Source organism: Dactylosporangium sp. NPDC048998, assembly GCF_043197855.1.
Taxonomy (GTDB): domain Bacteria; phylum Actinomycetota; class Actinomycetes; order Mycobacteriales; family Micromonosporaceae; genus Dactylosporangium.
In genome coordinates this window covers 1-110,860 of the sequence record NZ_JBICTV010000003.1, presented here as the reverse complement: position 1 = coordinate 110,860, position 110,860 = coordinate 1, and the positions used below count along the sequence as shown (strand labels likewise).

General features: G+C 71.2%; 112 protein-coding genes, 2 tRNA genes, 1 other RNA gene and 3 pseudogenes (1 of these 118 cut by a window edge). 57 read left to right on the top strand and 61 right to left on the bottom strand.

Translation table 11 applies throughout. The features are described 5' to 3' along the window. Nucleotides 1-992, bottom strand: the 5' portion of a protein-coding gene (locus ACGFI8_RS07825) for an aspartate kinase (RefSeq protein ID WP_392802853.1). The gene continues 274 nt to the left of window position 1, outside the view; the window shows 992 of its 1,266 coding nt (coding positions 1-992); its start codon is at nt 990-992; its stop codon lies off the left edge, out of view. Nucleotides 993-1,077: 85 nt separating this feature from the next. Between ACGFI8_RS07825 and ACGFI8_RS07820 the strand changes: the two genes are divergently transcribed. The 4 genes from ACGFI8_RS07820 to ACGFI8_RS07805 all read left to right on the top strand — a co-directional run bounded on the left by ACGFI8_RS07820 (nt 1,078) and on the right by ACGFI8_RS07805 (nt 4,946). Then, nucleotides 1,078-1,941 (top strand): hypothetical protein, encoded by an 864-nt coding sequence (locus ACGFI8_RS07820; RefSeq protein WP_392801526.1) that lies wholly within the window; start codon nt 1,078-1,080, stop codon nt 1,939-1,941. A 197-nt stretch (nt 1,942-2,138) separates the two neighbouring features. After that, entirely contained in the window at nt 2,139-3,845 is a 1,707-nt protein-coding gene (gene leuA / locus ACGFI8_RS07815; RefSeq protein ID WP_392801523.1) for a 2-isopropylmalate synthase, read from the top strand. 82 nt (nt 3,846-3,927) lie between these two features. Further along, the gene (locus tag ACGFI8_RS07810; protein WP_392801521.1) at nt 3,928-4,626 is read left to right on the top strand and encodes an HNH endonuclease family protein; all 699 of its coding nucleotides are present in this window, start codon (nt 3,928-3,930) and stop codon (nt 4,624-4,626) included. 29 nt (nt 4,627-4,655) lie between these two features. Further along, the gene (locus tag ACGFI8_RS07805; protein WP_392801518.1) at nt 4,656-4,946 is read left to right on the top strand and encodes a hypothetical protein; all 291 of its coding nucleotides are present in this window, start codon (nt 4,656-4,658) and stop codon (nt 4,944-4,946) included. Here the strand turns inward: ACGFI8_RS07805 and recR are convergent. The 4 genes from recR to ffs form a co-directional block, all read right to left on the bottom strand. Beyond that, nucleotides 4,943-5,536, bottom strand: coding sequence for a recombination mediator RecR (recR, locus tag ACGFI8_RS07800; protein ID WP_392801515.1), 594 nt, complete (start codon nt 5,534-5,536; stop codon nt 4,943-4,945). The two genes, ACGFI8_RS07805 and recR, sit on opposite strands and share 4 nt — an antisense overlap. A 12-nt stretch (nt 5,537-5,548) precedes the next feature. Further along, nucleotides 5,549-5,869: a YbaB/EbfC family nucleoid-associated protein gene (locus ACGFI8_RS07795; RefSeq protein WP_392802850.1), complete on the bottom strand. Its 321-nt coding sequence runs from the start codon at nt 5,867-5,869 to the stop codon at nt 5,549-5,551. Nucleotides 5,870-6,242: 373 nt separating this feature from the next. Then, nucleotides 6,243-9,440: a DNA polymerase III subunit gamma and tau gene (locus ACGFI8_RS07790; RefSeq protein WP_392801512.1), complete on the bottom strand. Its 3,198-nt coding sequence runs from the start codon at nt 9,438-9,440 to the stop codon at nt 6,243-6,245. A 90-nt stretch (nt 9,441-9,530) separates the two neighbouring features. Next, nucleotides 9,531-9,624: signal recognition particle sRNA small type (gene ffs, locus ACGFI8_RS07785), an RNA gene on the bottom strand. Between the two features lie 54 nt (nt 9,625-9,678). On the opposite strand from ffs, the gene ACGFI8_RS07780 reads away from it, so the two are divergent. The 5 genes from ACGFI8_RS07780 to ACGFI8_RS07760 all read left to right on the top strand — a co-directional run bounded on the left by ACGFI8_RS07780 (nt 9,679) and on the right by ACGFI8_RS07760 (nt 12,544). Next, nucleotides 9,679-9,763 (top strand) — tRNA-Ser (locus ACGFI8_RS07780). Nucleotides 9,764-10,105: 342 nt separating this feature from the next. Continuing rightward, complete coding sequence (locus ACGFI8_RS07775) at nt 10,106-10,390, top strand: hypothetical protein (protein WP_392801510.1); 285 nt, start codon at nt 10,106-10,108, stop codon at nt 10,388-10,390. A 261-nt stretch (nt 10,391-10,651) separates the two neighbouring features. Beyond that, nucleotides 10,652-10,936, top strand: a complete 285-nt coding sequence (locus tag ACGFI8_RS07770; protein WP_392801507.1) for a hypothetical protein — start codon at nt 10,652-10,654, stop codon at nt 10,934-10,936. 424 nt (nt 10,937-11,360) lie between these two features. Continuing rightward, nucleotides 11,361-12,278, top strand: a complete 918-nt coding sequence (locus ACGFI8_RS07765; RefSeq protein ID WP_392801504.1) for a Scr1 family TA system antitoxin-like transcriptional regulator — start codon at nt 11,361-11,363, stop codon at nt 12,276-12,278. Between the two features lie 62 nt (nt 12,279-12,340). Further along, the gene (locus tag ACGFI8_RS07760; RefSeq protein WP_392801501.1) at nt 12,341-12,544 is read left to right on the top strand and encodes a DUF397 domain-containing protein; all 204 of its coding nucleotides are present in this window, start codon (nt 12,341-12,343) and stop codon (nt 12,542-12,544) included. A 6-nt stretch (nt 12,545-12,550) separates the two neighbouring features. Here ACGFI8_RS07760 and ACGFI8_RS07755 read toward each other — a convergent pair whose 3' ends face one another. The 3 genes from ACGFI8_RS07755 to ACGFI8_RS07745 form a co-directional block, all read right to left on the bottom strand. Beyond that, complete coding sequence (locus tag ACGFI8_RS07755; protein WP_392801499.1) at nt 12,551-12,754, bottom strand: DUF397 domain-containing protein; 204 nt, start codon at nt 12,752-12,754, stop codon at nt 12,551-12,553. 173 nt (nt 12,755-12,927) lie between these two features. Next, nucleotides 12,928-13,401: a DUF6232 family protein gene (locus tag ACGFI8_RS07750; RefSeq protein ID WP_392801497.1), complete on the bottom strand. Its 474-nt coding sequence runs from the start codon at nt 13,399-13,401 to the stop codon at nt 12,928-12,930. A gap of 423 nt (nt 13,402-13,824) precedes the next feature. Then, nucleotides 13,825-13,911, bottom strand: a tRNA-Ser gene (locus ACGFI8_RS07745). Nucleotides 13,912-13,979: 68 nt separating this feature from the next. Here ACGFI8_RS07745 and deoD point away from each other — a divergent pair. The 4 genes and pseudogenes from deoD (at nt 13,980) to ACGFI8_RS07725 (ending at nt 16,192) form a co-directional block, all read left to right on the top strand. Beyond that, on the top strand, nt 13,980-14,687 hold the full coding sequence (gene deoD / locus ACGFI8_RS07740; protein WP_392801494.1) for a purine-nucleoside phosphorylase: 708 nt from the start codon (nt 13,980-13,982) through the stop codon (nt 14,685-14,687). Nucleotides 14,688-14,891: 204 nt separating this feature from the next. Next, a pseudogene (locus ACGFI8_RS07735) lies at nt 14,892-15,056 on the top strand (ATP-binding protein); the annotation flags it as partial. A gap of 37 nt (nt 15,057-15,093) precedes the next feature. Next, entirely contained in the window at nt 15,094-15,729 is a 636-nt protein-coding gene (locus tag ACGFI8_RS07730; RefSeq protein WP_392801492.1) for a TetR/AcrR family transcriptional regulator, read from the top strand. A gap of 1 nt (nt 15,730) precedes the next feature. After that, entirely contained in the window at nt 15,731-16,192 is a 462-nt protein-coding gene (locus ACGFI8_RS07725; RefSeq protein ID WP_392801489.1) for an acyl-CoA thioesterase, read from the top strand. On the opposite strand, the gene ACGFI8_RS07720 is transcribed toward ACGFI8_RS07725, so the two are convergent. From ACGFI8_RS07720 to ACGFI8_RS07700, 5 genes are all read right to left on the bottom strand, one after another. Next, the gene (locus tag ACGFI8_RS07720) at nt 16,151-16,585 is read right to left on the bottom strand and encodes a nucleoside deaminase (RefSeq protein WP_392802847.1); all 435 of its coding nucleotides are present in this window, start codon (nt 16,583-16,585) and stop codon (nt 16,151-16,153) included. The genes ACGFI8_RS07725 and ACGFI8_RS07720 overlap by 42 nt on opposite strands. A gap of 29 nt (nt 16,586-16,614) precedes the next feature. Next, complete coding sequence (locus tag ACGFI8_RS07715; RefSeq protein WP_392801487.1) at nt 16,615-17,136, bottom strand: tRNA adenosine deaminase-associated protein; 522 nt, start codon at nt 17,134-17,136, stop codon at nt 16,615-16,617. Between the two features lie 80 nt (nt 17,137-17,216). Then, complete coding sequence (locus ACGFI8_RS07710) at nt 17,217-17,384, bottom strand: hypothetical protein (RefSeq protein ID WP_392801484.1); 168 nt, start codon at nt 17,382-17,384, stop codon at nt 17,217-17,219. A 108-nt stretch (nt 17,385-17,492) separates the two neighbouring features. Beyond that, on the bottom strand, nt 17,493-17,990 hold the full coding sequence (locus tag ACGFI8_RS07705; protein WP_392801481.1) for a hypothetical protein: 498 nt from the start codon (nt 17,988-17,990) through the stop codon (nt 17,493-17,495). Nucleotides 17,991-18,119: 129 nt separating this feature from the next. Beyond that, the gene (locus ACGFI8_RS07700; protein WP_392801478.1) at nt 18,120-18,308 is read right to left on the bottom strand and encodes a hypothetical protein; all 189 of its coding nucleotides are present in this window, start codon (nt 18,306-18,308) and stop codon (nt 18,120-18,122) included. A gap of 73 nt (nt 18,309-18,381) precedes the next feature. Between ACGFI8_RS07700 and ACGFI8_RS07695 the strand changes: the two genes are divergently transcribed. Continuing rightward, nucleotides 18,382-19,386: a prephenate dehydrogenase gene (locus ACGFI8_RS07695; protein WP_392801476.1), complete on the top strand. Its 1,005-nt coding sequence runs from the start codon at nt 18,382-18,384 to the stop codon at nt 19,384-19,386. Here the strand turns inward: ACGFI8_RS07695 and mtnA are convergent. Beyond that, on the bottom strand, nt 19,312-20,331 hold the full coding sequence (gene mtnA / locus ACGFI8_RS07690; protein WP_392801474.1) for an S-methyl-5-thioribose-1-phosphate isomerase: 1,020 nt from the start codon (nt 20,329-20,331) through the stop codon (nt 19,312-19,314). The two genes, ACGFI8_RS07695 and mtnA, sit on opposite strands and share 75 nt — an antisense overlap. An 81-nt stretch (nt 20,332-20,412) precedes the next feature. Here mtnA and ACGFI8_RS07685 point away from each other — a divergent pair, with 81 nt between their 5' ends. Together ACGFI8_RS07685 and ACGFI8_RS07680 are read left to right on the top strand one after the other, a co-directional pair. After that, nucleotides 20,413-20,850, top strand: coding sequence for a hypothetical protein (locus ACGFI8_RS07685; RefSeq protein WP_392801471.1), 438 nt, complete (start codon nt 20,413-20,415; stop codon nt 20,848-20,850). Between the two features lie 33 nt (nt 20,851-20,883). Beyond that, nucleotides 20,884-21,927: a PHP domain-containing protein gene (locus ACGFI8_RS07680; RefSeq protein WP_392801468.1), complete on the top strand. Its 1,044-nt coding sequence runs from the start codon at nt 20,884-20,886 to the stop codon at nt 21,925-21,927. Nucleotides 21,928-21,999: 72 nt separating this feature from the next. On the opposite strand, the pseudogene ACGFI8_RS07675 reads toward ACGFI8_RS07680, so the two are convergent. Next, nucleotides 22,000-22,737, bottom strand: a pseudogene (locus ACGFI8_RS07675) (DMT family transporter); the annotation flags it as partial. Between the two features lie 211 nt (nt 22,738-22,948). On the opposite strand from ACGFI8_RS07675, the gene ACGFI8_RS07670 reads away from it, so the two are divergent. Both ACGFI8_RS07670 and ACGFI8_RS07665 read left to right on the top strand, forming a co-directional pair. Beyond that, a complete protein-coding gene (locus ACGFI8_RS07670; RefSeq protein WP_392801465.1) occupies nt 22,949-24,619 on the top strand; it encodes a DUF885 domain-containing protein in 1,671 nt (556 codons plus the stop codon). 5 nt (nt 24,620-24,624) lie between these two features. Continuing rightward, entirely contained in the window at nt 24,625-25,704 is a 1,080-nt protein-coding gene (locus tag ACGFI8_RS07665) for a CaiB/BaiF CoA transferase family protein (protein ID WP_392801463.1), read from the top strand. A 41-nt stretch (nt 25,705-25,745) separates the two neighbouring features. On the opposite strand, the gene ACGFI8_RS07660 is transcribed toward ACGFI8_RS07665, so the two are convergent. Beyond that, nucleotides 25,746-27,242, bottom strand: coding sequence for a DUF6114 domain-containing protein (locus ACGFI8_RS07660; RefSeq protein ID WP_392801460.1), 1,497 nt, complete (start codon nt 27,240-27,242; stop codon nt 25,746-25,748). 70 nt (nt 27,243-27,312) lie between these two features. Continuing rightward, nucleotides 27,313-27,954, bottom strand: a complete 642-nt coding sequence (locus ACGFI8_RS07655) for a DUF6230 family protein (protein WP_392801457.1) — start codon at nt 27,952-27,954, stop codon at nt 27,313-27,315. A gap of 621 nt (nt 27,955-28,575) precedes the next feature. Here ACGFI8_RS07655 and ACGFI8_RS07650 point away from each other — a divergent pair. The 4 genes from ACGFI8_RS07650 (at nt 28,576) to ACGFI8_RS07635 (ending at nt 33,555) form a co-directional block, all read left to right on the top strand. Then, nucleotides 28,576-31,416 (top strand): carbohydrate-binding protein, encoded by a 2,841-nt coding sequence (locus ACGFI8_RS07650; protein WP_392801454.1) that lies wholly within the window; start codon nt 28,576-28,578, stop codon nt 31,414-31,416. A 63-nt stretch (nt 31,417-31,479) separates the two neighbouring features. Then, entirely contained in the window at nt 31,480-31,770 is a 291-nt protein-coding gene (locus tag ACGFI8_RS07645) for an AbfB domain-containing protein (RefSeq protein ID WP_392801452.1), read from the top strand. Between the two features lie 151 nt (nt 31,771-31,921). Next, nucleotides 31,922-32,452, top strand: a complete 531-nt coding sequence (locus tag ACGFI8_RS07640; protein ID WP_392801450.1) for a SigE family RNA polymerase sigma factor — start codon at nt 31,922-31,924, stop codon at nt 32,450-32,452. After that, nucleotides 32,449-33,555, top strand: coding sequence for a hypothetical protein (locus tag ACGFI8_RS07635; RefSeq protein ID WP_392801449.1), 1,107 nt, complete (start codon nt 32,449-32,451; stop codon nt 33,553-33,555). The genes ACGFI8_RS07640 and ACGFI8_RS07635 overlap by 4 nt, the downstream gene beginning before the upstream one ends. Before the next feature lie 69 nt (nt 33,556-33,624). Here ACGFI8_RS07635 and ACGFI8_RS07630 read toward each other — a convergent pair whose 3' ends face one another. The 3 genes from ACGFI8_RS07630 to ACGFI8_RS07620 are packed head-to-tail and all read right to left on the bottom strand — an operon-like array spanning nt 33,625 to nt 36,670. Continuing rightward, a complete protein-coding gene (locus ACGFI8_RS07630; protein ID WP_392801448.1) occupies nt 33,625-35,013 on the bottom strand; it encodes an FtsX-like permease family protein in 1,389 nt (462 codons plus the stop codon). Then, complete coding sequence (locus ACGFI8_RS07625; RefSeq protein ID WP_392801445.1) at nt 35,010-35,705, bottom strand: ABC transporter ATP-binding protein; 696 nt, start codon at nt 35,703-35,705, stop codon at nt 35,010-35,012. Before ACGFI8_RS07625 ends, ACGFI8_RS07630 begins: the two co-directional genes overlap by 4 nt. Next, nucleotides 35,702-36,670 carry an efflux RND transporter periplasmic adaptor subunit gene (locus ACGFI8_RS07620; protein ID WP_392801443.1) on the bottom strand — a complete coding sequence of 323 codons (969 nt, stop codon included), beginning with the start codon at nt 36,668-36,670 and terminating at the stop codon, nt 35,702-35,704. Before ACGFI8_RS07620 ends, ACGFI8_RS07625 begins: the two co-directional genes overlap by 4 nt. A gap of 238 nt (nt 36,671-36,908) precedes the next feature. Between ACGFI8_RS07620 and ACGFI8_RS07615 the strand changes: the two genes are divergently transcribed. Then, a complete protein-coding gene (locus ACGFI8_RS07615) occupies nt 36,909-38,324 on the top strand; it encodes a selenium-binding protein SBP56-related protein (RefSeq protein ID WP_392801440.1) in 1,416 nt (471 codons plus the stop codon). Continuing rightward, nucleotides 38,324-38,962 carry a hypothetical protein gene (locus ACGFI8_RS07610; protein WP_392801438.1) on the top strand — a complete coding sequence of 213 codons (639 nt, stop codon included), beginning with the start codon at nt 38,324-38,326 and terminating at the stop codon, nt 38,960-38,962. The genes ACGFI8_RS07615 and ACGFI8_RS07610 overlap by 1 nt, the downstream gene beginning before the upstream one ends. Nucleotides 38,963-39,008: 46 nt before the next feature. On the opposite strand, the gene ACGFI8_RS07605 is transcribed toward ACGFI8_RS07610, so the two are convergent. Beyond that, entirely contained in the window at nt 39,009-39,413 is a 405-nt protein-coding gene (locus ACGFI8_RS07605) for a winged helix-turn-helix transcriptional regulator (RefSeq protein ID WP_392801436.1), read from the bottom strand. A gap of 58 nt (nt 39,414-39,471) precedes the next feature. Here ACGFI8_RS07605 and ACGFI8_RS07600 point away from each other — a divergent pair, with 58 nt between their 5' ends. Then, entirely contained in the window at nt 39,472-40,299 is an 828-nt protein-coding gene (locus tag ACGFI8_RS07600) for an SDR family oxidoreductase (RefSeq protein WP_392801434.1), read from the top strand. A 194-nt stretch (nt 40,300-40,493) separates the two neighbouring features. On the opposite strand, the gene ACGFI8_RS07595 is transcribed toward ACGFI8_RS07600, so the two are convergent. From ACGFI8_RS07595 to htpG, 7 genes are all read right to left on the bottom strand, one after another. Next, the gene (locus tag ACGFI8_RS07595; RefSeq protein WP_392801431.1) at nt 40,494-43,361 is read right to left on the bottom strand and encodes a DUF5682 family protein; all 2,868 of its coding nucleotides are present in this window, start codon (nt 43,359-43,361) and stop codon (nt 40,494-40,496) included. Beyond that, nucleotides 43,358-44,470, bottom strand: coding sequence for an AAA family ATPase (locus ACGFI8_RS07590; RefSeq protein WP_392801428.1), 1,113 nt, complete (start codon nt 44,468-44,470; stop codon nt 43,358-43,360). Before ACGFI8_RS07590 ends, ACGFI8_RS07595 begins: the two co-directional genes overlap by 4 nt. A gap of 13 nt (nt 44,471-44,483) precedes the next feature. Beyond that, nucleotides 44,484-45,791 carry a VWA domain-containing protein gene (locus tag ACGFI8_RS07585; protein WP_392801425.1) on the bottom strand — a complete coding sequence of 436 codons (1,308 nt, stop codon included), beginning with the start codon at nt 45,789-45,791 and terminating at the stop codon, nt 44,484-44,486. Further along, the gene (locus tag ACGFI8_RS07580; RefSeq protein ID WP_392801424.1) at nt 45,788-47,179 is read right to left on the bottom strand and encodes a hypothetical protein; all 1,392 of its coding nucleotides are present in this window, start codon (nt 47,177-47,179) and stop codon (nt 45,788-45,790) included. The genes ACGFI8_RS07585 and ACGFI8_RS07580 overlap by 4 nt, the downstream gene beginning before the upstream one ends. Then, nucleotides 47,179-47,673, bottom strand: a complete 495-nt coding sequence (locus ACGFI8_RS07575; RefSeq protein WP_392801421.1) for a hypothetical protein — start codon at nt 47,671-47,673, stop codon at nt 47,179-47,181. Before ACGFI8_RS07575 ends, ACGFI8_RS07580 begins: the two co-directional genes overlap by 1 nt. Nucleotides 47,674-47,740: 67 nt before the next feature. Continuing rightward, the gene (locus tag ACGFI8_RS07570) at nt 47,741-48,916 is read right to left on the bottom strand and encodes a phosphotransferase family protein (protein ID WP_392801419.1); all 1,176 of its coding nucleotides are present in this window, start codon (nt 48,914-48,916) and stop codon (nt 47,741-47,743) included. A gap of 22 nt (nt 48,917-48,938) precedes the next feature. After that, a complete protein-coding gene (gene htpG, locus ACGFI8_RS07565; protein WP_392801416.1) occupies nt 48,939-50,789 on the bottom strand; it encodes a molecular chaperone HtpG in 1,851 nt (616 codons plus the stop codon). A gap of 110 nt (nt 50,790-50,899) precedes the next feature. Between htpG and ACGFI8_RS07560 the strand changes: the two genes are divergently transcribed. From ACGFI8_RS07560 to ACGFI8_RS07550, 3 genes are read left to right on the top strand one after another with little or no spacing between them, the layout of a single operon-like run. Continuing rightward, nucleotides 50,900-51,241: a YciI family protein gene (locus ACGFI8_RS07560; RefSeq protein ID WP_392801414.1), complete on the top strand. Its 342-nt coding sequence runs from the start codon at nt 50,900-50,902 to the stop codon at nt 51,239-51,241. Continuing rightward, complete coding sequence (locus tag ACGFI8_RS07555; RefSeq protein ID WP_392801412.1) at nt 51,238-52,464, top strand: RNA polymerase sigma factor; 1,227 nt, start codon at nt 51,238-51,240, stop codon at nt 52,462-52,464. Before ACGFI8_RS07560 ends, ACGFI8_RS07555 begins: the two co-directional genes overlap by 4 nt. Further along, nucleotides 52,461-52,778, top strand: a complete 318-nt coding sequence (locus ACGFI8_RS07550) for a DUF5808 domain-containing protein (RefSeq protein ID WP_392801410.1) — start codon at nt 52,461-52,463, stop codon at nt 52,776-52,778. The genes ACGFI8_RS07555 and ACGFI8_RS07550 overlap by 4 nt, the downstream gene beginning before the upstream one ends. Nucleotides 52,779-52,781: 3 nt before the next feature. Here ACGFI8_RS07550 and ACGFI8_RS07545 read toward each other — a convergent pair whose 3' ends face one another. After that, nucleotides 52,782-53,204 (bottom strand): ester cyclase, encoded by a 423-nt coding sequence (locus tag ACGFI8_RS07545; RefSeq protein WP_392801407.1) that lies wholly within the window; start codon nt 53,202-53,204, stop codon nt 52,782-52,784. 84 nt (nt 53,205-53,288) lie between these two features. On the opposite strand from ACGFI8_RS07545, the gene ACGFI8_RS07540 reads away from it, so the two are divergent. After that, a complete protein-coding gene (locus tag ACGFI8_RS07540) occupies nt 53,289-53,933 on the top strand; it encodes a TetR/AcrR family transcriptional regulator C-terminal domain-containing protein (protein ID WP_392801405.1) in 645 nt (214 codons plus the stop codon). Nucleotides 53,934-53,976: 43 nt separating this feature from the next. Here ACGFI8_RS07540 and mgrA read toward each other — a convergent pair whose 3' ends face one another. The 8 genes from mgrA to ACGFI8_RS07500 form a co-directional block, all read right to left on the bottom strand. Continuing rightward, nucleotides 53,977-54,966 carry an L-glyceraldehyde 3-phosphate reductase gene (gene mgrA / locus ACGFI8_RS07535; protein ID WP_392802844.1) on the bottom strand — a complete coding sequence of 330 codons (990 nt, stop codon included), beginning with the start codon at nt 54,964-54,966 and terminating at the stop codon, nt 53,977-53,979. Between the two features lie 421 nt (nt 54,967-55,387). After that, nucleotides 55,388-57,529, bottom strand: a complete 2,142-nt coding sequence (locus tag ACGFI8_RS07530; protein WP_392801403.1) for a tetratricopeptide repeat protein — start codon at nt 57,527-57,529, stop codon at nt 55,388-55,390. Between the two features lie 45 nt (nt 57,530-57,574). Next, nucleotides 57,575-58,087, bottom strand: coding sequence for a hypothetical protein (locus tag ACGFI8_RS07525; RefSeq protein WP_392801400.1), 513 nt, complete (start codon nt 58,085-58,087; stop codon nt 57,575-57,577). Between the two features lie 56 nt (nt 58,088-58,143). Beyond that, complete coding sequence (gene argS, locus ACGFI8_RS07520; RefSeq protein WP_392801398.1) at nt 58,144-59,775, bottom strand: arginine--tRNA ligase; 1,632 nt, start codon at nt 59,773-59,775, stop codon at nt 58,144-58,146. A 264-nt stretch (nt 59,776-60,039) separates the two neighbouring features. Next, entirely contained in the window at nt 60,040-61,239 is a 1,200-nt protein-coding gene (locus ACGFI8_RS07515; protein ID WP_392801397.1) for an ABC transporter permease, read from the bottom strand. Next, on the bottom strand, nt 61,236-61,901 hold the full coding sequence (locus tag ACGFI8_RS07510) for an ABC transporter ATP-binding protein (RefSeq protein WP_392801396.1): 666 nt from the start codon (nt 61,899-61,901) through the stop codon (nt 61,236-61,238). Before ACGFI8_RS07510 ends, ACGFI8_RS07515 begins: the two co-directional genes overlap by 4 nt. A 5-nt stretch (nt 61,902-61,906) precedes the next feature. Further along, on the bottom strand, nt 61,907-62,992 hold the full coding sequence (locus ACGFI8_RS07505) for a peptidoglycan-binding protein (protein ID WP_392801394.1): 1,086 nt from the start codon (nt 62,990-62,992) through the stop codon (nt 61,907-61,909). Further along, on the bottom strand, nt 62,989-63,465 hold the full coding sequence (locus ACGFI8_RS07500) for a hypothetical protein (RefSeq protein WP_392801393.1): 477 nt from the start codon (nt 63,463-63,465) through the stop codon (nt 62,989-62,991). The genes ACGFI8_RS07505 and ACGFI8_RS07500 overlap by 4 nt, the downstream gene beginning before the upstream one ends. A 140-nt stretch (nt 63,466-63,605) precedes the next feature. On the opposite strand from ACGFI8_RS07500, the gene ACGFI8_RS07495 reads away from it, so the two are divergent. Genes ACGFI8_RS07495 through ACGFI8_RS07485 form a run of 3 tightly spaced genes read left to right on the top strand, consistent with a single transcriptional unit; the run spans nt 63,606 to nt 66,384 of the window. After that, nucleotides 63,606-64,262, top strand: coding sequence for a response regulator transcription factor (locus ACGFI8_RS07495; RefSeq protein ID WP_392801390.1), 657 nt, complete (start codon nt 63,606-63,608; stop codon nt 64,260-64,262). Next, nucleotides 64,259-65,449 (top strand): sensor histidine kinase, encoded by a 1,191-nt coding sequence (locus ACGFI8_RS07490; RefSeq protein WP_392801387.1) that lies wholly within the window; start codon nt 64,259-64,261, stop codon nt 65,447-65,449. The genes ACGFI8_RS07495 and ACGFI8_RS07490 overlap by 4 nt, the downstream gene beginning before the upstream one ends. Continuing rightward, entirely contained in the window at nt 65,446-66,384 is a 939-nt protein-coding gene (locus ACGFI8_RS07485) for an STM4015 family protein (protein ID WP_392801384.1), read from the top strand. Before ACGFI8_RS07490 ends, ACGFI8_RS07485 begins: the two co-directional genes overlap by 4 nt. 4 nt (nt 66,385-66,388) lie before the next feature. On the opposite strand, the gene ACGFI8_RS07480 is transcribed toward ACGFI8_RS07485, so the two are convergent. Continuing rightward, a complete protein-coding gene (locus ACGFI8_RS07480) occupies nt 66,389-66,847 on the bottom strand; it encodes a carboxymuconolactone decarboxylase family protein (RefSeq protein ID WP_392801382.1) in 459 nt (152 codons plus the stop codon). 201 nt (nt 66,848-67,048) lie between these two features. Here ACGFI8_RS07480 and ACGFI8_RS07475 point away from each other — a divergent pair, with 201 nt between their 5' ends. Continuing rightward, nucleotides 67,049-67,894 (top strand): sigma-70 family RNA polymerase sigma factor, encoded by an 846-nt coding sequence (locus ACGFI8_RS07475; RefSeq protein WP_392802841.1) that lies wholly within the window; start codon nt 67,049-67,051, stop codon nt 67,892-67,894. Nucleotides 67,895-67,915: 21 nt separating this feature from the next. Here the strand turns inward: ACGFI8_RS07475 and ACGFI8_RS07470 are convergent, their stop codons facing one another. The 4 genes from ACGFI8_RS07470 to ACGFI8_RS07455 all read right to left on the bottom strand — a co-directional run bounded on the left by ACGFI8_RS07470 (nt 67,916) and on the right by ACGFI8_RS07455 (nt 71,205). Continuing rightward, nucleotides 67,916-69,136: a GNAT family N-acetyltransferase gene (locus tag ACGFI8_RS07470; protein WP_392801380.1), complete on the bottom strand. Its 1,221-nt coding sequence runs from the start codon at nt 69,134-69,136 to the stop codon at nt 67,916-67,918. A 58-nt stretch (nt 69,137-69,194) separates the two neighbouring features. Beyond that, a complete protein-coding gene (locus ACGFI8_RS07465) occupies nt 69,195-69,551 on the bottom strand; it encodes a hypothetical protein (RefSeq protein ID WP_392801377.1) in 357 nt (118 codons plus the stop codon). An 88-nt stretch (nt 69,552-69,639) separates the two neighbouring features. Next, the gene (locus ACGFI8_RS07460) at nt 69,640-70,503 is read right to left on the bottom strand and encodes a PhzF family phenazine biosynthesis protein (protein WP_392801374.1); all 864 of its coding nucleotides are present in this window, start codon (nt 70,501-70,503) and stop codon (nt 69,640-69,642) included. A 183-nt stretch (nt 70,504-70,686) separates the two neighbouring features. Continuing rightward, a complete protein-coding gene (locus tag ACGFI8_RS07455) occupies nt 70,687-71,205 on the bottom strand; it encodes a hypothetical protein (protein WP_392801371.1) in 519 nt (172 codons plus the stop codon). A gap of 361 nt (nt 71,206-71,566) precedes the next feature. On the opposite strand from ACGFI8_RS07455, the gene ACGFI8_RS07450 reads away from it, so the two are divergent. The 3 genes from ACGFI8_RS07450 to ACGFI8_RS07440 are packed head-to-tail and all read left to right on the top strand — an operon-like array spanning nt 71,567 to nt 74,762. Continuing rightward, the gene (locus tag ACGFI8_RS07450; protein ID WP_392801368.1) at nt 71,567-72,979 is read left to right on the top strand and encodes an ABC transporter substrate-binding protein; all 1,413 of its coding nucleotides are present in this window, start codon (nt 71,567-71,569) and stop codon (nt 72,977-72,979) included. Next, entirely contained in the window at nt 72,979-73,896 is a 918-nt protein-coding gene (locus tag ACGFI8_RS07445; protein WP_392801365.1) for a carbohydrate ABC transporter permease, read from the top strand. Before ACGFI8_RS07450 ends, ACGFI8_RS07445 begins: the two co-directional genes overlap by 1 nt. Beyond that, a complete protein-coding gene (locus ACGFI8_RS07440; protein ID WP_392801362.1) occupies nt 73,896-74,762 on the top strand; it encodes a carbohydrate ABC transporter permease in 867 nt (288 codons plus the stop codon). Before ACGFI8_RS07445 ends, ACGFI8_RS07440 begins: the two co-directional genes overlap by 1 nt. A gap of 15 nt (nt 74,763-74,777) precedes the next feature. On the opposite strand, the gene ACGFI8_RS07435 is transcribed toward ACGFI8_RS07440, so the two are convergent. The 3 genes from ACGFI8_RS07435 to ACGFI8_RS07425 all read right to left on the bottom strand — a co-directional run bounded on the left by ACGFI8_RS07435 (nt 74,778) and on the right by ACGFI8_RS07425 (nt 77,333). Beyond that, nucleotides 74,778-75,134, bottom strand: a complete 357-nt coding sequence (locus ACGFI8_RS07435; RefSeq protein WP_392801359.1) for a hypothetical protein — start codon at nt 75,132-75,134, stop codon at nt 74,778-74,780. Nucleotides 75,135-75,237: 103 nt separating this feature from the next. Continuing rightward, nucleotides 75,238-75,816: an RNA polymerase sigma factor gene (locus tag ACGFI8_RS07430; protein ID WP_392801356.1), complete on the bottom strand. Its 579-nt coding sequence runs from the start codon at nt 75,814-75,816 to the stop codon at nt 75,238-75,240. Beyond that, on the bottom strand, nt 75,813-77,333 hold the full coding sequence (locus ACGFI8_RS07425; protein ID WP_392801353.1) for a sodium:solute symporter: 1,521 nt from the start codon (nt 77,331-77,333) through the stop codon (nt 75,813-75,815). Before ACGFI8_RS07425 ends, ACGFI8_RS07430 begins: the two co-directional genes overlap by 4 nt. Nucleotides 77,334-77,470: 137 nt before the next feature. Between ACGFI8_RS07425 and ACGFI8_RS07420 the strand changes: the two genes are divergently transcribed. From ACGFI8_RS07420 to ACGFI8_RS07410, 3 genes are read left to right on the top strand one after another with little or no spacing between them, the layout of a single operon-like run. Next, on the top strand, nt 77,471-77,734 hold the full coding sequence (locus ACGFI8_RS07420; protein ID WP_392801350.1) for a DUF3311 domain-containing protein: 264 nt from the start codon (nt 77,471-77,473) through the stop codon (nt 77,732-77,734). Then, on the top strand, nt 77,735-79,894 hold the full coding sequence (locus ACGFI8_RS07415; protein WP_392801348.1) for a carbon starvation CstA family protein: 2,160 nt from the start codon (nt 77,735-77,737) through the stop codon (nt 79,892-79,894). After that, complete coding sequence (locus ACGFI8_RS07410; protein WP_392801345.1) at nt 79,891-80,064, top strand: YbdD/YjiX family protein; 174 nt, start codon at nt 79,891-79,893, stop codon at nt 80,062-80,064. The genes ACGFI8_RS07415 and ACGFI8_RS07410 overlap by 4 nt, the downstream gene beginning before the upstream one ends. A gap of 98 nt (nt 80,065-80,162) precedes the next feature. Here the strand turns inward: ACGFI8_RS07410 and ACGFI8_RS07405 are convergent, their stop codons facing one another. Next, complete coding sequence (locus ACGFI8_RS07405; RefSeq protein WP_392801343.1) at nt 80,163-80,426, bottom strand: alkylmercury lyase; 264 nt, start codon at nt 80,424-80,426, stop codon at nt 80,163-80,165. Between the two features lie 103 nt (nt 80,427-80,529). After that, entirely contained in the window at nt 80,530-80,658 is a 129-nt protein-coding gene (locus ACGFI8_RS07400; RefSeq protein WP_392801341.1) for an AzlD domain-containing protein, read from the bottom strand. A 43-nt stretch (nt 80,659-80,701) separates the two neighbouring features. Between ACGFI8_RS07400 and ACGFI8_RS07395 the strand changes: the two genes are divergently transcribed. After that, nucleotides 80,702-80,908, top strand: a complete 207-nt coding sequence (locus ACGFI8_RS07395) for an Lrp/AsnC ligand binding domain-containing protein (RefSeq protein WP_392801339.1) — start codon at nt 80,702-80,704, stop codon at nt 80,906-80,908. A gap of 30 nt (nt 80,909-80,938) precedes the next feature. On the opposite strand, the gene ACGFI8_RS07390 is transcribed toward ACGFI8_RS07395, so the two are convergent. Next, a complete protein-coding gene (locus ACGFI8_RS07390) occupies nt 80,939-81,697 on the bottom strand; it encodes a hypothetical protein (RefSeq protein WP_392802838.1) in 759 nt (252 codons plus the stop codon). Nucleotides 81,698-81,813: 116 nt separating this feature from the next. On the opposite strand from ACGFI8_RS07390, the gene ACGFI8_RS07385 reads away from it, so the two are divergent. Continuing rightward, a complete protein-coding gene (locus ACGFI8_RS07385) occupies nt 81,814-81,942 on the top strand; it encodes a hypothetical protein (protein ID WP_392801336.1) in 129 nt (42 codons plus the stop codon). Here ACGFI8_RS07385 and ACGFI8_RS07380 read toward each other — a convergent pair. Beyond that, nucleotides 81,935-83,206 (bottom strand): MFS transporter, encoded by a 1,272-nt coding sequence (locus ACGFI8_RS07380; protein ID WP_392801333.1) that lies wholly within the window; start codon nt 83,204-83,206, stop codon nt 81,935-81,937. The two genes, ACGFI8_RS07385 and ACGFI8_RS07380, sit on opposite strands and share 8 nt — an antisense overlap. 218 nt (nt 83,207-83,424) lie before the next feature. Here ACGFI8_RS07380 and ACGFI8_RS07375 point away from each other — a divergent pair, with 218 nt between their 5' ends. Then, nucleotides 83,425-84,420, top strand: a complete 996-nt coding sequence (locus ACGFI8_RS07375; RefSeq protein WP_392801330.1) for a hypothetical protein — start codon at nt 83,425-83,427, stop codon at nt 84,418-84,420. 20 nt (nt 84,421-84,440) lie between these two features. Here ACGFI8_RS07375 and ACGFI8_RS07370 read toward each other — a convergent pair whose 3' ends face one another. Continuing rightward, nucleotides 84,441-84,905 (bottom strand): hypothetical protein, encoded by a 465-nt coding sequence (locus tag ACGFI8_RS07370; RefSeq protein WP_392801327.1) that lies wholly within the window; start codon nt 84,903-84,905, stop codon nt 84,441-84,443. A gap of 146 nt (nt 84,906-85,051) precedes the next feature. On the opposite strand from ACGFI8_RS07370, the gene ACGFI8_RS07365 reads away from it, so the two are divergent. Both ACGFI8_RS07365 and ACGFI8_RS07360 read left to right on the top strand, forming a co-directional pair. Further along, nucleotides 85,052-85,579, top strand: coding sequence for a HAMP domain-containing protein (locus ACGFI8_RS07365; RefSeq protein ID WP_392801325.1), 528 nt, complete (start codon nt 85,052-85,054; stop codon nt 85,577-85,579). After that, nucleotides 85,576-85,761: a hypothetical protein gene (locus tag ACGFI8_RS07360; protein WP_392801324.1), complete on the top strand. Its 186-nt coding sequence runs from the start codon at nt 85,576-85,578 to the stop codon at nt 85,759-85,761. Before ACGFI8_RS07365 ends, ACGFI8_RS07360 begins: the two co-directional genes overlap by 4 nt. Before the next feature lie 62 nt (nt 85,762-85,823). On the opposite strand, the gene ACGFI8_RS07355 is transcribed toward ACGFI8_RS07360, so the two are convergent. After that, entirely contained in the window at nt 85,824-86,636 is an 813-nt protein-coding gene (locus ACGFI8_RS07355) for a hypothetical protein (protein WP_392801322.1), read from the bottom strand. Between the two features lie 188 nt (nt 86,637-86,824). Beyond that, nucleotides 86,825-87,391, bottom strand: a complete 567-nt coding sequence (locus ACGFI8_RS07350; protein WP_392801321.1) for a hypothetical protein — start codon at nt 87,389-87,391, stop codon at nt 86,825-86,827. Between the two features lie 163 nt (nt 87,392-87,554). On the opposite strand from ACGFI8_RS07350, the gene ACGFI8_RS07345 reads away from it, so the two are divergent. Next, nucleotides 87,555-88,256: an SHOCT domain-containing protein gene (locus ACGFI8_RS07345; protein WP_392801318.1), complete on the top strand. Its 702-nt coding sequence runs from the start codon at nt 87,555-87,557 to the stop codon at nt 88,254-88,256. A gap of 132 nt (nt 88,257-88,388) precedes the next feature. On the opposite strand, the gene ACGFI8_RS07340 is transcribed toward ACGFI8_RS07345, so the two are convergent. Then, nucleotides 88,389-88,937, bottom strand: a complete 549-nt coding sequence (locus tag ACGFI8_RS07340) for a DUF6398 domain-containing protein (protein WP_392801316.1) — start codon at nt 88,935-88,937, stop codon at nt 88,389-88,391. 97 nt (nt 88,938-89,034) lie between these two features. Between ACGFI8_RS07340 and ACGFI8_RS07335 the strand changes: the two genes are divergently transcribed. From ACGFI8_RS07335 to ACGFI8_RS07325, 3 genes are all read left to right on the top strand, one after another. Next, nucleotides 89,035-89,778 (top strand): SAM-dependent methyltransferase, encoded by a 744-nt coding sequence (locus ACGFI8_RS07335; RefSeq protein WP_392801313.1) that lies wholly within the window; start codon nt 89,035-89,037, stop codon nt 89,776-89,778. 103 nt (nt 89,779-89,881) lie between these two features. Next, a complete protein-coding gene (locus ACGFI8_RS07330) occupies nt 89,882-90,340 on the top strand; it encodes a helix-turn-helix transcriptional regulator (RefSeq protein ID WP_392801310.1) in 459 nt (152 codons plus the stop codon). 37 nt (nt 90,341-90,377) lie between these two features. Beyond that, on the top strand, nt 90,378-90,809 hold the full coding sequence (locus ACGFI8_RS07325) for a VOC family protein (RefSeq protein WP_392801307.1): 432 nt from the start codon (nt 90,378-90,380) through the stop codon (nt 90,807-90,809). A gap of 216 nt (nt 90,810-91,025) precedes the next feature. Here ACGFI8_RS07325 and ACGFI8_RS07320 read toward each other — a convergent pair whose 3' ends face one another. The 4 genes from ACGFI8_RS07320 to ACGFI8_RS07305 form a co-directional block, all read right to left on the bottom strand. Continuing rightward, on the bottom strand, nt 91,026-91,229 hold the full coding sequence (locus tag ACGFI8_RS07320) for a cold-shock protein (RefSeq protein ID WP_173037938.1): 204 nt from the start codon (nt 91,227-91,229) through the stop codon (nt 91,026-91,028). Between the two features lie 353 nt (nt 91,230-91,582). Next, a complete protein-coding gene (locus ACGFI8_RS07315; RefSeq protein WP_392801304.1) occupies nt 91,583-94,225 on the bottom strand; it encodes an ATP-dependent Clp protease ATP-binding subunit in 2,643 nt (880 codons plus the stop codon). A gap of 512 nt (nt 94,226-94,737) precedes the next feature. Further along, nucleotides 94,738-95,373, bottom strand: coding sequence for a LuxR C-terminal-related transcriptional regulator (locus ACGFI8_RS07310; RefSeq protein WP_392801301.1), 636 nt, complete (start codon nt 95,371-95,373; stop codon nt 94,738-94,740). Continuing rightward, nucleotides 95,325-96,626, bottom strand: a complete 1,302-nt coding sequence (locus ACGFI8_RS07305; RefSeq protein ID WP_392802834.1) for a sensor histidine kinase — start codon at nt 96,624-96,626, stop codon at nt 95,325-95,327. The genes ACGFI8_RS07310 and ACGFI8_RS07305 overlap by 49 nt, the downstream gene beginning before the upstream one ends. Nucleotides 96,627-96,740: 114 nt before the next feature. Between ACGFI8_RS07305 and ACGFI8_RS07300 the strand changes: the two genes are divergently transcribed. The 4 genes from ACGFI8_RS07300 (at nt 96,741) to ACGFI8_RS07285 (ending at nt 100,560) form a co-directional block, all read left to right on the top strand. Then, the gene (locus tag ACGFI8_RS07300) at nt 96,741-97,772 is read left to right on the top strand and encodes a fatty acid desaturase family protein (RefSeq protein WP_392801299.1); all 1,032 of its coding nucleotides are present in this window, start codon (nt 96,741-96,743) and stop codon (nt 97,770-97,772) included. A 167-nt stretch (nt 97,773-97,939) separates the two neighbouring features. Further along, complete coding sequence (locus ACGFI8_RS07295; RefSeq protein ID WP_392801297.1) at nt 97,940-98,191, top strand: hypothetical protein; 252 nt, start codon at nt 97,940-97,942, stop codon at nt 98,189-98,191. 231 nt (nt 98,192-98,422) lie between these two features. Next, complete coding sequence (locus ACGFI8_RS07290) at nt 98,423-99,553, top strand: glycosyltransferase (protein ID WP_392801294.1); 1,131 nt, start codon at nt 98,423-98,425, stop codon at nt 99,551-99,553. Continuing rightward, the gene (locus tag ACGFI8_RS07285) at nt 99,550-100,560 is read left to right on the top strand and encodes a glycosyltransferase (protein ID WP_392801293.1); all 1,011 of its coding nucleotides are present in this window, start codon (nt 99,550-99,552) and stop codon (nt 100,558-100,560) included. The genes ACGFI8_RS07290 and ACGFI8_RS07285 overlap by 4 nt, the downstream gene beginning before the upstream one ends. Before the next feature lie 228 nt (nt 100,561-100,788). On the opposite strand, the gene ACGFI8_RS07280 is transcribed toward ACGFI8_RS07285, so the two are convergent. The 4 genes from ACGFI8_RS07280 to ACGFI8_RS07265 form a co-directional block, all read right to left on the bottom strand. Further along, nucleotides 100,789-101,595, bottom strand: coding sequence for a GAF and ANTAR domain-containing protein (locus ACGFI8_RS07280; RefSeq protein WP_392801291.1), 807 nt, complete (start codon nt 101,593-101,595; stop codon nt 100,789-100,791). Continuing rightward, a complete protein-coding gene (locus tag ACGFI8_RS07275; RefSeq protein WP_392801289.1) occupies nt 101,558-102,199 on the bottom strand; it encodes a GAF and ANTAR domain-containing protein in 642 nt (213 codons plus the stop codon). Before ACGFI8_RS07275 ends, ACGFI8_RS07280 begins: the two co-directional genes overlap by 38 nt. Before the next feature lie 558 nt (nt 102,200-102,757). Then, entirely contained in the window at nt 102,758-103,921 is a 1,164-nt protein-coding gene (locus ACGFI8_RS07270) for an Acg family FMN-binding oxidoreductase (RefSeq protein ID WP_392801287.1), read from the bottom strand. Between the two features lie 166 nt (nt 103,922-104,087). Continuing rightward, entirely contained in the window at nt 104,088-104,606 is a 519-nt protein-coding gene (locus tag ACGFI8_RS07265) for an inorganic diphosphatase (protein ID WP_392801284.1), read from the bottom strand. Nucleotides 104,607-105,218: 612 nt separating this feature from the next. Here ACGFI8_RS07265 and ACGFI8_RS07260 point away from each other — a divergent pair. The 5 genes and pseudogenes from ACGFI8_RS07260 to ACGFI8_RS07240 form a co-directional block, all read left to right on the top strand. Continuing rightward, entirely contained in the window at nt 105,219-105,860 is a 642-nt protein-coding gene (locus ACGFI8_RS07260) for a GAF and ANTAR domain-containing protein (protein ID WP_392801282.1), read from the top strand. 40 nt (nt 105,861-105,900) lie between these two features. After that, on the top strand, nt 105,901-106,629 hold the full coding sequence (locus ACGFI8_RS07255) for a GAF and ANTAR domain-containing protein (protein WP_392801279.1): 729 nt from the start codon (nt 105,901-105,903) through the stop codon (nt 106,627-106,629). Nucleotides 106,630-107,060: 431 nt separating this feature from the next. After that, nucleotides 107,061-109,316: a LuxR C-terminal-related transcriptional regulator gene (locus ACGFI8_RS07250; protein WP_392801277.1), complete on the top strand. Its 2,256-nt coding sequence runs from the start codon at nt 107,061-107,063 to the stop codon at nt 109,314-109,316. 166 nt (nt 109,317-109,482) lie between these two features. Further along, on the top strand, nt 109,483-110,541 hold the full coding sequence (locus tag ACGFI8_RS07245) for a ferredoxin reductase (RefSeq protein WP_392801274.1): 1,059 nt from the start codon (nt 109,483-109,485) through the stop codon (nt 110,539-110,541). A gap of 11 nt (nt 110,542-110,552) precedes the next feature. Next, nucleotides 110,553-110,860: pseudogene (locus ACGFI8_RS07240) on the top strand (acyl-CoA desaturase); the annotation flags it as partial.

The window sequence follows — 110,860 nt, the reverse complement described above, 5'->3', positions numbered from 1 at the left end:
GACTTGATCCGCTCCAGCGCCGCCTTGGCGGTCGCGCCGTCGGTCTTCGGCAGCGTGAAGGAGATGTCCGTCCGCCCCGTGCTCTCCGTCGACACGTTCTGCACAATCATGTCGATGTTGGTCTCCGCGGCCGCGACTGTCTGGAAGATCCGCGCGGCGACGCCGGGCTGGTCGGGCACGCCGACGATAGTGATCTTCGCCTCGCTGCGGTCGTGCGCGACGCCGGTGATGAGCGCTTGCTCCACGGAAAGATCCTCCATCGACCCGGTGACCATGGTGCCGTTTTCGGTTGAGTACGAGGAACGGACGTGGATCGGCAGCGAGAAGCGCCGCGCGTATTCGACGCTGCGCAGGTGCAGCACCTTCGCGCCGCAGGCGGCCAGCTCGAGCATCTCCTCGTACGTGATCTGCTTGATGTGCCGGGCGTTCTTGGCCACCCGGGGGTCGGCGGTGAAGATGCCGTCGACGTCGGTGTAGATCTCGCAGACGTCGGAGTTCAGCGCCGCGGCGAGCGCGACGGCGGTGGTGTCCGAGCCGCCGCGGCCGAGGGTGGTGATGTCCTTGGTGTCCTGGGAGACGCCCTGGAAGCCGGCGACGATCGCGATCGCGCCCTCGTCGAGCGCGCTGCGCAGACGGCCCGGGGTCACGTCGATGATCCGGGCGCGGCCGTGCGTCGACGTGGTGATCACGCCGGCCTGGCTGCCGGTGTAGGACCGGGCCTCGTACCCCAGGTTGTTGATCGCCATCGCGAGCAGCGCCATGGAGATCCGCTCGCCGGCGGTGAGCAGCATGTCCAGCTCGCGGCCGGCCGGGACGGGGCTCACCTGCGAGGCGAGGTCGAGCAGCTCGTCGGTCGTGTCGCCCATGGCGGACACCACCACGACGACCTCATGGCCGGCCTTGCGCGTGTCGACGATCCGCTCGGCGACGCGCTTGATGCGCTCGGCGTTGGCGACGGACGAACCGCCATACTTCTGCACGATCAGCGCCACGCCGTCGAGCTCCTTCCAGCCCTCATCCGCCCGTTCGGGCGAGGTCAACGCAGCCGAGCGTACCGGTGTGAGGTGCCCCTCGGGAGTGGCGTTCCACGATCCGGCCACCCCGCTGGGCGAGAATACGCGGGTGCAGGAGCGTCGGGTCGGGATTCATGCGATCACTGTGACCACCGGCACGGCGCTGGCCGTGCTCACCGGTGTCCTGGTCGCCGCCTGCGGTTCGTCCAGCGCACCGGACCCGGAGAGCAGCCCGGCCAGCACGCCGGCGCCGGCCCAGCCCGACCCGCGCGCGATGCTCGCCGCGCGGGTGGCGGTCGCGAAGGACCAGCGCTACGTCGCCGCATACACGCTGACCGTTGCGGGCAAGGCGCCCCGCTCGATCCTCGTCTCCATCGCCACCGACCGCACGTGGCGGGTCGACGTCCAGGGCGGCGCGCTGGGCGGCACCGCCGACGTGGCGATCGCGAACCGGCCCGAGGGGCAGTACCAGTGCCAGATCAACCCGCCCGGCACCTGCGTCAAGGTGGCCGCGAGCGGCAAGAAGCTGCCGCCCGCGATCGACCCCCGGGTCCAATACGTCTTCGTGAGCTGGCTCGACGTGCTGCTGGACCGGCAGATCCCGCTGTCGGTCGCGCCCGCCGACCCGCTGGCCGGCACGGCCGCACCCTGCTTCTCGGTGGAGCCGGGCGTGACCGCGATCTCGCCGCCGATCGATCCGGGCACGTTCTGCTACAACGACAACGGCATTCTCACCGCGGCCAAGCTGCCGTTCGGACAGCTCACGCTCACCGGCGAGGTGGTCGCGGCGCCGCCGACGATCTCGCTGCCCGGCCCGCTCGTGGACGGCACGCCGATGACCACGGCGGCCCCGCCGGCGCCGGCGCAGCCGGGCAGCTCGGGGTCGCGGCCGCCCTCGATCGCGCCTTCGGTGAAGACCTCCCACTGAACGGGACCGGTTTCGCGGCACCGGATGGGGGGCGTATGGTCGTTCTCGACATGTGGCAGACGTTTCTTCTTCGTCGCCGCGACGAGGCCCCTCAGGCCGGCACCTCGTCGCGGGGATGATGCGCGTCTGCGCTCCTGCCGGTCTGTCCTAGCCCAGACCTCCGCGCACAGCGCGACAACCCAGGAGCATGAAAGAGCATGTCCGAAATCGCCCGCCAGTCCGCCAGCCGCATGCCCATTCACCGGTATCGGCCGTTCTCCGAACAGTTCGCGATCCCGCTGACCGACCGGCAATGGCCCGGTAAAGAGATCACGGTCGCACCCCGCTGGTGCGCGGTCGACCTGCGCGACGGCAACCAGGCGCTCATCGACCCGATGTCGGTCGAGCGCAAGCGGCGGATGTTCAACCTGCTGGTACGCATGGGCTACAAGGAGATCGAGGTCGGCTTCCCGGCCGCCTCGCAGACCGACTTCGACTTCGTGCGCACCCTGATCGAGCAGGACCTGATCCCCGAGGACGTCACGATCCAGGTGCTGACGCAGTGCCGGGACAACCTGATCGAGCGCACGTTCCAGTCGCTGGTCGGCGCCCGCCGGGCCATCGTGCACTTCTACAACTCGACCTCGACGCTGCAGCGCCGCGTGGTGTTCGGACTGGACCGGGCCGGGATCACCGACATCGCCACGACCGGTGCGCGGCTGTGCCAGAAGTACGCCGAGGCGATCACGCCCGACACCGAGATCTTCTACGAGTACTCCCCCGAGTCCTACACCGGCACCGAGCTGGACTACGCGCTGGAGGTGTGCAGCGCGGTCATCGAGGTGCTGCAGCCCACGCCGGACCGCCCGCTGATCGTCAACCTGCCGGCGACCGTGGAGATGGCCACCCCCAATGTCTACGCGGACTCGATCGAGTGGATGTCGCGCAACCTGCCGCGCCGTGAGTCGGTCGTACTGTCGCTGCACCCGCACAACGACCGCGGCACCGCGGTCGCCGCGGCCGAGCTGGGCGTGATGGCCGGCGCCGACCGCGTCGAGGGCTGCCTGTTCGGCAACGGCGAGCGCACCGGCAACGTCGACCTGGTCACCCTGGGCCTGAACCTGTTCTCGCAGGGCGTCGACCCGCAGATCGACTTCTCCGACATCGACGAGATCAAGCGCACCGTCGAGTACTGCAACCAGCTGCCCGTCCACGAGCGCCACCCCTACGCGGGCGATCTGGTGTACACCGCCTTCTCCGGCTCGCACCAGGACGCGATCAAGAAGGGCTTCGAGGCCCTCAACCGCGACGCGGCGGCGGCCGGCGTGGACGTCGACCAGTTCACGTGGGGCGTGCCGTACCTGCCGGTCGACCCGAAGGACCTGGGCCGCTCCTACGAGGCCGTCATCCGGGTCAACTCGCAATCGGGCAAGGGCGGCGTCGCGTACATCATGAAGTCCGAGCACCACCTCGACCTGCCCCGCCGGCTGCAGATCGAGTTCTCCGGCGTCGTGCAGCGGCACACCGACGACGAGGGCGGCGAGGTCGGCCCGCAGCAGATGTGGGACATCTTCTCCGGCGAGTTCTTCAGCGACCGGCGGTTCACGCTCGTCGGCTACGAGGCCACGACCGCCGACGGCAAGGTCACGCTGACCGCCGACATCACCGCCGACGGCGCCGCCCGGACCGTGACCGCCACCGGCAACGGCCCGATCGACGCGTTCGTGCACGCCCTGGGCGACGTCGGCGTCGACGTGCGGGTGCTGGACTACGCCGAGCACGCGCTCACCTCCGGCGAGGGTGCGCAGGCCGCGGCGTACGTCGAGTGCTCCGTCGCCGGCACCACGTACTGGGGTGTCGGCATCGATGCGAACATCGTGACCGCGTCCCTGCGCGCCGTGCTGAGCGCCGCGAACCGCGGATAGTCGGACATCGGACCCGCCCGTGAGAATCGACACGGGCGGGTCTTCCCTGCGCCGCGGGCATTGATGCCGCAGAGTAAGGGGCGTGCGCCCCCTCTCCAACGGCAAAGCCGTCCTCATCGCCCTCGCGCTCGCCACGGTGCTCACCGGCGCCGGCAGTTGCGACGTCTCCTCCACCTCCGGCGGGGCCCAGGCCACGTCGGGCCCGACCACCGGCAGCGGCGGCGGTGGCGGCACCGGATCCGGCAGCGGATCCAAGAGCGGCGCCTCGGCGCTGGACGCGCTGACCGTCGCCACGGCCGGACCGATGACCGGCTACAGCCGCGACAAGTTCACGCACTGGATCGGCCAGGGCAGCGGCTGCGACACGCGCGACGTCGTGCTCAAGCGCGACGGCAAGAACGTCAAGGCCTCCGCCGACTGCAAGATCACCGCGGGCTCGTGGCACAGCCCGTACGACGACAAGGACCTCACCGACCCGCACGCCCTCGACATCGACCACATGGTGCCGCTCGCGGCGGCCTGGCGCTCGGGCGCGGCGAAGTGGACCGACGGGCAGCGCAAGGAATTCGCGAACGATCTGACCCGGCCGCAACTGTTCGCGGTTAGCTTGCAGTCCAACCGGGCAAAGGGCGACCAGGACCCGTCGACGTGGAAGCCGCCGAGCCACGACTACTGGTGCACGTACGCGCAGAGCTGGGTCACCGTGAAGGCCTACTACAAGCTGACCGTCACGCAGGCCGAGAAGACCGCGCTGGCCGACATGCTCGCGACCTGCAAGTAAGCCCACTTCTACACATCGGAGGGACCGGAATGGCGGAGACGACGACACCCGAGGAGACTCCCGCCGTTCCGGACCCCTTGGTGACGGACATCATGGCCGGCCCGGGCGGTGTGATGACCGACGACGTCGGGGTGATCACCGGCGAGCTGACGCTGCGCTCGGAGATCGCCCCCGACGGGTCCTTCGTCGTCCGGGTGCAATACAAGGAAGCCGAGGAGTGGTACACCGTGACCGGCGCCCAGGGCACCCTGACGGACCCCGCGGACCTGGCCGCCGTCCACTCCGTCGTCGTCGGAATCCTCAACCGTCCCGAGGGCTAGACGGCTCGCCTTCCCTCGAACGCCCGGCCCAGGGTGATCTCGTCGGCGTACTCAAGATCGCCGCCGACCGGGAGCCCGCTGGCCAGCCGGGTGACGTTGAACCCCATCGGCTTGACCAGCAGCGCCAGGTAGGTCGCGGTGGCCTCCCCCTCGGTGTTGGGGTCGGTCGCCAGGATCAGCTCCTTGCAGGTGCCCTCCGCGAGCCGGCTCATGAGCTCCCGGATGCGCAGGTTGTCCGGGCCTATCCCCTCGAGCGGGTTGATCGCCCCGCCGAGCACGTGGTATCGCCCCCGGAACTCGCCCGTGCGCTCGATCGCCACGACGTCCTTGGGCTCCTCGACCACGCAGAAGACCTCGTCGTTGCGCCGCGGGTCGCGGCAGATCCGGCACAGCTCGGCCTCGGCCACGTTGAAGCAGCGCGTGCAGAACCGCACGAGCTCCTTGACCCGCTGCAGCGCCTGGGCGAGCCGCTTGACGTCCATGGGGTCGGCCGACAGCACGTGGAACGCGATGCGCTGCGCGCTCTTCGGCCCGACCCCAGGCAGCCGCCCGAGCTCGTCGATCAGATCCTGGATGGCGCCTTCGTACACGCCGGACGCCCGCTAGAAGCCGGGCAGCCCGAGCCCGCCGCCCAGGCCCCCGAGCCCGGCGGTCAGCGGGCCCATCTTCTCCTCGGTGAGATCGCGCGCCGCCTGGGCCGCGTTGTGCACCGCCGCGACGACCAGATCCTCGAGCGTCTCCACGTCCTCCGGGTCGACCGCCTTGGGATCGATCTTGATAGAAACGACCTCACCGGTCCCCTTCACGGTCGCGGTGACCAGCCCGCCACCGGCCGTGCCGGTGAGCTCGGCCTCGGCGAGCTCCGCCTGCGCGGCGACCATCTGCTGCTGCATCTTCTGCGCCTGCTTCATCATCTGCTGCAGGTTGGGCTGTCCACCGGGCCGCACAGGGCGCTCCTTAACATGTCGTCAACGTGGCTTCACGTTGCGCGCGTTGCACCATACGTTTCGGACCAGCTTAGGCCCTGCCCCGCCGGGCGGCCTCGCTCAGCCTCCGCGCCACCCCCGCCACCCCTCGCGAGCCTGACCGCTCCGGCCCTCACCCACGGGCGGTCATGCGCCCTCGTACCGCGGCCTTACGGCGCGACGCCGCGGCAGTGGCCTTCCCGGCTCAGCGGAATTGGCGCTGGAAACGACCGGCCTGGCGCTGGATACGACGGGCCTGGCTAGACACGCCGCGGAGTGCACGGTCGGGTCTGGGCACGGCCAGGTCTAGAGGCGGCGATTCGCGGGGGCCTCAGCCGCCCGTGGTTTCGCCGATCTTTTCGGCGCCGAAGGCCTCGATCAGCAGCCGCAGCGCTGCCTCCTCGCTCGTCTCCCGGACCTCGGTCGCGTCGTCGAGCAACTCGTCGCCCGGGTCGAGCCCGGGGAAGCGCGGATCGGCCACCGGCGAGTCGTACTCGGGGTCGAACGGTGGCTCGTCCGCCCCCGTGCCCTCCCAGGCCGACTCGATGGCGACAGCTCCGGCCGCTCCCGGCGCCGCCGTCGCACGGGCCGCGGGGGTCGCGGCCGAGCCGCCGCCTCGGCGCCCGCCGTTCGCGGCCGCTGCGGCCGCCCGGCTGGCCGCCTCGCGAGCCTTCTCCAGCGCGCTGGAACCACCCTGCCGCGGCCGCGCCGGCGCCCCGCCACGAGCCGTGGTCGTCATGCTGGCCGTCGTCGAGCCGTGGGCAGCTACAGGGTTGGCCACCGGCGCCGCCGACTCGAATCCGCCCTGGTTGCCGGTGGCCGCCGCCCGGGCGCTCGACGGCGCCGTGGCGCCACCGCTCGCAGCACCGCCGATTCCAGCACCGGTGGCTGCGGCACCGCCGATCGCGTGGCCGTTGGCCGCGGCACCGCCGAGCCCGACACCGCCGGCTGCGGCACCGCCGATCCCGACACCGCTGGCCGCGGCACCGCTGATCGCGGGGCCGTTGGGCGCGGAACCGTTGAAGGCGGGGCCGTTGGGCTGGGCAGCGTTCGGCATGCCACCACCGGACCAGGCGGGGACGGCCGCGGTCGGAGCGCCCTCGGCCATCGGGCCGGCAGCGGTCACTCCCGCGCCCGTCCGCCCCGCGGCCCCGGGACCTGCGGCCATCGATCCCGCGGCCATCGCGCCGGCGGCCGTGGCCCCCGCACTCTGGGCCGGAGATGCCGAACCGCCGCCTGCCATTGCGGCTCCGCCGCCGGGCGTGACCGGTGTCGGCCAGTCCTCGGCCGCGCTCGCCGCGCCGGTCGGCATCGGGCCGGTCCCGGACGCCGCCGCGTCGACCTGGGCCGCGGCCCCGCCGGGAATCGCGGGCGCCGGCCAGTCTTCCTCCTGCACGACCGCCGTCGCCGAGACGGATCCCGACGTGGTGGTTGACGACGGGGCCGCGAACGACGAGCCGGCCGCCGCGGGTCCGCCGCCAGACCGCCCGAAGCCGCCGCCAACGGCCGCGCCCTGCTGGAACGAACCGTCGCGCTGCTGGTGCGATCCCTCGCGGTGCTGCATAGGTGCGTCGGCCCGCTGGTGCGCGCCGTGCTGGGAGCCGACCTGCTGCGGGGCGCCGTGCTGGGGGGTGCCGTGCTGCGGTGCGCTGCCCTGGTGCGGCCCGGAAGCGGCCTGGACCGGGCCCGACGGTGATGGGCTGGGAGCGGGCGGGCCGGACGGCTGCGGGGTGGGCTTCGGCGGCGTGGGCCGGTTGCCGCCGCCACCGCCGCCGGGCTGGCCGCCGACCTCGCAGCGCACCTGCCAGCGGCCGCCGACGAGCTCCTGCAGTGCGCTGAGCAGTACGTCAGGCGAGGCGTTGAGCATCTCGGCGTGCGTCGAGTATTTGAACCCGAGCACCAGCGTGGCGCCCTCGACGTCCTGGACCATGGCCTCGCGGATGATCGCGCCGGTCTTCTTGCTCTTGTCGTTGACCAGCGCCAGCAGGTCCGGCCAGATGCGACGGATCGCGTCGGCGTCGAGTCCGCCGCCGGTCGCGCCCGGCGCGGGCGCCGCCGACGGTGCAGGGGCCGGTGCCACAGGGGCTGGCGCCGCGGCGGCCGGCTGCGCAGGAGGCGGTGCCGCGACGGGGGCCGGGGCGGGCGCCACGTCGGACCAGGCGCTCGGTGCCTCGGGCGGGCTCGCCACCGGCGCCGCCGAGCCGCCTCCGCGGGGATCGCGAATGTAGTCCAGTCCCCGGTTGCCGCCGTCGACCGCGCCGCGCACCGGCGGGGCATCGGTCGCGGCGGGAGCGGCCTCCACCGGGGCGACGGCAGGTGCCATAGCCGAGGGTGGGGCCGCGGCTGGGGCAGCCGCGGCTACGCCGCCGGCGAGCAGGCGGCGCTCCATGCGCTCCAGGCGCTGCAGCAGCGCCGTGCTCGAGTCGTCGGCGCCCGGCAGCAGCATGCGGGCGGTGATCAGCTCCAGCAGCAGCCGCGGGGCGGTTGTGCCGCGCATCTCGGTGAGGCCGTTGTGCACGATGTCCGCGTATCGCGACAGCGTCGCCTGGCCCAGCTGCGTGGCCTGGGCGCCCATCCGCTCGAGCTGGTCGTGCGGGGCGTCCAGCAGTCCCTTGGTGACGGCGTCGGGCACCTGCTGCAGCACGATCAGGTCGCGCAGGCGCTCGAGCAGGTCGGAGGCGAACCGGCGGGGGTCGTGACCGGCCTCGACGACCCGGTCGATGACGCCGTAGGCGCCGCGGCCGTCGTCGGCGGCCAGCGCGTCGCACATCTCGTCGATGAGGGCCGCGTCGGTGACGCCGAGCAGGGCCACCGCCCGGGCGTAGGAGACGCCCTCCTCACCGGCGCCGGCGATCAGCTGGTCGAGGACCGAGAGGGTGTCCCGGGCGGAACCTGCCCCGGCTCGTACGACCAATGGAAAGACGGCAGGCTCGACCTTGACGCCCTCGGCGGCCGTCAGGTGCTCCAGGTATGGCCGCAGCACGCCCGGCGGGATCAGCCGGAACGGGTAATGGTGGGTCCGGGACTTGATCGTCCCCAGCACCTTCTCCGGCTCGGTCGTGGCGAAGACGAACTTGACGTATTCCGGCGGCTCCTCGACGAGCTTGAGCAGCGCGTTGAACCCGGCCGACGAGACCATGTGGGCCTCGTCGATCACGTAGACCTTGAACCGGCTCGACACCGGGGCGAAGAACGCCCGCTCGCGCAGGTCGCGTGCGTCGTCCACGCCGCCGTGGCTGGCCGCGTCGATCTCGATAACGTCGATCGAGCCGGCGCCGCCGGGCGCCAGGTCGCGGCAGGACTGGCACTCGCCGCACGGCTCAGGGGTGGGCCCCCGCTCGCAGTTGAGCGACCGGGCGAGGATGCGGGCGCTGCTGGTCTTGCCGCAGCCGCGCGGGCCGGAGAAGAGGTATGCATGGTTGAGCCGCCCCGAGCGCAGCGCCTGCGACAGGGGCTCGGTGACGTGTTCCTGTCCGATCACCTCGGCGAACGTGCGAGGCCGGTACTTGCGGTAGAGCGCGAGCGCCACCAGCGGTCCTCCGTTCGACTAGAGCCGGGACCACCGTACTCCGGACCACCGACAATTTTGGCGGGCGTCAGGCGGGTCGGGCATGGATGCAAGAAGGCCACCCGTGCACCCGACAGAGCTCACTTATCCTTGCTGCCTTCCGGCCCTGGGGAGGTTCATGAGGTGCCGCCGCACGAGTGGCTTGCGGACCACAATACCCGGTGCGCGAACCTCGCGAGCGATGGGTATCCTGGCGCACGGAGGATTCGCCTAGAGGCCTAGGGCGCACGCTTGGAAAGCGTGTTGGGATAAAACCCTCACGAGTTCGAATCTCGTATCCTCCGCTGGCCTGACCAGGCAAGACGGCGGGACGGACCCCTTGGGATCCGGCCCGCCGGCCGTCGGGCCCGCGCTGCCATGACGGATGTCACAAGGGGCGCAGTGTGCGCCGAGGGTCACCGAGCGCATCGTCCGCGTCGCGCGGCGCAACGGTCACCGATCGGGCCCGCAGCCGAGCGCGACCGCGCCGCGCACGTTCGGGTGCGCGGCCACCTTCGGACCCGGAAGGCCATCCACCGGACAGCCAATCGTCATATCGCCATCTGCGGTATAGCAAGTTGCATCTGTTCCAGGGTGACGACGCATGGGACCATGTGGATACCGACACGCTGTTTGAGGGGGCGGCGATGTTCTATCGGAGCGCGGACATCCTGATCACCAGCACCCACGTGCTCGTCCTGCAACCCGACCTGCAACCCGACCCGATTCGGTTCCGTCTTGAGGGTATCCAGGCGCCGTACATCGTCCGGCACGGCTGGGGGGCCGGCTTCCGGGCGGGGCACGAGATCCGCGCGCGGTACGAGACCGCGGACGTTCGCATCTTCTACACCACCAACAGGGCCACGTTCGGCGCCGTACGCAGGGCACTCATCCGCGCCCTCGAACAGCGCGCCAACCCGCTGCCGATCTGACGAAGATCGCCTTCAGCAACAAGCAATCTGCTATATGGCAGATTGTTATCTAGCGCCTAGGCATGCAGCCATGCAACCATCGAAGGTACGAAGCCACGAGGGGGCGAGTGGCGGATACGCAACAGCGCCCGGCGGCAACCGGGCGCTGTTCTCGTTGCGGGCCGCCGCTCCGGCTACGCGGAGGGGCAGCGTCGATACCTGAAGTAATGCCTACCGCATTGTCAGCCCCTCTCGCAAGACCGAGGGGAAAGGGAGATGCGAATGTTCTACCGAAGTTCCGACCTGGTCGTGACCGCCGACCACTTCGTGATCCTCCGGCCCGATCGCGTGGAGTTCCGGATCGACTTTCTGCAGGGTGTGTACGTCCTGGAGCACCCACGGACCGGCCGCACCCGAGCCGCGCAGGAGATCCGCGCGCAGTACGGGATCCACGACGTGCGCCTCTTCCACAGCACGGACCCGAGAACGTTCGGTCAGGTCCGCCGCGCCCTGATCCGCGCGCTGGAGTGGCGCGACCAGGACCGCCGCTACGCGACCTCGGGCTGAGATCTCCAGGCGCGCCGGCACCGAGGCGAAATATGCACGTCAGCGCATTGTGCTACTTCGCAAGCAGGTATCTGGCGTGAGGTATTCGGCCATGCGAACATCGACGCGCCCGGGCGCTCCACCCGGGCGACACGGGGAGCGCCCGCTTCCGACCGAGAGCCCCCGGATCGTTACTTACTGTCCAGTAGGTAACGATTGGGGGAACCTGCCATATCACCGACAGCCGTATGGCCGATTGGCATCTACACTGAGCGCGGCCCGACAGGACCACCCGAGCAGGCCGGCATACCCCGAGACGGACAGGGCAAGCCAGTCCTGTGGCGTTTTGACCATGTCTGCAGTCTGCGCGTCTACCGACGAGTAGGGTGAACACAACCAGCGATACGGCAAGTAGACATACGTCCAACGAGGGACAACGACGTCAATGAGCTCGGGTGACACGCCCGCCGTCGCACGCCGGAGAGTCCGGCTAGCGATCAAAGACGCCCGCACCGCCAAGGGTTTCACCCAGGGTCAGGTCGCGGACGCGATGGAGTGGTCGCTGTCGAAGGTCATGCGGATCGAGTCGGGCGAGGTCACGATCTCGCAGAACGATCTCCGCCCGCTGCTCGCTCACCTCGGTATCAAGGACCGCAAGGTCGTCGAGGATCTCGTCCAGGCCGCCAAGGCGTCGAAACAGCGCCGGCAATGGTGGGACGACAAGCGATACCAGGGCCTGCTCACACCGGCAATGCGCCAGCTGATCAGCTTCGAAGCCGAGGCCTCGGCGATCCGGAGCTTCGCGCTGGCGGTGGTGCCTGGGTGGATGCAGACCGAGGCCTACGCCCGAGCGATCATGCAACCCTTCACGTACGAGCTCACCGAGGACGTGATCTCCGCGCGCGCCGCGATTCGGACCGCGCGCCGGGAGATGATCAGGGCGCGCGAGCCGCGCCCGCAGATATTCGCCGTTCTCGACGAGTCCGTTCTGTTGCGTGGATTCGGTGGACCCGAGACGAGTCACGAACAGTTCACCGCAATTGGCGCGCTGATAGACGAGGGCTGGGTTCACATACGAATCCACCCCATGGCAAACCCCTTCTCACCATTCGGTCACTACGATCTGCTGTATCTGTCGCCCGAGCAGAACAGCCACGCGGTGTTATATCGAGAAAGCGGCACCTCCGACGACATCGTCGACGACGAGGTACGCATCCATCGACACCGTGAGGGCTGGGACCAGATGTGGGAATCCTCGATGGGTGAAGAGGAATCGGCAAGACGGATAGCCGCTGCCGCGGAACTCCCCGCCACCGCTGATGATGCGGATACACGGTCTGCCGACCAAGGATCTTCGGGCTGACTCCGAAGGCCGTCCGGGGGCGACCTTCGGGGTCGCCTCCCTGTCAGAAGAACAGGTGAACAATGCAAGAACCCGTCACGCTGCCCGGCTGGCGCAGAAGCACCTACTGCGGCACCCAGAGCTGCGTGGAGGTCGCGGACCTCACGGCAGAGAACATTCTTGTCCGCGACGCAAAGAACCCAGACGGTTCAGTGCTGTCGTTCGACCGTGAGACTTGGGGCTCGTTCGTGGCCGGTATCAAGGATGGCGCGTTCGACCTTCAATAGAGTCGGTCACCGCGGTGGAATGAGCGTGCCGAGGCGTAACCCCGCAATGAATGCACGCCAGTCCGCCGTGCCGAATGCCAGCCGCGCGCCCTCTGGATCTTCCGAATCACGAACCAGGATGCCATCGGCGACGGCTGCGATCTCGACACATGTTGTGTTACCGCAGACGTTGGCCCTGCGCCAGACGAGCACGTCGCTGTTCTCGGCCATCGGGTCGTCCTCCTTCGAACCCTAGGACGTGGACCTTCAGCATACGTAGCGGCCGGTAACACGACACGTGATTATAACGAAGTTGGCCCATGAATGCCCATTTGTGGCAAACCGGGCAACGAGCTCTGCCCGCGGGGCTTCCGGCCCCGCGGGCTCCGCTTCGTCACGGCACGTCAGAGCAGGGAGTTCAGCCTCCCGTAGGCCTCGGCGTAACCGGCGCGGTCGAGGCGCTCCACGCTCGCGGCGTTGGCCGCGAACGCGCGCATCAGGCCGCGGCGCACGCGCATAGCGGATATGGCGTTGGTCGATGTGAACAGCGTGACCCCGGCGCCCGCGTAACGCGCGCGCAGGAACCAGACAACCGGGGTGAGGACGCGCATCGCGCGCCCGGTGAGCGGCGGAACGAACAGTACCGCGGCAATGATGACGTATTGACCGGTGCCCTCGGCGAACTTCAGCGCGGCCGCCGCCCCCACGGTGGCCAGCGCGCCGGCGGCGAGCAGGACGATCCGCGCGGGGCGGCTGTCGTGCTCGAGGCGCAGATCCTCCAGCCCCTCCAGGTCGTACACCTGGGGGTCGGGTTTCCAGACGGCGTAGACGTCGTCGGTGATGATGACGTCGTGATCCTGATAGAAGACGGTCGGCATAAGTTTCCCCCCTTAGCCTCGCCATCAGTATGAGTCGGCCGCGTCACAGATCGCCAGACCACAAGATGCCATATAGCAACTTGCGCAACCCCCACCGGCCGTGCGACTGCCCGCGACGCGCGCGTTCCCCCTGGTGACGCACCCTAGCGTCACGGACGGCAGGCGATAGACACAAATGGAAATTTCGGCCCGGATGATCTCCCGCGAACGACGAACGGCCAGGCGCGGTCGCCTGACAGTCGCGCGGCCTCCGGTGCGACCGATGAGGTTCGGGACGTTCGCGATCCCGCCGCAAGCCGTGTCGCAGATACCTAATCCCAGGTGGTCGTCCGTCCGATCATCCACGCGACGGCTAGCGTCTTGAAACGCCGAACGCCCGGCTCCGTCGGTGTCGACGGGCCGGGCGTTCGGGCTGGCCTGGAGCGGTGGCGCGGGGATTCGAACCCCGGGAGGAGTTACCCCCTCACACGCTTTCGAGGCGTGCTCCTTAGGCCACTCGGACACGCCACCGCCGAAGAGGTTACCTGACCCGCCTACCCCATCCGCGCGGGGGCTCACCATTTGGCAGGATCACGGGTATGAGCACGCACATCGGCGCCGAGCCGGGTCAGATTGCCGAGCGGGTCCTGCTGCCTGGAGACCCCCTGCGGGCGAAGTGGATTGCCGAGACGTACCTCAAGGATGCCCGCTGCTACTCCACCGTGCGCAACATGCTCGGGTTCACGGGCACCTTCGACGGCGTCGAGGTCTCCGTGCAGGGGTCCGGCATGGGGATGCCCTCCGCCAGTATCTACGCGCACGAGCTGATCAACGACTACGGCGTCAAGGCGCTGATCCGGGTCGGCAGCTGCGGGGCGATCCAGGACTCGCTCAAGCTGCGGGACGTGGTGGCGGCCATCGGGTCCAGCACCGACTCGAACATGAACCGGGCGCGGTTCGACGGGCTCATCGACTACGCGCCGGTCGCCGACTTCGGGTTGCTGCGCACCGCCGTCGACGTGGCCGCGGAGAAGGGGATCTCGATGCGGGTCGGGCCGATCCTGGCCGCCGACGCGTTCTACACCGACCGGCCCGACCTGTACGACCGGCTCGCCGACTACGGGGTGCTCGCGGTGGAGATGGAGTCCGCCGCGCTGTACACGATCGCGGCTCGGTTCGGGGCGCGAGCGCTGACCCTGCTGACGGTCAGCGACCACATCAAGACCGGCGAGCGCACGACCGCGCAGGAGCGGGAGCAGACGTTCGGCCAGATGGTCGAGGTCGCACTCCAGACGATCATCGCTTAGAGCAAAAGCGATTAAACGCGGCAAACCCGATATAAGGTATAAATCCGAAATGTCGCTCGCTTGCGGGCGACATTTCGCTATGCCACAACGACTCACGGAACAGCGCCGAGACAGCGCCCCAGACGGTGCTCACGAGGCCAAGGCTGTCGTGGGAGACAGGCGCGCGGCTCGCATCGCCGGGTAGAGGCCCGCTATCGCGCCGATCAGCCCTTCCGGCGGCTCCGGTCGCGGACCGGATCGGCCCGTGGGACGGGCCTGGGGCTTTCCATCGTCCGGTCGGTCGCGCTCGCACACGGCGGGACGGCCGAGGCGGAGCCGCGCGAAGGCGGCGGCCTCAGGGTCACGGTGACCCTGCCCACACAAAACTAACCGACCAGTCGCATTTATTGTTTGGTACCGTCGGGTCATGACTGCGATCGACGGCCGCCTCGCGCGCGGCGAGCGGGCCCGGACCGCCGCGCTCGACGCCGCGATCGTGCTCGCCACCGAGTCGGGCCTGGACGGGCTCTCGTTCAACCAGCTCGCCGAGCGCCTCGGGGTGAGCAAGTCGGGCCTCTTCGCGCACTGGCGCACGAAGGAGGAGCTGCAGCTCGCGGCGATCGAGCACGCGCAGGAGCGGTACACCCGGGTCGTGGTCCGGCCGGCGCTGCACGAGCCGCGCGGGCTGCGCCGGCTGTGGGCGATGCACGAGCGCCGGCTCGCCGACGTGGCCTCGGGCGACCTGCCGGGCGGGTGCTTCTTCTGCAACGCCCAGTTCGAGTTCGCGGCGCGGCCCGGCGTCGTGCACGACCGGCTCGCGGCCGCGCTGGAGCTGTGGCACGTGCTGCTGGAGCGGCTGATCACCGAGGCGATACAGCTCGGCGAGCTGCACCCGGACACCGACCCGGCGCAGCTGTCCTTCGAGCTCAACGCGCACGAGACCGCGGCGATCTACGAGTCCCGGCTGCTGCCGGCGAGCCAGATCTACAACTACGCGCGCACCGCCGCCCTGGTGCGGCTGCGCGGCCTGAGTCCGACACCCGAGCTCCTTCCGGAGGCATGAGATGAGCACAGCGGTACTTCCCGGGTACGTCGCCCCGTTCGTGGTGCACTTCGACGACCTCGACGCGATGGGGATCGTGCACAACGCCCGGTATGCGGTCTTCCTCGAGCGCGCCCTGTCGAACTGGTGGGCCGAGCGCGGCCACTCCTACGCCGGGGGCCGCCCGACCACGTCGGACGTCATGCACGCCGTCGCGGAGTACTCGATCTCCTACCGCACCCCGGTGCGCGGCACGGGCGAGATCGGCGTGCACTTCTGGCTCGAGTCGCTCGGCGAGAGCAGCGCGGTGTACCGCTTCCGGATCCTGTCGGCAGACGGCCGGACGGTGCACGCGGAGGGCCGGCGGGTCAACGTGAAGCTCGACCCGCGGACGCTGCGCCCGGCCCCGTGGAGCGACCACGCCCGCGAGACCAGCCGGCCCCTACTCGCGGTGCCCGGCGAAGAAGGCGCGCAGCAGGGCTGAGGACTCGTCCTCCAGGACGCCGCCGATCACCTCGGGCCGGTGGGTGAGCCGCCGGTCGCGCAGCACGTCCCACAGCGACCCGGCGGCGCCCGTCTTGGGCTCCCAGGCCCCGAAGACGACCGTGCCGATCCGGGCCAGCACGAGCGCCCCGGCGCACATGGTGCACGGCTCCACGGTGACGACGAGGGCGCACTCCTCGAGCCGCCAGCCGTCCCGCTCGCGGCGCCCGGCGGCGCGGCGCAGGGCCACCATCTCGGCGTGGGCGGTCGGGTCGCCGGTCAGCTCGCGCTCGTTGTGGGCGGCCGCGAACTCCGACCCGTCGGGACCGAGGATGACCGCCCCGATGGGCACGTCCGGCCCGGCGCAGGCGGCGACCTCGAGCGCGCGGCGCATCGCCGGCTCCCACCGGCGCCCCACCGCGCTCACCCCTCGCGCAGTTCCTCGATTTCGTCCCCGGCGCCGATGGCCTGGCAGATCTCGGCGGTGAGGTCGGCCGGCAGCATCCCCTCCTGGGCGCACAGCTCGAGCAGCTGCCCGCCGGGCATGCCCAGGTCGGCCAGCAGCTCCGGGTCGCCGACCGGCTCGATATCGGGCTCGGCCGCCGGCCGCTCCTCCTCGTCCTCCTCGTCGGACGGCTCCTCGGCGATCTCGGAGACGTCGGGCAGCCGCTCCTCGACGTCGCCCAGGAGGATCGCGCCCAGGCGCGACTCCTCGGCGAACACCGAGTCGGAGCCGAAGACCCGCAGGTCCTCGCCCTCGTCGAGGCGCAGGATCACCAGATAGGCGTCGTCGGACTCGACGAACAGCAGCGAGATGGACGCCTCCGGATCGGCGTCGCGCAGGCGATCGGTGATCTCTTCGATGTCTGCGACGCCACTGAGGTCGAGCTCGGCAGCGGCCCAGCTCCCAGCGCCGCGCGTGACAGCGGCAGCGAAGTGCGACACGGTCCCCCCGGTCGGTGCTCGTCGGTACGCGTGAACACTATTCGAGCGGGTTGCTGCTTGGCACCAAAGGGCCCCGGAGTTCAGTCGGCGAGTCGTCGCCGGTTGGCGATCAGCTCGCGCAGGCGGTCGGCGCGCAGCCGGCGCGGGTGGAGCCGCTCGCGGATCGCCTTGGCGTCCGCCAACTCGACCAGCAGCGCGAGCCGCCGGCGACGCCGCTCGGGGTCGAGCCGCTGCAGCCTCAAAGCCATGTTGCTGAGAGTGATCCTCGCCGGAGTCCACGTCAAGATGACGGGCCGAAGTCCGATGAACCACTACTCGGCGTGTCCGGCCGACGCCCGAAGGCTTCACCCGGACGGTCACCACAGCAGCCAGTCACCCCCGGCGAGCCGATACGCCACCAGGATCCCGGCGACCGCCAACGCCACCCCGCTGGAGGCCGCCACGCCGACGGCCACACCGCGGTCGCCGAAGCGGGCAAGGATCGCGGCCGCGGCCCAGGCGAGGAGCCCGGCGACGATGGTGATCCAGACGTACCCCCGGGCGGATCCCGTCATCAGCAGGCCGAACAGCAGCATCCAGCCGGCCCCGGCGGCGGCGCCGGCGGCGACCATCTGTGCGCGGACCGGCAGCGGCTCGCGATACATCGGCCGAGGCTGGCTGACCTTGAACACCGGCGGGCGCAGGGCGCCCTGCCAGGCCCCATATGCGGCGGCGGGCGTCGGCGGCCGGGCGGTGCTCAGCCGCGGCGGCGGCCCGACGACCGGCGGCCCCATGACCTGCGGCCCCATGGCGCCCGGCCAAGGGGTCCACCCCGCGGTCGCCTGCGGTGCGGTTGCCTGGGGTGCGGCGGTCATCGGCGGGAAGGCCGTCGCCCGGGGGAACGCCGTCGCCTGCGGGCGACCGGGGGGCGAAGCGGGAGCCGGACCGCCCGGTTCCTTCCACTGCGACTCGCTCACTGCCACACCAGCAGCTTAGCCCGGCCCTCAACCGAAGACCGCGAGCCGCTTCTGGCTCGCCCCGCCGATCGTCGTGAACTCCCCGCCGGCCGTCACCTGGTGCAGCGCCTCGCTGGCGGCCAGGGAGCGCACGCCGACGATCCCGTTGGCCTGCGGCGCCCAGTCCAGCAGGGCGCCGGTGCGGTAACTAGATGTAATCGCGCGAATAGTCAGCAATAGGACGGCATGGGTCGTTCGGCGGGGCGTCCCGAGCCGAACGGGTGATCAGGGGATGTGCGAGAGTTCCGCAGTGCGTGATGCGACGTTGAACGTGGCGGTGATCGGGCTCGGGCTGATCGGCGGATCGGTCCTGCGGGCGCTCGCGCTGCACGGCCACCGCGTGAGCGGCTACGACGCCGACCCGGCGACCAGGGCGACCGCGCGCACCGCGGCCGCGCAGGCGCCGGCCAACGCGCGCTGGCACGTGACCGCGTCGATCGGCGACGCGGTGCGCGACGCCGGGCTCGCGGTCGTCGCGGTGCCGCTGCCGGCCGTCGGCGCGGTCTTCGACGAGCTGGCGTCGCTCGGGTACGTCGGCGTCGTCACCGACGTCACCTCGGTCAAGGGTCCCGTCCGCGACCTCGCCGCCGACCGGCTGCGCACCGGCGGGCAGGCGCTGGCCACGTTCATCGGCGGCCACCCGATGGCGGGCCGCGAGACGTCCGGGTTCACCGCCGCCGACCCGCGGCTGTTCACCGGCTGCGCCTGGGTGCTGTGCCTGAGCGAGGACGGCGCAGGCATCCGCGACTGGGTCGAGCTGGCCGCGCTCATCACCGGACTCGGCGCCCGGGTCGTGCCGGCCACCGCCGACGAGCACGACGCCGCCGTCGCCGCCATCTCACACGTGCCGCACCTCGTCGCGGCGGCGGTCGCCGCGCTGATCTCCAACGACCCGCTCGCCGGCACGCTCGGCGCCGGCTCGTTCCGCGACGGCACCCGGGTCGCCGCCGCCCGCCCGGAGCTCACCGCCGCGATGTGTGGCGGCAACGCGCCGGCGGTCGGCCGGGCCTTGGACGCGGTGCTCGCCGACCTCAGCGCGGCGCGCGCGGCGCTCGACGGCGCCGACCCGATCGGCGCGCTCACCCCGTGGCTCACGCCCGGGCACAACGCGCGGCTGGCCTGGCCGCCGGAGCCGGGCGAGTCCGCCGACCTGCCGGCGCGCGCCGACGTGCTGCTCCGCCTAGGCCGGGTCGGGGGCTGGATCGAGTCGGTCTCCGCGGACCGCCGGACCGTCCGCGCCGTCCGCCCGGCCTGAGAACACGCGCTCGTCCGTCACCACCGCGGTGACCAACCCGGCCGGGGTCACGTCGAAGGCCGGGTTCACCGCGGCCGTGCCCGCGGGTGCCGCCGCCCCGGCCACCTCGGCCGCGCCGCGGTCCTCGATCTCGACGTCGGCCCCGGACGCCGTCGCGAGGTCCACCGTGGACTCCGGCGCCACGCAGATGAACGGGATGCCCGCCGCCCGCGCGCCGAGCGCGTGCGCATACGTGCCGATCTTGTTGACCACGTCGCCGTTGGCGCAGATCCGGTCCGCGCCGAGGATCACCGCGTCCACCTCGCCGCGGGCCATCAGGAACGGGCCGGCCGAGTCGACGGCCAGTCGGTGCGGTACACCGGCCCGGGCGAGCTCCCACGTGGTCAGGCGGGCGCCCTGTAGCAGCGGGCGGGTCTCGCTGGCGATGACGCCGCCGAGGTCGCCCCGGCGGTACAACTCGAAGACCACCGCCAGCGCGGTGCCCTCCACGACGGTGGCCAGCCCGCCGGTGTTGCAGTGGGTCAGCAGCCTCGCGCCCGGTCCGCACAGGCGCCGCACCAGGTCGGCGCCGCGCCGCGCCATCTCCGCGGAGCTCGCGATCTCCTCGTCCCTGATGCGCAACGCTTCCCGCAGCACGGCGTCGAAGGACGGCAGCAGCGCCGCCGCGCGTTGCGCACCGCGGGCCAGGTTGACCGCCGTCGGCCTCGCCGTTCGCAGCAGGTGTACCGCACGATTCCGCGCCTCTTCGCCGGAATGCTGCCTGGCGGCGAGCGCCACCCCGAGCGCGCCCGCCACCCCGAGTGCCGGCGCACCGCGCACGGCGAGCCGCCGGATCGCGTCGACGAGCTCCTCCACGGTCTCCAGCCGCAGCAGCACGGTCTCGCCGGGCAGCCGCGTCTGATCCACGATGACCACGGCCCCGTCGATCCAGTCAATGGTGCGCATCCATGCTCCGTTCACCCCGGCCGGGTCTGGCTTTCACAAAAGCGCCAACGCGGAACGTTGACGCGCGTACATTCGGTTTTCATGAGCTCCGTGCTGGTGCTCGCGGCGGTCCCGATCGTGCTGGCCGTGGGGCTGCTCGCGTTGATGAAGGTGCCGACCAATCTCCAGCTGACCGTCACCGAGGCCGCGCTCGTCATCGAACCGCAGGGCCTGGACGGCTGGTGGACGCGGCGGGACCGGATCGACGTGCCGGTGGCCGCGATCGCCTCGATCCGCATCGGGCCGCGCACGGAGGCCCCGCCGCTGCCGCGCCGCCGGGGCGGGCTGCACATCGACGGCGTCATCACCGCGGGCCCGCACGGCGATACCTTCTGGGACGTACGCCGCGGCGACCAGCTCCTCATCATCAAATGCCTGCCGGGGGCGGAGTTCGGGACGCTGGTGCTGCAGTTCACCAACCCGTTCGCCACGCTGACCCGCACGCGAACGGTACTCGCCCACCAGCCCCAGCGCGCCTGACCTGCCCCCGTAAGGCCGGATAGCCTGGAGCGCATGCCGTCCGCGCGTGACCCGCTCGCCGATCTGCGTCGCATCGCGTACCTGCTGGAGCGGGCCCACGAGAAGACCTACCGCGTGCGGGCCTTCCGCGGCGCCGCGGCCAAGCTGGCCAAGCTCCCCGAGGGCGAGCTCGCCGCGCGGGCCAGGGCCGGGACGCTCACGGAGCTCGCCGGGGTCGGGGACGTCACGGCGCGGTGCGTGGTCGAGTCGCTGGCCGGGGAGGAGCCGGTCTACCTGCGCCGGCTCGAGGCGACCGCCGGGCAGGACCTCGACGAGGCCACCGCCGCCCTGCTCCGGGCGCTGCGCGGCGACTGCCACGCGCATTCCGACTGGTCCGACGGCGGGTCGCCGATCGACGAGATGGCCATGGCCGCGGCGCAGCTCGGGCACGAGTACCTCGTGCTGACCGACCACTCGCCGCGGCTCACGGTGGCGCGGGGGCTGTCCGCGGAGCGGCTCGAGGAGCAGCTCGACGTGGTGGCCGGGATCAACGCCGGGTTCGCCGGGCTGGGCATGGAGTTTCGGATCCTGACCGGCATCGAGGTCGACATCCTCGCCGACGGGTCGCTCGACCAGACCGACGAGCTGCTGGGGCGACTCGACGTGGTGGTCGGCTCGGTGCACAGCAACCTCAAGGACGAGCCCGAGGTCATGACCCGGCGGATGGTCACCGCGCTGGCCAATCCGCACCTGGACATCCTCGGGCACTGCACCGGGCGCCTGATCACCGGCGGGCGCGGCACGCGGGCGGAGAGCCGGTTCGACCCGGCGGCGGTGTTCGGGGCGGCGGTCGAGCACGACAAGGCGATCGAGATCAACTCCCGGCCCGAGCGGCTCGACCCGCCCAAGCGGCTGCTACGGGTGGCGCTCGAGGCCGGCTGCCGCTTCGCCATCGACACCGACGCCCACGCGCCCGGCCAGCTCGACTGGCTGCCCAACGGGTGCTCCCGCGCCGTCGCCTGCGGCGTCCCCGTCGAGCGGATCGTCAACACCATGCCCGCCAAGGACCTCCTGGCGTGGGCGGCGTCGCACAAATAGGCCCTGCGAGATGCCCACGCCGGCCAGCACGATGAGGCCGCCGACGGGCTGGTGCCAGGTGAGGTGCTCGCCGAGGAACACGACGCCGGCGATCGCGGCCACGAACGGCGGGAAGTACGTGACCATCGAACCCGTCGTGACGCCCGCGGTCTGCACGACGTGGTAGTTCAACGCGAAGGCGATCCCGGTGCCGAAGATGCCGAGCGCGAGCACGCCGAGCCACACCCTCGGCGAGAGGTCCAGCGGCGACGGTGGCAGGCCGGCGACGAGCGGCGCCGCGATGACGAGGTGCAGCGTCGACATGATGAGCTGGCCGGCGGAGAGCTGGAACGGCGAGATCTCGAAGTGCTGCATCAGCCAGCGGGTGTAGTTGAAGGCGATGCCGTAGCAGGTGACCGCGCCGAGCAGCATCAGCTGGCCGGCCAGGGAGCTGCCGCCGACGCCGTCCCAGACGCCGAGGACGACGAGCACGCCGAGGAATCCGGCCAGCAGGCCGGCGATCTGCCTGCGGCTCGGCCGCTGCGAGCGGACCGCGACCAGGGTGACCACGAGCGTGGTCAGCGGGGCGGTGCCGTTCCAGATGCCGGCCAGCACCGAGGGTACGCGCTGCTCGGCGTAGCCGAAGAGGGCGAACGGTACCGTCGAGGCGAAGAGCGAGAAGACGAACAGGTGCCCCCAGAGCCGGGCGCCGCGGGGCAGCGGCAGCCGGCGCACCGCGAGCAGGATCAGCAGCGTGACGGCGCCCAGGGCGATGCGGTAGAGCGCGATGTACACCGGCGCCAGCCCCGCCAGCGCGTCCTTGATGAACATGAAGCTGGTGCCCCAGATGAGGGCAACGGCGGCAAACGCCGGCAGCCAGCGTTTGACGTCAGGGGCGGGGCTCGGCATAGCCCTTACTCTGCACCGGCGCGGGTGGCCCTGTCGCGCGGGTTTGGGACCTTGAACCGCAGGTCAAGCCACCCGTTGGGAATTGGCCTGCGGGTGTACCACCATGATCGCCTCCGTGCCGTAGGGTCGGCCCGTGGGTTCTATCGATGACATCGCCAACAGGTATGTCGAGCAGTGGGCGCCCCTCGACCCGATCGGGGCGACCTTCGTCGGCGTGGCCGGCCACGACGACCGTCTGACCGACCTCTCGCCCGACGGCTTCGCCGCACTCGCCGACCTCGATCGGCGCACCCTCGCCGCGCTCGACGCCGAGACGCCCGCCACCGAGACCGAGCGGGTCGCCAAAGAGGCCATGCAGGAGCGCCTCGGGCTGGCCCTCGAGCGCTACGAGGCCGGCGATCTCACCAGCGACGTCAACGTGATCTCCAGCCCGCTACACGGGGTGCGGAGCTCGTTCGACCTCATGCCGACCGCCGGCGAGGAGGCCGTCGCCAACATCCTCGCCCGGCTCGCCGCGGTGCCGGCGGCGCTCGCCCAGTGGCGGCAGACGCTGCTGCACGAGGCGCAGCGCGGCCACGTCGCGCCGGCCAAGCAGATCGTCGAGGTGGCCAAGCAGTGCGAGGTCTGGGCCGACCTCGAGGGCGACAACTTCTACCCCGACCTGGCCGCCCGCATCGGCGCGGACAACCCGGCGCTCGCCGCCGACCTGGCCCGCAATGCCGAGGCCGCGCGCGCCGCGACCGTCGAGACGGGCGAGTTCCTGCGCCGCGAGCTGGCGCCGCTGGGCCGGCCGAAGGAGGCCGCCGGGCGCGAGCGCTACCAGCTCGCCTCGCGCTACTTCCTGGGCGCCACCGTCGACCTCGACGAGGCCTACGCCTGGGGCTTCGAAGAGCTGGCCCGCCTCGAGTCGGAAATGCGCACGGTCGCGGACAAGATCGTGCCCGGCGGGACCGTCGACGAGGCGGTCGCCGCGCTCGACGCCGACCCGGCCCGCACGATCCGCGGCAAGGAGGCGTTCCGCGACTGGATGCAGGAGCTCGCCGACGCCACCGTGCGGGAGCTCAACGGGCGACACTTCGACATCCCGGAGCAGGTGCGGCCGATCGAGTGCATGCTCGCCCCGACGTCGGACGGCGGCATCTACTACACCGGCCCGAGCGAGGACTTCACCCGCCCCGGCCGCATGTGGTGGGCGGTGCCCCAGGGCGTCGACAGCTTCTCCACCTGGCGCGAGGTCACCACGGTCTACCACGAGGGCGTCCCCGGCCATCACCTCCAGATCGCGCAGACGTACGTCCGGGCCGAGCTGCTCAACCGCTGGCGCCGGGTGCTCGCGTGGTCGTCCGGCCACGGCGAGGGCTGGGCGCTCTACGCCGAGCGTCTGATGGACGAGCTGGGGTATCTGTCCGACCCCGGCGACAAGCTCGGCATGCTCGACGGGCAGGCGTTCCGGGCCACCCGGGTCATCGTCGACATCGGCATGCACCTGGAGCTGGAGATCCCGCGGGACAACCCGTTCGGCTTCGCGCCCGGCGAGCGCTGGACGCCCGAGCTCGGCTGGGAGTTCCTGCGGGCGCACTGCCGGGTCGAGGAGAAGAGCCTGCGCTTCGAGCTCAACCGATACCTCGGCTGGCCCGGGCAGGCGCCGTCGTACAAGCTCGGCGAGCGCGCCTGGCTCGCGGCCCGCGCCGACGCCCAGGCCCGCAAGGGCCCGGCGTTCGACCTCAAGGCCTTCCACCGCGACGCGCTCAACCTCGGCTCGCTCGGCCTCGACCCGCTGCGCGCCGCGCTCGCCCGGCTCTGAGCCCGGTGAACGCCATCCCGGCCGGGCCGCTCGACGGCCTGCTCGTCGCGGACTTCTCGCGCGTCCTGGCCGGGCCGCTGGCCGCCATGACCCTGGGCGACCTCGGCGCCGACGTGGTCAAGGTGGAGCGGCCCGGCACGGGCGACGACACGCGCGCCTGGGGCCCGCCGCACGCGCCCGACGGCACGTCGACGTACTACCTCTCGGTCAACCGCAACAAGCGCGGCGTGGCGCTGGACCTGGCCTCGCCCGAGGCGCTGGACCTGGCCCGCCGGGCCGACATCCTGGTGGAGAACTTCGCGCCGGGCACGATGGAGCGCTTCGGCCTCGGCTACGAGCAGCTGCGCCCCGCCAATCCCGGGCTGATCTACGCGAGCGTCACGGGCTTCGGCCGGGCGGCGCCCTCCCCCGGGTACGACTTCCTGGTCCAGGCGCTCGGCGGCCTCATGTCGATCACGGGCGCGCCGGGCGGCCCGCCGACCAAGGTGGGCGTGGCGCTGGTGGACGTGCTCGCCGGCCAACAGCTGACGTCCGGCATTCTGGCCGCGCTGTACGCCCGGCAGCGCACCGGCCGGGGGCAGCGCGTCGAGGTGAGCCTCCTCGGCAGCGTCCTCGCCGGCCTGGTGAACCAGGCCTCGGCCGTGCTCAACGCCGGCGTCGTGCCCGGCCGGATGGGCAACCGCCACCCGAGCATCGCGCCGTACGAGACCTATGCCACGGCCGACGGCGACCTCGTCCTGGCGGTCGGCAACGACGGCCAGTTCGAGCGGCTCCGCGCGGCGCTGGGCCTGGCCGGCGACGAGCGGTTCGCGACCAACGCCCGCCGGGTCGAGCACCGCGAGGCGCTGGCGGAGGCCCTGGAGGCCGTCCTCGCCGCCGCCCCGGTCGCGCACTGGGTGGAGGTGCTCACCGCCGCCGGCGTGCCGTGCGGGGCCGTGAACACGGTCGCGGAGGGAATCGCGCTGGCCGAGCGGCTCGGGCTGGCGCCGGTGGTGGACCTCGACGGGCGGCGCTCGATCGCATCGCCGATCGAGCTTTCGGAGACCCCGGTGACGTATCGGCGGCCGCCGCCCGACCTGAAATAAGGGATGAGTCCGGACACGGGGGTGTCCGGACTCATCCCCGGTCAGGCGGCGTACGCGATGCTGAGGTCGGGCGCGGTCAGGATGTTCGACTGCACGTACACCAGCTCGATCGTGCACTCCGTGTAGAACCCGGGCAACGGGACCGGCGGAGGCGGGGACGAGGGGGTGAACGTCTGCGGCAGCAGGCCGAGCACCTTGGCGGAGAAACTGGTGGTGTAGAACTTCACGTCGCCCTCGACGGTGAGCTTGCTGCTCTTCGTGACGAGCAGCTTCCCGGCGCCGGGGGTGTCGAGCTCGAACGGCGTGGAGACCGAGTTCCGCATCGAAAACGCCAGCACCTGCACCGTCGAGCCGTCCTTGTGCGGCAGCTCGGCGACGCCGTCGTAGATCAGGCCGTCCATCGTCATCGCGTCGGCCTTGAGGATCGACGGCTCCTTGGCGACGGACGGCTGCCCGGCCGCCAGCTGTGCCTTCTTGTTGTTCGGCGTCGGCGAAGGGCTCGCGCAGGCCGCCGGCTTGCTGGCCGCCGGCATGGACGGGGTGGCCGGGGTGGACGGGGTGGTGCTCGTCGCCGGCGGCGGGGTGACCCTCGTGCTCGGCGAGGCCGCCGCGGTGGCCTCCTTCTTGCTGCTGCCGCCGAACAGGTCGCCGAGCCAGCCCAGGACGCCCCCGGACGTCTGCTCGGTCTGCGACGGCGTCGGGCTCGCGGCCGGGGTCGGGGCACCGGTCGCCGGGGCGCCGGTGGCCGTCGGGGTCGCGGTCGCGGTCGCGGTCTTCGCCGGCTCGGACGACGTGGACGACGCGCACGCGGCCGGCGCGGCGTAGGCCCCGCCGGTGTGGTTGGTGACTCCCACGATCGACGCGGTCAGGACCGCAGCCATCAGCATCGGGCCCAGGTGACGCCGCTTGGGCAGCTCACCCGGGCCTACCGCTGGGGGGCGCTGGTCATCGGCGCTGCCCGCACCGTTCCCTTCGTGCAGCGGGCTGACCCGCGCCGTCGGCAGTTCGTCGGTGAGCACCCCCGAGCTGGGGCGCTGCGGGGGTATCGGCGGTCCGGGCCGCTCCGCGGTGTCCTCGGCGAGGATGTCGTCGAGGCGGGTGTCCTCGTAGTACGTCTCGTCGGCCGGCCCCGGCGGCAGGTCCTCGTCGCCGGTGGCCGCGGGGGCCGCGACGCCCGGCGCCCAGGCGACGGCGAGGCCGCCGCCGACGAGGCCCAGGACGGTGCCGAGGAAGAACCCGCCGAGGTTGAGGCCGATCAGCGAGTACAGCGCGGTGACCGTGCCGAGGATGCCGTAGAAGAGGCGCTGCTGGGGGGTGAACCAGCTCAGCGCCCCGCAGAGCAGCATCACCAACGGAAGCACGTACGACAGGAAGCCCGTCGGTCCGAAGTGGACCTCCAGCGCGAGCTTCAGGTTGCCGCTGAGGAAGAGCTCCAGACCCGACAGGATCAGGAACAGTCCACCCCAGAACGGCCGTTGGGCGCGCCACCCACCGAAAGTCGCACGGTTTTTCGCGTGCGCGGCGTGCGAGGTGGTCACTGCGTCCTCCAGATAGCGGTTCACAAAGGGGGGGCCCGCGGGTGTTCACCCGCGGGCCCTGACGGTGCTGTTAGAAGCACTCCTCCGGGTTGCCCACGGAGAGGCCGAGGTCGAGGCCGCTCAGCTTGAACGTGCCGGCGGAGGTGGACCAGGCGACCTGCTTCAGGTTGGTGATGATCACCGAGTCCGCCTGCTGGGCGAAGCTGCCCTGCAGGCCCTTGGCCTCGGGGCCGCCCTTGGTGAGGTCGGAGGCGTCGATGCCGATCTGGATGTTCTTGAACGTGGCGTCGCCCTTCAGCGACGACATGTCGATCAGCAGGTCGGTGGCCTCGGCCGGGTTGTTCGCGTCCCGACCGGCGCGGATGACCATGGAGACCGGCAGGCCGGGCACCTTCACCGACTGGCAGAGGTTGTACAGCTTGGCGCTGGAGATGCCGGAGACGGCCACGAAGTGGTTCTTCGGGTCGGCCGGGTTCTGCGGGTTGCCGCCCTTCTCGGTGGCCAGGCCACCGTACTGAACGAACCCGGTGCCGTCGAGCTTGTCGGCGGACACCTTGAACTGGCTGCCGGACACGTTGAACGACGCGGCGATGGCGCCGGTCGCCTGGCCGAAGACGATGGCGCCTGCGATGAAGCTGGCCGGCACGACGACGGTAGCGAAACGCTTCCATCTCGTGCGGCCCTTCACCGCGCTGCCCTGAGCTACGGACACGTAGGGCTCCTCTGGTCGCGGGGTGCTGGTGGTGCGGCGCTCCTGCCTTGCGGGCGCTCGCATCGCGCTGCCGGACCGGCCCCCGGGGCTGCCGGGCGGATGTTCCAAGTGGTTCCAGAGGTCGGGTCGGCGCGTGCGCACGATGTTGCCGGGTCCCTCGCGCGCGTACAAGGCCGGTCGTTACTGGCCGGTAACCCAGATTCATTGAAATTTATACGCTCCGTAGTGGGTTACCGGGGCGTTTCCACGCGGTGACCGACTATCAAAGCCATCCAATTCGGACGGACATTCACTGTGACGACTACCACAGGTAGCGAATCTTGACCATTGTCACGGTTCTATAACGACAAACCCACGAGGTTCTTTTCTGGCATCGAACCTCCTGAGTTTGCTGACAAATGCCGCGAAAGCCGCCTCACGAAAAACTCGGCATTGCGCAGCCCGCGCGCCCGATGGTTAGTTAAGCCCCATAACTAACGAGGGGTGGCCGCCATCCACCCGACACGTTGGTCACCGCACGACAGAGGGTCGGCGCCCCGCGTCCAGCGGCTGCTTTTCGCAAGCGCGGTCGGCGCGCGTCTTGCCTGGCTGAACCCCCGCAGCTCAGGAAGGACACCGCACATGGCCCCATCCCCGCGCCGGTGGCGGCGGCTGCTCACCGCAGCCACCCTCGTCGCCGGCAGCACCGTCGTGGCCGCCGTGGCACATGCCCCGGCCGCCGCGGCCGTTCCCCTCCCGGCCAGCGACTACCAGCACGTCCAGCTGGCCCTCGGCAGCGCCGCGCTCGGCGAGCCGATGTCCCTGGCCGTCATGCCGGACCGGTCGGTGATCCACACCGCTCGTGACGGCACAGTCCGCGTCACCGACGCCACGGGCAACACCAAGGTCGCCGCCAAGCTGTCGGTCTACACCCACGACGAGGAGGGCCTGCAGGGTGTCGCCATCGACCCCGGCTTCGCCACCAACCGGTGGGTGTGGCTGTACTACTCGCCGACCCTGACCACGCCGGCCGGCGACGCGCCCGCCACCGGCACGGATACCGACTGGGCGAAGTGGAAGGGTCACCTCAACCTGTCCCGGTTCACGCTGAAGGCCGACAACACGCTCGACCTCACCAGCGAGAAGATCGTGCTCACCGTCGACAACGACCGCGGCATGTGCTGCCACGTCGGCGGGGACATCGACTTCGACGCGCAGGGCAACCTGTACCTGACGACCGGCGACGACACCAACCCGTTCGAGTCCAACTCGTACTCGCCGATCGACGAGCGGACCAACCGCAATCCGCAGTACGACGCGCAGCGCACCTCGGCCAACAGCAACGACCTGCGCGGCAAGCTGCTGCGGATCAAGCCGAACACCGACGGGACGTACTCGATCCCGGCCGGCAACATGTTCGCGCCGGGCACCGCGAAGACCCGCCCGGAGATCTACGCGATGGGCTTCCGCAACCCGTTCCGGATGAGCGTCGACAAGCCGACGGGCATCGTCTACATCGGCGACTACGGCCCGGACGCGGGCACCACCGACCCGAACCGCGGCCCGAACGGCCAGGTCGAGTTCGACCGGGTCACCGGGACGGGCTTCTTCGGCTGGCCGTACTGCACCGGCACCAACACCACGAACGAGACCTACAACAAGTGGGACTTCGCCACCAACACCAGCGGCCCGAAGTTCAACTGCGCCGGCGGCCCGGCGAACGGCTCGTTCCGCAACACGGGCCTGACCACCCTGCCCGCGGCGAAGCCGAGCTGGATCCGCTACGGCGGCGACGCCGGCAGCCCGCCGGAGTTCGGCAGCGGCTCCGAGTCGCCGATGGGCGGCCCGGTGTACCACTACGACCCGAACCTCAACTCGACGGTGAAGTTCCCGCAGTCGCTGGACAACAACTACTTCGCCGGTGAGTACGGCCGCAAGTGGATCAAGCCGGTGCTGATCAACGCCGACGGCTCGCCGGGGACGATCTCCACCTTCCCGTGGGCCGGCACGCAGGTCATGGACATGGAGTTCGGGCCGGAGGGCGCGCTCTACGTGCTCGACTACGGCACGGGCTCCAACAACCAGGCCTTGTACCGCGTCGAGTACGTCGGCGGCGGCAACAAGGCGCCGATCGCGAAGCTCACCGCGGACAAGACCTCCGGGCCCAACCCGCTCACGGTGAACTTCTCGTCGGCGGGCAGCTCCGACCCCGAGGGCGGCGCGCTCACCTACGCCTGGGACTTCGACGGCAACGGCACGACCGACTCGACGGCCGCGAACCCGACGTACACGTACACCACCAACGGCACGTACACCGCGAAGCTGACCGTGAAGGACCCGCAGGGCGCGACCGGCTCGGCGAGCACGGTGATCACGGTGGGCAACACGGCGCCGACGGTAAAGCTGACGCTGCCGGCCAACGGCCAGCTGTTCAACTTCGGCGACACCGTGCCCTTCTCGGTCACGGTCACCGACCCGGAGGACGGCACGATCGACTGCTCGAAGGTCACCGTGACGTACTTCCTCGGCCACGACCAGCACTCCCACCAGATCACGTCCAAGACGGGCTGCTCGGGCTCGATCACGGTGCCGGTGGACGGTGAGCACGACGCGGCGGCGAACGTCTACGGCATCTTCGACGCGTCGTACACCGACAAGGGCGGGCTGACCGGCCACGGGATCAACACCCTGCAGCCGAAGCACCGGCAGGGTGAGCACTTCGCCGCCCAGTCCGGCATCCAGATCGCGAGCCACGCCACGGCCGAGGGCGGCGCCACCGTCGGCTTCATCGACAACGGCGACTGGGTCTCGTTCTCGCCGTACCTGCTGAACAACGCCACGCAGTTCACCGCCCGGGTCTCCTCGGCCGGGGCCGGCGGCACGATCGAGGTGCGCGCCGGGTCGGCGACCGGCACACTGCTCGGCACCGCCACGGTGACCCCGACCGGGAGCTGGGACACGTTCACCAACGTCACCGCGAACATCTCCGGCGCGCCGAGCACGGCCACCACGCTGTACCTGGTGTTCAAGGGCGGCAGTGGCAACCTGTTCGACCTCGACGCGTTCACCTTCAACACCGGTACCGCGACCGCGCCGGTGGTGAGCCTCAAGTCGCTGACGAACAACCTGTACGTGTCGGCGCCGAACGCGACCACCGCGCTGATCGCCAACTCCTCGACGATCGGCACCGCGCAGCAGTTCGACCTCGTCGACCTCGGCGGGGGCAAGGTGGCGCTGCGGGCGAAGTCGAACGGCCAGTACGTCTGCGCCGAGAACGCGGGCGCCAACCCGCTGCTCGCCAACCGGGCGGCCGTCGGGTCCTGGGAGACGTTCAACCTGATCCGCAACGCCGACGGCACCAAGAGCCTGCAGGCGACGGTGAACGGGATGTACGTCACCGCGGAGAACAACGGCGCTGGGTCGCTCATCGCCAACCGCACGGCCATCGGCCCCTGGGAGAAGTTCGACATTCCCGGGGCATGATGTTCGATATTGATGGGTAACGCTTGACACTCTTCGTTTGAACATGAGTGTATGTGTTGGTCCGTGGGGGTTGCAGCGCTCATCGACGCGCTGCGCCCCCACGGATCGGCGGACTACCGGGTGCGCAGGGACGCGAACGACAACTCGGCCCTGTTCAAGGCCGACGCCACGTGGTGCGCCCAGCAGGCCACCGGCGGCGTGCGGCTGACGGCCTGGAACTTCCCGGGCCAGTACCTGCGCCACTACAACGCGGAGCTGTGGCTGGCCACCCCGGGCGGCGCGAGCGCCTACGACAGCCCGGCCATGTTCACCGAGGACACCACCTGGTCCGTCGACGCCCCCTGGGCGCCGTGACCCACCGCACCTGACCGCGGCCGGCCCCACCCGGGGCCGGCCGCGCTCGTCTTGGCGGGGTCAGCAGCGACGGCAACCTTGCGGAGCAAGTTGGCGTCTTGGTGTGCGTCCCGTTGGCGATGCACCGCCAGACCCGGAAGGATCGGCTCGTGTGAAACCCCTCGTGAGTGAGTTCGACTCGTTCGTGCGATCTCGGAGCGCCGCGCTGCTGCGCTCGGCGTACCTGCTGACCGGCGACCAGCACCTGGCCGAGGACCTCGTCCAGTCGGCGCTGGCCCGCACGCACCGGTCGTGGGGCCGGCTGCACGACCGCGGCAACGCGGAGGCGTACACCCGCAAGATCATGTACAACCTGCAGGTCTCGTGGTGGCGGCGGCGCACGCCCGAGTCGATGCCGGGCGACCTGCCCGAGCCGCGCCGCGGCGGGCGCGGCGCGGCGGACCCCGCCGACCAGACCACCGTGCGACTGATGCTGCGGGCGGCGCTGCTGAAGCTGTCCGTCAAGCAGCGGGCCGTGCTGGTGCTGCGGTTCTACGAGGACTGCAGCGAGGCCGAGGCCGCCGAGCTGCTCGGCGTGTCCGTCGGCACCGTCAAGAGCCAGACCTCGAAGGCGCTGGCCAAGCTGCGCACCGTCGCCCCGGAACTTGCCGAGCTGTACCTCATGGAAGGGGTTGCCCGATGAACGACCGCCGTCTGCGCTTCGACATGGCCGACCTGGCCGACCAGGTCACCCCGGTCGACCTGCGGGACCGGGCGCTGCGGACGTCCCGCCGGCTCGGCTTCCAGCGGGCCCTGGCCACCTCGGCGGCCGTGCTGGTGGTGCTCGGGTCGGCGGCCGGGATCGCCTTCGCGGTCCGGCCGAGCGGCGACGGGCTGGCGCCCACGCCCGCTAGCTCCTCCGACTTGGCCAGCGCGCCGCCGACCGGCACCACGGCGGAGCCGCAGTCCTCCGCCGGGGCCAGCAGCGCCCCCGCCAACCCGCAGGTGCTGGCCGGCACGCGCTACTACCTCGGCTCGAAGGGCGGCGAGCTGCAGATCCACGCCGTGCGGGGCGACACGGACCAGGTGACCGCCCGGATCCCGGACGACTCCGCCCGCTGCGTGTCCAACTCCATCACCGTCTCGCCCGACGGCCGACGGCTGGCGTGGGTGCAGGGCCCGGAGACGGACGGCACCCTGATGACCGCGTCCGTCGACGGCTCCTCCCGGCAGACCGTGGCCAAGGGCGTGGTCTGCCTGGGCACCACCGCGCTCGTCTGGCGCGGCGGCGACCGGCTGATGGTGCAGAAGAACGACGGGACCCACCCGATCCTCGACCTGCCGACCGGCGGGTCGTCCACGGGCAGCGACAGCTCGGAGACGTTCGAGGCGTGGTCCGCCGACGGCCGGTGGTCGGCCGGACGGATCACCGACAAGCGGACGGTGACCAACGGCCAGGACCGGCACTACTACACCTACACGCCACCGAAGGCGGAGGCGGACCACTGGGACGGCTGGGCGGCCCGCAGCGTCTCGATGGACGGCAGGTACGTCTCGATCGGGTGGATCGGCACCGACGCGGCCCGCAGGGACGACAGCTTCACCGTCGTGGACACCACAAGCAGCAAGGTGGTCGCGCTCCCCGTCTCCGGCGAGGTCCGGAGCATCACGTTCACCTCGGACAACAAGGTGCTGGTACGCCAGCGGAACCGAATCGTGGTCCTGGACTCCCAGTTCCACAACCTCGGCGAGCTGACCGAGACGCAAGAGCAGCAGGCCATGACGCTGCTCGCGTACGCGCCCTGATCCCTGCGACCCGGTCGCCGGCCGGTCCCGCGTCGCTCGGGCCGGCCGGCGTCTCGTATCGGGTTTCGGTTATGCCCGCATCACCGTGGCGATGGGGATGCGGGCGGCGCGGAAGGCCGGGATCGAGCCGCCCAGGAGGCCGGCGATGAGCCCCGCGATCACCCCGGCCACGCCGGCCTGCCAGGGGAATGTCATGTCGTGCAGCTGGGGCACGCGTTCGCCCAGGATGCGGCCGCCCAGGTTCACGCCCGCGGCGGCGACGGCGATCGCGGCGCCGGCGGTCAGCAGGCCCGTGAGCAGGGTCTCCGCCAGAACGATGCCGGCCAGCAGGACGCGCGGGGTGCCCACGGCGCGGCGCAGGGCGAACTCCTCCACGCGCTCGCCCACCGTGGCCAGGCCGACGTTGAGGATGCCGGCCACGCCGATGAGCAGGACCAGCGTCGCCATGCTCAGGAAGATCCAGCGGAGGATCTTCAGCTGCTGCTCGATGTGCTTGCGGGCGTCGATGACGCCGACGTTCAGGGCCTCGCGCGGGACGCCGGCGGCGATCAGCTTGCGGGTCAGCAGGCTCTCGGTCTCCCCGGCCGTCGGGGTGAGCATGACCTCCAGTCCGGGGCCGTTGCCTATCATCATGGGCTTGCCGGCGGCGGGGCCGTCGGTGATGACCGGGCCGGTCGCGTCGGGCGCGGCCGGCGGGGGCAGCCAGTTGTTGATCTCGTCGGCGCGGGCGTAGGCCATCGGCTGCTCGTTGCCGTCGTCGATGACGCCGATGATGCGCGGGGTGGGGTTGGCGATGGCGCCGTCGAGGCGCATCTCGGCCGGGATGCGGTAGCGGCCGAAGCCGACCGCGGCGGCCTTGTTGATGACGACGCGCGGCGAGTAGGACGGCTTGCCCGAGAAGTCCAGCCAGCTGCCGGAGACCGAGCGGAACGGGCGGAACTGCCGGATGTCGTTGACCATCGCGACGAGCTGCATCTCGATCGCGGCGCCCGGCGGGGCGGCGCCCCCCTCGTCGACCGGGACCGGGCGGCAGGCGCCGGACTGGTCGCACTGCATCTCGTATCTCGTCCCGGGGCCGTAGCCGCCGCCGTACGTGTCGAGGCGGTCGAACGGCGCGGCGCCCGGGTTGATCGGCCTGACCTTGGGCTCGCCGATGATCGCCTGCATCACGAAGCTCGCGGCGACGCCCGGCTGATCCTTGATCGTCGCCATCGTGACGTCCACGGCCGAACCGATCGGCGGGACGTACATCGTCCGGGTGCCGTCCCTGCCCATGTGCAGCTCGACGTCGGCCAGGCTCATCGTGCGCGCGGTCTCGGCGGCCGCCTGCACGGTGACGACCGCGAGCACGCCCAGGAACAGCGAGATCATCGACAGGAACGTGCGCATCTTGCGGGCGCGGATGCCCTGCAGGCCGATGATCAGCGCGGAGCGGAACCTGCCGGAGAGCCGGATCATGCCAGCTCCAGCGCGACGGGGCGCAGCACGCCGTCGTCGAGGCGCAGCACGCGCTGCATCTTGGCCGCGTGGGCCTGGTCGTGGGTGACCAGGATCAGGCCGCAGCCGCGGTCGGTAGCGGCCCGCATGACCTCGATGACGAGGTTGCCGGTCTCGGTGTCCAGCGCGCCGGTGGGCTCGTCGGCCAGCAGCATCCGCGGGCCGCGCACGAGCGCCCGGGCGATCGCGACCCGCTGCTGCTCGCCGCCGGAGAGCCGGGCCGGGCGGTTCTTGGCGAGGTGCGCGATGCCGACCTGGTCGAGTGCCTCGAGCGTGCGGGCGCGCCGCTTGCGCCGCGGCAGCCAGCCCTGGCCGTTGACCAGCGCCATGGCCACGTTCTGCGCGGCGGTGAGGTGCTTGAGCAGGAAGAAGCGCTGGAACACGAAACCGAACTCGGCGCTGCGCAGCGAGGCGGCCCGGCGCTCGGAGATGCGGGCCAGGTCGCGGCCGCCCATGAGATAGGAGCCCGAGTCGGGGCGGTCGAACAGCCCGATGAGGCTCAGCAGCGTGCTCTTGCCCGAGCCGGAACGCCCCAGGATCGCCACGCTCTCGCCCTCGCCGACCGTCAGGTCGACGCCGTCGAGGATGGTTCGCGGCTGCTGCTGGCCCTTGAGCGTCTTGGTGATGCCGGCAAGCTCGATGATCGGCGTCATTTGCCCGGCCCCGGACCGCCCTGGCCGCCCTTCGCGGCGGGGATGTTCGGGCCCGGCACGGTGACGGTTTCCTCCTCGGTCAGGCCGGTCTTGATCTCGATGACCTTGCCGTCGGTGAGCCCCAGCGTCACCTCGCGGGTCTCGCGGCTCTGGTCGGCCTTGACCACCTCGACCTGGCCCTTGCCCTGCGAGCCGGCGACCGCCTCGACCGGCAGGACCAGCACCCCGGCCGCCTTGGCGGTGACCACCTCCACGGTGGCGGCGGCGCCGTTGATGAGCTTCACGTCGGCCGGCCCGACGCAGACCAGCCGCATCCCGGTCGGTTCCGACGGCTGTTGCTGCTGGCCCGGAGTCGGGGGCAGCACCGGCGCGGCGCTCGCGCTCGGATTGGGCGCGGGCGCCTTGGGCTCGGGGATCACGCCGGCCGGCAGCGCGGCGAGCGTGCCGAGCACGGTGCACGCGAACGGCCCGGGCCCGCTCTTGATCTGTGCGGTGACCGACTGCAGGGTGTCGGAGACCTGGTAGGCCTGAGCGCCGTCGATGTCCGCGACGATGCCGTAACCGACCTGGCGGGCCGACACGATCGGCATGCCTGCGGTCACCTTCGACCGGTCGTCGACGAGCCGCCCGGCGAAGACCGCCCCGGCGGGCACCTCGACCGCGGTCGCCTTGCCGCCGGCCCAGATGTTGGCCACCTTCGTCGGCTTCGTCGGGGTGCCGGTCGGTGCCTTCACGTCGAGATACCGCACCTCGCCGTCGATCGGCGCGACCAGCCCGAAGGTCGGGCCCAGCTCGACCTTCCCGCTCAGGCTGACCTTGTTGGTGAGGTCCTGCCGCGTCGGCTTGGCGGTGGTCACCGCGGTGCCGCGGTTGGCCAGGCCCGGCGGCGGCTGCTGCGAGGCGGCGGACTGCGTGCACCCGGCGAGCAGCCCGAGCACGGTCAGTAACGGCAGGATTCTTCGCACCGGGCAACCTCCGACACCTGTTCGCGGTCCGATCGAAGTCCGCCAAAGGGTAGCCGCCCGTCGGGGGACCGTGCTGCCCCGTTCGGGGTGAACGCGAAAAAAACCACCCAGCGTGCACGATGCGGACACGGAACGGCCGCCCCTGGCGACCGAGCCCCGGAATCGTGTGGGCGATGGTCCAGGGGACGCGGGAGGAAATCCGCCCCCGGTCGCCCACCGGCGGTAGTTAGGTCGAAATATGGTGCGAAACACGGCTCTCTGGAAACCAGACCCGACCTTCTATCCGTCACCGCGCGACGCGGTGCTGGCCCCGCCGGAGCAACTCGCCTACGTCGGCGCCTTCGACCGCGCGGCAGAGCGGCCTGACGCGATCGCCGTGGTCGACACCGACCCCGATTCGCCCGACTACGGCACCGTCGTCGGCTGGACCGACCTGCCCAACACCGGCGACGAGCTGCACCACTTCGGCTGGAACGCGTGCAGCAGCGCGCTGTGCCCCTACGCGCCCCACCCGCACGTCGAGCGCCGCTACCTGATCGTTCCCGGGCTGCGCTCGTCCCGCATCCACGTGTACGACACCGCGCCCGACCCGCGGCGGCCCGAGCTCGTCCGGCTGCTGGAGCCCGAGGAACTCGCCAAGCGGGCCGGGTACTCCCGCCCGCACACCGTGCACTGCGGCCCGGAGGGCATCTACGTCTCCGCGCTCGGCGGCGCCGACGGAGCGGACGGCCCCGGCGGCGTGGCCCTGCTCGACCACACGTCCTTCGACGTGCTCGGGCGCTGGGAGATCGACCGGGGGCCGCAGTACCTCGCCTACGACGTCTGGTGGCACCTGGGCCACGACGTCGTCGTCACCAGCGAGTGGGGCACCCCGTCGATGATCGAGGACGGGGTCGTCGCCGAGCTGCTGCTCGGTCGCAAGTACGGTCACGCCCTGCACTTCTGGGACCTGCGCAAGCGCCGGCACCTGCAGACCGTCGACCTCGGCGACGAGCACCAGATGGCCTTCGAGCTGCGCCCGGCCCACGATCCGACCAGGGACTACGGGTTCGTCAACGTCGTGCTCAGCGTCGAGGACCTCTCCGCCTCCGTCTGGGTCTGGCACCGCGAGCACGGGACGTTCAAGGCCACCAAGGTCATCACGATCCCGGCCGAGCCCGCGGACGCCGATCTCCTGCCGCCCGTACTGCAACCGTTCGGCGCCGTGCCGCCGTTCGTCACCGACATCGACCTCACCGTCGACGACCGCTTCCTGCTCGTCTCCTGCTGGGGCACCGGCCGGCTGCTGCGCTACGACGTGTCGGACCCGTTCAGCCCGGTCCTCGTCGGCGAGGTGCGCCTCGGCGGCATCGTCGCCCGAACCGCCCACCCCGCCGCGCCGGACCTGCCGCTGTCCGGCGGCCCGCAGATGGTCGAAATCAGCCGCGACGGACGTCGTGTATACGTGACCAACTCTCTCTACGGGGCCTGGGACGACCAGTTCTACCCCGACGGCGTCGGCGCCTGGATGGCGAAGCTCGACGTCACCGAGCAGGGCGCGCTCGAGCCCGACCTCAGGTTCTTCCCGCACGGCGAGGCCTTCCGCGGCCTGCGCGTGCACCAGACCCGCCTCCAGGGCGGCGACGCCTCGTCGGACTCGTACTGCTTCCCCTGATGACCAGCGGAGCCCTCGTCGCCCTCGCCGCCATGGGCGCCTTTCACGGCCTCAACCCGGGCATGGGCTGGCTGTTCGCCGTCGCGATCGGGTTTCAGGAGCGCAGCCGGGCCGCCCTGTTGCGCGCCCTGGCCCCGATCGCCGCCGGCCACGCCGTGTCGATCTTCGTGATCGCCGGACTCGTCAGCGCCCTCCAGTCCGTGATCGCCACCCGCGCCGTCGCCATCGGCGGCGGCGTGGTCCTGGTCGGCTTCGGCCTGTGGCGCGCCCTGTCGCAGCGGCACTTACGCCGGGCCGGCATGCGCCTCACGCCCCTGCAGCTCTCGGGCTGGTCATTCCTCATGTCCAGCATCCACGGCGCCGGCCTCATGCTCGTCCCCGTCCTGGTCGCCGGGGGCATCGACGCCGGCGTCCACCATCACGGGGTCACCGCCCGGGCCACCGCCCCGCTCTGGGTCGGCTTCCTGGCCACCGCTGTCCACACCGTCGGCATGGTGACGGTCGCGGGCGTCATCGCCCTGCTCGTGTACCAGGTCGTGGGCCTGCGCATCCTGCGCTCGGCCTGGATCAACCTGGACAAGGTGTGGGCCTTCGCCCTGGTCGGCGCCGGCATCGCGACCGTGGCGGTGGCCGTGTAGTCCCGGCCCACCCGCCGGCCGGTGCAGCCCGGCTACGTGCCGGCGTTCACGGGCGCCGCCCTTGCGGTACAGCGGCGGGATCTTCCCTGGCGTCGTAGCGCGCCTGCGCCTTCGTGATCTCCGGCATCTCCGCCTCGATGAGCTCGATGAGCGCGACGAGCTTGACGGCGATGCGGCGGCCGCCGTCGGTCAGGCTGTACTCCACCCGCGGCGGGATCGCGCTCACCACCTCGCGCGTCACCAGCCCGTCGCGCTCCAGCGCGTGCAGGGTCTGCGACAGCATCTTCTCGCTCACGCCGTCGACCCGCCGGCGCAGCTCGTTGAACCGGTGCGTGCCCTCGAGCAGCGCGGCCATGGACAGGATGCCCCATCGCCCGGCGACGGTGTCCATGACCGGGCGCGAGGTGCAGTTCTTCGCGAAGACATCGAACACGAGCTGCTCGAGGGACATCTCACTACGATAACCGAGCCTCTTGCACTTTCTAAAAGTTAGTGCATACGATTCGGAAATGACCATTACCGTCACCGGCGCGACCGGACACCTGGGCAAGTTGATCCTGAGCGAGCTGAAGGGGCACGACGTCCGTGCCGTGGCGCGCCGGCCCGAAGCGGTGGAGGGCCCGGCGCAAGAGGTCCGCTACGGCGACTACGAGCGCCCGGAGAGCCTGCCGAACGCGATCGAGGGCACCGACACGCTGGTCCTCATCTCGGCGAGCGAACTCGGCAAGCGCTTCCCCCAGCACCGCGCGGTCGTCGACGCGGCCGTCGAGGCCAAGGTCGGGCGGATCGCGTACGTGAGCATCACCAAGGCCGACACCAGCACGATCGCGATCGCGGCCGAGCACAAGGCGACCGAGGAGTACATCAAGGCCTCCGGCCTGCCGTACACGTTCCTGCGCAACAACTGGTATCTGGAGAACTACACCGCCAACCTGGCCGGCACGTTGGAGCACGGCGCCGTCCTCGGCTCGGCGCGCGACGGCCGGATCGCCGCCGCCACCCGCGCGGACTTCGCCACGGCCGCCGCCGTGGTCGCCACGACCGACGGCCACGACGGCAAGGCCTACGAGCTCGGCGGCGACCGGGCGTTCACGCTCACGGAGCTGGCCCAGGCGCTCACGGTGCGTTTCGGGACCCAGGTGGTGTACCGCGATCTGCCCGTCGAGGAGTTCGCCGGCGCGCTGGAGAGCTTCGGGGTGCCGAACGTGTTCGCGCTCGCCCTGGCCCAGTCGGACGGGGAGATCGCCAAGGGCGCGCTCGACGTCGTGACCGGCGACCTCAGCCGGCTCATCGGCCGCCCGACGACGACGCTCGAGGAACTGCTGAGCAAGCTATAGCGGTCGGGCGGGCCGGGCCCGAGATCACCGGCGCTCGATCAGGTCGGCGATGCGGACCAGCGCCCCGACCAGCCCGGGATCCCGTCCGGCTCGGCGATCAGGCCGGTCTCCACGCTCATGAGCTCGTCGCCCCGGCCGTCCACCCCCGGCGGCCGTTGAAGGCCGCCGAGGGTGGGGCGCCGCGCCGGAACGGCCTAAACCGGCGCGGCAAGCAGGGCGGCCAGGGCTTCGGCCGTCTCGGGGTGGACCGTGAGCAGCGGCAGCGGTCCCGGCTCAGCCCCGACGCCAGCCCCGTCGTCGGCCGGCGACGGCGCGCGCCAGCCGGCGTCCAGGCCGAGCACGTCGGCCAGGGCGTCGGTGGTCGCCGGGTGTGCGGCGAGGAAGGCACCGACCGGGCCGGTCGCCGGGCCCGCCGCGGCGGCGCCGGGGAGACCGACCGGGCCGGCGACCGGGCGGAGACGCGGCTTGGCCAGCCACGGCGGAATGAACGTGTCGACCGCCGGCAGCGTGGCCGGGAACGTGCGGCCGGCCTCCCGGATGAGGACCGGGACCAGCTCGGCGGCCTGGTCGCGCAGCGTGGTGATCAGGGTCGGCAGCCACGGGAGCAACACCGGGTCGGGCAGCTTCGCGAAGGCGTTGGACATGAGCTCGACCACGAACGGCGTGAGCTTCGGGACCGGGTCCAGCGCCTGGATGAAGCCGCTCAGGTATTGCGGGATCGACGGCACGACCAGCGGGTTGCCCAGCAGCTCGGCGCAGCGGACCCGCAGGTCGGCCAGCGGCAGCAGGCCCAGCTGGTGGTGGGCCGACCACAGCAGCGCGACCTTCGCCGGGCTCTCCGGGTGGGACTGGCGCACGGCCAGTTCGAGCTGGGCGCGGTCGCAGCCGAGCGAGAGCGCCAGGCCCTCCATGGTGAACAGGAAACCGAGCATCGCGGCGACCTGCCGCACCCCGGTCTCGTCGTCGACGAACGCGGTCGGCAGCAGCGTGCAGTAGTGCGCGTAGCCCGCGATGACGAACGACTCGCACCACGCAGGCAGCGCGGGCTCGGTCGCGCGGTAGTGCGCGAGCAGCCGCCGGATGCGCCGCAGCACCTCCGGGGCGTCGTCCACCGTGCGCTCGGCGGCGAGCAGCTCCACCGCGCGGGCGCCGAGCTCGTCGGTGAAGCGGCGACTGCCGAGGAACAGGATCGAGTCCTCGACGGCGCTCAGTGCGACCGACGCGGTGGCGTCGGGCGCCCAGACCGACCGGCGCAGCCGCTGCTCGACGACCTGCTCGACGGTCACGCCCTCGTAGCCCAGCTCGATGATGTACCGCTGGTGCTTGCCGATCGCCAGGTCCCAGCTCTCCTGGATGGACTTCTCCCCCAGCCGGCGCGTGCCCATGATGGGCCGCACCGCACCCTCGGGCAGCAGATACCGCAGCATCCACAGCAGGTGCGAGGCCGGCACGAGCTCCGGCCGGCCGGCCAGGTCGAGCAGGGCCCGCTGCACGGTCGACTTCGTCAGGTCAAGGCCGATCGGGGCGAGCCGGTCGTAGACGTCGCGGGCCAGCGGCGGCAGCGCCTCGTAGCCGACCTGGCCGACCCGGTCGCCGCCGAGCAGGATCTCGCAGAGCCGCCGCACGTCCCGCCGGCCGGGCACGACGTCCTTCTCGATGCAGGTGACCGCCGCGTCCTGGAAGTCATACGGCGTCGGCCGCGCCCGGTTGCGCATCCCGGCAAGCAGGATCGACGTCTCGAACACCGCGATGGCGTCGGCGGTGCTGGCCAGGTAGCCGTTGCGCCGGGCCAGCCGCACGATGTCGACGCACCAGCCGAGCAGCTCCTCCTCGTCGAGGCCGTCGAGGACCGGCGGGCTGGCGAGGAAGCCGGAGAGCCGGTCGGCCACCGGCTCCGGGGCCGCGCCCGCCACCGTCGCGACGGCCTTGCGCTTGCGGCTGCCCTTCTGGCCCTCCAGCTGAAACGGCGTGAGCCGCGCCCGGGTGACCGCCTTCTGCCAGGTCGCCGCGGCGATCGAGACCGAGCCCGACGCGAGGCCGAACTGCGCCTCGATGGCCGAGTGGCTGGACGGGATGAGCCCGTAGAGCCACGTCGTCGCCGTGCGCGGGCTGATCTCGAAGTCGGGCACGCCCTCGCCGGTGCCGAACTCCGCGACCCGGCTCGCGGCGTGGAAGGCGCCGCAGACGTAGAGGCAGTCGGCCTTGTCGACGCCGGTGCGGGCCAGGTGCTCGCGCATTCGGGTCCACATGTACCGCTCCCGGTCCTCGTCCACCGCGACCCGCCGGGTGTCGGCCACGCCTCCCCTAGCCAGCCGCCGGAACAGGCTGCCGATGAGCACCATGACCTGCCGGTAGGTGGCGTAGTCCGCGCCGGCCAGCGGCTGCTCGACATACTGGTCCCACCACTCCGACCAGTGCCGCACCTTGCCGTGGTGCAGCAGGTGCTGCTCGAGCTCGGCGAAGCGCGGCCGCAGGTCGCCGATCTCGATGCCGACCGCGTCGCCGTGCAGGTCGGCCTGGTCCGGCTTTTGGTCCGGCTTCTGGTCCGGCTCCTCGGCGCCCTCGGCGGAGGGCGCCTCGTCCTCGCGGGGCTGCCACTGGAACACGTGGTCGGTCGAGCGGTCGACCAGCACCAGCTCGACGCCGGGCGTGTCGAGGGCGTAGGCGATGGCCTGATACTCCGCGGACGCCTCGGTGATCGGCGCGACGACGCTGAGCGGCCCCCACTCCTGCGGAAACCCGTCCAGCTGCGACGCGAACGCCTGCAACGCCACCGGCAGGCGGCAGTTGCGCAGCTCGGTGAGCAGCGGCGCCATGTCCTCGCACAGCTCGAGGTAGATGACCTTCGGCTGCTTCTCGCGCAGCCGCCGGACCATCGCGAGCCCGGACGCGGGCGAGTGGTGGCAGACCGGGAAGATCTCCAGCTCCTCGCGCAGCGCCCGGTCGACGTCGTCGACGATGCCGGCCAGGATCTCCGGGACTGCGCTGGGCCCCTCGGCGAAGGCCGTGGCGGCCTCCACCAGCTGGGACCGTAGCGCGCCGAACGGTGGTGTCTCGGTCATGACAGCGTGGCGATCGCCTGGCGGCCACCCTCGAGGAACGCCGGCCACTCCCCGCCGTCCTCCTTGCTGCGCGGCTCGACGACACCGTGCCAGTATTTGTTGAGGATCGCGAGGTCCTCCGGGCTGCGCCGGGCGAGCGACCCGACCAGCGAGCCGGCGAGCGTCTCGGCGCGCAGGCTGCGGTCGCCGAAGAACGTGCTGTGCAGGATCGCGTCCTCCAGCACGCCGATCTGCTCGGCGGTGGACAGCGCCGACTCGAGCTTGTCGTCGTCGCTGGTCGCCGACGCGGCCGCGGCCCGCAGGTCGGCGAAGCTCTGCAGCAGGATGTCGAGCAGGTTGGGCGGCACATCGAGCTCGATGCGGTGCCGGCGCAGCAGCTCGGTGGTGCGGAAGCGGACGATCTCCGCCTCGCTCTTCTTGTTGGTGACGACCGGGATCCGCACGAAGTTGAACCGCCGCTTGAGCGCCGAGGACAGGTCGTTGACGCCTCGGTCGCGGCTGTTGGCGGTCGCGATGATCGAGAAGCCGGGCTGCGCGAAGACGATGTTGTCGTCGTCGAGCTCCGGGATCGACACGTACTTCTCGGACAGGATCGAGATGAGCGCGTCCTGCACGTCGCTGGTGGAGCGGGTCAGCTCCTCGAACCGGCCGATGACGCCCTTCTCCATCGCGGTCATGATCGGCGAGGGGATCAGCGACGCCCGGGACTGACCCTTGGCGATGACCATCGAGACGTTCCACGAGTATTTGATGTGGTCCTCGGTCGTGCCGGCCGTGCCCTGCACCACGAGCGTCGAGTTGCGCGAGATGGCCGCGGCGAGCAGCTCGGCCAGCCAGCTCTTGCCCGTGCCGGGGTCGCCGATGAGCAGCAGGCCGCGGTCGGAGGCCAGCGTGACGATGCTGCGCTCGACGAAGCTGCGGTCGCCGAACCACTTCTGGGAGATCTCGCGGTCGAGGCCGTCGGCGCGCTCCGAGCCGAGGATGAACAGGCGGATCATCCGCGGGCTGAGCCGCCACGAGAACGGCTTGGGCCCGTCGTCGATCGACTCCAGCCAGTCGAGCTCCTCGGCGTATTTGACCTCGGCGGGGGCGCGGAGCATGTCAGTCATGAGAGGGGGTCTCCTATGCGAGGAAGCTCTTGAGTTCGGTGACAAGCTTTTTGATGTGCCCGGAGAGCACCGGCGCGCCCATGTCCTTGAAGCGCTGCCGGAACCACGGGTTGACGCTCTGCTGGCCTCCGCTGCTGACGGAGCCGACCGGAATGAATTTGACCCCGGATCGGTGCATGGCCAGCATCGAGTCGAACAGGACCTGCGACTGCGACTCGTAGAAGTCGGAGATCCACACCACGACCGTGTTTCGGGGGTCGCTCACCTTCGGCTGGGCCAGCGCCATCGCGACCGTGCCGTCGGTGCCCCCGCCGAGCCGGGTGCGCAGCAGCACCTCGAACGGGTCGTGCACCCACGGCGTGAGGTCCAGCGCGCGGGTGTCGTAGGCGACGAGGTGCACGTCGACCTTCGGCAGCCCGGCAAAGATGGAGGCGAGGATGGTGCAGTTGACCATCGCGTTGACCATCGAGCCCGACTGGTCGACCACGACGATGAGCCGGGCTGGCGTGGTGCGTTTCGCGGTGTGCTTGTAGAAGAGGCGGTCGACGTAGAGCCGCTCGTCCTCGGGGCTCCAGTTGGTGAGGTTCTTCCAGATCGTGCGCTCGATGTCGAGGTTGCGATAGACCCGCTTCGGCGGCACCGACCGGTCGATCTCGCCGACGCTGGTCTGCTGGACCTGCGTGCGCAGGACCGCGGCGACCTCGTCGACGAACCGGCGGATGAGCGCCTTGGCGTTGGCGAGCGCGACGCCGGAGAGGTTGTTCTTGTCCCGCAGCAGTTGCTCGATGAGCGACATGCTGGGGGTCAGCTGCTTGGCCAGCGCCGGGTTGGCGAGCACCTCCCGCAGGTGCATCCGCTTCACCAGGTCGCCCTCGATGCCGCCGAGCACGCCCGCCAGGCCGCCGGCGCTGGGGCGCCCGCGCAGCTCGCCCGGGTCCACGCCGAGGGCCTTCTCGAACCAGCCGGCGTCGGCCTGCCAGTTGGCCAGCTGGGTGGCGCTCACGCTGCCGCTGCCGGTGTTGAACACGTTGATCAGCAGCTTGGAGACCAGGGCGGCCCGGCGCACCTCGAGACCGGCTCCCTCGCCGGCCGTGTCGCCGGCGCCCGGCGTCAGCAGGCCCTCGAACTCCCCGGCCAGCTCCGGGTGGCGCTGGACCAGGTTGTCGACGGTGACGCCCGGGTCGAGCAGCGCCGGCGGCAGCCCGATGTCGTCGACGATCGCGACGCTGGCGGACTCCAGGGAGGGCTGCTCGTCGGCCTCGAACAGCCGGCCCAGCATGCGCCAGTAGAGCACCTGGCGGCGGTTCTCGTCGGCGGTCATTTGCGCAGCAACCTTCCGGCCCGCTCGCGCAGCACCTCGACCGCCTCGCCGGCCGCCTTGGCCAGCTTCGGGTCGGCGGGACCGAGCGCCCAGTCGATGGTGTGCACCCCGACCTGCTTCTTCTTGACGGTGGTCTCCACCCCGATCGGCTGGACCGTCCAGGCACCGTCGTCCCAGCGCAGCAGGCCGATGCAGGCGGTCGCTCCGGCCAGCAGCTGCGGCGTCAGCGGCCCGCAGGCGGGCAGCCGGCGCGTGTCGAGCGGGACGCCGGTGAGGTCCTCGACGAACACCGGCTCGGCGATGCGGGCCGGGTGCCGCTCCATCGGGGGCGCGGCCGGGGCGAGCGCGGTGCCGAGGTGGACCCGAGCCGTGGTGAACGGGTCGGCCGCCTCGCCCGGCCGGGCCCGGTCGTCGCGCCAGATCAGGTCGCCGCCGGGGAGCAGCGGCATGTCGGTGAGGTCGAGGACGCGCCGCTCGGCGAGCGCGGTCAGCAGCATCTGGTGGCCGGCCAGCAGCCGCCAGATCGCCGGGCCGACGATCGTGTCGACCTTCGCGGCGGAGACGCTCGCCCGCACCAGGCGCGTGGCGCCGCCGGAGGTCTCCAGCACGCCGTGCACCTGCACCTGCACGGCGGTGGGGTGCTCGTGGACGTCTGCGCCCAGCACGAACAGCCGCCCGGTGACCGGCTCGGCCTGCTCGGCCCGCTGCGTGCGGCCGCCGTCGCGGGCCAGCAGCAGCGCGCGGCTCCACAGGTCGGCCCAGCGGCGCACGGGCAGGTGATCCATCGTCGCGATCGGGCTGCCGGCGCGCAGCTCCGCGGCCAGGCCGTCGAGCAGCACCGCGAGGCGGCGCAGCTCCGGCTCGGCGAGCGCGGCCTCGATGGCCTGGCCCGAGGCTGAGACCAGGTCATCGTCGACGCCCCGCCAGCCGGTGATGGCAAGCTCGCGCAGCCACGACCGGGCGCCGGCGAGCAGGTGGGTCGCAGCCGCTACGCCCAGTCTGGCTCGATGAGGCTCCGCGCTGACCGACCCAGACCAGGCGGCCAGACCAGGCTCGCCCTGCCACTCGGCGCGCTCCCGGCCCAGTGCCGCGTCGGCCCGCGCGAGCAGGGCGTCGTGCACCGCGCCGAACAGCGCGATGCGCGCCGCGGCGAGGGCGAAGAGGTGGTCGTCGGCGATCGAGCCGGCCGCGATCTTGTCGACGGCCTCGGCGACGGCCTCGCGCAGCGGGCTGCCGCCGAACCCGGCGGCCAGCGCGGCCAGCGCCGCGACCCGGTCCTCGTCCACGCGGGCGAAGCCGTGCACCAGCCCGTCGTCGACGGCGGCGGCGAGGCCGAGGGCGTCGCCGATGCCCGGATCGGGCTCGTCGGCGAACAGCGAGGACAGCATCAGCGCTCCTCCTCCACCCGCGAGACGGACGGGAACCAGTGCAGCTCCGGGATCGGCTCGCCGCTGCCGGGCAGCTCCAGATAGGCCAGGTGGCGCAGGAACCCGCTGAACACGGTGGCCGCCGGCGCCGGCTCGTGGTGCGCCTTCAGCCCGGCGGCCAGCGGCCGGCCGTCCTCCACGTCGAGGCGCAGGTAGCGGGCGACGCGCTCGCGGCCGTATTGCACCTCGGCCTCGTCCAGCAGCGCCTGCAGGTGCTTGCACGGGTGGGCGCCGCGCAGCCCGCCGCAGGGCCGGTTGTTGTTGGTGCTGCAGCTCAGTCCGTGGTTGCCTGCGCCGATCGACGAGACGTAGACCCGCTCGATGTCCGACCCGCTCGACACCACGCCCTGCAGGCGCCCGTCGGCCAGCTCGACGAACGGCACCTTGGCCAGCTTGCGTGGCTCTACGGGCGGTATGACGACCGCCGTCGAGCGCGTTTCGACGCTCAAGACCATCGACCTCCAGCATTCGGGGTGGTCCTTGACGCCGGTAGTTGTACCGCACGGGTACGACAAAAAACCGCTACGCCAGCGAGACCGCTATCCGAAGGCAGGTCGGAACGTCCTCGGTGTGATAAGGCCATTCACTTGGTTCGATGTTGTGCACGAACCCGGCGTAGATGACGGCGCCGAGCAGCGGCGCCACGGGGCGCAGCAGCTCGACCGCCGCGGCCGGGTCGCTGCCGGGCGCCAGCCGCCGCCACTGCTGCGTCCAGTGCGCCACGAGCGGCTCCGCCTCGGGCGGCTCGAGCCCGTCGCACAGGGCGAGGATGTCGAAGGCGGGGTTGCCGAGGAACGCATCGCACCAGTCCAGCACCGCTGGCGGTACCGTCGCGGAGAAACGCACGTTGCCGGGGTGGAAGTCGCCGTGGACGAGCGTGTCCGGCAGGCCGCACGCGGCGACGGCGGCCAGCCGGTTGCCGAGCCCGGCCAGCAGCGCGTCGAGGCCGAAGATCTCGCCGAGCCACGGCTCCGCCGCCACCAGGATCTGCTCGTGCAGCCGCCCGCCGCGCCGGTCCCGCACGCCGCGCCCGGCCAGCAGCGGCAGGTCGTCCAGCGCCCGGCGCTGCAGCCCGTGCAGCAGGTCCGCCATCGCGAACCGGGCCTCGGCGGGCGCGCCGAACCCGTCCTCGCCGGGCAGGTGCGCGAGCAGTTGCCGCCCGGTGCCGTCGGCGGCGAGCAGCCTCGGCGCGGCGCCTGGGGCCACCGCGCCGAGCCACGCCAGGACCTCGGTCTCGGCACGCAGGAACGGCGGCAGGTGCTTGAGCCACACCGGCCCGCCGACGGCGTCCAGCCGCCACACCGCAGAAAGGTTCCAGGTCTTGCGCTGCATGACGTTCCGGGCGGTACCGAGGCCGAGCCCCCGCATCTCGTCCAACGCCCAGCGCACCGACTCGGCCGGCCCGCCCACCTCGGCGTAGGGCGCCCGCAGCGGATGGGGCGCCGGCCGGAAGTCGACCGGCTCCAGCACCGACGCCGCCCCGTCGAGCTGGGCGAGGTACGTCACCGCCCCGCCGTGCGGGCGCGGCCGGTCGGCGTGCAGCAGCCGCAGCACGGTCACGTCGGCGCCGAAGCGTTCCCGCGCCCCCGCGACAACATCGTCGACCTCGGGCCAGTACGGGACCTCGACGGGGAACGCCGGCAGCGCGCCGAGCACCACGCCCGACGCGTCGACGAGAACCAGCGTCACCGTACGCACGACCGCTCCTACACCGCCGCCGTCACAGCGACCTCGCCAGGCGGTCGGCGATCAGCCGGGTGAAGCGCGACGGGTCGGCCAGCTCGCCGCCCTCGGACAGCAGCGCGATGCCGTAGAGCAGCTCGGCGGTCTCGGCCAGCCCGGGCGCGTCCGGGTCGGCGGTGTGCGCGTCACGCAGGCCCCCGACCAGCGGGTGGTCGGGGTTGAGCTCCAGGATTCGCTTCGTGTGCGGCATCGGCTGGCCCATCGCTCGGTACATCTTCTCCAGCGTAGGCGTGATGTCGTGCGCGTCGCCGACGATGCAGGCGGCCGAGGTGGTGAGGCGGGTGGACAGCCGCACCTCCTTGACGTCGGCCTCCAGCTTCGTGCCGAGCCAGGACAGCAGCGGCGCGAAGCCCTCGCTGCGCTCCGGGGCGATCTCCTCGGCGCCGAGGTCGACCTGGCCCTTCGCCACGGACTGCAGCTGCCGCCCGTCGTACTGCACAACCTGGTCCACCCACACCTCGTCGACCGGGTCGGTGAGGATGAGCACCTCGTAGCCCTTGGCGAGGAACGCCTCCAGGTGCGGCGAGTTCTCCACCGTGGCGCGCGATTCGCCGGTCATGAAGTAGATGTCGTTCTGCCCCTCCTTCATGCGCTCGACGTATTCGCGCAGCGAGGTCGGCTGCTCCGCGGAATGGGTCGAGGGGAACAGGACGAGATCGAGCAGCGCCTCGCGATTCTCGGCGTCGTCGATCAGGCCCTCCTTCAGGGGGCGGCCGAACTCGGTCCAGAACGTGCCGTACCGCTCGGAATCCTTCTCCTTGATCTCCTTGAGCGTGGCGAGGACCTTTTTCACCAGGCGCCGCTGCACGACCTGGATCTGGCGGTCCTGCTGCAGGATCTCGCGGGAGATGTTGAGCGACAGGTCGTGCGCGTCGACGACGCCCTTGACGAATCGCAGGTACCGCGGGGTCAGCGCCTCGCAGTCGTCCATGATGAACACGCGCTTGACGTACAACTGCACGCCGCGCTTGCCGTCGCGGCTGAACAGATCGAAGGGCGCCCGCGCCGGAATGAACAGCAGGGCCTCGTATTCGAAGGTGCCCTCGCCCCGCATGTGAATGGTCTCGAACGGGTCGGTCCAGTCGTGGCTGACGTGCTTGTAGAACTCGTTGTACTCCTCTTCGGCGACCTCGCTGCGCGGCCGTGCCCAGAGCGCCTTCATCGAGTTGAGCGGCGCGTCGGCGCCGTCGAGCCGGATCGGCCAGGCGATGAAGTCCGAGTACTTCTTGACGATTTCCCGGATCTTCCATTCCGCCGTGTAGTCGAACAGCCGGTCCTCGCTGTCCTCCGGCTTGAGGTGCAGCGTCACGGTGGTGCCCTGCGGCGCCTCCTCCAGCGACTCGATCTCGTAGGTGCCCTCGCCGGCCGACTCCCACCGGGTGCCCTGGCTCTCGCCCGCGCGGCGGGTCACCAGCGTCACCTTGTCGGCGACCATGAACGTCGAATAGAAACCGACGCCGAACTGCCCGATGAGCTCCGCCCGCTGCTGCTGTTCGGGCGATTCCCGCAGCTTGCTCAGCAGCTCCGCGGTGCCGGACTTCGCAATGGTGCCGATGAGCGAGACGACGTCGTCGTGGGACATGCCGATGCCGTTGTCCCGCACCGTGAGCGTGCGCTGGTCCTTGTCGACCTCGAGCCGGATGTGCAGATCGTCGGTGTCGACGTCCAGCTCCTTGTTCACCAGCGATTCCAGCCGCAGCTTGTCCAGCGCGTCGGAGGCGTTTGAGATCAGCTCCCGCAGGAAGATGTCCTTGTTGGAGTAGATCGAATGGACCATCAACTGCAGGAGCTGTCTGGTCTCGGCCTGGAACTCCAGCGTCTCGCTCACTTCGACTCCCTCTCGAGGCTATGACCGCCGAAAAGAATACTGGCGCGATGTCGAAACCGGGGGGTGCCGTTCGTGTAGAGACCAACAGCACTCCGATGAGGGGGAACATCATGAAGCAGTACCTGCTCAGCGTCGTCGAGCCGAGCACCGGGGAGCCGCCGGCCGCCGAGGAGATGGAGCGGATCATGGCGCGGGTCGCGGAGCTCGAGCGCGCCGTCAAGGAGGCCGGGGTCTGGGTGTTCAACGGCGGGCTGCACCAGCCTGGCACCGCGACCACGCTGCGGCCCAAGGGCGACGACGTGCTGATCACCGACGGGCCGTACGCGGAGGGCAAGGAGCACCTCGGCGGGTTCTTGATCCTGCGGTGCGAGGACCTGGACGAGGCGCTGGAGTGGGCGCGGCGGGCCGTGGCGGCCACCACACTGCCGATCGAGGTGCGGCCCTTCCGATGAGCCGCGAGGTCGAGCGGGTCTTCCGGGAGGAGTACGGCCGCGCGGTCGCCGTCCTGGTCCGCAGCTTCGGCGACATCGACCTCGCCGAGGAGGCGGTCCAGGAGGCGTTCGCGGCGGCGCTGCAGCGCTGGCCGGACGGCGGCGCGCCGCCCAACCCGGCCGGATGGATCATCACAACCGCGCGCAACCACGCGATCGACCGGCTCCGGCGCGAGGCCAGGCGCGCCGAGAAGCACGCCGAGGCCGAATTGATCTACAACATACCTCCGGACGAGCCCGACGACCGGCTACGGCTGATCTTCACGTGCTGCCACCCGGCGCTGGCTCGCCACGCGCAGGTGGCGCTCACGCTGCGCCTGCTCGGCGGGCTGAGCACGCCGGAGATCGCCCGGGCGCTGCTGGTGCCCGAGGCGACGCTCGCGCAGCGCATCGTGCGCGCCAAGAGCAAGATCCGCGACGCGGGGATCCCGTACCGCGTGCCGCGCGAGGCCGATCTGCCCGACCGTCTGTCGGCGGTGCTCACGGTCGTGTACCTGATCTTCAACGAGGGCTACGCGGCCGGCTCCGGCGATGAGCTGGTCCGCGACGACCTGTGCGCGGAGGCGATCCGGCTCGGGCGCATGCTGCGCCGCCTCATGCCCGACGAGCCGGAGACCGCCGGCCTGCTGGCCCTCATGCTGCTGGCCGCGGCCCGGCGGCCGGCCCGCGTCGACGCGCTGGGCGCCCTGGTGCCGCTGCCCCGGCAGGACCGCACGCGCTGGGACCGGGCGGCGATCGCCGAGGGCCACCGCATCGTGCGCGAATGCCTGCGGCGCAACCGGCCCGGCCCGTACCAGATCCAGGCGGCGATCAACGCCGTGCACACCGACGCCCCCAGCGCCGAGGCCACCGACTGGGGGCAGATCGTCCAGCTGTACGACCAGCTCATGGCGGTGGCGCCGACGCCGGTCGTCGCGCTCAACCGCGCCGTCGCGGTCGCCGAGGTCGACGGGCCCGACGCCGGGCTGCGGCTCGTCGAGGGCCTGAGCCTGCCGCGGTACCACGTGTTCCACGCCGTCCGCGCCGACCTCCTGCGCCGGGTGGGCCGCGCCGCCGAGGCCCGGGCCGCGTACGCGACGGCCGCGGAGCTCGCCGGCAACGCGGCCGAACGGCGGTACCTGCTGTCCCGCGCCGAGCCCGATGGCTCGACCACCGTGACACCGGGTGAGATGCTCGAAGCATGACGAACCCAGTGCTCGCCCAGTTGCTCGCGATCGCGCTCATCGTCGCGGTCGTCGCGCTGGCCGTCGTCGTGATCCCCGTCAACCGCCGCGGCGCGCCGATCAGCGCCCGGGGCGGCCGCGAGGAGCGCGGCTGGCACGGCTTCATCTACGCCAACCCCGACGACCCCAACCTGTTCGTCCCCAAACGGTTGGGCCTGGGCTGGACGATCAACTTCGGCCACCGCCGCGCCTGGCAGGCGGTCTTCGGCATCCTCGCCGTCATCGCGCTGGGCATCGTCGTGGGCACTCTCGCGGGGGCCCACGGCCGGAGCTGACCGTCAGCCGGCGGCCGGCCAGTCCCACCCCAGCTGGGCGAACATGCCGAGGCGGTCGCTGACCGCCCGGATCTCCGAGATCTTGCCCGCCCGCAGGGTCAAGATCCAGATTTGCTCGACCTCGCATGAACGCCCCGTGGGCTCCGGCATCCGCGGGTGGTAGCCGGTGTGCGTGGCCCGCACCAGCAGGCGGGCGACCACCGTGTCACCCTCGGCGACGAGCTGCTGCGGGCACATCCCGCCGTCGCCGAACGCCTCCAACTGCTGCCGGAAGCCCTCGAACGCCGCCCCCGGCTCGTCCTCCTCGCCGAAAATGATCTTGTTGTGGTCGACCACGTCGGCCGCCATGTAGTCGCCCCAGTCGGCGATCCGGCGTTCGTTCACGGCCCGGAAGAAATCGGTCACGACCTGCTTGTTCGCGTCCATCGCGCGCCTCGCAATCTTACGACGTAAGTTTGATGCCGCCACTGTAGACTTACGCCGTAAGAAGAGTCAACCGAGGAGGCCGCCGTGTCCCCGAAGCGACAGCGCGGCGAGCGCGCCGGGCTCACCCGCGAGCAGGTGCTCGACGCCGCCCTGGAGCTCGCCGACGAGTCCGGCCTGGCCGGCCTGACCATGCGTGGCCTGGGCGCGCGGCTCGGCGTCGAGGCGATGACGCTGTACCACTACGTGCCCAACAAGGAGGCCCTGGTCGACGGCATGGTGGAGCGGCTGTTCACCGCCGCCCAGCCGGCCGCGCCCGGCCCCGACTGGCGCGCACACCTGCGCGGCTATGCGCACGAGCTGCGGGCGGCACTGCTGCGCCACCCGGGCATCCTGCCGGCGGTCGTGCGGCCGGCGGTCACCCCGGCGACGCTCGACGCCGTCGAGGGCGGCCTGCGCACGCTGACCGGGGCGGGGTTTCCGCTGGGCACGGCGCTGGACGTGCTGAACACGCTGACCCTGTTCGTGCTGGGGCACGCCGCCGCGGAGGTGGGCATCGGCGCGGGCGACGGGCCGGGCTCGCCCGGCTGGCTAGCCGGCCTCGACGGAGAGCGGTACCCGCTCATCCTGCGGGCCGTGCACACCGGCGCGGGCACCGACGACGCGGCCCGGTTCACGTTCGCCGTGGAGGCCCTGCTCACCGGCTTCTCGGCGTTTTCCGTAATCAAATAGGCGGCCCCCGGGCCTGCCGGGGGCCGCCCTGGTGGAGCGGAGGTCAGTCGGCGCTGGAGCGGGCCCAGAGGTTGATGCCGGACTCGGTCGCGTGCTCGTCGATGGCCGCCAGCTCGGCGGGCGAGAACTCCAGGTTGGCCAGCGCCGCGACGTTGTCCTCCAGCTGCGCCACACTGCTCACGCCGATCAGCGTCGAGGTCACCCGCGGGTCGCGCAGCGTCCAGGCGAGCGCCATCTGGGCCAGGCTCTGGCCCCGGGCGGCGGCGATGTCGTTCAGCGCGCGGATCTTGGCAAGGTAGTCGTCGGTGAGCCACTCCGGCGACAGTGAGCCGCCCTCACTGGCGCGCGAGCCGGCCGGCACGCCGCCGAGATAACGGTCGGTCAGCATCCCCTGCGCCAGGGGCGAGAACGCGATGCAGCCGATGCCCTCCCGCTCGAGCACGTCGAGCAGGTCGTCCTCGATCCAGCGGTTGAGCATCGAGTAGGACGGCTGGTGGATGAGCGCCGGCGTGCCGAGCCGCCGCAGGATGGCCGCCGCCTCCGCGGTCTTGGCGGGCGAATACGACGAGACGCCGACGTACAGCGCCTTGCCCTGCCGCACCGCCGCGTCGAGCGCGCCCATGGTCTCTTCCAGCGGCGTCTCGGGGTCGAAGCGGTGCGAGTAGAAGATGTCGACGTACTCCAGCCCCATCCGCCGCAGGCTCTGGTCGAGGCTAGCCAGCAGGTACTTGCGCGAGCCCCACTCGCCGTAGGGGCCCGGCCACATGTCGTACCCGGCCTTGGTCGAAATGATCAGCTCGTCGCGGTACGGCCGGAGGTCGCCGCCCAGGATGCGCCCGAAGTTCTCCTCCGCGGAGCCGTACGGCGGGCCGTAGTTGTTCGCCAGGTCGAAGTGCGTGATGCCGAGGTCGAAGGCGCGCCGCACGAGCGCGCGGTGCCCGTCCAGCGGACGGTCGTGGCCGAAGTTGTGCCACAGCCCGAGCGAGACGGCCGGCAGCTTCAGGCCGCTGCGCCCGCTGCGCCGGTACTGCATGTGCTCATAACGCGATGGATCAGGGATGTACGTCACGAGCCAACACTAGGGTCGCTACCCGACCGTACGCACGACGTTGCGGCCACCGCCCGCACCCGCGAGACCGTGCGGGAGGTCGCCGACGCGGCCGGCCGGCTCGCGGCCACCAGCGAGGAGATCGCGCACTCCGCCGAGAGCACCTCGGCCCGCTCCGAGGCGGTCGCGAGCGCCGCCGGGCACGTGGCCGGCAGCGTGCACAGCGTCGTGGCCGGCGCCGAGGAGATGTCCGCGTCGATCCACGAGATCGCCCGGTCCGCGGCGCAGGCGGCGAGCGTCGCCGCGGCGGCGGTGCAGGCCGGTCCCGCACCGCCACCGCCGAGCTGGCCACCATGGCCGGTCGGCTGCAGCAGCTGGTCGACCGCTTCCGGTACTGACCCCGTGCTCAGAGGCCCAGGCGGGCTTCGACGGCCGACGCGGACGGGTGGTCCACGCGCTCGTAGATGGCCAGGGCGCGCCGCCACAGGCCGATCGCCGGGGCGCCGTCGAGCGCGTCGCCGAGCCGGGTCGCGGTCTCGGCCTCGTCGAGCCGGTCGCCGAGCTCGGTGAAGCGCTCCAGGGCCTCGCGGTAGCGCTCCACCGAGCGCTCCCGGTCGCCGAGCGCCGAGTGCACCCGGCCGAGGTGGGCCACCGCCGCGGCGGTCTCATGCGGGTCGCCCAGCTCGCGGCGCAGCGCGAGCGCCCCCTCGCCGTGGGCGACGGCCTCGGCGGCGCGCCCGGCCTGCGCGTAGTGCCAGGCGGCCGCGGCGCGCGCGGACGCCTCGCCGGACCCGTCGCCGGCCCGGCGGAACAGGGCCAGGGCGAGCTCACCGTGGACGATCGCCTCGGTGAAGCGGGCCATCGACTCCAGCACCGCGGCCAGGTCCTGCCGGCACGCCGCCGCGGCGCCCGCCTCGCCCTGGGCGTGGAAGCAGTCGGCGGCCTCGCGCAGCCGGCGCAGCGCCGCCTCGTGCTGCCCCGTGCGCAGGTACGCGGCGGACTGCGCGCGCTGCGCCCGGGCGAGCAGCGCCGGGTCGCCGAGGAGCTCCGCGGCCCGGATCGCGGTCTCCGCCACGGCGATCCGGTCGTCCCAGCGGCCGGCGGCGTCGAGCGGGCCGTCCAGGGCCTCGGCGATGCGCCAGGCGTCACCGTACCGGCCGCGGCGTATGGCCAGGCCGAGCACGGCGAGCGTCGCGCGGTGCCCGCCGGCGTGCGCGGCGTGGTGGGCCACGAGGCGGTCCTGGAGGCCGGCCCGCTCGGCGTCCGGCGTGCCGCCGGCCGCGTGCTCGCGCAGGACGGCGTGCATGGCGTACCGGCCGGGCCGGGGCTCGGCGACGAGCTGCGCCCGGGCGAGCTCGCTCAGCGCGTCCACACTGGACCGTCCCAAGAGGATGGTCGCGTCCGGCTCACTCAGATCCGGGCCGGGATGCGCGCCGAAGCCCCGGAACAGCCGCCGCGCGGCCGGCGACAGCAGGTCGTACGACCACGCGAACGCGGTCCGCTCGGCGAGCGCGTCGGCGGCCGCCGCCAGCGACAGCTCGGGGAGCAGCGCGGCGCGGGCGGAGAACACGGCCAGCGCCATGGGCCGGCGCCCGCACGCCGTGATGATGCGGTCGACGGCGGCCGGCTCCGCGGCGGTGCGCTCGGCGCCGATCCGCGCCGCGAGCACGGCCCGTGCCTCGGTGCGGTCGAACACGTCGAGCGTCAGCCCGGCCGCGTCGAGCCCGGCTGGGCCGGCTGGGCCGTGCCGGCCCGTGACCAGTGCGACGCTGTCGCCCACGGCCGGCACCAGCGGCCGCAACTGCGCCGCGTCGGCGGCGTCGTCGAGCACGAGCAGCACGCCGCGGCGGGCGGTCAGGCCGCGGTACATCCCGGTGCGCGCGGCCAGGCCCAGCGGCATGTCCGCGGGCGCCACGCCGAGCGCGGCGAGCAGCGTGCGCAGCGCCTCGGCGGCGGGCAGCGGGCCGGCCGGGTCGGAGCCGCGCAGGTCCAGGAACAGCACCCCGTCCGGGAAGCGGCCGGCGATCCGATGTCCATAGTGGACGGCGAGCGCGGTCTTGCCGACGCCCGCATCGCCGCCGACGAACACGGCCCGGGCGCCGGGCAGCATCCGGTCCAGCCGGGCGATCACGCCGGCCCGCCCGGCGAAGTACGCGGGGGCGGCCGGCAGCCCGTGCTCGTCTGCAGACCGCGGCAGAGACGAGGCCGGGGCGACAGACGAGGCCGAGGTGGGAGGTGAGGCCGGGGCAAGCGAGGCTGGGGCTACGGCGCCGTCGCGGGCGGCGATCCGGGACCGCGCGGACGCGAAGGCGCCGCACTCGGCCGGGCTGGCGCCGAGCAGCCGGAGCAGGGCGTCCAAGCGCTCGGCCGGGGGCAGCGCGCGGCCGGCGAAGTACGCGCCGATAGCGGCGCCGGGCCAGCCGGTGCGGGCGGCGAGCTCGCCGAACGTCAGCGGCGACGAGCGGACCCGCCGGGCCTGCCTGCGCCGCAGGTCGCGCAGGAGCCCGGCGAGCTCGTCGAGGGTGGAGACACCCGATGGATCTACCACGCCCGGAAGCCTGCCACAGCGCGCCAAATCCGGCGCGGTGGCGCGTCAGACGGCGCAGACGGTGTCGAGGTCCGCGCTCGCCGCCTGGATGTCGGCCAGCAGCTTGTCCATGTCGCCGATCGAGTTGATCTTCGCCAGCGAGTCCGCCGAGCCGAACAGCGCGAGGCCGTCGGCGGCCTTGTCCAGCGCGGCCTGCAGCTTCGGGTCGGCCGCCTCGGCCTTGAGGTCGCGCGCCTGCTTGACCAGCGCGTCGGTGAGCTCCTTCGCCTTGTTCACCGCCTGGGTCTCGGCCGCCTTGTTCTTCTGCTGCCGCGCCACGATCATGAGGCCGATCTGGGTGCCGATCGGCTTCACGGTGTCCTCGGTGACGAGCTGCTCGGCCTTGTCGCAGACCGCCCTGGTGTTGGCCTTGAGGTCGACCGTCGGGCTCGGCGAGGACGCGGGGCTCGCCGCGGATGTGGCGCTCGCCGCGGACTGCGGGCTCTCATCGGACTGCGAGCAGGCCGCGGAGGTGCTCACAAGGGCGGCGAGGATCGCCACGGTCAGTATCCGTCGCACGATTGAGGTTCTCCTCCAGGTCGGTGTTCCCGGCTTCGGTCAGGGGAACCAGTGTCCTACATCCGCTCCGGGGCCTCGATGCCGAGCAGGTCGAGGCCGGTCCGGAGGGTCCGCGCGGTCAGGTGGCACAGCGCCAGCCGGCCGCCGCGCACCGGATCCGGCGCCCGCAGCACCGGGCAGCGCTCGAAGAACGCGGTGAAGGCGGTCGCCAGGCCGTACAGGTATCCGGTGAGCCGGTGGAACTCGAGCGTCTCGCCGACGTGCTCGACGACGCCGGGGAAGCCCAGCAGCTCCACCGCGAGCGCGTGCTCGGCCGGGTCGGCGACGGCGAAGGCGCCGCCCGCCGCGTCCGCGCCGCCCTTGCGGAAGATCGAGCGGATCCGCACGTGGGCGTACTGCAGATACGGCCCCGTGTCCCCGGTGAACGCCAGCATCCGGTCGAAGTCGAACACGTGGTCCTTGATCCGGTCGGTCGACAGGTCGGCGTACTTGAGCGCCCCCATGCCGACCTCCGCCGCGCCGGCCCGCGCGACGGCCTCGTCGAGCAGCTCGGTCAGCCGGATGGCGCCGCCCGCGCGGCTGCGCAGCATCTTGCCGTCGGTGCCGAGCATCGAGCCGAAGGCGACGTGCTGCGCCCGCACCGGCGGGGCGAGCCAGCCGGCCGCCTCGGCGACGGCGAAGACCATCCCCAGGTGCTGCCGCTGGGGCGCGCCGACGACGTAGAGCAGGCGGGTGGCCTTGAGCTCCTCGACGCGGTGCCGCAGCGCCGCGAGGTCGGTCGCCGCGTATCCGTAGCCGCCGTCGGCCTTGCGCACGATGAGCGGCAGCGGTGCGCCGTCCCGCGACGCGAAGCCCGCCGGGAAGGCGCACTCGGCGCCGTCGCTCACGCGCAGCAGGCCGCGCTCGCGCAGGTGCGCCACGATGCCGTCCAGCTCGGCGTTGTAGGTGCTCTCGCCGGCGAAGTCGCCCTCCTGCAGGCGTACACCGAGGCGGTCGTAGACGCCCATGAGGTACCGCCGCGAAACCCCGACCAGCGAGCGCCACAGCGCGATCGTGTCCGCGTCGCCGTCCTGCAGCAGGATCACCCTGCGCCGCGCCCGCTCCCGGAACGCCTCGTCGGCCTCGAACCGGCGCCGCGCGGCGGCGTAGAACGCGCTCAGGTCGGACTCGTCGATGACGCCGCCGTCGACGTGGTGCTCGACGAGCATGCCGAAGTTGGTGCCCCAGTCGCCCAGGTGGTTCTGCCGGATCACCCGGTGCCCGAGAAACTCCAGCACCCGCACGGCCGCGTCGCCGATGACCGTCGAGCGCAGGTGCCCGACGTGCATCTCCTTCGCCGCGTTCGGCCCCGAATAGTCCACCACCACGGTCTCTGGCTCCACAGTGGACACTCCGAGCCGCTCGTCCGCGGCGGCCTCGGCCAGCATCCGGTCCAGCGCCGCGTCCGCCAGCGTCAGGTTGACGAACCCCGGCCCGGCCACCTCGACCCTCGCGCACAGGTCGTCGAGCCGCGCGGCCCGGGCCACGGCCGCCGCGATCTCGCGCCGGTCCCCCGGCAGGGCGAGCGCCCCGTCGGCCTGGAAGTCGGCATGCCGGGATCGGCGCAGGGCGGGGTCGACGGTCGATCCGGTCACGGTCTCGAACGCGGCCGCGAGCCTGTCCCGCAGCACCCTGCCGATGTCAGCCATGCCCTCGGACGGTACCGACCCGGCCGCGCGCCCGCCGCTGGTTTTCACGCCCCAGGGCTACCTGCGGCGACGGCCGGCCCCGCAGCCGCACCGGAGCGCGCGCTACCCCCAGCTCGGCAGCACTCCCGGGCCGGTGACGATGAGCAGGACGCAGATCGACGTCGTTATCATCACGCGCAGCATTTGTCGCATAGACCGGAAATTATCCGGGGCGTTGGGGGCCGGGCCTTCACCTTGCGGGGCGAGATGTCTGCGTGGCCCGGTTCACCTCTCGGCCAGCGCCTCCGTCGGCGAGAGCCGGGAGGCGCGGACCGCCGGGTAGAGGCCCGCCAGGCCGCCGATGACGAGCGTCGCGCCGGCGCCTCCGGCGACCGACCACGGTGGGATCACCGTCGAGAAGTGCTGGGCCACCGCGTAGGCGGCGGTGCCGGCCGCGCCGAGCAGTGCGCCACCGGCGCCACCGAGGGCGGACAGTAGCAGCGACTCCGCGAGGAACTGGGTGCGGATCTGGCCGCGGGTCGCGCCGAGCGAGCGGCGCAGGCCGATCTCGCCCCGGCGTTCCAGCACCGAGATGACCATCGTGTTGGCCACGCCGACGCCGCCGACGAGGAGGGCCACCGCGCCGAGGCCGAGCAACAGGCGGGTGAAGGCTTCGCCGGCCGCCTGCTTCGCGGCGAGCGCGTCCGAGGGGCGGGAGACCTGGACCTCGTTGGGCGCCTCCGGGTTGGCGGTCGGGCCGAGCGCGGCGCGGACCGCGGCGATGCGGGCCTCGTCGGCGCGGGTGTAGATGGTGGTCGGGTGGCCGTCGAAGCCGAGCTCAGCCTGAGCGACCGGCCAGCCGACGAGCGCGGCCGTGTCGAGCTCGGGGGCCAGCGGCGACGGCTCGAGGATGCCGACGACGGTGAACCATCGGCCGCCGAGCAGCACGCGGGTGTCGGGGCCGGCGCGGCCGATGCCGAGCCGCTCGGCCGCGGCCGCGCCGAGGACCGTGGCCGGGAAGGCGCCGGTCGCCGCGTTGAGCCAGGTGCCGCTGCGGACCTGCGCGCCGACCACGGCGAGCAGGTCGAGGCGCGCGGCGTACCCGGCGATCCCGTTGGTCTGGGTCTTCGGGATCTTCCCGGTCCGGTAGACCTTCGCGCCGTCGATGCGACCGATCGACGAGAGCGCGCGCACGGCGGCGATCCGGCCGACCATCGCCTCGGCGGTGTCCGGCAGCTGCGCCCGCTCGCCGATCAGCGTGGTGCCGGGCGCGACGGTGAGCAGGTTGGTGCCGAGCGCGTCGAGCGTGCGGTCGAGCTCGGCCCGCGACGAGGACGAGATGCCGACGACGGCGACCATCGACGCGATGCCGATGGCGATGCCGAGCGCGGACAGGAACGCCCGCATCGGCCGGGTACGCAGGCCGACGAGCCCCACCTTCACGACGTCGCCCGGCCACAGCCGGGCGGGGCGCAGTGTCCTCATTGGACACCGCCGGCCGAGTAGGCGACGATCCGGCCGTCGCGCATGGCGACCCGCCGCGGCAGGCCGTCGGCGATCTCCCGGTCGTGGGTGATGATGACGACGGTGGTACCGCCGGCGTGCAGCTCCCGCAGCAGCCCCATCACGGTGGCCCCGGAGGCCGAGTCCAGCGCGCCGGTGGGCTCGTCGGCCAGCAGCAGCGCGGGGTCCCCGGCCACCGCCCGGGCGATCGCGACCCGCTGCCGCTCGCCGCCGGAGAGCTGGTGCGGCCGGTGGCCGGCGCGGTGCGCGAGCCCGACGCGCTCCAGCGCGGCCGCGGCCCGGCGGCGCCGCTCCCGGGGCCGCAGGCCGGTGTAGAGCAGCCCGTCGGCGACGTTGTCCAGCGCGGCGATTCCGGCCGCGAGGTAGAACTGCTGGAAGACGAAGCCGATGCGGCGTGCCCGGAGCGCGGACAGCTCGGCGTCGCGCAGCCGGGACACGTCGAAGCCGTCGACGTCGACGCGACCGGAGGTCGGCCGGTCGAGGGTGCCCAGCAGGTTGAGCATCGTCGACTTGCCCGATCCCGACGGGCCGACGATGCCCACGAGCTCGCCGGGCTCGATGCGCAGCGATACGCCCGTGAGGGCGGGCACCGTCCCGGAGTACACCTTGGAGACCTCGCTCATCGTGATCACCTCGGCATCCCGACGGTCGTCCCCGCGGCGACACCGTCGCCGGAGATCTCGACCCAGCCCCCGGAGAACAGGCCGGTCTTCACCGCGACGTAGCGCGACGCGGCACCTTCGACGACCTCCACGCCGTAGCCACCGTCGGGCAGGCTCACCAGCGCGGCGACCGGCACGGCGAGCACGTCCTCGCGCTCGGAGGCGGTGAACGTGACGTCGACCGAGGCGAGCGCGTAGGAGGCCACCCGCTGCTGGTCGTCCGAGTTGTTCAAGTCATTCAAGGCGATCGTCACCTCCACCTTCGTCTGCGCCCCCGAGGACGCCCCGGCGCCCGGCGCGGCCGGCTCGATGACGGTGGTCACCCGGGTGACGCGGCCGCCGATCGTGCCGTCGTCGGGCAGCGTGACGACGACGGCCGCGTCCTGTTGCGCCAGGCGCTGGTCGGCGGGGTCGAGGGCGACGGTGACCGCCTTGGCCGTCCCGGTGTACGTCAGGATCCGCTGCCCGGGCGCGGCCGGCTCCCCCTGCGACGCCGCCACCGCGGTGATCCGCACGGCGTCCGGCACGAAAACGACCCGGCCGAGCTCGACCGTCCCGGTCTCGTCGAGCCCCTGATCGGACTGCCAGCGCTTGACGGCGGCGGCCGTGGCCGAGGTGTACTCGTCGTCGACGGTGAACCCGGTGTATCCGAGCGCCCGCAGGTTCTCCTCGAGCTGCCGCACGTCGGCCCCCTCGGTGCCCTGGGCGAGCGGCCGCCAGGCCGGCACCGCGCCGTACAGCAGCGTCACCGGCTTGTCGTTCACCCGGTACAGCGGCTGGCCGCGGGTCACCTGGGTGCCGCTGTCGGGCAGGTAGGTGAGCGTCCCGGGCAGCCGGCCGGTGACCGTGCTCGACGCGCCGTAGCCCAGCTCCCCGTCGACGGTGCGGGTGTCCTTGAGCGTGCGCCGGCTCACCTGTGCGGTGTTCGGCGGCAGCGCGCTCCGCGCCGCCTCGCCGGCCGCCCGGTGGCCGCCGAGGCCGAGCCAGGCGGCCGCGCCGGCGCCCGCGACCAGCACCGCCAGGGCGGCGGCGTACCCCGCCCTCCGGCTCATCCGCGGCCACCCGAGAGGATCGGCTGGCACTGCTTCTGGGCCTTCTCGAAGTCCGGGTCCTCGGCGAGTTTCCGGTCGATGCGCATGCCGACCTGGCCGGGCTCGGGGTCGGGGAAGCCCTCGACGCCGTTGTCCCGCATGCACTTGGCGAAGGCGCGGTTGTTCGCGTCCGTCTGCGCGTCGCCCCGGCCGTTCTCGGCCATCGGGTTGTACTGGCGGCACGCCTCCATCGCCTTGTTCACCGTGTCCTGGCTGACGCCGCCGGTGATCCGGACCATCGGCCCCTTGCCCGGCTCCGGGTCGGGCACGTCGATGCCGTGTTCCCGCATGCACTGCGCGAACTTCACGCCCATCTCGTCGCGGCTCAGGCTCGCCGCGGCGCTCGGCCCCGCCTGCGGGCTCTCGGATCCGCACCCGGCCAGGCTCCCGGCGCCCACCGTCAACGCCAGCAGGACGACCGCCAGTCTCCGCATCACAAACTCCTCGCTCGTCGGATCGTTTCGGCGGCGAGCCTGCGCGATGCGGCGTTTCCGGGCCGTCTGCCGCCGCAAACGCCGGGGAAACGCGCCGACCGGGGATGATGGGCCGGGGGCGGTGGCGAAGGGGGCGGCGCGTGCGGCTGCTGGTGGTGGAGGACGAGCCGATGCTTGCCGGCGCGATCGCGGAGTGGCTGCGCGAGGACTCGCACGCCGTCGACGTCGCGGGCGACGGCGAGGCGGCGCTGGAGCGGCTGGCGGTGCACGACTACGACGTCGTCGTGCTCGACCGGTCCCTGCCCGCCGTGCCCGGCGACGAGGTCTGCCGCCGGATCGTGGAGTCGGGCTCGGGGGCGCGGGTGCTCATGCTCACCGCCGCCGCGGAGGTCACCGACCGCGTGGCCGGGCTGTCGCTCGGCGCCGACGACTACCTCACCAAGCCCTTCGCGTTTCCCGAGCTGGCCGCCCGGGTGCAGTCGCTGGGTCGTCGCAGCCGCCCGGCCGTGCCGCCGGTCCTGCGCCGGGCCGGGATCACGCTGGACCCGGCACTGCACCGGGTGTTCCGGGACGGCGCCTACGTGCCGCTGTCGAAGAAGGAGTTCGGGGTGCTGTCCGAACTGCTGCGTGCCGGCGGGGCGCCGGTGTCCGCCGAGTTTCTGCTCGAGAAGGTGTGGGACGAGCATGCCGACCCGTTCACCCCGGCGGTCCGGCTGACGATCCTCAAGCTGCGCCGCAAGCTGGGCGACCCGCCCGTCATCGAGACCGTCACCGCCGTGGGGTACCGCATCCCATGAGCCTGCGCCTGCGCCTGACGGTCATCTACGCCGGCCTGTTCCTGCTCGCCGGGCTGGTGCTGCTCGCCACCACCTACGTGCTGTTCGATCGGCAGCTGGCCGGCGCCGGCCTGAGCGTGGTGCTCAACCGGTCGACGACCGGCGCCTCCCCGAGCCCGCAGGTCCTGCCGGACCCGGCCGAGACCATGCGCCAGATCGAGGCGCAGCGCCGGCAGCTGCGTGCGGCGGCCGTCACCTCGCTGCTGACCCAGGGCGCCATCGCGCTCGGCGTGGTCGCCGCCGCGGCCGCGGGGCTGGGCTGGCTGGTCGCCGGCCGGGTGCTCAACCCGCTGCACCAGGTCACCGCGACCGCCCGGCGCATCGCCGCGGCCCCGGCGGCCGGCCGCGGGCTGCACGAACGCATCGCGCTACGCGGCCCGGCCGACGAGGTCAAGGAGCTCGCGGACGCCTTCGACACCATGCTCGAGCGGCTCGACCGGTCCTTCGACGGGCAGCGCCGGTTCATCGCCAACGCCTCGCACGAACTGCGCACGCCGCTGACTGTCGGGCGGGCGCTGGTCGAGCTGGCCATGAAGCGCCGGTCCGCGTCCGCCGACACGATCCGGCTCGGCGAGGACCTGTTGCGGATCAACGCCCGCCACGAGCACCTCATCACCGGGCTGCTGCTGCTCGCCACCTCGGAGAACGAGCTCACCGAGCGCCGCCCGGCCGACCTGGCCGACGTCGCCGCCCACGTCCTGGCCCAGTCCGCAGGCGCGGCCGCCGCGGCCGGCGTGACGCTGGAGGAGCAGCTCGCGGAGGCGCCGACGAGCGGCGACGCACTGCTGCTGGAGCGGCTGGTGCACAACCTCGTCGAGAACGGCGTGCGGTACAACGCCGGGCCCGGCGGCTGGGTGCGGGTGGTCACCCGCGCCACCGGGGACGAGCGCGTCGAGGTCGAGGTGAGCAACACCGGGCCGGTGGTACCGCCGTACGAGGTACCGGCGCTGTTCGAGCCCTTCCACCGGCTGGCCGGGGACCGCCGCGTCACCGCCGGCGGCGCGGGCCTGGGGCTGTCCATCGTCCGTTCGGTGGCCGCCACCCACGGCGGGACCGCGGTCGCGCGGCCCCGCGAGGGTGGCGGCCTGGTCGTCACCGTCGCGCTGCCGGCCGTGGTTTCCGGGGTTGCTGTTAGGTTCGGCCGGTGACCTTCACCTCGCACGCCACCACGTTCGCCGGCCTGCCCGTCGTGGACCTGGCGGCCGGCGAGCCGCTGCCCGAGGTCGACGGGCCGGTCGCCTGGCGGTACGCGAACTGGGACTTCGACGAGAACACCGACTACGGGCCGAGCCCCGCCTGGGCCGAGTCGTTCGCGCGGCTGCTCGACGGGATCGACGCCTCGGCCGTCCGCGCGCTGGTGCTCGGCTCGTGGGGGTACACGGCCTTCGCCGACGCGCCGATCGCCCAGCTGTGCGCGGCCGCGGAGCGGCTCGACTCGCTGGAGGCTCTGTTCCTCGGCGACATCACCGGTGAGGAGTGCGAGGTCTCCTGGATTCGCCAGGGCGACATCACGCCGCTGCTGGAGGCGTTTCCACGGCTGCGGGTCCTGCGCGTGCGCGGCACCGAGGAGTTGCGGTTCTCCCCGGTGCGCCACGACCACCTGCGCGAGCTCGCGTTCGAGTCCGGCGGCCTGCCCGCCCACGTGCTGGGCGCGGTCCTCGACAGCGACCTGCCGGCGCTGGAGCACCTGGAGCTGTGGCTCGGCGTGGCCAACTACGGCGGCGACATCGCCGTCGCCGACCTCGAGCCGCTGCTGGCCGGGGGTCGGCTCCCGGCGCTGCGCCGCCTGGGGCTGCGCAACGCCGAGATCGCCGACCGGATCGCCGCGGCGCTGGCCGGCGCCCCGGTCGTCGGCCGCCTGGACGAGCTGGACCTCTCGCTCGGCGTGCTCGGCGACGAGGGCGTCGAGGCGCTGCTGGCCGGGCAGCCGCTGACCCATCTGCGCCGGCTCGACCTGCGCCGCAACTTCCTGTCCCCGCAGTTCGCGGCGCGGGTGGTCGAGGAGCTCCCCGGCGTCGAGGTCGACGTCTCCGAGCAGGAGACCGAGGGGCGCTTCGGCCGGTACACCGCGATTTCCGAGTAGCCGCTCAGCCCCAGTTCTGCGGGGCGGGCTGGCGAGTGGGCGCGTTGATCCGGTTGAAGAGGTTGGTCGTGCCGATCCACAGCACGATCGCCGCGAGCTCCTGCTCGCCGAAGTGCTTGGCGGCGTCGTCCCAGATGTCGTCCGGCACCGCGTCGGCCCGGTCGGCCAGCCGGGTCGCGGCCTCGGCGAGGGCCAGGGCGGCCCGCTCGGCGTCGGTGAAGTACGGTGTGTCCCGCCAGGCGGCGACGGCGAAGAGCCGCTCGTCGGACTCGCCGTTCTTCTTGGCGCTGCGGGCGCCCGCGTCCACGCACGGGCTGCAGCCGTTGATCTGGCTGGCCCGCAGGTGGACCAGTTCCAGCGTGGCGCCCGGCACACCGGCCGAGTGCGCCGCCTTGTAGAGCAGGTTGATCGCCTTGGTGGCGTCGGGCAGGAGCGCCGCCGGGTTGGTCATCCGTGCCTGCATCATCGTCTCCCTTGTCACATCGCTGCGATTTGGTTCGTCGCTGGTATGACGACCCGCTGGAGGGACCTGTGACAATTGTGGCCTAGGTAACAACAAGGGCCACAATTTGGACGAAAGGCATCGCGTGTGAGGGGGAGCGACGACCGGCTGGCCGAGCGGTTCGAGGCGCTGCGGCCACGGCTGCGGGCGGTGGCGCACCGGATGCTGGGCTCGGTGAGCGAGGCCGACGACGCGGTACAGGAGGCCTGGCTCCGGCTGAACCGCACGGACGCGGGCGAGGTCGACAACCTCGCGGCGTGGCTGACCACGGTCGTCGGCCGGATCTGCCTGGACATGCTGCGCTCCCGGACCAACCGCCGCGAGGAGCCGCTCGAGCTGCGCGCCGAGGAGCCGCCGGCGGGTGACGCCGACCGGGCCGACCCGGAGCAGGAGGCGCTGCTGGCCGACTCGGTGGGCCTCGCGCTGCTCGTGGTCCTGGAGACGCTCACCCCGACCGAGCGCCTGGCGTTCGTCCTGCACGACATGTTCGCCGTGTCGTTCGACGACATCGCGGTCGTCGTCGGCCGCAGCCCCGCCGCGGCCCGCCAGCTGGCGAGCCGGGCCCGCCGCCGCGTCCAGGGCGGCCCGGGTGGTCCAGGTAGCCCAGACGGCTCGGGTGGCTCGGGTGGCTCGGCCTCGGCGGCCGCCGACGTGCAGCGGCGGCGCGAGGTCGTGGACGCGTTCCTCGCCGCCTCCCGCGGCGGTGACATGGCCGCGCTGCTGACCCTGCTGGACCCGGACGTCGTCATGCGCGCCGACGCGACGGCGGCCCGGATGGGCTCGACCGGCGAGTCCCGGGGCGCGGAGGTCGTCGCCGCGTTCTTCTCGGGTCGTGCCCAGGGTGCCCGCCCGGCCGACATCGACGGCGCGACCGGCGCCGTGGTCCAGGTGGACGGCCGGACCCGCATCGCGATCAGCTTCACTGTCACGAGCGGCCGGATCATCGGCATCGACGTGGTCGCCGACCCGGCCGATCTGGAGATCCTCGACGTGCGGATCCTCGCGTAGCGCCGCCCGCCGCTCGCCGGCTCAGCCGGGGCGCACACCCCAGGCGGAGACCATCGGTGAGGTCGCCACGTCCAGCAGGCCCGCGTCCAGGTTGGTCAGGTGCCGGTCGATCTCCTCGTCGGTGGCCAGGCCGGCGGCGGTCAGCCGGGCGCGGATCTGCTCGACGGTGGCCCGCTCGAGCCGGTCGCAGGCCGGGCCGGTGACCGGGAAATAGGCGTCGGCGGCGACCTCGGTCAGGCCGGCCTCGCGCAGCAGCCGGGGCAGCTTCCGGCCGTACGCCAGGTCGACGCCGCGCCCGGCCATCAGCGTGCGGAAGTCGTGCTTGAGCCGGTTGGCCAGCCGCTGCGCCGGGCCCGACTCGTCCGGGCAGGCCAGCGGCTGCAGCATCGGGTCGGCCTCCTCGATCAGCAGCCGGCCGCCGGGGCGCAACGCCGAGACCATGGCTGCGAGCGCCGCCTCGCGCCGCGGCACGTGGACGAGGACCAGCCGGGCATGCACGAGGTCGAAGCCGTCGCCCGGCGGCGGCTCGGCGCCGACGTCGTGGCGGAGCACCTCGTAGCCGGCGCCGGGGTCGAGCCACGCGACGTCGATGTCGGTGGCCAGCACGCGGCCGGCCGGGCCGACGCGCGCGGCGAGCCAGGACGGCACGCTCGGGCCGCCGGCGCCGACCTCCCAGCAGCGCCAGCCCGCGGCGACGCCGAGCGCGTCGAAGTGCCGGAACGTGGAGGGGTCGAACAGCTCCGCCAGGGCGCCGAAGCGGGCGCCGGCCTCGGCCTGGGCGTTGTCGAGCAGATACCCGCCGCCGGGGGCGTCGAGAATCTCGTCGACGCCGTTGTCGTGGTCGTAGGCGTGGACGAAGCCGAGCCGCTCGTAGAGCCTTCGCGCCGCGCTGCCGCGGATGACGACCAGCCGGAACGGCCGCGCGTCGCGGTGCGCCGCCATGACGTGCCGCAGCACCTCCCCGCCGATGCCCCGGCCGTGCAGTTGCGGGTCGAGGTAGAAGTGCTCGATCCACTGCGCGTCGTGCTCGGGCCGGACGGCGACGGAGCCCACCGCCCGGCCGTCGACCTCGATGACATCGGTGTTGGCCGGCACGTAGGCCTCGAGGAAGCGCCGCCGGGAGCGGTCGGCGTCCCAGCGCCCGACCCGCTCGAGGTCCGGCCGCATCGCCGCGGCCTTGAGGTCGATGAGCCACGGCGCGTCCGCCGACGTGGCGGGGCGGAGGGTCCACGGCCGCACCATGCGGTCAAAGTATCACCGGCCGCGGTCACCAAGAGGTCCGCGCGGCCCGGCCGTCCGGTCAGCGCTTCCGCCGCCGCATGGCCGCCTTCGGCCGGGTTGCCGTAGACCGGGCCGACCTCGGCCGCGGCGCGGTCCGGGCGGTGCGGGGCGTGCCCGCGGACCCGTCCTCGCCCCGGCCCCACTTCCACTGCCCGGCGAGCCAGGCCCGCGTCCAGCGCTCGTACGAGTGTGGGCGGGTCGCCCACGCGTAGGCGACGCCGAGCACGGTGAGCACCCCGCCGACCGCGAGGAGCGGCCACGCGTCGGGATTGTCGGACACCATCGCGATCCCGCCGGCCGACATGGCCGGCCCGAGTGAGAGGAGCAGCACCATCAGCCGGGGCGAGAACGGCACCCGGCGCCGTGAGGGCGACATGGCCGAACGGTACCGGCGCCACGCAACCCGCGACGGCGTACATCGGGCCCGGGGGGCTGGATTCGGCGCCGCCGGGCGGATCCGCGCGTCAGACGTAGAGGCGGCCGTCGGCCACGACGACGACGCTGCCCGCGACCTCGACCCGCTCGACGGCGCCGTCGTCGAGCACCGAGACGCACGCGCGGATCGTCGACGGGCGGCCCATCTCGACGCCCTGCCGCACCGTGATCGTCGCGCCGAGCGGCACCCGGCCGTGCCGGCCCAGGTGCAGCGCGAGGGGGCCGGCCGCGGAGCCGGTGCCGGCATCCTCCGTCACGCCGTAAGCGGGCGAGAACATGCGGGCCCGCCAGACCAGCGGGTCGTCGGTCGGGGCGAAGCAGTTCGCGGCCAGGTCGTCGTGGTCGGCCAGCGCGCGGAGGTCGACCCGCAGGGCGGACAGCTCGGCGACGCCGGCGAGGCCGACGAACGCATGGCGCGGGCCGTTGCGGTACACCTCGACGGGAAGGGTCGACGAGGACACCCCGAGCGCGTCGAGCAGCTCGGCGGCCCGGTCGTAGGGCTCCCAGACCGGGATCGGCTGGAGCATGCGGGCGGTCCTGACGCGGCCCTCGCCGGACTCCCCGGTGAAGCGGAACGGCACCACGCCCATGCCGGTCTCCATCCGCAGCTCGCCGCCACGGACGCCGGGGTGGCCGGTCGCGGCCAGGACCGCGGCGGTACCGAAGGTCGGGTGGCCGGCGAACGGAAGCTCGCCGATCGGGGTGAAGATCCGCACGCGCACGTCGCCGCCGGCCGCGGGCGGGAAGACGAACGTCGTCTCGGACAGGTTCATCTCGCGCGCGATGCGCTGCATCCGGCCGGTGGTCAGCCCGGCGGCGTCGGGGACGACCGCGAGCGGGTTGCCCTCCAGGGCGGTGTCGGTGAAAACATCGGCGATCACATAGCCGTACACGGCGCCAGGGTAAGCATCCGGCCGCGCGCCGCGACACTGCTCGAACGAGTAGCGGGCCACTACCCCTCGTGAGGCGCGCGGCCCGCCGACTGAGGGAGCCGGCGGGCCGCGCCCGTCACAGCTCGTCATTCGGCGCCGGCCGTGGGGCCGGCGGCCGCTTCAACCAGCGCTACCGAACCCGCGTCAGCTGGAAGGCGACGCCTGGCCTGGCGACGGTGTCGCCGGGGCCGACGGCTGCATGCCGGCGTGCTCGTGCAGCCGCACGATCCGTCCGGTGTAGGTCTCGTTGGTGCCGGCGCCGCTGGTCGTCCCGCCGATCGCGATCATCGCGCCGGTCGTCAGGGCACTGGGTTGCAGCGTGTGCCGGAGCTCGTAGACCCGCACGTTGTTGGCCAGGGTCCATGTCTTGGTCCACCCGTCAGCCGATTTCACGGTGACCGACGACCCCGAGATGGCGGTGATCGTGCCCTGCTGCATGGCCACGTGCACCGGTCCCCGCTTTGTCTGGATGATGCCCTCGCCGTGCTCCACACCCTTGAGCATGTCGCCGTGGTGCTGCCGTTCCGCGCCCGGGCTGGGTGCTGTGCCACCGCCCGGCGGGGACGGGCTGGGTTGAGCACTCGCCACCGCCGGCGCGGCGACCGCACCGGCTCCGGCGAGCACTGCGGTGCTGAGCGCGAGCCCTATTCGCTTGCGTAACATGGTCCCCCTCCTCACCTGGACCAACAGTCTCGATACCACCGAGTAACCGGCAATAAACCACACACAACTCATGATTTTTCGCCATTTTTCGTCGCCAGGACGGGCCGGCGCCGGACTGGTACGGCAGCCATACCGCCGCCCGCGAACACGCACACCGCAAGGTGGCGCTGTGTCGTACGCTGCGGTGCCGTGAACGACTCCCAAGCGGCCGCGCCGTATCCGCCGGGTGCGGCGGACTGCTGGACCGATGACGCCTGCTGGGAGGGCCTGCCGGGAGGGCCCGTAACGCCGGGATGACGAGAAGGCGTCAGAAGGCGCCGACCCGGGGTAAACGATTCGGCCGCGGTGGCAACACAAGAGTGTGACCCCACCCAACCTGTTGTCCGCCGGGCTGAGCCGGCGCCGGTTCGTCGGTGGCGCGGCGCTGACCGCCGTGGCGCTGGCCGGCGGGTGCGCACACGAAGACGACGACGCTTTCGGCGCGGGGGTGCTGGCGGGAGGGCCGGCCGAGGAGTTCACGCCGCCGACGGCCCGGCTCTCCGGTTCGCTGCGCATCCTTGCCTGGAGCCATTTCATCCCGACGTACGACCGCTGGTTCGACAGCTTCGCCAGCCGGTGGGGCCGCCAGGTCGGCGTCGACGTCACGGTCGACCACATCGACCTCGGCCAGATCACCACTCGCGTGGCGGCCGAGATCTACGCCGGGCAGGGCCATGACCTCATCCAGTACGTGGCGCCGCTGCCGCAGTTCGAGCCTGCCGTACTCGACCTGACCGATCTCGTCCGGGAGGCCGACCGGCGCTGGGGCCAGCAGCTGCAGCTGTGCCGGCGGTCGGGCTTCAACCCGGTCACGAACCGGCACTTCGCCTACGCGCCGGGCTGGGTGCCGGATCCCGGAAATTACCGGCGCTCGATGTGGTCCGCGATCGGCCTCCCCGACGGCCCGTCGACCTGGGACGAGCTGTTGAACGGTGGGACGGAGATCCGCCGTACCACCGGCGTCCAGCTCGGGCTCGGCATGTCGCAGGAGCTGGACTCGAACATGGTCGGCCGCTCGCTGCTGTGGTCCTTCGGCGCGTCCGTCCAGGATGCCGAGGGGCGGGTGACCCTCGACTCACCCGAGGCCGTGGCGGCGGTGGAGTACATGACCAGGCTGTATCGCCAGGCCATGACCGACGAGGTCTTCTCGTGGACGCCGTCCTCCAACAACCAGGGGCTGGTCGCGGGCCGGCTCTCGTACATCAGCAACTCGATCTCCGCGTGGCGCACCGCGCAGCGGTCCACACCGCGGATCGCGGACGACATCCATTTCGTGCCCGCGCTGGCCGGGCCGGTGGGCGCGCTCGCAGCGCACCACCTCGTCCACAACTGGATCATCCCGAAGTACGCCTCGGGCGCCGCCGCAGGACAGGAGTTCCTGTTGCACTACACCGCGAACTTTGCCGCCGCCACCTACTCGTCCATGCTGTACGACCTGTGCGCCTGGCCCGGACGAACCCCGGACCTCGCCACGTGGCTCGGCCGTGACCCGTTCCGTGCCGACCCGCCCGACAAGCTGGCGATGCTGACCGACGCCGCGAAGTGGAGCGCCGACCTCGGCCACCCCGGCACGGCGAACGCCGCCATCGGGGAGGTGACGAGCAGCTTCGTCATCCCGAACATGTTCGCCCGCGCGGCGCGAGGCGAGGTCAGTGCCGCTAGCGCGGTCGCCGAGGCCGCCGCGCAGGCCCGGTCCGTCTACGCCAAGTGGCGCACGCGGGGTCTGGTGGCGTGATGCGGAAGCACAACGCCCTTCCGCGCGGCCGGCGGGGCCGGGCCGGTGAACGCACCCTGGAACCATTGTTCGTCGTGCCGGCCGTCGGCTACGTCGCCGCCCTGATCGTCGGGCCGCTGGTCCTGGCCGTCGCGTATGCGGTGTCGGACGTGACCGTCGCCGATCCGAGCTTCGACTGGGTCGGCCTCGCGAACTTCGGCCAGGTCCTGGACGACCACGTGTTCTGGCAGTCGCTGCTCAACACCTGCGTCATCACCGTGTCGACCACCGCGCTGGCGGTGGTCGGCGGGAACGTCGTGGCCCGTCTGATGCTGGCCAAGGTGTACGGACGGTGGCTCGTGCGTCTGTGCGTGCTCCTGCCGTGGGTGACCCCGGTGACCGTGTCGTCGGTCTCGTGGCTGTGGCTGCTCGACTCGGTCTACTCGCCGCTGGACTGGGCCGGTCGGGAGCTCGGCCTGCTCGGCGCCGCGGAAAACGTCAACTGGCTCGGCCGTCCCACGACGGCGCTGGCCTCGGTCGTGGCCGTGCAGGCGTGGCGGCTCACCCCGCTCACCGCCGTCATCATCATGGCCGGCCTCGTGGCGATCCCCCGCAACATCTACGAGGCCGCCCGGATCGACGGCGCCGGCCGCTGGCTGCGCGCCCGCTTCATGACGCTGCCGTTGACCGCTCCCATCGTCGCCGTAGCGGCGTTGTTCTGCGCGGTGTTCACCTTCAGCGACATGGCGGTGGTGCGGATCCTGACGAACGGGGGCCCGACCCACTCCACGGAGACGCTCGCCAGCTGGGCGTTCCGGAAGGGGGTCGACGCCGGCGACGTCGGCCAGGGCGCGGCCGTGGCGGTGTTCCTCCTGCCGCTGCTCGTGGCCGCGGCGCTGGCGATCCTCGGCCTGGTGCGACGGATGGTGGTCCGGTGATGCCCGCGCGGCGCGCCGGGCACGCGCGGCGGCAGCGGCGGGGTCGGGTGCTGGTCCACGCTGCGGCATATGCGGCCGCGATCATCGGCGCGGGACCGTTCCTGTGGAGCATGCTCACCGCCGTCAAGCTGAACCGGGACCTGTACGACCCGGCACACAACCCCTTGTGGTTCAACGATCCGCCGACCGCCGACCATCTCGTGTACCTCTGGCAGCACACGGCGTTCCGGACGTTCGCGTGGAACACCCTGTGGATCGGCGCCGCGGTGGTGGCGGTCACGCTGCTGCTCGCCACGCCCGCCGGATGGGTCCTGGCACGGCTGCGACGGCCATGGGCCGGCCATCTCGGTATGGTGATCTTCCTGTGCTACCTGGTCCCGCCGAGCGTGCTGTTCCTTCCGCTCTCACGGCTGATTGCGGGCCTGGGCCTGCAGGACTCGGCCTGGGCCCTCGTGGTGGTGTACCCGACCATGACCGTCCCGGTGTCGGTCTGGCTGTTGATGGGGTTCTTCAGCGCGGTTCCGCGGCAGGTCGAGGAGCAGGCACGGGTCGACGGCTGCACCCGGTTCGCCGCCTTCCGCTGGGTCGCTCTGCCGCTGGCGGTTCCCGGGCTGGTCGCCGTCGTTGTGCTCAGCTTCGTCCTGTGCGCGAGCGAGTACCTGTACGCGACCGCCTTCGTCGCGCGCAGCGCCGGGAAGGTCCTCTCGACCGGAATCCCCACCGAGCTGATCGGTGGGGACCTCTTCTACTGGCAGTCGCTGCAGGGCGCCGTCGTGCTGGTCGCGGTGCCCGTCGCGGTGGTGTTCAACCTCTTGCTCAAGCGGTTCGTCGCCGGGTTCACCGCCGGCGCGGTGACCCTGGACTGACGGCGCACGGGGCGGCTACGGCGGCGGACCGATGCCGCTCTTGTGCGTGTGCGAGGTGCCCGGCCGGTCATTGAAGATGATGTGGGTGTTGACGTCGGCCTTGCTGAGCGCCCACAGGCCGATGATGTCGGCCAGCGCGAAAATCAGTGCGGCGAGGATCGCCACCACGATCCGCCGCCGGCGTTCACGGCGTCGCCAATCGGCCAGGGCGGTCGGATACCGGTCCGGCGCGCCGTGCACCGACGCGGTGAGGGCGTCGAAGACGTCGCGGAGCTGCTCCGCGGCCGTCCCGGATTCTTCACCTGCGTCGCGTCCGGGGCGGGGAAGAACGCCACTCATGCCGAGACCTCCGCTTCGCTCCGGCGGCGGCATGAGCTACACCTGCGTTTCCGATGAGCGGCCACAACGCCCAGTCTGGCTCGATGAGGCTCCGCGCTGATCGACCCAGACCAGGCGCCGCCGCGCTCCGTACCGCTCATCTGCGGTCCTCCAATAGGCGCGTGAGCGTTGCCATCCCCCGCGACGTGTGCGACTTGACCGCGCCTGCCGAGATGCCCATTGCCGCGGCTATCTCGGATTCTCGCAGATCCAGCCAGTAGCGCAGCACCAACGCCTCCCGCTGCCGGGCCGGCAGCCGCTTGATCGCCTCGACGAGGGCGCGTTGGTCCTCGCGCAGCACCACTTCGGCCTCGGCCGATCCGACCGACTCGATGACCTGTTCGCTGTGTTTGCGCGCCACCTGCAGGCGGCGCACGCGCATCCGGACGAGGTTGCACACGACGGCGCGCAGGTAGCTCAGCGCGGCGTCGTGGCTGCGTAACCGGTGCCATCGCCGGTAGAGCTCGTAGAACGCCTCCGAGACGACGTCCTCGGCCTCGCCCTCCGCGCCGAGCAGCACCGCCAGGCGCAGCAGCGAGGTGTGGTTGGTGTCGAAGAGCCGGGCGAGCGCGGCTTCGCGCTCCAGATCGGAGAAGCTCACGTCGGCCGCGTCGAGTTCGGCCGGCGTCGTGTCGGCGACCGGTGCGACCGGACGGGGCGAGACCTGCTGTCTCATCGCAACACCGCCCCGTTCGCGCCGATCTCCCGGGCTTCCCGAGCCAGGCCCAGCCGGTCCAGCGCCGGAGTGAGCGCGGCGGCGACCGCGAGATTGACCGCCAACGCCGCTAGCCCGACATACACCTGCAGGCCGGCGATGGAGACGACCGAGGAGAAGCCGCCGGAGGCCGCCAGCACGGTCCCCACGACCATCCCCACAAGCCAGCCGGCGAGCAGTGCGCCGCGATGCAACCAGCGTATGAACAGCCCGATCGCCACCGCCGGGAAGGTCTGCAGGATCCACACCCCGCCCAGCAGCTGCAGGTTGATCGCGTCCTGGTCGGGCAGGCCGAAGATGAAGGCCAGCGCGCCGAACTTCGCGACCAGTGAGACGGCGCGGGCCACCTGCGTCTGGTGTTTCGGCGTCGCCGTCGGATGGAAGTACTCGACATAGACGTTGCGGACGAACAACGTCGCCGCGCCGACGGACATCACCGCGGCGGGCACCAGCGCCCCCACCGCGAGCGCCCCGAACACGAGTCCGGCGGCGACCGGTGTCGTCAGTTCCCGCACCATCATCGGTACGGCCGCTTCGGCGTTACCGGGCCGGGCTCGCACGCCCGCGGCGATCGCCGCGACGCCGAGCAGCGCGAAGAGTCCCAGCACCGCGGTCCAGGCCGGCAGCCCGACGATCGCTTTGCGGATCCGGTCGCCGCTGGACGCGGCGAAGGACGCGGTGAGGACGTGCGGGTACATCAGCAGCGCCAGCGCCGAGCCGAGCGCCAGCGTGGCGTAGGTGGCGTAGAGGGACGGGGCGAGCGTCAGGGACGCCTCTGGGTTGCCGCGCGCGGCCATGGTTTCCTCGGCCGTACGGAACACCGCCGCGGGCCCACCGAGCTGCTCGAGCACGAGGACGACCACGACGACGACCGTGGTGAACACCAGGACCCCCTTGGCCAGGGAGATGATGGTCGGTGCGCGCAGCCCGCTGCGGTAGGTGGCCCCGGCCAGCACCGCGAACACGCCCACCAGCGTGAGATCGCCCGCGATCCCGCCGGTCGGGTAGAGACCGCCGGCGACCAGGACCGCGCGGATGCCGAGCAACTGCAGGGCGATGTACGGCATGGTCGCGAGGATCCCGGTCAGCGCCACCACAAGGGCGAGCGGCGGCGAGTCGTACCGCGCCCGCACGTAGTCGGCCACGGTGATGCAGCCGTTCTCCTTCGCCGCCTGCCACAGTCTCGGCAGCACGACGAAGGCCAGCGGGTAGACGATCACCGTGTAGGCGAGGGCGAAGAAACCCAACGCCCCGATCCCGTACACCAGGCCCGGCACCGCGGCGAACGTGTACGCCGTGTAGATCGTGCCGCCGAGCAGGAACCACGTGAGGACGGCCCCGAACTGCCGCCCCGCCAACGCCCAGCCGTCGAGCGTCGGCAATTCGTCGCGCACACGGAACCGCCGCGCGGCAATCGCCAGGAGCGACGTGCCGGCGACGACGAACGTGAAGGTGATGGTGCTGGCGGGGTCGACCATGGGCACCTCTCAGTCGTCTTGTGTGTTGCGCACGCTCCCGGATTGGTTGACACGAAACAAGAGGCAATCGGTCGGTAAACCGCGCGACTCAGGTACGCAACACACAGGCATCGTCGACGACTGCTCAGGAGGCCGGGATGGCGAGACTCCGAAAGCCGATCAGGGTCGCCGCCTACACCGGCCTGGCGTTACCGCTCGTGGCCATCCTCTGCGTCCCGCTCTATGCGCGGACAACACCCCGACTGGCCGGACTGCCCTTTTTCTACTGGTTCCAGTTCGCCTGGATCTTCCTCACCGCGGCGCTGATGGCGATCAGCTACTGGCTGCTGCGGCGCACGGACGCCGCCGTCCGGGCGCCGGAGGACTCATCCGGGCAAACTCCCCCACCCTGGAGAGCATGAATGAGCATCTTCACCCCGCAGACCAGGGCCCGCCCGGATCTGCGGTCCATCGTGATCTGGACGGCCGTGTCGATCGTCGGCGCCGTCGCCTGGGGAGTCATCGCCCTGGTCCGCGGCGAGCGCATCTCGGCGATCTGGCTGGTGGTCGCGGCGCTGTGCTCGTACGCGATCGCGTACCGGTTCTATGCGCGGTTCATCGCCCGGCGCGTGCTCAAGGTCGACGACCGGCGCGCCACGCCCGCGGAGCGGCTGGACAACGGCATCGACTACCACGTCACCGACCGCCGCGTGCTGCTGGGCCACCACTTCGCCGCGATCGCGGGCGCCGGGCCGCTGGTCGGTCCGGTCCTGGCGGCGCAGATGGGCTACCTGCCCGGGACCATCTGGATCATCGTCGGCGTCGTCTTCGCCGGGGCCGTGCAGGACATGGTGGTCATGTTCCTGTCCATGCGCCGCGACGGGAGGAGCATCGGCCAGATGGCCCGGGACGAGATCGGCCGCGTCGGCGGCGTCGCAGCCCTGGTGGCCGTCTTCGCCATCATGATCATCCTGCTCGGTGTCCTTTCGCTCGTCGTCGTCAACGCGCTCGCGAAGTCGCCCTGGGGCACCTTCTCCATCGCCATGACCATCCCGATCGCCCTGTTCATGGGCTTCTACATGCGGGTGCTCCGACCGGGCCGCGTGGTCGAAACCAGCGTGATCGGCGTCGGCCTGCTGGTCCTCGCCATCGCCGCGGGCGGCTGGGTTCAGGACTCCAGCTGGGCGGGTATCTTCACCCTCAAGCCCGAAACGCTGGTCTTCTGCCTGGTCGGATACGGCTTCGTCGCCTCCGTCCTGCCCGTCTGGATGCTGCTGGCACCACGCGACTACCTCTCCACGTTCATGAAGATCGGGACGATCGCGCTGCTCGCGGTCGGCGTCCTGCTGACCAACCCGGTCCTGCAGAACGAAGCCGTCACCAAGTTCGCCTCTACCGGCAACGGCCCGGTCTTCGCCGGCACCCTCTTCCCGTTCGCCTTCATCACCATCACCTGCGGAGCGCTGTCCGGCTTCCACGCCCTGATCTCCTCGGGCACCACGCCGAAGATGATCCAGAAGGAGTCCCAGGTCCGGCTCGTCGGCTACGGCGCCATGCTGATGGAATCGTTCGTCGCGGTCATGGCCATCATCGCCGCGTCGATGCTGGACCCTGGGCTGTACTACGCGATGAACTCACCCGCCGGCGTGGTCGGCACGACCTTCCAGAGCGCCGCGACGGCGGTGACCAACCTGGGATTCACCATCACCCCCGATACCCTGCAGGCCGCGTCCGCCACCGTCGGCGAACCGACGCTCGTGTCGCGCACCGGCGGCGGGCCGACGCTCGCGGTCGGCATCTCCGAGGTCTTCTCCGGCTTCCTCGGCGGAGCGGGCCTCAAGGCGTTCTGGTACCACTTCGCGATCATGTTCGAGGCACTGTTCATCCTGACCACCGTCGACGCCGGAACCCGGGTCGGCAGGTTCATGCTCCAGGACACGCTGGGCAACATCTGGAAGCCGCTCGGCCGGGTCAGCTGGCGACCCGGTCTGTGGCTGACGAGCGCGGCCGTCGTCGGCGCATGGGGATACTTCCTGTACACCGGCGTCACCAACCCCCTCGGCGGCATCAACCAGCTCTACCCCCTGTTCGCCGTCGCCAATCAACTGCTCGCCGCCGTGGCACTGACCGTCGTCACGGTCATCCTGGTCAAGAGCGGCCGGCTCAAATGGGCCTGGGTCACCGCCATCCCGCTGGTCTGGGACGCGGCCGTGACAATGACCGCCAGCTACCAGAAGATCTTCTCCACCGACCCGAAGATGGGCTTCTTCGCCCAGCGCCAGCGCTTCGCCGACGCGCTCGAACATGGCAAGCTGCTCGCACCGGCCAAGAATCTCGACCAGATGCAGCAGGTCGTCACCAACTCAACGGTGCAGGGCGTCCTGTCGGTGTTCTTCGCGGTCCTGATCATCATCGTGATCGTCGACGGGGCCCGGGTATGCCTGCAGGCGGTGATCCGCGGCCGCGAACTCCCGACAACGGAGGTGCCCTTCGTCGAGTCGACGATCGTCGCGCCCGCCGGGCTGTTCGCCACCGCGGACGAGCGGCGGGAGCTCGTCGGTGCCGCCGACGGCGACCGATGAGCGCACGCCATCTGCTGGCGCGACTTTGGTGGTACGTCCGGGAACTCGCCGGCGAGGCCGGCTATGACCACTACGTCGCGCACCACCGGGAACACTGCACAACCGGATCCCCGTTGACCAGACGGGAGTTCGAGCGCCTGAAGAACAGCACCTCGGTGCGCTGCTGCTGAGGTGCCTGACCCGCATCGCGACGGCCGGCCAGGTCTCACCGACCCGGCCGGCCGTCGCCGCCTTGCAAGACTCGGCCGCGACTGCGGGACCACTCCGGTCACGTGATGCCGGAGTGGTGGTGCAGGGCGGCCACGACACGCTCGACGGTCGGTAGGTCGGTGCGGCACGCGTGGATCGGCGCAGCGCCCGTCGCGCCGGTCATCACGTCGATCCCGTCGACGAGCACGGTTGGCGAGGGCCAGACGCCCATGTCCTCCTCGACGGCCGCGTCGAGGCCGAGGAGGCGCGCCGCCTGTGTCACGACGGTGCGGGCGTGGTCGGCGTTTGGGCAGCCCTCGCCCAGAAGCAACTGTATGCGCACGGCGACCTCCTCCTGATGAGCCCATACCGTCCTGCCGGACGCAGTTCTTGTCAATGGTGGGCCTGGCGTGGAGCGACCGCTTCGCCCCGGCATCCCGCCCTGGTCAGCGGGCAAGCAGGGTGCTGGTCAGCGCGACGTGGACCGCGGTGCCGGCGAGGATGCTCAGCAGAGCGTTACGCCGCCAGAGGTGCAGGCCGATGGTGGTGGCCAGGGCGAGGAGCGGGGTGAGCACTTGTAGCGGGTGCGTGAGTGGTAGGTCGCAGGACCTGAAGACCGTGCAGGAGTTCGAGGCCATCGTCGCCGGGTATGACGAGGTGATCGAGCTCCGCCGAATGTTCGGCCGCCCCGACTATCTCCTCCGCGTCGCGGTTGCCGATCATGCCGCTTTCGAGGCGTTCCTCAGCGGCAGGCTCATCGGCCTGCCCGGCGTCCTGCGCGTCGAGTCCCGCCTGACCATGAAGAAGATCAAATCCGACTGGTAAGCGCGCGGCATTCACCGCGACAATCTCCAGTCAGCGGGGTGGATTGGTGTACAGGCCGACTGAGCATCCGAGCTCGCCCGGCTCCAGCTGGACGGGGTCGTACCCGAGTTGCTTGGTCGCCCCGTCGGCAGTCCTGATCATCAGGATGCAGTCGCGCTCGGCGGGCACGCCCACCGCCGCCACGAGAATGCCTTCGTGCGTCACGGTGTCGACCGAGATGCCGTCCTGGGGGAACGCCGCCCGCACCGCGCCCGAGAGCGTGTCGGGCGTGGCGGTGCGCAGCGCCGCGGCGAGGCGGTCCGTCGCGTCGCCGGGCAGCGTCAGCACCGGCGAGGCAGAGGGGACGGGAGGAGTGGCGATCGCGGGGCAACCGATCTTGTGGTACTCGGTGTAGCGGTAGAGCTGAAGTACGTAGCGGTAGCATCGCGTGGCACTGCCGGCCGAGTTGCCGCGGTCGCCGAGCGTGGCCGCGTGCCGCTCAGGCACCGTCACCGCGAACCGGACGTCGATGGTGGCCTTCTCGTCTCCGGTGGTCCGCCCGGACCAGCCGACCGGCGTAATGTGAGTCTCGCCGTCGGTCTGCGCGCCCTTCGGCACCTCGGTCGCGGCGATGTACTCGGCGTCGCGGACCCGGTCTCGATGGCCGAACTTGTCGTTCAGGCGCGCCGCCTCTTGCTCCGCGATGTCCCGCGCGAGCGAGCCGCCGTCGAGCGGCCCGGTGCCACAGCCCGTCAACGCGACGGCAGCCGTCATCATCGCGCAAGTCAGACCCAGGGCCGTCGTCCTCATCGTGCCCACGAGGACACCGTACTGCCCGCATCGCTACGGTTCGCTAACGGCACGGAAGCGGATCGGGACTGGACGATGCCGGGTTTGCGGTGGCCGACGCCACCAGGGGCGAGCGCGTGACCACGGCGATCCTGCGGCGCTGGTACGGCGACCTGGCCCGCCACCTGCTGCTGTGGGTCGCGTGTTTCAGCCAGGCCGTGCGCCGCGACCTGCAGTTCCGCAGCCAGACTGCCGAGGTCAGGTGAGCTCACCGGCTCCCTCAATGGTCTGCGGCCGGCGCTGCCGGATCGGGGTGGCCAGCGCGGCCAGCGCGATGGCCACGCAGGCGGTGCCGCCGACCGCGCAGGTGGCCATGACGCCGTAGTGGGCGGCCGCACCGGTGAGCGCGGCCGCGCCGAGCGGGCCGAGCGAGTTGTGCAGGGTCCAGAACGCGGAGGTGACCCGGCCGAGCAGGTGGTCCGGGGTCACCTCCTGCCGGAACGACATCGAGCAGATGCCGGCCCAGCCGGTGGCCAGCAGCTGCACGGTGGCCAGAACGCCGACGGCGATCGCGCTGGTGGTCACGCCCAGGCCGGCGATCGCCACGCCGCACAGCGCCCAGGAGCCGATCCAGCAGGCGCCGAAGCCCAGCCGGTCGCGGATCGGCGCCACCGTGCTGGCCGCGAGCAGCGAGCCCAGCGTGGCGGCGGCGAGGACGTAGCCGACGACGCTGTCGGAGCGGCCGAGGTCGTGCTTGAGGTAATAGATGATCAGGTCGGTCAGGCCGGTGGTGATGAACAGCAGCAGCGACAGCAGGACGGTCAGCGAGCGCAGCACCGGGTGCCGCCACAGGAACGTGACGCCGGCCAGGAAGTCCTTGAGCAGGGCCCGGCGCCCGGTGGCGGCCGGCGCTTCGGCGTCGGGCGCGGCCGGGGCGGCGGCCGCGGGCCGGATCCGGATCAGCAGCAGGCCGGCGGCGGAGGCGGCGAAGGTCGCCGCGTCGACGGCGACGGCCGCCGTGGGGCCGAACGCGGCGGAGATGATGCCGGCCAGCATGGGGCCGCCGACGCCGGCCACCGCATAACTCGAGTAGAGATGCCCGTTGGCCCGGGTGATCTGGTCGGCCGAAACGAGCGCCGGCACCACGGTGACGTAGGTGACCTGGAACTGCATGGCGAACGCGCCGGCCAGCGGGACGACCGCGTAGAGCAGCCAGACCTGCGGCGAGATCAGCCAGACCAGCGGGACGAGACCGTAGAGGACGCAGCGGGCCACGTCGCAGGCGATGAGCAGGGCCCGCCGGTTCGCCCGGTCGGCGATGTAGCCGGCGAAGACGCCGGTGACGAGGGACGAGACGCCGACCAGGCCGGTGACCACGCCCATCTGCACGAGGGAGCCGGTGGCCTGCAGGACCAGCAGCGGAATCGCCACGAACGAGAACGAATCGCCGAGCGCCGATAAGGTCTGGCTAGCGAGGAAGACCTGGAAATCCCTGCTCCGCCACAGGCTGACGCCGCCCCCGTTGGCCATCAGCGCTCCCTCCCGGCCGTGCTGGCGTAGACCGCCTTCTTCGCGTATGGCCGGGGGTTAGCCCCCGGGTCCGTTCGGGGGTCGACCGGCGGGCGCGTCCGGGGGTACGTCGGATGGTCACGCGGGGCGCGTTCGCTGAGGCTGATGGACATCAACAGCGTCCGCGGCGGGCTTGTCGGCAAGTGGCTCGCCCTCCTGATCCTCGTGTGGAGCGCCCCATGACCATCCTCACTCCGTGTCTCAGCGCGGTGCGCCGCTGGCATCGACCGCTGGTGGTGAATGCGACACTCATGTTCACCCTAATGCTGGTCTCCGCCGTCGGCATGTTCGTCGATGATCGCCTGCTCGTGGGCGAATCGGTCTGGGTGAAGCCGATGAAATTCGGCTTTGCCATGGGGGTGTACGGCCTGACGCTGGCGTGGCTGCTCAGCAAGCTGAGCAAGGGCAGACGCATCGGCTGGTGGCTCGGGACCATCTTCGCGGTCGCCGGGCTGCTGGACGTCGGTGCCGTCGCCTACGCTGCCGCACACGGCACCTTCAGCCATTTCAACAACAACACCGACACTGTCGCCCGAACCGTGCGGACGGTGTTCTCCTACGGCGTCCCGCCGCTGCTGCTGACCACCCTGATCATCGCGATCCTGGTCCTGATCCAACGCACCGGCGACCGCGCCATGACCCGAGCGCTGCGCGCCGGGCTCGGACTCGCCCTGGCCAGCATGGTCGTGGCCCTCTGGCTCAGCAACTCAGGGGCAACGCCCCGCACGATGACCGACGCCAACGGCCACGCGGTGTCCATGATCGGTGGCCACGGCATCGGCGACCCCGACGGCAACGGGATGCCGCTCACCAACTGGAGCACGAGCGGCGGTGACCTCCGCGTACCGCACTTCATCGGCATGCACGCCATCCAGGTGCTGCTGTTCGTCACAGCGGTCCTGGGTCTGCTCGCGACCAGCCGTAGCTGGCTACGCGACGAACGGGTCCGCGCCCGGCTGGTCGGCGTCGCCGGACTCGGCTACACCGGGACGTTCGCGGTACTCACCTGGCAGGCGAAGCGAGGCCAGGCGGTGACCAACCCCGATCGGCAGACAGTGATCGCCTTCGCGGGGGTAGCGGTGTTCACCCTGGTGACGACTGTCGCAGTAATCATCGCCGCGCGTCGGCGATCCGCGTCGCCCATCGACGAGGAGCAGCGCGCCGCCTTCCGGTGACGCGGGTAGGTGACGGGTGATCAATCGTCGCCCTGAATGGTCACGCGGACGGCGATCGGGGCGCCTGAGGCGTCCAGATCGAGGTGTACCGGGAAGACGCCGTCGCCGACCGAAGTCATGGCCATCATGATTTCGGCACCGCCGACCGTGATGGTGGCCGCCTCGTGCTCCGCGGCGCGCACGCCCGCCATCACCTGCCAGTGGTGGGAGTGGGGACGGAAGTCGAAGGCGAACGTGGGGCGCGGCTGGGCATCTCGCCGCTCCTTCAGCGCGAGGGCGCGCTCGTACGCCTGCCGGACAGGCAGATCGAGCCAACCGTAGTGATCATCGCCGGGTGTGCCGGTGCGTGATGCGCCGAACTCGGCGGCGATCAACTCCTCGTCGCTGCCCCAGAAAGCCACGTCGGCCAGACCGTCGATGGCATCATCGTGTATCCAGGACGTCAGAGCGTCCGCGTCCGCCAGTACGATTCGGGCGTAATCCACGTAGATGCTGCCCAGTGGGCGTGATCCCGCGGCTGTGGCCTGCCCGAGTCCGACCCGGATCTGCCGCCATCCCCACTCTCCCCGGGATGCCGTTACCCGCAGCGGGCGATCGGATGGCACGTTGCCGACGGGAATGACCGTTCGCGTTGTCCCGGCTGGCGAAGACCCACGCCGTGTACCGGTCCGCGCAGGTCTGGACCTGGTCGATGCTCGGCGGCGGCCTCGCACTCGCCGTGATCATCGCGCTGACCGTCGCCGGGCAGCTCGTCGCGGCCATACGGGCGGTGTCCCACGTGGTCGCCGGTCTGGCCGAGGGCGACCTGACCCGGGCCGCCGACGTGCCGGGCCGCGACGAGCTCGGCCGGATGGCGGGCGAGCTGAACACCGCGACCGCCCGGCTGCGCGCCTCACTGTCCACCGTGGAGCGCAACAGCCAGACGCTCGCCGGCGCCGCCCAGGAGCTGTCCGCCGTCAGCAACGACATCGCGGCCAGCGCCGAGGACAGCAGCAGCCGGGCGACGACCGTGTCATCGGCGGCGGGCGAGGTGTCGCAGAACGTGCAGACGGTCTCGGCCGGCACGGTGGGCATGGGCACGGCGATCGCCGAGATCGCGCGCAGCGCCGCCGAGGCGGCGCGGGTCGCGAATGACGGCGTCCTGATCGCCCAGAGATGAGCCGCAACGCCGCCGAGGCCGCCAGCGGCGCGGACCGCATCGCCGGCACCATCGGCGGGCTCGCCGAGGCGGCGCAGCTGACCGCCTCGGGCATCACCGAGGCCCGTGCCGCAGCCGAGGACCTGGCACGCACGTCGATCGAACTGCGCAACGTCGTCGCCCAGTTCCAACTCCAACGCTGAAATCTCGGGCTCAGGAGATCAACTCGCGTCCTGAGCCCGAGATACCGGAGAAAGGCGGGGGGTCAGCTGGGTTGGGGGACCCGGAGCTTGATGCAGTGCTTGGGCGCGGCCGGGTCCGAGTAGGACCAGGTGCAGGCTTGGCCCCATGCCGTACCGGTGATGTGCGTGTCCGGCAGGCCGTAGAGCGGTTGGTACTGGGAGCAGGCGGACACCGACGACGCCGGGGTGGCATTGAGGATGAGACCCGAACCGCAGACGGGCCCGTGGAGCCCCAACCAGGACTCGATCCAGCGTTGCCCGGCCGGCGTGTCGTCCCACCCGAAGTAGTCGAGGTCGACCTTACCGATGGTGATCCAGGCGCCCCAGTCCTCGCCGCCGTCGTAGTGTTCGCTGGCGTCGTAGTAATGCCAACGCGCGCCGTTGCCCTCGGTGCGGATGAAGTCGTCGGTGTAGGACGAGGGCACGTCGATGACGTTGCAGTTGGTCTTGTTGTTGTGGGCGGTGGAGTCGCGGCACAGCACGGCGGTGATGGCGTTGGTCGAGGTGGGCAGGCCGGTGACCTGCACCGTGGTGCCGTTGCCGCAGGCCCAGTGCTCGGTGGTGGCGGCCGCGGTCCACTTGACGTAGGCACACTTGCCGTCGGCCATGGTGTCGCTGACGTTGAGGACGAAGGCGCGCACACCGAGCGCGTCCCAACCGTTGGCCACCAGCTTCGCGCCCGGCACATCCAGCGTGACCTGGATGCTGGTGCCGCCGGTGTACTTCCAGGAGCCGGACCATCCGGTACCGGAGGGAATGGCCAACGCCGGCTGAGGTGCGATCACTACTGCCGCCGCGACCGTGGCCGCGACGACGAGGACTCGACGTAATTTCATAGCCGGCGAGTCTGCGCAGCGGCGAGGTTGGATGCCCGTGACTGTCGCTGTTGTGACATGGCGCACTGGGGAGGGGTCGGCGCGTCTTGTGGTGAACGTCGAGGTCTCTTTCACTGTGCCGGCGGGGACCATCACCGGGTTCGTGGGATCCAACGGGGCCGGCACGATCGAGGACGGCCGGGCATCCGTCAAGCGATGGCCGCCGGGCCGATGGTGCCGGCCACCCGCCAGCCCGAGCCCGGCTCGTTGCGCACGACGTAGGTCAGCCACGTCGCGCCGAGGCAGGCGACGAAGCCGTTGACGGCCACTGTCACCTCATTGTCGTCGCCCTTCGGCGGGCCGAACGTGATCAGGATGCCGCCGTTCTTGACCTGCGCGCAGTCGTCCCGGTTCTCGACCACGGTGTTGCGGTCGGCAATGAACACCACGTCGGCCGTGCCGGCCAAGGCGGCCGTGACCTGGCGCTGGGTGTTCTCCGCGATCGGCGTCCCGGGGCCGGGTGTGCCCATCGGATCGCCCGCCCCCGCGACGGCGTTGTCGAGGACGTACACCGTGGTGAAGGTGTGCTCAGAGAAGGAACTTTCGGCGGGTGTGGTGAGGTATCGCCGCAACACCGCCGCGTAGACCTCGGCCTCCTTCACCCCGGCGGGCCAGTCCCCGGCCGACGCCGGCGCGGCGGTGAGGCCCTTGCAGCCCGCCAACGTCGACGCCGCGCATGCGAGGGCGACCACCGCGATCACGAGCATGCGTCGCATCGAAATGTTCCTCCCGTGCCGGTGCCTGAGCTCCCCGGCACTTCGACGCGCGACCGCCGGCCCCGGTTCCCTGAGCGCCGCGCGTGGCACGACGCGGATCCGCTTGTCGAGTTGGTGACCGGTCGCTGGTCGTGGGCCGGTCGCTGATCGATGATCTGCTCTTGTGCCCCTGCCGTTGCTCATCCGCCGCTCCGTTTATACCTTCATCGGCCTCGCCGGGGCGTTCGCCGGCCTGACCATGCTGTTCCTCGCCTCCCGCCTGGTGCTCGCGATGGGCGGGCGGTGCGGATCGGGCGGCACCGGTGCGTACCCCTACCCGCCGTGCCCGGAGCACGTGCCCGAGCTGGCGCTGCTGGGACTGTTCGGCGGCGCCGCGTGCACGATCTTCTACGCCGTGAAGAGCCTCAAGTTCGGCGCGCGGCTGAGCCTGCTGCCGGTACCGGTGCTGTTCCTGAGCATGGCGTGGAACTTCTTCGAGTTCGGCTTCGACCCGCCGGGTGGCGGCCTGGGCATCGGCTGGCTCATCTGCGGGGTGGTGTTCGTCGTCATGGGCGCCGGACCGCTGTTCATGCTGGGCAAGGCATTCTGGCGGGAGAACCTGTGGGCCGACTGGCAGCCGCCGGCCGAGCCGACCCTGCGGCCGCTGGCGGGGCTGACGCCGCTCGAGAATGCCGCGCGGGCACGGACCAGGGCCTTGAATGTGCCGGACGCCGGCGCCGCGCAGGCGGCGGCCCCCGATCCGGCCGAGCTCGCCTCGGCACTCGAGCGTGTGAGCCAGTTGCACGCTGCGGGAAAATTGACCGACGCCGAATACACGGCCGCGAAGCTGCGGCTGCTGGGACTGGCTCCTGAGGAGGGGCGATGAACAGGACGACGGCAGGGCTGAAGATCTACTCACTGGTTCTGCAGGCCGCGGCGATCCTCTGCGGGGTGGCGCTGGGGGTGCTGGCATACCGGTGGATCACGGGCTGACCCGGCGAGCGAAGACGTCACGGACCTACCTTGACGGTGTCGACGCTGTGCTGGCCGCAGCCTGCGCGGGCACGTACGGGATCAGCCCGCGCCGCCAGGCTTCTACCTGCAACGGCTCCGGCAAATGGCGGGCGTCAACGATCAGACCGTCGACTTCCAGGAACCAGGTCATCGGATTCTTGTCAATGATCTCGCGCCGGCTGAACTCCGGGTCCATCAGGCCGATCTTGAGGGTGTCCATGATGAGCCTGCCCTTGTTGGTCATCGTCGTCTGCTTGACGCCGAGCAGCTCCGCCATGGTGTCGGTGCGCAGGTGCGGGGTCTGGCTGGCGTCGGCGAGGAAGTTGACCCGGCCGATGGCGTAGACGATGCCGGCCGCCCAGATACGGCGATCGCCGCGTACGAGCGGGGATGGGCGCTTGCGGGCGAGCTTGGCCGACAACTTGGCGCAGAGCGCTGCGTACTCCTCATCAAGATGCCGCAGGCAAAATGCGTCGGTCGCGGTGACGATCTCGTCAAACACCTGCCGCATTGCGGACGGAACGCTGTTGGTGGTCCGGTTCTGGCCTGTCATGGCATCCTCTCGGGTCGGACGGGTCGTTCCAGCAGACACCGTACGGCGTGGGCCTCCGGGGCATCGACGCATTCGCCTCCCGACATGGTGCGGTATCGTGATCTCTTCCTCGACGCCGCCGTCCCCCAGCAACTTCGCGGTTGACCGGCAGGTCGTCCAGATGCTCCTGCAGGTCGCACCCGAGGCACCGACCACCGCCAAGACCAACCGCGCGTTCGGAAAGCGCGCCGTGCGGTACATCGCGCAGCAGGGCGTGCGGCAGTTCATCGAACTGGGCAGCGGTATTCCCACCACCCCGCCGGCAGTGCACGAGACGGTACGTGCCGTGCAACCCGACGCACGCGTGGTCTACGTCGACTTCGATCCGGTCGTGGTGGCACACAGCAACGCCTTGCGCTCGATCGGACCGGGCCTCAGCACGGTCCTGGCCGACATCCGGCGCCCGCAGGACATCTTGAGCCACCCCGACCTCATGCGGGAAATCGACTTCGACCAGCCGGTCGGAGTGGTCATCTTCAGCGTCCTCGACGTGATCGACGACTCCTACGACCCGTTCAGGATCATGGCCCAGTTCCGCGACCGGATGGCGCCCGGCAGCTACCTTGGCCTGTCGCATCTGTCCGAGCGCAGCGCCCAGAACGCCCGCGAGCACTCGCACATGATCAGCAAGCAGACCGGCTTCCCGGAGGTACAGTTCCGCCCCGATGCCGAAGTGCTGCGCTTCTTCGACGGCTTCGATCTGGTCGAGCCGGGACTGGTCGACGTGACGGAGTGGTACCCCGAGGAGGCGCCACCGGAGATGAGCATCAAACTGGTCGGGGCGGTGGGTCGCAAGTCCTGACAGGAGCGCCTGTCACGCGCTGCACTCCGACCCTTTTGAGCCGGTCGTGCCCCATCCGCTCTCGGCGTGGCGGCCTCCCCCGCGACGTTCATAGCATTGCGGCGTGAGCCGAGAGGTCGAGGATCTGAACCGGCGCCTGCTCCGCGCCCGCGATGCGATGGACCGCGCCTACGCCGAGCCGCTCGACGTTCGTGCCGTCGCGGCGGTGGCCCACATCTCACCGGCGCACTTCAGCCGCTGCTTCCGCACCGTGTTCGGCGAGACGCCGCACCGCTACCTGCAGCGGCGGCGGGTGGAGCGCTCGATGTTCCTGCTGCGGGAGACCGACCGCCGCGTCACCGACGTCTGCTTCGACGTCGGCTTCACCAGCCTCGGGACCTTCAGCCGGACGTTCCGGGAGATCGTCGGGGAGACACCGTCGGGCTACCGTAGCGGTCATGGGCCGGTCGTCGTGCCCAACTGCGTCCAAATGGCGCACACCCGACCGCGGGCGGCGGCGCCGGTGGCGACACGATCGAGCGGTTTTGGAGAAGCCACCGCCGAGGCGGCCCCCGTAGCCTGACGACGTTCCAATCACCGCTCGCAGAGGAGAACGCGAGATGATCACGAAGCTGAACGTGGCGTCCATCTACGTCCTCGACAAGGACGAGGCGCTGGACTTCTACGTCAATAAACTCGGGCTCGAGAAGGGCAACGACGTCCGGCAGGGCTCCTACCGCTGGCTGACCGTCCGCGTCCCCGGCAACGGCGGCACCGAGATCTCCCTGGAGCAGCCGGGCCCGCCCCTGCACGACGAAGCGACGGCTGAGCGGCTCCGCGAGCTGATCACGAAGGGCGCCCTGAGCGGCCTCGTCTTCAACACGGACGATGCCCGGGGGCTGTACGAGACCCTCAAAGCGCGCGGCGTCACCGACTTCACCCAGGAGCCCACCGACCACTTCTACGGCACGGACATGGGCCTCCGGGACCCGTTCGGCAACGCCATCCGGATCGTCCAGCAGGGCAACGTCCCCCAGGAGGAGACGGCCTGACCGGCCAGCTGCTTCAGGACCTCTTCCATCGTGCCGATACAGGTCGGGGATCCCTAGCGCGTTCGACCACTAGGCGGGCGCGCTTCTCGCATTTGAACTCCTGGCCAGCCGCCGTTGCTCGGCCTGCGCTCGATCATCCGCCTGCAAGATCACGCAGGAACGCCGAAGCGCCGCATGCTGGGCATGCGGCGCTCAAGGCTTCTTGTCAGGACCGAGTTAGAGACCGCGGACGTTCTCCGCCTGGGGGCCCTTCTGGCCCTGGGTCACCTCGTACTCCACCTTCTGGCCTTCCGCAAGCTCACGGTAACCACTGCTCGCGATGGCGGAGTAGTGGACGAAGACGTCTGCGCCGCCGTCGTCCTGCTGGATAAAGCCGAAGCCCTTTTCAGAGTTGAACCACTTGACAGTGCCGCTGGCCACACTTTCCTCCTGATAGCGGAAACCAGTCCCTCGCCAATCGTCGGCGATGAACTTCCGCGCCGCCGAACCATACCTGCTTCCGGCGCGAACCTCGCTACCGAAGGTGTTCGTCCACACTCCGACGATCTACCATCCGATCACGATCACATTGTGATTTCGACCGGTCGCTTACTGTGGCACCACTCGTGCCGCCCATCGTGCGCCAGATCTCGCCGACGATCGTCACGCTCCGTACATCGCTTCGACGACTCGACGCTGCGACTCGCGCTGTACTGATCACATGGAAAGCACCCGCGCTGGACGAAGCGTCGGCGCGCCGAGCGCACACCGGTTTCCCACGCAGGGCCGCACGCTCATTGGCCGGCTTCGCCCGGGGCACGGTGAGGCGCCCAGAGCTCGCCGTTGGGCCGGCTCGCCGGCTTGTCCACGCCGCTGTGCACCAGTTTGGCGTGCGCAACGTCGGCCGGGTCGCCCTCGCAGTCGATGAGGACGATTTGACCGAGGCGTAGATCGCCCAGCAGGAGCTGCTCGGACAGCGGGTCCTCGATCTCGCGCTGGATGGTGCGGCGCAGCGGCCGGACGCCCTGGGCCGGGTCGTAGCCGGTGGTCGCCAGGAAGCGCTTGGCGTTGACGGTCAGCTTCAGGCCGATGTCGTCGGTGCGCAGCCGGGTCTCGATCCGGGAGATCATGAGCTCGATGATGCTGAGGATCTCCGGTTCGGTCAGCGGGTGGAAGACGATCGTGTCGTCGATGCGGTTGAGCAGTTCCGGGCGGAAGTAGCGGCGGAGTTCGCGATCGACCTTGGCGGTGATCCGCTCGTGCATGCTCGCGGTGTCATCGGACGGCTGGAAGCCGGTCGAGAGCGCCTTGGCGGCATCGCGGGTGCCCAGATTGGTGGTGGCGATGATGATCGTGTTCTTGAAGTCGACGGTGCGTCCCTGGCCGTCGGTGAGCCGGCCGTCCTCGAGAATCTGCAGCAGGGTGTGGGAGACGTCCGGGTGGGCCTTGTCGAGCTCGTCGAAGAGGACCACCGAGAACGGCCGGCGGCGCACGTGTTCGGTCAGTTGGCCACCCTCGTCATAACCGACATAGCCGGGCGGGGCGCCGACGAGCCGCGACACGGTGTGCTGGTCGTGGAACTCGCTCATGTCGAGCTGGATGAGCGCGTTCTCGGAGCCGAACAGGAACTCGGCGAGCGCCTTGGACAGCTCCGTCTTCCCGACGCCGGACGGGCCGGCGAAGATGAATGAGCCGGATGGGCGCTTCGGGTCCTTCAGGCCGGCCCGGGTCCGGCGGATCGCCCTGGCGACGGCGGTGACCGCGTCGTGCTGGCCCACGATCCGTCGGTGCAGTTCGTCCTCCATGCGCAGCAGGCGGGCCGTCTCGTCCTCGGTGACCTTCCCGACCGGGATGCCGGTCCAGGCGGCCAGCACTTCGGCGATCTGCTCGTCGTCGACCTCGGACACGGCGTCGAGGTCGCCGGCCTTCCACGCTCGGGCGCGCTGCGCCCGCTGGTTGAGTAGCCGCCGCTGCTCGTCCCGCAGCTGCGCGGCGCGCTCGAAGTCGTGCGCGTCGATGGCGGAATCCTTGTAGCGGCGCACCTGGGCGATGCGCTCGTCGACGTCACGCAGGCCCCGCGGCACCACGCCGGCGATGGCGAGCACGTCCTGCGGCGGCATGTCGGGGATGTTGCGCACGTCCCGGCGCGCGCTTGATCGGATGCGTATCCGGGCGCCGGCCTCGTCGATCAGGTCGATCGCCTTGTCCGGCAGGTAACGGTCGGAGATGTAGCGATCGGCGAGGGTCGCCGCGGCCACCAGGGCGGCGTCGGTGATCGTCACGCGGTGGTGCGCCTCGTAGCGGTCCCGCAGGCCCTTGAGGATCTCGATCGTGTGGGCGAGGGACGGCTCACCCACCTGGATCGGCTGGAAGCGCCGCTCCAGCGCCGCGTCCTTCTCAAGGTGCTTGCGGTATTCGTCCAGGGTGGTCGCACCGATGGTCTGCAGCTCGCCACGGGCCAGCATCGGCTTGAGGATGCTCGCCGCGTCGATCGCGCCCTCCGCGGCACCCGCACCGACGAGCGTGTGAATCTCGTCGATGAACAGGATGATGTCGCCGCGGGTGCGAATCTCCTTCAGAACCTTCTTCAACCGCTCCTCGAAGTCACCGCGGTAGCGGGAGCCGGCGACCAGCGCACCCAGATCGAGGGTGTACAGCTGCTTGTCCTTGAGCGTCTCGGGCACCTCACCCTTGACGATCCGCTGGGACAGCCCCTCGACCACCGCGGTCTTGCCCACGCCGGGCTCGCCGATGAGGACCGGGTTGTTCTTGGTACGGCGGGACAGCACCTGCATAACCCGCTCGATCTCTTTCTCCCGGCCGATGACCGGATCGAGCTTGCCCTCGCGCGCCGCCTGGGTGAGGTTCCGACCGAACTGGTCCAGCAGACCGCCGGCCACGGGATGCCCCCTGGGCGGACCGAACATGGCGCCTTCCGTACCGGCCGTACCGGCGCTGAGTTCGATCAGCTCCGGGTCCTCGCCATCCGACAGCATGTGCGTCACCTGCTGCCGCACCGCATGCAGGCCGCAGCCCCGCATCATGAGCACCTGGGCGGCCACACCCCGACCTTCCCGGACCAGGGCAAGCAGCACATGCACCGTGCCGATCGAGCGGTGACCGAGCAGCAGTGCCTCCCGCAGCGCCAGCTCCAGCACCTCCTTGGAACGGACCGTGAACGCGATGTGCCCGACCGGCGTGAACACCCCACGGCCGATGATCTCCTCGATCACCAGCCGCGCATCGTCCAGCGAGATGCCCAGCGCACGCAACGCCTTCGCGGCGGTGCTCTCCTGCCCGGGCGGGCGCTCACCGCTCTCGCGCAACAAACCGATGAGGAGATGCTCGGTGCCGACGTAGTTGTGGTTGAACAGCCGGGCCTCTTCCCGCGCCAGGACGATCGCCCGCCGCGCCCGGTCGGTGAACTGCTCGAACATGATCGATCACGTCTTCCGCGCAGCCGCGGCCCGGGGTAACCGACACCGACGACGCACCCAACCGCCCGACTGGCCAGCCAAACCGACGGCCACACATGCACGACCGGGTCTCCGAAATGCGTGCATCTCGACGCTACCTCCGCCGCCCGCCGCGATACCAGCAGCCGGACCGCTCCACCAGGGTGGCACCCCGATGGGCCTGACCGCAGTTCCCCAGAGCGTTACCGCGTGCGGACGCGGACAACCACCCATTCGCCACACTCCCGTGAAGCGGGTGTCCTCATAACCGAGCCGGCGGGAGAAAATACTGGTGACGGAGCAGGTGGTGGATGATGCGAAGGAAGCTGACCGCCCGCTCCACCCCAGACCGACTCCGCTGAAGCGGCGGCCGCCGCGCCGGGTCCTACGAACCCGCAGCCGCGAACACCTAGGCCCCAGCCGGGGAAGCGGCTGTCGCGGCTTTTCATTTCGCAGGACCAGTGCAGCGCCAGAGTTCGCAATACGCAAACCGCTCAGGCGTTGAGGTACGCCAAGACGGCCCGGACCCGCCGGTTGTCGTCGTCGGAGGGCGGCAGGTCCAGCTTGGTGAGGATGTTGTTGATGTGCTTGCTCACGGCCTTCTCGGTGATGCCGAGCTTGGCGGCGATCGCGGAGTTGGAGCGGCCCTCGGCCATCTCGCCGAGGACTTCGCGCTCCCGGGCGGTGAGCACCGCCAGCGGCTCGCGGCGGGCGAGCAGCTGCGAGATCACTTCCGGGTCCATGGCCGTGCCGCCGCCGGCGACGCGCCGCACGGCGTCGACGAACTCGCCGATGTGGGACACCCGATCCTTGAGCAGGTAGCCGACCCCGCCGTGCGGGGTGGCGAGCAGTTCACGCGCGTAGAGCGGTTCGACGTGCTGGGAGAGCATCAGCGTCGGCAGTCCGGGTATGCGGATGCGGGCCGCGATGGCGGCCTGCAGTCCCTCGTCGGTGAAGGTCGGCGGCAGCCGGACGTCGATGACCGCCACGTCGGGCCTGTGTTCGATCAGGGCGGGCAGCAGGGCCGGCCCGTTGTCGACCGCGACGACGACGTCGAAGTCGAACGCCTGCAGCAGCCGGGTCAGTCCGTCACGGAGGAGGGCGTGGTCCTCGGCAATGACAACGCGCACGGCAGCTCCATGGTGATGACGGTAGGTCCCGCGGGCGGGCTCGACAACGCCATGGTGCCGTCGAACGCGGCCAGGCGGCGCTCGATACCGCGCAGTCCGGAGCCGCCCGCCGGGTCGGCGCCTCCGGCGCCGTCGTCGGTGACCACGATGGTCAGCACCCCGTTCGCGTGGCGCAGAGTCACCGATCCGCGGTGGGCGCGGCTGTGCCGGACCAGGTTGGTCAGCGTCTCGGCGACGGCGAAGTAGGCCGCGGACTCGACGGGCGTGTCTGGCCGGCCCGGCAGGTCGACCTCGACCGAGATATCGACGGGCAGGCCGATCGCCAGCGCGCGGACGGCCCCGCCGAGCCCGCGCTCGGCCAGCACGGGCGGGTGGATGCCGCGGACGAGGTGCCGCAACTCGACCAACGCCGCACCGCTGGATTCGCGCGCCTCGGCGAGCAGCTTGTGGGCACCGGCCGGGTTGCGGTCGAGCAACTCGTCGGCCAGGCCGATCACCATGCTCAGCGAGACGAGCCGGGCCTGGACGCCGTCGTGCAGGTCGCGCTCGATGCGGCGCAGCTCCGCGGCCTGCGCGTCCACCGTGTCGGCCCGGGTCACCGTCAGCTGCGTGACGCGCAACCGCAGCTGGGCCGTTTTCGTCGGCGCGAGGAACAGGTGCGCGAAGTGGGCATCGACGCGGCGCAACCACGGCGCCACCGCAAGGCCGCCGGCGAGGATGACGGCGCCCTGCGGCACGCAGAGCAGACCTTCGGCGAACGAGTCGACGGACCAGATGGCGCCGTAGCCGTACCAGCCGGTGCCGATCCAGATCCACAGTGGCGTCAGTGTCACACCGGCGAGCCCGTACAGCGGCACGAGCACACCGACCGCCCCCAGCCCGCACCCGACAACCGCGCCCGGTACGAGCCACGCGAGGTCGCGCCACGTGGCCGGGTCGGTCACCGTCCACCGGAAGCGCTGCCAGCCACCGGGAACGGCCCGCTCCGGCGCCGGATGGTACGGGCGGGTCACCAGTACACCGGCCCGTGAGGCGCGCCGGCGCTCCAGGTCGACGCGCATCCGGACCAGGCTCATCGTCCACGGCACCAGCGCCAGGCCGAGGAACGGCACCGGCGTCAGGGCCAGCACGACAACAGACAGGGCCAGCAGCGGCAGGTTGGTGACCGCCAGACCGATCGCCGTCAGGCCGGCCAGCGCCGAACGCACACCCCGGGCGGCCCATCGGCCCGTCCGCGCGCCGGTTCCGGTCATGCCCACGGGTCACATTGTGCCAGCGGACCCTTGGCGCAACGGTGGTGCTAGCACCCCCACGGCGGAGGACCTGCTGCTCCTGACGAGGTGCGCACCGGACGGTCTGATGGAGCCATGACGATCACCACGACACCGCCGCGGGCGCCGGCGGGCAGTGACTTCGCCGTCCTGGCCCGCCAGATCAACCGCGAAGGGCTGATGGACCGCCGGCCCGCCTACTACCTCGCCCGGCTGAGCGCCGTCACGCTCATGCTGCTCGGCGGCTGGACCGCGTTCGTAATCATCGGATCGTCGTGGTGGCAACTGCTGACGGCCGCGTTCCTCGCCGTCACGTTCGCCCAGGTCGCGCTCGTGGCCCATGATCTGGCCCACCGCCAGGTGTTCCGCACCCGGCGGCCCAGCGAGGTTGCCGGACAGCTGGCCGGCAACCTCGCCATCGGCATGAGCTACGGCTGGTGGATGGACAAGCACACCCGCCACCACAACAACCCCAACCACGACGACCTCGACCCGGACGTCGCCCCCGAAGTGCTCATCTGGGCCGCCACATCGGCCCCGGGCCGGCGCGGGCTGGCCGGCTTCATCACCCGGCACCAGGCCGGGCTGTTCTTCCCGCTCCTCACGCTGCTGGCCATCGACCTGAAGGTCTCCAGCGTCAAGGCGCTGCGCAACGGCGTGACGAAGCGCCGCGGCCTGGAGAGCGCGCTGCTCATCCTGCACGCCGCCGGCTACCTGGCGGCGCTGCTGATCGTCCTGTCCCCGCTGCAGGCCATCGCCTTCCTCCTCGTACACCAGGCGCTGTTCGGCGTCTATCTGGGCATGACGTTCGCACCGAACCACAAGGGCATGCCACACCCGGCCGGTGACGAGGACTTCCTGCGCAAGCAGGTGCTCACCTCCCGCAATGTGCGCGGCGGCTGGCTGACCGACATAGCGCTCGGCGGCCTGAACTACCAGATCGAGCACCACCTCTTCCCCGGCATGCCGACACCCAACCTGCGCCGGGCCCAACCCATCGTGCAGGCCTACTGCGCAGACATCGGCGTCCCGTACGAACAGACCAGCCTCGTCACCTCCTACCGGCAGGCCCTGCAACACCTGCACCAGGTGGGTGCACCGGCCCGCGCAGAACATGCAGCCCGCTGATCCGACCGGCATCGCCCTCCACGCAACGACCAGTCGCGTTGCGCCCGGGTACGCGCCGAAGGTGTAGGTTGGATGCCTGCGGCCCATCGGCGGCCGGAGCCGGCGCCGCAGTGGTTGTCCATTGTGGACGATGCTGGTGTCGCGACCCGTCGAAGGGGACACACGCCATGACCATCGAGCATCCCACCTGCCTGCTGTATCTGCTCACCGTCGGCCGGGACAAGGAACTCATGCTGCGGGTGCACGGCACCGAACTCTCCATCGAGCAGCTCACCGCGTGGATGGCGGAGGAGACCGTGCACCCGCTGACGGTGTCGCGGTTCGGCGACGAACAGACCTCGACGCTGCTGCTGAACTTCCGGCACGTGGTCGGTGCGCGTCTCGCTCCGTACAGCGAGACGCGCACCGGATCGTTCTGACCGGTTCGGCCACGTGCTACGGTCAAAAGCGTTGGCCCGTCTCGATCGACGCCCCGGGTCTGCGGCGGCGAATCGTCGCCACCATGGTGCTCGCACCGAATGACCAGCGCCGGGTAAGCATTCTGCGCTCGCCGGCCGGCGCCGCACCCGCCATTGAAAGGTGGGTCTCATGCCAACAATGAACGGCAACCGCTGCGTCCATGCCGGTCCCCGGCCGGACGGTCGTCGACGATGACGATCTCCTACGGATTCCTGAGCACGTACCCGCCGACCCAATGCGGCCTGGCGACGTTCACGGCGTCGCTGCTGCGTGCGCTCACCTCGCCGGCCGGCGGGGACCGCGCGGGCGTGGTGCGCGTGGTGGAGGCGGCCACCTACGCGAATCGCCCGGAGGTTGTCGGGCACCTGGTGTTGCATTCACCCGGCGGCGAGGTGCCGGCCGCCGCCGCGCTCGACCGCCACGACATCGTGGTCGTCCAGCACGAATACGGGATCTTCGGCGGTAACGACGGTGAGGATCTGTTGCCGGTGCTGCGCCGGCTGCGTGCCCCCGTGATCGCGGTGCTGCACACCGTGCTGGGCCGGCCCACCGCGCACCAGAAGGAGGTGCTCGAACAGGTCGTCGCGCTCGCCGGCGCCGCCGTCACCATGACCGAGGCGGCGCGGGAGCGACTGGTCGCGGAGTACGACGTGGACCCGGACAAGGTCTCCGTCATCCCACACGGCGCGCCCGGGGGGCCGCCGCTGCGGCTGCTCAACCCCTCTGGTGAGCCGACGATCCTGACGTGGGGGCTGCTCGGCCCCGGCAAAGGGATCGAGTGGGCGATCGCCGGGCTGCGGCTGGTCCGCCACCTGGTGCCGCGGCCGCGGTACGTGATCGCCGGCCAGACGCACCCCAAGGTGCTCGCCGAGCAGGGCGAGGCATACCGGCTCATGCTGTATTCCCGGATCCGGGCGCTCGGCGTCGCCGGCCTGGTCACGTTCGAGCGCGCCTACCTCGATCAGGACCGCCTCAACCGGCTGGTCGGGCGTGCGGACGTCGTGCTGCTGCCGTACGACTCGCCGGACCAGGCCACCTCGGGCGTGCTCGTCGAGGCATTGGCGGCGCACAAGCCCGTCATCGCCACCGCCTTTCCGCACGCCGTGGAGGTCCTCGGCGGCGGTGCCGGTCTGCTCGTGCCGCACCAGGACGGTCCGGCGATCGGCGCCGCCCTCAAGCGGGTGCTCACCGAACCCGACCTCGTCAGCAGCATGTACGACGAGGCCAGGCGCATCTCCCCGGACAGCCGGTGGACCGTCGTCGCCGAGCGTTACCGCGCCCTCGCGGCGACACTGCTGAGCAGGACGCCGGTACCGCTGTGACCGAGCGGTACCCGCAGCCCTCGTACGACCACCTCCTGCGGCTCAGCGACGACACCGGGTTGTTCGAGCACGCCGACCACGCCGTGCCCCTCCGACGGCACGGCTACTGCGTCGACGACGTGGCTCGCGGTCTCGTGGTGATCTGCCGGGAGCCGGACCCGCCGGAGCCGCTGCTGCGACAGGCGGAGGTGTACCTCGCGTTCATCGTCCACGCGCAGTCGCCCGACGGGGCGTTCCACAACCGGCTCGGATACGACCGGCGCTGGCTGGACGAGCCCGGCACCGGCGACTGGTGGGGCCGCGCGGTGTGGGGGGCCGGGACCGCCGCCGTACGCAGCCCGCTGCGCTCGGTCCGGCAGAGCGCTCTGACGTGTTTCGAACTCGCCGCGCGATGCCGGTCACGCTGGCCCCGGTCGATGGCGTACGCCGCGCTCGGCGCCGCCGAGATCCTCTCGATACGCCCGGACCACTCCGGCGCGCGCTGGCTGCTCAACGACGCGGCGGCGACCGTCGGCCCGGCCAGCAACGATCCTCGCTGGCCGTGGCCCGAGCCCCGGTTGACATACGCCAACGCGCTGCTCGCGGATGCCGTGATCGCGGCCGGGCAGCACCTCGGGCGCCCTGCCGTGCTGGCCGACGGGCTCCGCCTGCTCCGCTGGCTGCTGGAGGAAGAGACGTACGACGGGCACCTGTCCTGCACGCCGGTCGGCGGCCGGCAGCCCGGCGACCGGCCGCCGACCTTCGACCAGCAGCCGATCGAGGCAGCCACGATCGCCGAGGCGTGCGTGCGCGCCCTCCACGTCACCGGGGACGAACGGTGGAAGGCCGGGCTCACCTCTGCGGTGGACTGGTTCATGGGGGACAACGACGGCGGCGTCAGCCTCTACGATCCCGACACCGGCGGCGGCTATGACGGACTCGCCGCCGACGGATACAACGCGAACCAGGGCGCAGAGTCCACGCTCGCCCTGCTGTCTACCCTCCAGCACGCCCACCGGCAGGCCTGAACCGCTCCACCCGCCGACAAACGATCCTTCGCGACCCTCTATTTGTCCGCCATTCAATGAACACCGGCCCCACGGCGCGCTCGCGGGCTCGTGTGACGGCGTGCGCTGGCAGGGCCGAAACCAGCCCGCCCGAACGACCCAGTACTGCCACCCATCTGTGGAACTCCGGGGAAAGCGTGAGCCACTACAACGAGAGTTGCAACAGCACTGGCGCCGGGTCCCGGCCGGTCAGTCTCCGGCAATGTCGGGCAGGCTGGTCACGTCGGTGGCCACGCGAAGGGCGACGTCGCTGAGGCGGCGGTGGGTGCGCCGGGCGTAGGCCCGGATCAGCTCGAAGGCCGCGTCGACGGAGATGTGATACGCCTGCGCGACGGCCCCTTTGGCCTGCTCGATGACGATTCGGTTGTTCAGCGCGCCCTGCAGCTGCTCGGTGAGAACCTCGCCGTGGCGGATCGCCCGTTCCTGCAGCAGGCCGATCGCGGCGACGTCGGCCAGTGCCTGCACGATCTGCACGTCGGCATCGTCGAGGTTCGCGCCGCCGTTACCGAAGACGCCCATCGCGCCGATCACAGCGTTGCGCAGCCGCAGCGGGAACGCGTGCACCGAGCGGAACCCAGCGGCCGTGGCATAGGGCGCGAACCTCGGCCAGCGGGCGCTTGCGGTGCGCAGATCGGCGTTGACGACCGGCTCGGCGCCGCGGAACGCGTCCAGACACGGCCCGTCCCGCCACTGCAGCTGCAGCAGCTCCAACAATGCGGTCGTCTCGTCCGAAGCGGCCATGAACTGCAGCCGGCCCTTCTCATCGGCCAGCAGCAGCCCCACGGTGGCGTTCTCGACCAGCCCGGCGACACGGTCGGCAAGCATCTGCATGAACTCGATCAGGTCGAATCCGCCGACCAGGGTATCGGCCACCTCGACGAAGATCGACGCCAGGCGTTGTTCGGATACGGTGGTCATGACAGCTTCCTGGCCTTCCCTGCGATGCTCGCAACAGTGTTCATGCACGGTCGATGTCGAAACGGAGCCGACGAGCAACGACGTCCGCGGCAACCTCGCCCAATGGCCGGTCGGTGGCGTAGGCGTGGGCCCGGATTCGCACCAACGCCTCCGCGAGGGGAATGCCCAACTGGACCATCACCATGCCCTGGGCCTGGAACAGCTGGGCGCGGTGCTCGAACGCTTCGTCGAGCTCGTCCACGCCGGTGGTCCGTTCCTGACCATCCAACAAGGTCATCACGACCTGGTCAGCGAACGTGAGCGCCTGACCCAGTTCCAGCCTGGACATCGCCCCGGAACGGGCACGGAACACATCGAGGACGCCGAGGCGAGCCGCCCCGATCTGCAACGGAAACGCGAACACTGCCCGGACCCCCGCATCCAGGACCGCGACGGCGTATACCGGCCATCGACGCATCGCCCCGTCGGCCAGATCCGGCACCAGCACCGGGCGGCCGGCCGCGGCGGCATCGATACACGGGCCTTCCCCGAAGGTGAACTGCAGCTCCTCGATCCGCGCGGTGTTCGGATCCGACGCCGCAGCCATGCCATGAACACCGTCGGAGGCCATCAGACTCACCCCGACCCCCGAGGCCGACAGTGCCCGCGCAGCGTCGATACAGACCCTCTCCAGCAGCTCCACTATGCCGCCCACCTTAGGGACTATCCGGTGGCGCGTCCGACCGGTGACGGCCCGCGCACGACCATGGCCCACGCCGTAACGGTGACAAGACAGTGGCCCGCAGCCGCAACTCGGCGCAGCAACCATCACATCAGCGTCTGGACCTATGACCCTTGGCGGCCGAACGCCACATCAAGATTACTCCTAGTAAGGCTAGTCCTCACGCGGCCACCACGACAACGACGGCCGACGCGGGTCGGTGGCGTTCGGAACAGCCACAACCGCAGCGACTGTGAGAACAACACGAAGACAACAACGACGCAGCGATGCGCGCCATCGTCGTGGTCATGCTCACCCACGGCGTTGCGCGCGATGCGGAGGGAATTGCTGGAGTAGCACACCTGTGCGTTCCCCAGAGATGGCCCCGGTTGGGTAATCGAGCACCCGGTGGGTAGCGAGCTGCTCCTGGCCGGGTAACAACCCGTCAGCTGCCGTGATGAGACCGGTGGCATCGCCGGCGGGCCGCGGGCTTGGAAGCTCAATTCGATTCGCGGACGGGTGGGCAGGATCCGGCATGGGTTATCTCGTCGGTAGGACCTCGATGACCTCGTCGTATGGGCGTCGCGGTGTCAGCGGTGCTGCGGGGGCGCTCTCGTTCACCCCGAGCCGGACGGTCAGCTGTGGATACTCGGCTGGTGCGACCTCCTCGCGCAGGGTCGCCCGCGCATCCGGAGCCTCGACCACATCGCTCATCACCGACGACGCCAGCCCGATGGTTGTGGCGGTGAGCAGGACCGCGCTGAGCGCTTCGCCCGTGCGCAGCCAGTCCGCCCTGGTGTCGTGCGTGGTCGTGAACGCGAGGTAGGTCGTATACCGGTCGTCCCCGGGCCCGGCAGCCAGGCCCGGGGTCGCGCCGGGCGCGTAGTCGCCTACCGATGCGGCCGCCGTCTTCGGCACATCGTCGCGGATCGTTGCATCCGTGCGGGTCGTCCAGATGGGCATCTCGTCCTGATAGCCGGCGTCGTGTTGCTCGACTGTCGCCGTTGACCGTGCGACGAGGGCGAAGAGGTCCGCCTGCGACGGGTCGAGTGCGTGCGTGCTGACCTCGAACGGTTCGGCGGCGTGGCGTAGCAGGTCGATCACCTCGTCCGGTAGCGGCCCGATGCCCAGGAACGGGCGCCGGTCGGTGCAACGTGTGCGCAGGGCATGGTGTAGGCGCATGTCTTCGGCTGTCACCTGGTGGGGGCCGGTCAGCGTCAGTCTGGCGAGCAGGTCCGGGTCGGCTGGATCGCTAATCCGTTCGGCTGTGGCCGCGGCGCCGAGGACGGCGAGCACGACGGTGGCATGATGCAGGACCGCACCGCAGCTGATGATCATCGACCGGCCCTGCGGGTCGGCATCGGTCAGCTGGCGCGAGCGGTCCGCATGCAGTTCGAGAGTGTCGCCGCGGATACGCCAGCGCCACGGCTGGGAGTTCGCGATCGACGGGGCCAGGCAGGCTACACGCGCCGCCTCGTACAACACATCCCGAGTCGACAACGACGCCGGTCGCTGGGTCTCACTCATGATCGTGCCTCCGATCCCGGGCGCGGCGGGGTGTTGAGGACCTTCCCGCATGGGCAGCACTACCCGACGCAGCACGACGAGGTCGCGGCCTACCGGGCCGGCCTCTTCGATAAGGATGGGATCGCCGGAGAACGTATCCGGCCGTCGCGTGCGCACACGCGACACGACACCCTGCACTCAACAGTACGTCGCCGACCGGTCTGACCGGCGCTCGTTCGGTCAGCGGAGGCAGGACAAGGTATCCGCTCGGGCCGCCGTGCGTCGTGTGGCGTTCCGCTTCGGCCGGGTCCACGCAGCCGCGGTCCCGGCCCGACCTTCATCGTTCCCGGCATCGATCGACCGGTCACGGTGAATCTGAAGCGTGGACGACCGCCGCGACGCGGACAGCACGCCGGCGTGATCGGGTGACCTCCGCTTCGGCCTCGGCGCGGTCGGCCCAGACGCCGTGCTCGGCGTCGATGGTCTTGCCCGGTTCGAGATCCTGGTAAATCTCGAAGAAGTGTTGGATCTCCAGTTTGTGGAATTGTTCCAGGTCGGGCAGGTCCACCAGGTAGGCCAGGCGCGGGTCGGCGATCGGGACGCAGAGCACCTTCGGGTCTGGGCCTCTCGCGTCGCGCATCCGGAACATGCCGAAGGCCCGGCAGCGGATCTGGCAGCCCGGGAAGGTGGGTTCCCGGACCAGCACGAGCGCATCGAGGGGGTCGGTGTCCTCGCCGAGGGTGTGCTCGATGAAGCCATAGTCCTCCGGGTACTGGGTGGCGGTGAACAGGGTGCGGTCCAGCCGGATCCTGCCGGTGCGGCGGTCCACCTCGTACTTGTTGCGCGTTCCTTTGGGGCTCTCGACCGTTACGTCGAACTCCATGCGGTTTCGCTCCTCGGGTGCGTCGCCGTCCCCTGCAACGTGCAGCGATCGCGTGAACGCCGCAGCCCGATCCGGTGGCGATGAGGTCGCCACGACGGCGCGGCGTCTCAACGGTACCGCGCAGCGCCCGGTGATCGTTACGTACAAGACCAGTGCCACAGCAACAGGAACCGACGTCAGGCGTACCGGGTCGGTTTCGGGTGATGAACCTCGAACGAGGGGCTGGTGCATCGCTCATGCGCTGCTTCGTACGCGTTCCCGCCGGGCTGGGCGACACCGGCGCAGCGGTGTCGGTCTCCCATGCCGTCTTCGTCGAGGTGTGGCAGCTGATGATCCCGGCTCGCGGTCATGTCACCGGCCTGCGCTGCCCGCATTGTCTCGGTGCATAGCGGGGAGTAGCGTCAGCGACACGACGCCGGTCCCGGCGCCTGACTGCCTTGGTGCCGGCAGTGCCGGTCTGCGGAAGGGTGCGGCGGATGCGTACGCGCTACCGACACGTAGCCCGACGTTGTGAGCCGTTGCCCTGGGCCGCTGTGATCGGCACGATCAATGCTCATACGTCGAGCGCTACGCCTCATCTGCGACGCCGGGATGTCACCCAAGACGGCCGGCATGGTTGAGCTGTTGGAGCGTGTCTGCGTCGACGTCGTGCAGGCGCTGTCCGCCTCGGGGGCCGGGGTGAGCGTGATGGCCAGCGACGGTGTGCATGGCATGGCCGCAGCCTCGGACCCGCGCACCGCGCGAATCGAGGAGCTGCAGTTCACCCTCGGCGAAGGCCCTTGCATCGACGCCTTCGCGTCCGGCCGGCCGGTCCTGGTGAGCGATCTGGCAGATGGAGCAACGAGTCGATGGCCGATGTACACGCCCGCGGTCCGGGACGCCGGGGTCCGGGCAGTGTTCGCGTTTCCGTTGCAGATCGGTGCGGCCCGCCTCGGCGTCCTGGACGTGTTCCGCACCCGCCCCGGCTCATTGTCCCGAACGGAACTGGGTCATGCGTTCACGTTCGCCGACCTGATGGTGATGACGCTGCTGGACGGTCAGGAACGGGCCGGCGTCGGCGAGTTCGACGAGGTGTTCGAGCACCGCGCCGAGCTGTTCCAGGCCCAGGGCATGGTCATGGTCCAGTTGGGCATCCCCCTCGGCGATGCCCTGGTGTGGCTCCGGGCCTACGCCTACGCCACGAACCGGCCGTTGGGCGAGGTGGCCGCGGACATCGTCGCCCGCCGCCTGCGGTTCGACACCGACCACGCATGACCACCGCGACGACGATCATAGGGAAGGCCGGGAAGCCGTCATGACCACCGTATCCGAGCAACGCCTGGCGCGGATCTTCGTCGAGGTCGCCGACACCCTCGTCGACGAGTTCGACCTGATCGAGTTCCTGCAGATGCTCGCCGACCGCGCCGCCGGGCTCATCGACACCGCCACCGTGGGTCTGCTGCTGGCCGATGAGCAGAACCGGCTGCGGTTCATGGCCGCCTCGGACGAGACAACCAAGCTGTTGGAGCTCTTCCAGCTGCAGTGGCAGGACGGCCCCTGCCTGGACGCGTTCCGCGACGCCGAACCGGTCGTCAACGCCGATCTGCGCACCGCAAGCGCCCGCTGGCCGCGGTTCGCGCCCTACGCCACGGCCGCCGGGTTCCGCTCCGTGCATGCGGTTCCGCTGCGGCTGCGTAGCGACGTCATCGGTGCGATGGGCGTCTTCGGCACCGGCAGCACCAATCTCGACGACGCCGACGTACAGATCGTGCAGGCACTGGCCGACGTCGCCGCGATCGGCCTGCTGCAGGAACGGGCGATCCACCGCGGCGAGATCCTCACCGAACAACTCCAAGGGGCGTTGAACAGCCGGATCGTCATCGAGCAGGCCAAGGGTGCCGTCGCACAGGCACACCGCATCTCCGTCGATGCCGCGTTCGAGTTGCTCCGGGCCTACGCCCGGCGGACCAACCGGCGGCTCAGCGACGTCGCCCACCTCGTGGTCACCGATCTGGGCAGCCTTTCTGACCTCACCACTACCTGACGCACCGCGACAGCACCCCGACACAAGCCTGCCCGCCGGCCGGTCTTCGCATCGGGCCTCGCGCAGGGCACAGCTGCGCGAACTGCCACGCCTGAAGCTGTCGTGCCGCACCGTCACCCAGCCTGGGTGACCGGGCCTGCACGGCCGCTTCGTCGGCTGGGCTGGAACGGCCGACCGGGTTACAATATCGTCGGATGTCACCTCGGACCCCGGTGGCGAATTCCGTAGGTCACGGATTCGACGTCACCCAGAGGGTCATGATGGTCGGTTATGTGTCCTCACCTACGACCTCCGTCGGTGGTCGGGCCACCACAGCAAACGCGTCACGGCATCTTCGCCGGACCCGGCTGCACGCGGCGTTGGCCGCGCCAGGCGGGAACTCGATCACAACGGTCTACGCTCCGGCCGGCGCAGGCAAGACCGACCTCGTCGTGGACTGGATCGAAGCGGTCGGCGCGGGGCGCCGCTCGGTGTTTGTGGACCTCGCCGCGTCCATCACCGCCCGATGGTGGCGGGCGCCACTACGGTCACCTTCGTGGTGGCCGTCGTGGCCGCTCAACACGGCCGAACTTGCCCAGGCGCTGCATGAGGGCATCCCTGAACAGGCCGGCGGCTCGGTGATCGTGGTGCTGGACGGCACCGAGACGGTCGTCGGCACCGGCTTCCTGACCGAGGTACGGCAGCTTGCCGCCGGCGAGGACCGCCTGCACGTCGTGCTGCTGGGCAGGCACGCCCCACCGGACGGCTCCCCGCATCCTCTGGCACACCCCCGGGTCGGCGCGCTCCGTGGGCGTGACCTGGCCTTCACCGCCGCCGAAACGGCCACCCTCTGCGTTCAGCGAGGGCTTGACCTGCCCGCGGCCGTCAGCAGACGCCTGTATGCCATCACCGATGGGTGGGCTGCGGGTCTCGTGGTCGCGACCGCGGCGCTGAGCGGGCAACCGCATGAGCCGGAAGGCGTCCTGGAGCAGCTACTGCGCACCGGCGCGGGGCTGTCGGAATACGTGATGCGGGATGTGTTGGGCCGGTATCCGGCCGACCTCCGCCAAGCCCTGCGCGACGCCAGCGTGGTCGAATCCGTCCGCCCGGACCTGTTCACCACGCTCACCGGCCGGACCGACGCCGCCGACCTCCTGGCCGATCTCGCCCGCGACGGTATGTTCGCCACCCGCCTCGACGACACGTCCGCCTGGTACCGCTACCACCGGCTCTGGCGCACCGCCCTCTACACCACCCTCAGCGAGGACGCCCCCGCGCACGCGCGTCACCTGCATGCCACCGCCGCCGACTGGTACGCCGCACACGGCCAGCCCACCGAAGGGCTGCGCCACGCGCTGGCCGCGGCCGACCGGTCCTCGGCCATCAGAATCGTGCAGCAACACGGCGTGCAGATCCGCGAGGCCACGCCGCAGGCCGCTGTCACCGCGGCGGCTCCGGGCCCCTGGTCGTCGCTCGCCAACGATGCACCACTCGCCCACGCCTTCGCCGTGCACCGTGGTCTCAGCAACAACACCGCAGCCCCGCCGTCCACGGTCCGGCACTCGGCGGCCGCCGTCCGGTGGGAGACGGCGGGGCCCGCTGATCTGATCCAGCCCTCGGCGCAACCCATCTGGCGCGCCTTACGAAGAGGGGACCACGAAGCGGCGCAGACCGCGCTGATCTCCGGCGCGGCGGCGACCGGCCGCAGTCCGTTGCAGCGCTACACAATGCTGCGCCTGCACGCCGTCATCGCCCGTATGAACGGCCGGCTGCGCGACGCCGTCCGGCATGCCGACGCCCTCGGCGAGGCCGTTCGCGCGAACGGCCTCGTGGGTTCCCACGACGACGGCTGGGCGCGGCTGGTCCTTGCCGAAGTGGCCGTCCAACGTGGCACACCCGACGCGGCCGTACAGCACCTCGACGCGCTCGCGGTCCAACTGTGGCAGTCGGTACCCGCGCTCGTCGCCGCCCAACAGTTCCAGTCCGCGCTGCTCTGCCAGCAACAACACGACGATGCCGCCGCGTTGGACGCCGTCGAACAGCTGATCGTCGACGGCGACGACGCGTTGCTGGTCCCGCGATGGGCCGCACGAGTGCTGCGGGTCGAACTCCTCATCGCCACCGGCCGGCTCCACGACGCCCACCGGCACTGGCGTGCCGACGCCGCCGTCATCCCCGCATCGACCGCCACGATCACCACCGCGAAGCTCCTGCTCGCCCGGCAACCGCAGGCCCGCATCGACCTGCTGCTGCAGCCCCTCATCGACGAGCCGCACATCTCGCTGTTCCACCAGGTCGAGCTCCGCCTGCTCATGGCGCACCAGGCGAACACCACCGGCGACACGCAGCGCACCACACGCCTGGTACGCCAGGCCATCGCCCTCGCCGACCCCGAACAACTCCAGCACCCCTTCCACGCCAACCACCACATGCTCGCCCCCACCCTCAACCAGCTCACCCCGCCGGTCGGCGGTCTGCTGAGCCCGGGTGAGATCTCGGTCGTGCGACACCTCGCCGGACACCGAACCATTCGCGAAATCGCCGACGAGCTGTACCTCTCCCCGAACACCGTGAAGACCCACGTTGCGTCGATCTATCGCAAGCTGGCGGTCCACACCCGACGCGATGCCATACACGCCGCGCTTGCCCTCGGCATCCTCCCCACCGGCGACGTTCCACCGGCCCGGTCGCGACAGCTTCGCTCGTAGCTCTCGCCCGTTGGCGGCCGCGGTCGCCGGGCGAAGCGCTGTGGCCGGTCGCGCCGCGTTGCGGAGGTTAGCGCCCTGTGCACATGGGTAGATTGCGCGCCGTTGAGGGGGTGTGCCGTTGACGTCATCTGACACCTTGGCCACCGCCGACGGGCGGAGCCATGGGATGACCGTTCGTCGGCGTGTGCTGGACGCGGTGTCCTGGCTGACCACGCCGCTGCTGCCCGATGACTATCTCGGGCTGGTCAATCCGCTGTGGTCGCTGCGGGGACTGCGCGGCCGGGTCGAGGAGGTGCGGCCGGATACCGCCTCCGCGGCGAGCCTGGTGATCCGTCCGGGAATCGGCTGGACGGGTCACCGCGCCGGTCAGTATGTGCGGGTGGGGGTCGACATCGAAGGTGTCCGGCACTGGCGACCTTTTTCGCTGTCCTCGTCACCGCACCGCCCCGACGGGCGCCTCACGATCACCGTCAAGGCCACCCCGGACGGGCTGGTGTCGCCATACCTGGTGCGCCGCGTGACGCCCGGGACGATCGTGCGCCTCACCCCGGCCGAGGGTGACTTCGTGCTACCCGAACCGACACCCCAACGGCTGTTGTTCCTGACCGCGGGTAGCGGGGTCACGCCGGTGGCGGCGATGTTACACAGCCTGGCCGCCCTGGATCGCATGCCGGACGTGGTCCTGGTGCTGTCCGCGCCGACCTCCGAGGAGGTCATCTTCGGCCCGGGCCTGCGAACACTCGCCGCAGAATGGAAGAGCCTGCGGTTGTACGAGCGGCACACCCGCACCGGCGGCCGGATCACGATGGCGCAGGTCCGTGACATCTGCCCCGACTGGCGTGAACGCCACACGTGGGCGTGCGGCCCGGCCGGGATGCTCGACGACGCGCAGCGGCACTGGCGGCGGGCCGGCGTCGGCGACCGCCTGCGGGTCGAGCGCTTCCGGACGGCCCGGGTGTCCAGCGGTGCCGGCGGCCGCGTCAGGTTCGCCGCGAGTGGAAGCACGGCGCACGCGGACGGCAGCACACCGCTGCTGGCCGTCGGCGAGCACGCCGGTGTGCTCATGCCCAGCGGGTGCCGCATGGGCATCTGCCACAGCTGCGTGGTACCGCTGCGCTCCGGCCGGGTCCGCGACCTGCGCACCGGTCGCGAGCACGGCGACGAGGGTGAACTCATCCAGACCTGCGTCACCGCGGCAGCCGGTCCCGTCGAGATCGATGTGTAGGAGACCCACCAATGCCTGTGCCCGAACATCTCACCGAGGTCGACATCAAGGAGATCGGCCGCGAGCTCGACCGAATCCGTGACGAGGTGGCCGCCAGCCTGGGCGAGGACGACGCCCGCTACATCCGCCGGGTCATTACTGCCCAGCGGGGCCTGGAGGCGGGCGGCCGCACCCTGCTGGCGGTTTCGATCCTGCCGCCGGCGTGGCTGGCCGGCAGCGCGGCGCTGGCCGTCGCCAAGATCCTGGAGAACATGGAGATCGGCCACAACGTCCTGCACGGTCAGTGGGACTGGATGCGCGACCCCGACATCCACTCCAC

Coding starts and splice junctions, on each gene's coding strand:
- leuA (WP_392801523.1), top strand. CDS start 2,139: ATGTCCGAAATCGCCCGCCAGTCCGCCAGCCGCATGCCCATTCACCGG.
- ACGFI8_RS07805 (WP_392801518.1), top strand. CDS start 4,656: ATGGCGGAGACGACGACACCCGAGGAGACTCCCGCCGTTCCGGACCCC.
- ACGFI8_RS07775 (WP_392801510.1), top strand. CDS start 10,106: ATGTTCTATCGGAGCGCGGACATCCTGATCACCAGCACCCACGTGCTC.
- ACGFI8_RS07770 (WP_392801507.1), top strand. CDS start 10,652: ATGTTCTACCGAAGTTCCGACCTGGTCGTGACCGCCGACCACTTCGTG.
- ACGFI8_RS07765 (WP_392801504.1), top strand. CDS start 11,361: ATGAGCTCGGGTGACACGCCCGCCGTCGCACGCCGGAGAGTCCGGCTA.
- ACGFI8_RS07760 (WP_392801501.1), top strand. CDS start 12,341: ATGCAAGAACCCGTCACGCTGCCCGGCTGGCGCAGAAGCACCTACTGC.
- ACGFI8_RS07755 (WP_392801499.1), bottom strand. CDS start 12,754: ATGGCCGAGAACAGCGACGTGCTCGTCTGGCGCAGGGCCAACGTCTGC.
- ACGFI8_RS07750 (WP_392801497.1), bottom strand. CDS start 13,401: ATGCCGACCGTCTTCTATCAGGATCACGACGTCATCATCACCGACGAC.
- deoD (WP_392801494.1), top strand. CDS start 13,980: ATGAGCACGCACATCGGCGCCGAGCCGGGTCAGATTGCCGAGCGGGTC.
- ACGFI8_RS07730 (WP_392801492.1), top strand. CDS start 15,094: ATGACTGCGATCGACGGCCGCCTCGCGCGCGGCGAGCGGGCCCGGACC.
- ACGFI8_RS07725 (WP_392801489.1), top strand. CDS start 15,731: ATGAGCACAGCGGTACTTCCCGGGTACGTCGCCCCGTTCGTGGTGCAC.
- ACGFI8_RS07720 (WP_392802847.1), bottom strand. CDS start 16,585: ATGCGCCGCGCGCTCGAGGTCGCCGCCTGCGCCGGGCCGGACGTGCCC.
- ACGFI8_RS07710 (WP_392801484.1), bottom strand. CDS start 17,384: ATGGCTTTGAGGCTGCAGCGGCTCGACCCCGAGCGGCGTCGCCGGCGG.
- ACGFI8_RS07705 (WP_392801481.1), bottom strand. CDS start 17,990: ATGACCGCCGCACCCCAGGCAACCGCACCGCAGGCGACCGCGGGGTGG.
- mtnA (WP_392801474.1), bottom strand. CDS start 20,331: ATGCGCACCATTGACTGGATCGACGGGGCCGTGGTCATCGTGGATCAG.
- ACGFI8_RS07685 (WP_392801471.1), top strand. CDS start 20,413: ATGAGCTCCGTGCTGGTGCTCGCGGCGGTCCCGATCGTGCTGGCCGTG.
- ACGFI8_RS07680 (WP_392801468.1), top strand. CDS start 20,884: ATGCCGTCCGCGCGTGACCCGCTCGCCGATCTGCGTCGCATCGCGTAC.
- ACGFI8_RS07650 (WP_392801454.1), top strand. CDS start 28,576: ATGGCCCCATCCCCGCGCCGGTGGCGGCGGCTGCTCACCGCAGCCACC.
- ACGFI8_RS07635 (WP_392801449.1), top strand. CDS start 32,449: ATGAACGACCGCCGTCTGCGCTTCGACATGGCCGACCTGGCCGACCAG.
- ACGFI8_RS07630 (WP_392801448.1), bottom strand. CDS start 35,013: ATGATCCGGCTCTCCGGCAGGTTCCGCTCCGCGCTGATCATCGGCCTG.
- ACGFI8_RS07625 (WP_392801445.1), bottom strand. CDS start 35,705: ATGACGCCGATCATCGAGCTTGCCGGCATCACCAAGACGCTCAAGGGC.
- ACGFI8_RS07615 (WP_392801440.1), top strand. CDS start 36,909: ATGGTGCGAAACACGGCTCTCTGGAAACCAGACCCGACCTTCTATCCG.
- ACGFI8_RS07610 (WP_392801438.1), top strand. CDS start 38,324: ATGACCAGCGGAGCCCTCGTCGCCCTCGCCGCCATGGGCGCCTTTCAC.
- ACGFI8_RS07605 (WP_392801436.1), bottom strand. CDS start 39,413: ATGTCCCTCGAGCAGCTCGTGTTCGATGTCTTCGCGAAGAACTGCACC.
- ACGFI8_RS07600 (WP_392801434.1), top strand. CDS start 39,472: ATGACCATTACCGTCACCGGCGCGACCGGACACCTGGGCAAGTTGATC.
- ACGFI8_RS07595 (WP_392801431.1), bottom strand. CDS start 43,361: ATGACCGAGACACCACCGTTCGGCGCGCTACGGTCCCAGCTGGTGGAG.
- ACGFI8_RS07590 (WP_392801428.1), bottom strand. CDS start 44,470: ATGACTGACATGCTCCGCGCCCCCGCCGAGGTCAAATACGCCGAGGAG.
- ACGFI8_RS07585 (WP_392801425.1), bottom strand. CDS start 45,791: ATGACCGCCGACGAGAACCGCCGCCAGGTGCTCTACTGGCGCATGCTG.
- ACGFI8_RS07580 (WP_392801424.1), bottom strand. CDS start 47,179: ATGCTGTCCTCGCTGTTCGCCGACGAGCCCGATCCGGGCATCGGCGAC.
- ACGFI8_RS07575 (WP_392801421.1), bottom strand. CDS start 47,673: ATGGTCTTGAGCGTCGAAACGCGCTCGACGGCGGTCGTCATACCGCCC.
- ACGFI8_RS07560 (WP_392801414.1), top strand. CDS start 50,900: ATGAAGCAGTACCTGCTCAGCGTCGTCGAGCCGAGCACCGGGGAGCCG.
- ACGFI8_RS07555 (WP_392801412.1), top strand. CDS start 51,238: ATGAGCCGCGAGGTCGAGCGGGTCTTCCGGGAGGAGTACGGCCGCGCG.
- ACGFI8_RS07550 (WP_392801410.1), top strand. CDS start 52,461: ATGACGAACCCAGTGCTCGCCCAGTTGCTCGCGATCGCGCTCATCGTC.
- ACGFI8_RS07545 (WP_392801407.1), bottom strand. CDS start 53,204: ATGGACGCGAACAAGCAGGTCGTGACCGATTTCTTCCGGGCCGTGAAC.
- mgrA (WP_392802844.1), bottom strand. CDS start 54,966: ATGCAGTACCGGCGCAGCGGGCGCAGCGGCCTGAAGCTGCCGGCCGTC.
- argS (WP_392801398.1), bottom strand. CDS start 59,775: ATGGCTGACATCGGCAGGGTGCTGCGGGACAGGCTCGCGGCCGCGTTC.
- ACGFI8_RS07515 (WP_392801397.1), bottom strand. CDS start 61,239: ATGAGGACACTGCGCCCCGCCCGGCTGTGGCCGGGCGACGTCGTGAAG.
- ACGFI8_RS07510 (WP_392801396.1), bottom strand. CDS start 61,901: ATGAGCGAGGTCTCCAAGGTGTACTCCGGGACGGTGCCCGCCCTCACG.
- ACGFI8_RS07505 (WP_392801394.1), bottom strand. CDS start 62,992: ATGAGCCGGAGGGCGGGGTACGCCGCCGCCCTGGCGGTGCTGGTCGCG.
- ACGFI8_RS07500 (WP_392801393.1), bottom strand. CDS start 63,465: ATGCGGAGACTGGCGGTCGTCCTGCTGGCGTTGACGGTGGGCGCCGGG.
- ACGFI8_RS07490 (WP_392801387.1), top strand. CDS start 64,259: ATGAGCCTGCGCCTGCGCCTGACGGTCATCTACGCCGGCCTGTTCCTG.
- ACGFI8_RS07480 (WP_392801382.1), bottom strand. CDS start 66,847: ATGCAGGCACGGATGACCAACCCGGCGGCGCTCCTGCCCGACGCCACC.
- ACGFI8_RS07475 (WP_392802841.1), top strand. CDS start 67,049: ATGCTGGGCTCGGTGAGCGAGGCCGACGACGCGGTACAGGAGGCCTGG.
- ACGFI8_RS07470 (WP_392801380.1), bottom strand. CDS start 69,136: ATGGTGCGGCCGTGGACCCTCCGCCCCGCCACGTCGGCGGACGCGCCG.
- ACGFI8_RS07465 (WP_392801377.1), bottom strand. CDS start 69,551: ATGTCGCCCTCACGGCGCCGGGTGCCGTTCTCGCCCCGGCTGATGGTG.
- ACGFI8_RS07455 (WP_392801371.1), bottom strand. CDS start 71,205: ATGTTACGCAAGCGAATAGGGCTCGCGCTCAGCACCGCAGTGCTCGCC.
- ACGFI8_RS07445 (WP_392801365.1), top strand. CDS start 72,979: ATGCGGAAGCACAACGCCCTTCCGCGCGGCCGGCGGGGCCGGGCCGGT.
- ACGFI8_RS07440 (WP_392801362.1), top strand. CDS start 73,896: ATGCCCGCGCGGCGCGCCGGGCACGCGCGGCGGCAGCGGCGGGGTCGG.
- ACGFI8_RS07435 (WP_392801359.1), bottom strand. CDS start 75,134: ATGCCGCCGCCGGAGCGAAGCGGAGGTCTCGGCATGAGTGGCGTTCTT.
- ACGFI8_RS07430 (WP_392801356.1), bottom strand. CDS start 75,816: ATGAGACAGCAGGTCTCGCCCCGTCCGGTCGCACCGGTCGCCGACACG.
- ACGFI8_RS07425 (WP_392801353.1), bottom strand. CDS start 77,333: ATGGTCGACCCCGCCAGCACCATCACCTTCACGTTCGTCGTCGCCGGC.
- ACGFI8_RS07420 (WP_392801350.1), top strand. CDS start 77,471: ATGGCGAGACTCCGAAAGCCGATCAGGGTCGCCGCCTACACCGGCCTG.
- ACGFI8_RS07415 (WP_392801348.1), top strand. CDS start 77,735: ATGAGCATCTTCACCCCGCAGACCAGGGCCCGCCCGGATCTGCGGTCC.
- ACGFI8_RS07410 (WP_392801345.1), top strand. CDS start 79,891: ATGAGCGCACGCCATCTGCTGGCGCGACTTTGGTGGTACGTCCGGGAA.
- ACGFI8_RS07390 (WP_392802838.1), bottom strand. CDS start 81,697: ATGAGGACGACGGCCCTGGGTCTGACTTGCGCGATGATGACGGCTGCC.
- ACGFI8_RS07380 (WP_392801333.1), bottom strand. CDS start 83,206: ATGGCCAACGGGGGCGGCGTCAGCCTGTGGCGGAGCAGGGATTTCCAG.
- ACGFI8_RS07375 (WP_392801330.1), top strand. CDS start 83,425: ATGACCATCCTCACTCCGTGTCTCAGCGCGGTGCGCCGCTGGCATCGA.
- ACGFI8_RS07360 (WP_392801324.1), top strand. CDS start 85,576: ATGAGCCGCAACGCCGCCGAGGCCGCCAGCGGCGCGGACCGCATCGCC.
- ACGFI8_RS07355 (WP_392801322.1), bottom strand. CDS start 86,636: ATGAAATTACGTCGAGTCCTCGTCGTCGCGGCCACGGTCGCGGCGGCA.
- ACGFI8_RS07350 (WP_392801321.1), bottom strand. CDS start 87,391: ATGCGACGCATGCTCGTGATCGCGGTGGTCGCCCTCGCATGCGCGGCG.
- ACGFI8_RS07340 (WP_392801316.1), bottom strand. CDS start 88,937: ATGACAGGCCAGAACCGGACCACCAACAGCGTTCCGTCCGCAATGCGG.
- ACGFI8_RS07325 (WP_392801307.1), top strand. CDS start 90,378: ATGATCACGAAGCTGAACGTGGCGTCCATCTACGTCCTCGACAAGGAC.
- ACGFI8_RS07315 (WP_392801304.1), bottom strand. CDS start 94,225: ATGTTCGAGCAGTTCACCGACCGGGCGCGGCGGGCGATCGTCCTGGCG.
- ACGFI8_RS07305 (WP_392802834.1), bottom strand. CDS start 96,626: ATGACCGGAACCGGCGCGCGGACGGGCCGATGGGCCGCCCGGGGTGTG.
- ACGFI8_RS07300 (WP_392801299.1), top strand. CDS start 96,741: ATGACGATCACCACGACACCGCCGCGGGCGCCGGCGGGCAGTGACTTC.
- ACGFI8_RS07295 (WP_392801297.1), top strand. CDS start 97,940: ATGACCATCGAGCATCCCACCTGCCTGCTGTATCTGCTCACCGTCGGC.
- ACGFI8_RS07290 (WP_392801294.1), top strand. CDS start 98,423: ATGACGATCTCCTACGGATTCCTGAGCACGTACCCGCCGACCCAATGC.
- ACGFI8_RS07265 (WP_392801284.1), bottom strand. CDS start 104,606: ATGGAGTTCGACGTAACGGTCGAGAGCCCCAAAGGAACGCGCAACAAG.
- ACGFI8_RS07260 (WP_392801282.1), top strand. CDS start 105,219: ATGGTTGAGCTGTTGGAGCGTGTCTGCGTCGACGTCGTGCAGGCGCTG.
- ACGFI8_RS07255 (WP_392801279.1), top strand. CDS start 105,901: ATGACCACCGTATCCGAGCAACGCCTGGCGCGGATCTTCGTCGAGGTC.
- ACGFI8_RS07245 (WP_392801274.1), top strand. CDS start 109,483: ATGACCGTTCGTCGGCGTGTGCTGGACGCGGTGTCCTGGCTGACCACG.